The organism is Klebsiella sp. GL120222-02, assembly GCF_003097195.1.
In the GTDB taxonomy this organism is placed as follows: domain Bacteria; phylum Pseudomonadota; class Gammaproteobacteria; order Enterobacterales; family Enterobacteriaceae; genus Klebsiella; species Klebsiella variicola.
Map to the genome: position 1 here is coordinate 675317 of NZ_QEQO01000003.1, position 87013 is coordinate 762329.

Here is an 87013-nt window from a genome sequence, read left to right on the forward strand (position 1 = left end):
TGCTGAAGAAGTCAGATAACATGATTGCCGACACCGTCTTTCGTACCATCGGCCACGCCCGCTTCGGCGTACCAGGCACCTGGCGGGCAGGATCCGATGCCGTACGCCAGATCCTGCGTCAACAGGCTGGGGTCGATCTCGGCAACACGATCATCGCCGACGGCTCTGGCTTGTCGCGCCACAACCTGATCGCCCCGGCGACCATGATGCAGGTGCTGCAGTATATCGCCCAGCACGATACCGAGCTCAACTTCATCTCCATGCTGCCGCTGGCGGGCCACGACGGGTCGCTGCAATACCGCGCCGGTCTCCACCAGGCGGGCGTGGATGGCAAAGTCTCGGCGAAAACCGGGTCGCTCCAGGGGGTTTATAACCTCGCAGGCTTCATCACTACCGCCAGCGGACAAAAGGTGGCCTTCGTGCAATATCTCTCCGGCTACGCCGTGGAGCCAGCTGATCAGCGCAATCGCCGCATCCCACTGGTCCGCTTTGAAAGCCGCTTGTATAAAGATTTGTACCAGAATAACTAAAACAAAAGGGCCGCATCAGATGCGGCCCTTTTTGATCCAGCGAAGTCAGGATTAGCGTTTGTAGATGAATTCGACGCCTTCTTCGTCGTCTTCGTCCCAGTCGTCATCCCAGTCTTCGTCATCTTCCACTTCGACTTCGGCTTCTTCAAGCTGCTGACGGTGATAGTCGTCCCACATGAACTCGACTTTCTCCGGCTTCTGCTCTTCTTCCACATGCACGATCGGGTTTTCGATGATAAAGGTCATCACGTCCCAGCACAGCTCTTTCACGCCCTGCTGGCTGGCCGCTGAGATCAGGTAGAATTTATCTTCCCAACCCAGCGCTTCGGCAATCGCCTTCGCTTTGGCTTCGGCTTCCGCTTTGTCCATCAGGTCAATCTTGTTAAAGACTAACCAGCGTGGCTTGGAGGCCAGCTTCTCGCTGTATTTCTCCAGCTCGCCAATGATAATGCGGGCATTCTCAACCGGATCGGAACCATCGATAGGCTCGATGTCGATGAGATGCAGCAGCACACGGCAGCGCTCAAGGTGCTTGAGGAAGCGGATACCAAGGCCTGCACCTTCCGCTGCGCCTTCAATCAGCCCCGGGATATCGGCGACCACGAAGCTCTTCTCGTTGTCCATACGCACCACGCCCAGGCTCGGCACCAGGGTGGTAAACGGATAGTCAGCCACTTTCGGCTTGGCGGCGGAGACCGCGCGGATGAAGGTGGATTTGCCGGCGTTCGGCATCCCCAGCATCCCGACATCGGCCAGCAGCATCAGCTCCAGCTGCAGGTCGCGTTTATCACCCGGGGTACCCATGGTCTTCTGACGCGGGGTGCGGTTAACGGATGATTTGAAACGGGTGTTGCCCAGACCGTGCCAGCCACCTTTCGCCACCATCAGACGCTGACCGTGTTTGGTCATGTCGCCCATGGTCTCGCCGGTGCCCTGGTCGATAACCCGGGTCCCGACCGGCACTTTCACCGTCACGTCTTTACCGCGCTTACCGGTACAGTCGCGGCTCTGGCCATTCTGCCCGCGTTCGGCGCGGAACGATTTTTCAAAACGGTAGTCGATCAGGGTGTTCAGGTTCTCGTCCGCTTCCAGCCAGACATCGCCGCCGTCACCGCCATCGCCGCCGTCCGGACCGCCTTTCGGAATATACTTTTCGCGGCGGAAGCTTACGCAACCATTGCCGCCGTCACCTGCTACGACCAGGATCGTTGCTTCATCTACAAACTTCATTTTACTCTCCGTAAATCATTCGCCTGAGCGGGGCAGCGGTACTACCGCCTCTCGCTTACGCCAACGCCCCCAAAGACGATGGCCGATGGCGGAATACATCGCGCCCGCAACCACGACAAACGCACCGAGATAACCAATCAGGTTTAACATCGGTCTGGCGAAAACATCGGGCCAGGCCATTGATAATAAATCAGAAAACAGTAGCGTAAACAGTGGCGTCAAGGTGATTAACGCGCTGACCTGCGCCGCCTGCCAGCGCGCCATGGCTTCCGCCAGCGCCCCGTAGCCGACCAGGGTATTTAGCCCGCAAAAAATCAGGCATGCCAGTTGCCAGTCGCTTAGCTGGGATATCACCCCGGGCTTAGCGAGCGGCAGTAATGCAATCGTACATAAAGTGTACAGCAAAAATAGTATCTGCTGTGATGCCAGACGGCGCAATAACACCTTTTGCGCGACGCCATAGCTTACCCACACCGTTGCAGCAGCAACGCCGAAAATTACCCCCCATGTGTAATCCGTCAGGCGGGTAAAGATTTCAATCAGGCTGGTGTTGAAAAACATCACCAGCCCGCTGAGCAACATCAACGCGCCCACCACCTGGGTACCGCGCATGCGCTCTTTCAGAATCACGACGCTTGCCACCATCATGCCCACCGGCGATAGCTGGCCGATGACCTGAGAAGCAGTGGGGCTGAGATATTGCAGGGAAGAACTGAACAGAATGAAGTTACCGAACAGGCCACCGGTGGCAATGGCTAACAAAACCAGCCAGCGCGGCTTGCGAAAAATTCGCAGCGGCGGCAGTTTGCCTTTGATCGCGAGGATCGCGCCAAGCCCAATGCTGGCCATCAGGAAGCGATAAAACACCACCGTAGGCGGCTCCATCACCTCAAGAACCTGTTTCATCGCAATCGGCAACGCTCCCCAACACATCGCGGTGGTAAGCGCCAGAATAATGCCAATCCCAGCCTGCTGCTTCATGCCTGTTTCCCTGCAAAATTTTCCAGTAGACGAATGTAAAAAGCCCCGCAACGTGTTGCGGGGCTTTCATCCGTTACCGGGACGCGAAAAACTTATTCAGCAACGATGCTGATGAATTTACGGTTTTTCGGGCCTTTAACTTCGAACTTGACTTTACCGTCAGTCAAAGCGAACAGAGTGTGGTCACGGCCGCAACCAACGTTGGTGCCAGCGTGGAATTTGGTACCACGTTGACGAACGATGATGCTACCTGCCAGAACTGCTTCACCGCCGAAACGTTTTACGCCCAGACGTTTAGCTTCTGAATCGCGACCGTTACGAGTCGAGCCGCCAGCCTTTTTATGTGCCATTTAAATCTACTCCTCAGGTCTTAGGCGCTGATGCCAGTGATTTTCACATCAGTGAACCACTGACGATGGCCCTGCTGCTTACGATAGTGTTTACGACGACGAAACTTAACGATTTTAACTTTCTCGCCACGACCGTGAGCAACAACTTCAGCTTTGATTACGCCGCCCTCAACGAAAGGAACGCCGATCTTGATTTCTTCACCGTTTGCGATCATCAGCACTTCAGCGAATTCAACAGCTTCGCCAGTTGCGATGTCCAGCTTTTCCAGGCGAACGGTCTGACCTTCGCTTACTCGGTGTTGTTTACCACCACTTTGGAAAACCGCGTACATATAAAACTCCGCTTCCGCGCACCTCTTTATGTGATTCAGAGTGCGCTATAAATATTCACAATAGGGCGCGAATATTACGCAAAACGCGAGCCTTTGACAAGAGCGATTAGCGATCAATGCAGAAAAAAAACACAACTTTCACGACAACGTTTATCTACGGCAATTTTTCAGTACAATCATATCTTCTTTTAATTCTGTCTTAATCCTTCTGTGATCCCACCTGGATTCATGGTAACAGGACATTTGGCCCGGCTTTTGCGATGAATTTAGAAAAAATCAATGAGTTAACCGCGCAAGATATGGCGGGTGTCAATGCGACGATTCTTGAGCAACTCAACTCCGATGTTCAGCTTATCAATCAGTTAGGCTATTACATCGTCAGCGGCGGCGGCAAACGCATTCGCCCGATGATTGCTGTGCTTGCCGCGCGCGCGGTGGGCTATCAAGGGAGCGCGCATGTCACTATTGCTGCGCTGATTGAATTTATTCATACCGCCACGCTACTGCATGACGACGTCGTCGATGAGTCTGACATGCGTCGCGGCAAAGCCACGGCCAATGCGGCGTTCGGCAATGCCGCCAGCGTGCTGGTTGGCGATTTCATCTATACCCGCGCCTTTCAGATGATGACCCAGCTAGGCTCACTGAAGATCCTCGAGGTCATGTCGGAGGCGGTGAACGTCATTGCCGAAGGCGAAGTGCTGCAGTTGATGAACGTCAACGATCCGGATATCACGGAAGAGAACTATATGCGCGTCATCTACAGCAAGACGGCGCGCCTGTTTGAGGCGGCCTCGCAGTGTGCGGGAATGCTGGCCGACTGCTCCGCGGAAGAAGAGCGCGCGTTGCAGGATTATGGTCGCTATCTCGGCACCGCTTTCCAGCTGATCGACGATTTACTCGACTACAGCTCCGACGGAGAGCGACTCGGTAAAAACGTCGGTGATGACCTGAACGAAGGCAAACCGACGCTACCGCTGCTGCATGCTATGCATCATGGCACCCCCGATCAGGCGGCGATGATCCGCGGGGCGATCGAGCAGGGCAATGGTCGCCATCTGCTGGATGCTGTTCTGGAAACCATGGCCACCTGCGGTTCGCTGGAGTGGACGCAGAAGCGTGCTGAAGAAGAAGCCGATAAAGCGATTGCAGCCCTGCAGATCCTCCCGGACACACCGTGGCGCGAAGCTTTGATTGGACTGGCACATATTGCGGTCCAGCGCGATCATTAATCCCCCTCCTTTCCCGCGCGATGCGCGGGAAAGTTCCAGTAAAATACCACTTCTTTCCCTAAACTTCCGAATATCTTGATAGATTCTGAATATTCTGGCGCCTTAACAGAACTTGTTAGAACCCTACATAGTACGCGGGTATAGTGTCCCCATCGCCCATGTGGACGATCTGGACCTTTAACACCAGGAGAATTTATGGATAAGTTCATCGACTGGCATCCCGCCGATATTGTTGCTGGGTTACGTAAACGGGGAACATCGCTGGCGGCAGAGTCGCGACGGCACGGCCTGAGTTCTTCAACGCTGGCGAACGCCCTGACCCGCCCCTGGCCGAAAGGCGAGTTGATTATCGCCACGGCGCTGGAAACGCAGCCGTGGGTCATCTGGCCGTCACGCTACCACGACCCGGTGACTCATGAGTTTATCGACAGAACGCAGATGATGCGTCAAAAGAAGACAGACAGGTGATGTGATAATCGACAGGGTCCCGAACCAACGCCCCGGGGCCCTGTCAGGACACGGTTACTCGCCCTTCACGCGCTGAATATTGGCACCCAACGCCTGCAGTTTATCCTCGATACGCTCATAGCCACGATCGATGTGGTAGATGCGATCAACGATGGTGGTCCCTTCAGCGATGCAGCCTGCCAGCACGAGGCTCGCCGACGCACGCAAATCGGTCGCCATCACCTGCGCGCCCGAAAGCTGCTTCACGCCGTGACAGATAGCGGTATTGCTCTCGATCTCCGCGTGCGCGCCCATACGGATCAGTTCCGGAATGTGCATGAAGCGGTTTTCAAAGATCGTTTCGGTGATCACGCCGGTCCCTTCCGCCACCAGGTTAAGCAGCGTGAACTGGGCCTGCATATCGGTCGGGAAGCCCGGGTGCGGCGCGGTACGCACGTTGACCGCTTTCGGACGGTTGCCGTGCATATCGAGGCTAATCCAGTCTTCTCCCGTTTCGATGTCAGCCCCGGCGTCACGCAGTTTCGCCAGAACGGCATCCAGAGTATCCGGCTGCGCGTTACGGCAGAGGATCTTGCCGCCGGAAATCGCCGCGGCCACCAGGAAGGTGCCGGTTTCGATACGGTCCGGCAGTACACGGTATACGCCGCCACCCAGACGCTGCACGCCTTCGATGGTAATGCGATCGGTGCCCTGGCCTTTGATTTTCGCGCCCAGCGCGTTAAGGAAGTTGGCGGTATCGACAATTTCCGGCTCGCGCGCGGCGTTTTCGATAATCGTCGTCCCCTCCGCGAGGGTCGCTGCGCTCATGATAGTTACGGTAGCGCCGACGCTCACCTTATCCATCACGATATGCGCGCCTTTCAGGCGACCGTTGACCGAGGCTTTGACATAACCTTCTTCCAGTTTGATCTCGGCGCCCAGCTGTTCCAGACCGCTAATGTGCAGGTCGACCGGACGCGCGCCGATGGCGCAGCCGCCTGGCAGAGAAACTTGTCCCTGACCAAAACGCGCCACCAGCGGGCCCAGCGCCCAGATGGAGGCACGCATGGTTTTCACCAGGTCGTACGGAGCACAGAATACATCAACCGGGCCGGCGTCAATCCATACCGAACCATTGCGCTCAACCTTCGCGCCCAGCTGGCTCAGCAGCTTCATGGTGGTATCGATATCTTTCAGCTTAGGTACGTTCTGGATCTCTACCGGCTCTTCGGCAAGCAGCGCGGAAAAGAGGATTGGCAGGGCGGCGTTCTTTGCACCAGAAATGGTGACTTCGCCCTGAAGGCGAGTCGGCCCCTGAACACGGAATTTATCCATTGATTCTGTTCTCTATTAAAAATTCACATACGCTGCAGGGGACCCCCCACAGCTTAGAAGCCATTTAGTTTGCGGTCTCGCGCCCACTCCTGCGGAGTGAAGGCCTTGATCGACAGCGCATGGATACGGTTGTCAGCAATATATTCCATCAGCGGCGCGTAGACGCTCTGCTGCTTTTTAACCCGACTCATGCCATCGAACATCTCACCCACAGCAATAACCTGAAAGTGGCTGCCATCGCCAGAGACGTGGACTTCCTGGAGGGGGAGTGCGTTCATCAGCACGGTCTGAATTTCATGATTTTCCATGGGCTCAAATTTATCTGATAGTGAAAACAGCCCAACATCTTAGAGGAAAGTGGCGCGGTCTTAAACAAGCAAAAAGCCCCGACGAAAAGATTGCCGGGGCTTTCGGAATAGCTTCAACGCTAAGGCACTGAAAAGATTATGGGATCATATCGACAGGCAGGTTGTAAAGACCGATCAGCGTTTGCAGATTTTCGCTCTTCGCGATCAGCTGCGCTTCCCGCCCCTGACGGCGGATCAGTGCCACAAAATGCACTAACAGCGCCAGGCCCGCCGTGTCCACGCGCGTAGTCTGGCTGAGATCGATGATCGTCGCCCCCTCCGTCGCCCTGGCGCGTGCTTCCCAGAGCGGGACCAGCAGATCCTGGTCCAGCTCTCCGTGCAGCGCCAGCGTCTCGCCCTCGCGAGTCCAGCTCAGCTGCCCGGTCATTATTTTTTCTGTTCCAGCGTGATCGGCTGAGCGGAGATCGCTTTCAGCTGCGCGGTCAGGCCGTCAACGCCCTTGGTGCGCAGCAGATCGCTCCACTCATTCTGTTTGGTAGTGATCATACTGACGCCTTCGGCGATCATATCGTAGGCCTGCCAGTTACCGGTCTGGGTATTTTTACGCCACTGGAAGTCCAGACGCACCGGCGGACGACCGTTCGGGTCGATGATAGTGACGCGGATCGGAACGATGGTTGCGCTGCCCAGCGGCTGCTCCGGCGCAATCTGGTAAGTCTGCCCGTGGTACATCGCCAGCGCCTGGCCGTAGGCCTGCTTCAGATATTCACGGAAGGCGGCAAAGTAGGCCTCACGCTGCGCGGGGGTCGCTTCTTTGTAATAGCGGCCCAGCACCAGCGCGCCAGCATATTTCACCTGCACATACGGCAACAGCTCCTGGTCGACGATGTCGCGCAGATAGTTAGGGTTGGCTTTGATCTTCGGCTGTTCATTCTTCAGGCGATCGAAGGTTTTCTGCGCCGCTTCATTCATCAGCTTATACGGGTTGGACTGGTCTGCCGCCTGGACAGCGGTCAGCGGGGCAATCACCAGCATGGCGACCATGAGTAAGCGTTTAAACATATCGTGTTTCTCCTGAAATTAATGCGTCGTGCCGGCTGCCGGCGTCGCGTCAGTATGACCTTCTGCCTCGGCCTTATCATTGCCAGAATTCTGATTGTCGCCGCCCTTGCTGTTATAAAGGAACTGACCAATCAGATCTTCCAGCACCATGGCGGACTTGGTGTCCTGGATAGTACCGCCGTCTTTAAGGATAGTCGTCCCAAGGTCCGGGTCTTCAAAACCGACGTTCAGCGCCAGATACTGTTCGCCCAGCAGACCCGAGGTGCGGATCGCCAACGAACTGGTATCCGGGATATGGTTGTAGCGCTCATCGATATCGAGCTCCACGCGTGGCAGATAGGTTTTCGGGTCGAGAGTGATGTCCGCTACCCGTCCCACAACCACACCGCCGATGCGTACCGGCGAACGCGCCTTCAGGCCGCCGATGTTATCGAAGGTCGCGTAAAGGCGGTAAGTCGGCTCAGTACGTAGCGAGGTGACGTTCGCCGCCTTCAGGCAGACAAACAGCGCCGCCAGCAGCGCCACCAGTAAGAACACCCCTACCCAGATTTCATTTTTTTTCGTTTGCATGAACTCAATTCCCAAACATCAGCGCAGTCAGCACAAAATCCAGCCCCAGAACCGCCAGCGACGCATGCACCACGGTGCGTGTTGTCGCCCGGCTAATCCCGGCGGAAGTGGGGATAGCGTCATAACCGTTAAATAACGCAATCCAGGTTACCGTAATGGCGAATACCAGACTCTTAATCAGGCAGTTCACCAGGTCCATTCGCCAGTCGACGGCATTTTGCATCGCGGTCCAGAAAAAACCACCGTCAATGCCTTTCCAGCTTACGCCTACCAGCGCACCACCCCAGATCCCTACCGCGACAAAGATAATCGTCAACAGCGGCAGCGAAATGACGCCAGCCCAGAAGCGTGGAGAAATCACGCGACGCAGCGGATCCACCGCCATCATCTCCATACTCGAGAGCTGCTCCGTGGCCCGCATCAGGCCAATCTCGGCGGTCAGCGCCGATCCGGCGCGCCCGGCAAACAGCAGCGCAGCGACAACCGGCCCCAGCTCGCGCAGCAGCGACAGCGCCACCAGCATGCCAAGACTGGTCTCTGCGCTGTAGGTGGTTAAGACCAGATACCCCTGCAGCCCGAGCACCATACCGATAAACAAGCCCGATACAATGATAATCAGCATCGACAGAACGCCAACGTTATAGAGCTGACGAACCAGCAGCGGCGCGTGCTTGCGAAACTCTGGTTTGCCCACAACGGCGTTGAAAAGCATTAATCCGGCGCGTCCAAACGTCGCGGTGGTTTTAATCCCGCGATGTCCTAGCGCGGCCAGCGCATTAAACAGCATGAGTCGCTCAACTCCCTATGCCTAATAAATCATGGTGATAGTCGCCAGCCGGATAACGGAACGGCACCGGGCCGTCGGCAATACCATCAATAAACTGACGAACCCGAGGATCGGTATTCTCCCGCAGCGACTGGGCGCTACCGTGGGCGACAATCTTTTTATCCGCCACGATATACGCGTAGTCCGCAATGCTAAGCACCTCAGGCACATCGTGCGAAACCACGATGCAAGTGACACCCAGCGTGTTGTTGAGTTCAGAAATCAGCTTCACCAGCACGCCCATGGTGATGGGATCCTGCCCGACAAACGGTTCGTCGAACATAATCAGATCCGGCTCAAGGGCAATCGCTCTCGCCAGGGCGGCACGGCGCGCCATCCCGCCGGAAAGCTCGGAGGGCATTAACTTCGCCGCCCCACGCAACCCCACCGCTTCCAGCTTCATCATCACCGTCGTATGCAGCAGCGCAGGCGGCAGCTGCGTATGCTCGCGCAGCGGATAGGCAACGTTATCAAAGACATTGAGATCGGTGAACAGCGCGCCAGACTGGAACAGCATGCTCATCCGCTTACGCACCGTATAAAGACGCGATCGCGTCATCTGCGGCACGTTCTCGCCATCAAACAGGATCTCTCCCCTGTCCGGCGGGATCTGGCCGCCGATCAGGCGTAACAGGGTAGTCTTGCCGATCCCCGAAGGTCCCATGATCGCAGTAATTTTACCGCGCGGCACCGACAGCGAGATGTCGTCGAAGATCACACGATCGCCGCGTGAAAAGCGGATACCGCGCACTTCAACTAAATTCGCCTGAGTTTGGCTCATAAAATCATCCTTACTAAACACCTGACGGGCAAGCATGGCCCTTTCTTGCGCCACAATCACAACATTTTTACAGAATCTTACCTGCACAGGTTAGCGAAAGCTGGCATTTGTTTTACTTTTGGCACACATAAAGTCAAAATTAAGAATTCGTTACGCTGCGTAGGGATAACCCAGCGAGGCGACGATTATACCTGAAGAAAGGACTTTAGATGCTCTTAGCGACGGCTCTGTTAATTATTGGTTTACTGCTGGTTGTCTACAGCGCCGATCGTCTGGTCTATGCCGCTTCCATCCTGTGTCGTATGTTGGGGATCCCGCCGCTGATCATCGGTATGACGGTGGTGAGTATCGGCACCAGCCTGCCCGAGATCATGGTTTCCACCACGGCCTCGCTGCATGGGCAGATCGATCTGGCGGTCGGCACCGCGCTCGGCTCCAACATTACCAATATTCTTCTGATCCTCGGACTCGCCGCCTTACTCAGGCCATTTACCGTGCATTCTGATATTCTGCGCCGCGAATTACCGCTAATGTTGCTGGTCAGTGTGCTGGCCGGGCTGGTGCTCTACGATGGACAGCTGTCCCGTCTCGACGGGCTGTTTTTACTGGCGTTAGCGCTTCTGTGGCTGCTGTTTACCATCAAAATCGCCCGTCTGGCGGAGCGCCAGGGCAGCGATAGCCTGACTCGCGAACAGCTGGCGGAGCTGCCGCGTGAAGGATCGCTGCCGGTCGCTCTGCTCTGGTTAGGGGTCGCGATGATTGTCATGCCCATGGCTACCCGTATGGTGGTGGATAACACCACGGTATTGGCAAACTTTTTTGCCATTAGCGAGCTGACCGTCGGTTTGACGGTGGTGGCGATAGGTACCAGCCTGCCAGAGCTGGCCACCGCTATCGCCGGGGCGCGGAAAGGGGAAGATGACATTGCTATCGGCAATATCATCGGCGCCAATATCCTCAATATTGCGCTGGTGCTGGGTTTACCGGCGCTGATCGCGCCGGGGAGCTTTGCGAGCGAAGCCTTCACTCGCGATTATGGCGTGATGCTGCTGGTCAGCCTGATCTTCGCGGTGCTGTGCTGGCGCCGCCAGCAGCAGCCGGGACGGCTGGTTGGCGCACTGCTGGTCGGCGGCTTTGTGGTTTGGTTGGCGATGCTGTTCTGGACAGCGCCGCTCTTCGTTGAATGACTCGGGATAACATCATGTCGCAAATAGATTTGCCCACGGATTTTGACTTTCAACAGGCAGGCCGTCAGGTGCTGGAAATTGAACGTGAAGGTCTGGCCCAGCTCGATCAATATATAAATGAAGACTTTACCCATGCTTGCGAAACGATTTTCCGCTGCGGCGGCAAAGTCGTGGTGATGGGGATGGGCAAATCCGGCCACATCGGCCGCAAAATGGCGGCGACGTTCGCCAGTACCGGCACCTCGGCTTTTTTTGTCCACCCCGGCGAAGCGGCGCACGGCGATTTAGGAATGGTCACTCCACAGGATGTGGTGATTGCGCTGTCGAATTCCGGCGAATCGAATGAAATTCTGGCGCTGATCCCGGTCCTGAAGCGCCAGCAGGTGAAGCTTATCTGCATCACCAGCCGGCCTGAGAGCAGCATGGCGCGCGCAGCGGATATCCATCTGTGCGTGAAAGTGCCCAAAGAGGCCTGCCCGTTAGGGCTGGCGCCCACCTCCAGCACCACCGCGGCGCTGGTGATGGGTGATGCCCTCGCCGTCGCTCTGCTGGAAGCCCGTGGCTTTACCGCCGAAGATTTCGCCCTGTCTCATCCTGGCGGCGCACTCGGTCGTAAGCTGTTGCTGCGCGTCAATGATATTATGCATACCGGTGATGAAATCCCGCACGTCGGCCTGCAGGCCACCCTGCGCGATGCGCTGCTGGAAATCACGCGTAAAAATTTAGGCATGACCGCCGTCTGCGATGACGATATGAACATCATCGGGATCTTCACCGATGGTGACCTGCGCCGGGTCTTTGATACCGGCGTCGATATGCGTAATGCCAGCATTGCCGATGTCATGACCCGGGGAGGGATCCGCATCCGTCCCGGCACCCTGGCGGTAGATGCGCTAAACCTGATGCAATCCCGTCATATCACCTGCGTGCTGGTTGCCGATGGCGACCACCTGCTAGGTGTGGTACATATGCACGATCTCCTGCGCGCGGGCGTAGTGTAAGTAAGGAAAAAATAATGAATAATGCTGATGCTCAGTTAGCGACATGCTATGGGCCGGTAAGCCAGGCGTTTCTCGATCGCGCGGCTAAGATCCGTCTACTGATCCTCGATGTTGACGGTGTATTATCCGACGGACTTATCTATATGGGTAATCACGGCGAGGAGCTGAAAGCGTTCAACGTCCGCGATGGCTATGGTATCCGCTGCGCGCTGACCTCCGGCATCGAAGTGGCGATTATTACCGGGCGAAAAGCTAAACTGGTAGAAGACCGCTGCCAGACGCTGGGCATTACGCATCTCTATCAAGGTCAGTCGGATAAGCTGTTGGCGTTTCGCGAATTAGTCAGCAAACTGGCGGTTCGTCCGGATGAAGTGGCGTATATCGGCGACGATCTGATCGACTGGCCGGTGATGGCGGAAGTGGGTTTAAGCGTCGCCGTCGCCGATGCGCATCCGCTGCTGCTGCCGCGGGCGAATTATGTCACGCGCATTAACGGCGGACGCGGCGCGGTACGCGAAGTCTGCGATTTGTTACTATTGGCGCAGGGCAAGTTGGATGAGGCCAAAGGGCAATCAATATGAGTAAAACCAGACGTTGGGTTATCATTTTACTGTCGCTGCTCGCGCTGATCCTCATCGGCCTGAATCTGGCGAATACGGACGACACGGCCCAGCCGGAGGTCAATCCCAACGACCCGACGTATAAAAGCGAACATACCGACACCGTCGTGTACAGCCCGGAAGGCGCCCTGAGCTATCGGCTGATTGCCGAGCATGTGGAATACTTTTCCGATCAGGAGGTTTCCTGGTTTACCAAGCCGGTGATGACCACCTTTGATACCAATAAGGTGCCAACCTGGTCAATCAGGGCAGATAAAGCGAAGCTGACGAATGACCGAATGCTCTATCTTTACGGGCACGTTGAGGTGAATGCGCTCGCGCCTGACTCTCAACTGCGCAAAATTACGACGGATAACGCCCAGATAAATCTGGTCACACAGGACGTTACCTCCGATGACATGGTGACGTTATACGGCACCACATTTAATTCCAGCGGCCTGAAAATGCGTGGAAACCTTCGCAGCAAAAATGCCGAGCTGATTGAAAAGGTGAGAACCTCTTATGAAATTCAGAACAAACAAACTCAGCCTTAAGATTGCGCTCGCCGGCGCTTTACTGGCCGCCAGCCTGCCGGCCCTGGCCAAGACGGGAGATACCGATCAGCCGATCCATATCGAGTCCGATCAGCAGTCACTGGATATGCAGGGCAACGTCGTCACTTTCACCGGTAACGTGGTCGTCACCCAGGGGACGATCAAAATTAACGCTGATAAAGTGGTGGTCACCCGTCCGGGCAATGAGAAAGGTAAAGAGGTGATCGAAGGCTTCGGTAACCCGGCCACCTTCTACCAGATGCAGGATAACGGCAAGCCGGTAAAAGGCCGGGCGTCGAAAATGCGCTACGAGCTGCAGAATGATTACGTCGTGCTGACCGGCAACGCTTACCTTGAGCAGCTCGACAGCAATATCAAGGGCGATAAGATCACCTATCTGGTGAAAGAGCAAAAAATGCAGGCCTTCAGCGACAAAGGTCGACGCGTCACCACCGTTCTGGTGCCGTCTGAGCTGCAGGATAAAAGCGGCAATCAGCAAAAGAAGAGTAACTAATTCGTTATGGCAACCTTAACTGCGAAGAACCTCGCCAAAGCTTATAAAGGCCGCCGCGTGGTGGAAGATGTCAGTCTCACCGTTAACTCCGGAGAGATTGTCGGCTTGCTCGGCCCGAACGGCGCCGGTAAAACCACCACCTTCTACATGGTGGTCGGCATTGTGCCGCGCGACGCGGGCAATATTATTATCGATGACGAAGACATCAGTCTGCTACCGCTGCACGCGCGCGCGCGCCGGGGCATCGGCTATCTGCCGCAGGAAGCCTCTATTTTTCGTCGTCTGAGCGTCTATGACAACCTGATGGCGGTCCTGCAGATCCGTGACGATTTAACCAGCGAACAGCGGGAAGATCGCGCCAAAGAGCTGATGGAAGAGTTTCATATTGAGCACCTGCGCGACAGCCTCGGTCAGGCGCTCTCCGGTGGTGAACGCCGCCGTGTCGAAATCGCTCGCGCGCTGGCGGCGAACCCGAAATTTATCCTTCTGGATGAACCCTTTGCCGGTGTTGACCCCATCTCCGTTATCGATATCAAACGCATCATTGAACACCTGCGCGACAGCGGCCTCGGCGTACTGATCACCGACCATAACGTCAGAGAGACCCTCGCCGTCTGCGAACGGGCGTATATTGTCAGTCAGGGACACCTTATTGCTCATGGTACGCCGCAGCAGATCCTCGAAGATGAGCAGGTTAAGCGCGTGTATCTTGGGGAAGACTTCAGACTCTGATAGGGTAGAGGTTACAGACGTTTTAGCCGGAGATATTTACCCTGAACATGAAGCAAGGTTTGCAATTAAGGCTTAGCCAACAGCTTGCCATGACGCCGCAACTGCAGCAGGCTATTCGTTTGCTGCAGTTGTCCACGTTAGAACTCCAGCAAGAGCTCCAGCAAGCGCTGGAAAGTAACCCATTGCTTGAGCAAACCGATCTTCACGACGAGGTAGAGGCGAAAGAAGTGGAGGACCGCGAGTCCCTCGATACCGTCGATGCGCTTGAGCAAAAAGAGATGCCGGACGAGCTCCCTCTCGATGCCAGCTGGGATGAAATCTATACCGCCGGTACGCCGTCAGGCAACGGCGTGGATTATCAGGACGACGAGCTGCCCGTCTATCAAGGCGAAACCACTCAGACGCTGCAGGATTATCTGATGTGGCAGGTCGAGCTGACGCCCTTCACCGACACCGACCGCGCCATTGCCACCTCCATCGTCGACGCCGTCGACGATACGGGCTATCTCACCATTCAGATTGAAGACATCGTCGACAGCATTGGCGATGACGAAATCGGCCTGGAAGAGGTGGAGGCCGTTCTGAAGCGCATCCAGCGTTTTGATCCGGTTGGCGTCGCGGCGAAAGATCTGCGCGACTGCCTGCTGATCCAGCTGTCGCAATTCGCTAAAGAGACGCCGTGGCTGGAAGAGGCCCGGTTGATTATCAGCGACCATCTCGATCTGCTGGCTAACCATGATTTCCGCACCCTGATGCGAGTGACGCGCCTGAAAGAAGAGGTGCTGAAAGAGGCGGTGAATCTGATCCAGTCGCTGGATCCCCGCCCTGGCCAGTCCATTCATACCAGTGAACCGGAATATGTCATTCCCGACGTACTGGTCCGCAAGGTCAGTGGCCGCTGGACCGTGGAGCTCAACGCCGACAGCATTCCCCGGCTGAAGATTAATCAGCAATATGCGGCAATGGGCAACAGCGCCCGCAATGACGCCGACGGCCAGTTCATTCGCAGCAATCTGCAGGAAGCCCGCTGGCTAATCAAAAGTCTCGAAAGCCGCAACGATACGCTGCTGCGCGTCAGCCGCTGCATCGTTGAACAGCAGCAGGCTTTTTTCGAACAGGGTGAAGAGTATATGAAGCCGATGGTGCTGGCCGATATCGCCCAGGCTGTCGAGATGCATGAATCCACCATTTCCCGTGTCACCACGCAAAAATATCTGCACAGTCCGCGCGGTATTTTTGAACTGAAGTATTTCTTCTCCAGCCATGTGAATACCGAAGGCGGCGGCGAAGCCTCGTCGACGGCCATTCGCGCGTTGGTGAAGAAGTTAATCGCCGCGGAAAACCCCGCGAAGCCGTTGAGCGACAGTAAGCTCACCTCCATGCTGTCCGAGCAGGGTATCATGGTCGCGCGCCGCACTGTCGCGAAGTACAGAGAGTCTTTATCCATTCCGCCGTCAAACCAGCGTAAACAACTGGTCTGACACAACCGATAAGGAAGACACTATGCAGCTCAACATTACAGGACACAACGTCGAGATCACCCCCGCGATGCGCGACTTCGTCACGGCGAAGTTCAGCAAACTGGAGCAATTTTTCGACCGGATCAATCAGGTCTATATTGTGTTAAAAGTAGAGAAAGTGACGCAAATTGCGGACGCGAATCTGCATGTCAACGGTGGCGAAATCCATGCCAGTGCGGAAGGGCAGGATATGTATGCAGCTGTCGATGGTCTTATCGACAAGCTGGCAAGGCAGTTAACGAAGCACAAAGATAAACTAAAACAACACTAATTGTCCGGGCCCCCCTGCGTCCGTCGTGGTTTAACATCGGCGGCGGGCGCGGGGGCGCTCAGGTGAAATTATGATGAACAACGATTCGGCTCTACAACTGAGCAACGTCCTGAACCAGGAATGTACCCGTAGCCAGGTTCACTGCCAGAGCAAGAAGCGTGCTCTGGAAATCATTAGCGAACTGGCCGCCAAACAGTTAAGTTTGCCGCCGCAGGTGGTGTTCGAAGCGATCCTCACCCGCGAAAAAATGGGCAGTACCGGGATTGGCAATGGTATTGCCATTCCTCACGGTAAACTGGAAGAGGATACGCTGCGTGCTGTCGGCGTTTTTGTCCAGCTGGAAACCCCCATCGCCTTCGACGCGATCGACAATCAGCCTGTCGACCTGCTGTTCGCGCTGCTGGTGCCAGCCGACCAGACAAAGACTCACCTGCATACGCTCTCCCTGGTGGCCAAACGGCTGGCGGACAAAGCGATTTGCCGTCGCCTGCGCGCGGCGCAGAGCGATGAAGAGTTGTATGAGATCATCACCGAAGCAGGAAGCAGCGATGACGCATAACGGCAGTCGCACCTTATCCTTTATCGTACTGAGGAGAAACGGTACATGGTACTGATGATCGTCAGCGGCCGCTCGGGCTCGGGGAAATCCGTCGCTCTGCGAGCGCTGGAAGATATGGGCTTTTACTGCGTGGATAACCTGCCGGTCGTGCTGCTGCCCGATCTGGCGCGGTCGCTGGCTGACCGCAATATCTCCGCGGCCGTCAGCATCGACGTGCGTAACATGCCGGAATCACCGGAAATCTTTGAACAGGCGATGCAGAACCTGCCGGAATGCTTTTCTCCGCAATTGCTGTTCCTTGATGCCGATCGTAATACCCTGATCCGCCGTTACAGCGATACTCGTCGCTTACACCCGCTCTCCAGCAAGAACCTGTCGCTCGAAAGCGCCATCGACGAAGAGAGCGACTTGCTGGAGCCACTGCGCTCCCGTGCGGATCTGATCGTCGATACGTCCGAAATGTCGGTGCATGAGCTGGCGGAAATGCTGCGTACTCGCTTGTTAGGCAAACGCGAGCGCGAACTGACGATGGTCTTCGAATCCTTCGGCTTCAAGCACGGTATTCCGATCGATGCTGATTACGTCTTTGACGTGCGCTTTCTGCCAAACCCGCATTGGGATCCGAAACTGCGTCCAATGACCGGTCTGGATAAACCGGTGGCCGCCTTCCTTGACCGGCACACTGAAGTGCACAACTTTATTTACCAGACCCGGAGTTATCTTGAGCTATGGTTACCGATGCTGGAGACCAACAATCGCAGCTATCTGACGGTGGCCATTGGCTGCACCGGCGGTAAACATCGTTCGGTTTATATTGCTGAACAACTGGCTGACTACTTCCGCTCCCGCGGCAAGAACGTACAGTCTCGTCATCGGACGCTGGAAAAACGTAAATCATGACCGTAAAGCAGACCGTTGAAATCACCAATAAGCTGGGCATGCACGCCCGCCCGGCGATGAAACTGTTTGAGCTGATGCAGAATTTCGATGCCGAAGTACTGCTGCGCAACGATGAAGGCACGGAGGCGGAAGCAAACAGCGTGATTGCCCTGCTGATGCTGGACTCCGCGAAAGGGCGGCAGATAGAGGTGGAAGCCAGCGGTCCGCAGGAAGTTGAGGCGCTCGCCGCGGTGATTGCTCTTTTTAATGCCGGATTTGATGAAGACTAAGCGTCACGCTTCCCGGCGACGGCCGACTGGCGACAGTGCCAGCCCCGGCGCCGGATTCACGCGCTAATAGAGCTTATGCTCGCGCATAAACCCTTCCCCGCCCAGCTGTCGCATCTGGCGTAAGATCCAGGCCTGGCGGCTGCGCACATAGCCCGAAGGCGCGTCAGCGCGATAGCGGATCGGATTTGGCAGCACCGCGGCCAGCAGAGCCGCTTCCCCCGGCGTCAGCTGGCTGGCAGGCTTATGAAAATAGCGCTGCGCGGCCGCTTCCACACCAAATATCCCATCGCCAAACTCGGCAATATTCAGGTAGACGGTCAGGATCCGCTTTTTACTCCAGACGGTTTCTATACCGACCGTCAGCCCGGCTTCCAGCCCCTTACGCAACCAGCTGCGGCCATCCCATAAAAACAGGTTTTTCGCCGTCTGCTGCGACAGCGTTGACGCGCCGCGGATGCGGGTATCATGACGCTCATTGTGCGCCAGCGCTTTTTCTATCGCCGATACGTCGAACCCCCAATGTTCCGGGAACTTTTGATCTTCGGCGGCAATCACCGCCAGCCCCATCCATGGAGAGATCTCATCCATGCCGACCCAATCAGAGTGCGCCAGATAGTGGACATCTCCGGAGAGCCAGGCGCTCACCTGCCGCTCAAGCATCACCGCCGAAAACGGCACCGGCAGCACGCTAAACAGCGCGATCCCCCCGCCCCAGAAGACGGCGGCGATCAGCAGCAGACGCAGCGCCAGTCGTTTTAGCAGCGCAAAGGGCGCAACGCGGAGCCTCATGCGCTCAGCGCCAGCACGCGGGCGACCAGCTTTTCGATCCCGGTGGCGGCTTGAGCAATATTCTCTGCCAGCATATACGCCGGGGTGGTGACCACTTTGTTCTCTTCATCCACCACGATGTCGTCGACCGGACAAGGCACGTGCTCCGCCCCCATCTCTTCGACCACATCGGCAGTATCGAGATCGGTCCCGATGGTTATGCGCAGCGGAAACGCGAAAATCTTCGGCAGCAGCGCCGGGGCAATGCACATGAAACCCAGCGGTTTGCCGGCCTGATGCATCGCCAGTGCCAGAGCCTGCAGATCGCGGTCCACCTGACATTCGCTGCCCTCGGCGGCGAAGCTGCTTAAATTTTTCGCCGCGCCGAAGCCGCCGGGGACGATCAGCGCGTCCAGCGTCTCCGCACGCGCCTGCGTCAGCGGTAAGATGTCGCCGCGGGCAATTCGCGCCGCTTCCACCAGCACATTGCGTTGCTCCGTCAGCGGTTCCCCCGTCAGATGGTTGATGACGTCGCGCTGCGGTTTATCGGGTGCAAAGCACACCGCCTGCGCGCCGTTGCGCGCGATCGCCAGCAGGGTAATCACCGCTTCATGAATTTCACTGCCGTCGTACACGCCGCAGCCGCTCAGTACCACACCAATTTTTTTCATCGCTTTCGCTCCTCCATGCAACTCGCTGAAACCAGTCAAAAATGTCGATTTACTCGCTATGCTTCACATATTTTACTGATTCATGTAACAAATTAGTTAAGCTTTGCTATCTTAATGAGCGAGCAATCCACTTCTCAGGTTGCGCCACGTAACAACATCACTCAAATAACACTGGCTCAACCACCAGTTCCCTGGTGTTGGCGCAGTATTCGCGCACCCCGGTCTGTCCGGGGTCATTTTTTCCCGGCCTTCGCCACCCACGCCTTCAGTACCGCCACGTCGTTTTGCCACTCAGATTTCATCTCTTCAACCCATTCAGCGACATTATCAGACCAGGCTGGCAGATCCGGCGTCTGGATCTGCTGCCCCAGCTGCTGGATGTGGCGCAGACCAATAGAACCCGCCGCCCCTTTGATCTTATGCCCCTCTTCGACAATCCCTTTTTGATCGCGGGCGGTGAGATTGGACTCGAGGACAGACATATAGCCCGGCATCATCTTCTCAAACACCGCGAGGCCATCGTTGATAAGCTTCGGTCCCACCAGTTCGATATATTGCTCCAGCATATCGGTATCCAGCACCGCGTCGGCTTTATGCAGATCGGCCGCCGGCGCTTCCTGCGCTTCCTCTTCCGGCGCATCCCAGAATTTCTTGATCATGGCCGTGAGCGCTGGCACCGACAACGGCTTGCTCAGCACATCGTCCATCCCGGCGTCGAGATACTCTTTCTTATTCTTCAGTACGTTGGCGGTCAGGGCCACCAGCGGCGGCAGCTCATCCGCGGCAAAGTTCTGTTTTAGCTGGCGAGAGATATCCAGCCCCGTCATATCCGGCAATTGAATATCCAGCAACACCAGGTCGTACTCGCCTGGCTCAAACATCTCCAGCGCGGCTTTCCCGGTCATGGCGACATCCACGCTGTTGCCCAGCTTTTCCAGCACCGAACGGGCCACAATGACGTTGAGCTCGATGTCTTCCACCAGCAGCACGTTAAGCGCGGGTAATGGCATGTCGTCTTCCGCCAACGTATCTTCCACTTCTTCCGCAATGGCAGGCGCATGGACGGTGAGCGTAAAGGTCGCCCCTTTACCCGGCTGGCTGGTTACGCTGATATCGCCGCCCATATTGCGCGCCAGGCGACGCGAGACGGCGAGACCAATGCCGGTTCCGGTGGCTGGTTTGCCGCCGTGGCTGTCTTTGACCTGGTAATACATGGCGAAAATTTTGTCCTGTTCCGCTTCAGGAATACCGATACCGGAGTCTTCCACTTCGAAGTGCAGGATATCGCCTTCGTCATAGCGCACGCGGACATTCACCCCGCCGCCCTGGGGGGTAAACTTCACGGCGTTGCTGATAAGGTTCCACAGGATCTGGCGCAAACGCGTACCGTCGGTGATCACTTTATGCGGTAGCGGCAGGCTCGGCTCCAGCACAAAGCGCAGGCCCTTCTGCTGGGCCTGCAGACCGGAGAGGTTTTCAAGGTCGGCAAGGAAGCTGGTGAAGTCCACCGGCTGGTTATCGAGCTGTACCTTACGGCGCTCCATTTTATCCATGTCGATAATATCATTGAAGATATTCCCCAGCGTCACCGCCGAGACATGGATGGTTTTCAGGTATTTCTCCTGCTCGCTGGTCAGTTCGGTATCCAGCAAAATACGGCTCAGCCCGACGATCCCGTTTAGCGGGGTACGCAGCTCATGGCTGATGGTCGAGATAAAGGTAGTTTTATCCCGGCTGGCGCGCTCGAGGGCGTCCTGATAGCGTTTTCGTTCGGTGATATCGCGCCCGAAGCCCATCAGGCCGCGACGCTTACCGACGCGATCGTAGTACGGGACCTTGCGGATTTCGAAGCACGCTTTGCGACCATCGGGATAGTCCAGCCACTGCTCATAGGTCAGCGATACATTGTGGCGGAACACCTTCTCGTCGGTTTCCAGCACCTTTTCCGCGGCCTCTTCGCTATAGACGTCCTGCGGTTTGAGATGGATCAGCTGTTTCTCACTTTTGCCGGTCAACAGCTCCATCGCCCGGTTACAACCTGAAAACTCCTTATCTTCATTGCGATAGAAGACCAGGTCCGGGGAAGCATCAAGGAAAGAGCGCAGAAAGGAGGATTGCTGTTCGAGTTGGATCTGCGTCTCTTCACGCTCTTTCATCTCGATCTTCAACTGCTCGAGAGTGGTCTCGCGCTCGGCTTCTGCTTTTTCACGTTCGCCTATCTCCTGATTCAACTGCGCGATGTTATCTTTCAGCTGCACATTCAGCTTCAGATCGCGCTCGCGCATCTCCTCCAGCTTGTCCACCAGCCGCGAAAGACGCTGGCGGGACTCTTCGAGCTGCTCCACCACCACCGAGAGAAAGTAGACCGCCCAGGGGGTGATCAGCAGACCGAAGAAGATAGAGCGGATAACGTCGATACTTTCAACCTGGCCATGCAGCACCATAGTGACCGCCATCTGTACCACAATGGCCAGCACCACCAGCGCAAGAGCCAACAGCATCGAAAAGCGGACCAGACCCAGCTTCATCATCAGGTCGACATAATACTGCGCCAGCATACGAATTTGCTTCATAGGGGATTCCTTCACGACAACTCCGCACAATAATACTCAATTCTGAGCAATGCGCTGTAAGTTGTGCAAAAAATGCGGGAAGGAGCTGATATGACGGCTGGTCGCCAAGGCGAACCAGCCGCTAAAAAGAGGCAAGGTCAGGAGAACGATTAGCGCTTGCTTAACGCCTCCCAGAGCCCCTTCAGGTAGGTCACGCCGAGAGCGCGGTCGTACAAGCCATAGCCTGGCCGTCCGGTCTCTCCCCAGATAAAGCGGCCATGATCCGGGCGAATATAGCCGTCGAACCCGTTGTCATACAGCGCTTGCATCACCTTGTACATATCCAGGGAACCGTACTCTGACGGATGGGCGCACTCGTAAAAATCTTTATCCCGTATCAGCTTAATATTGCGGACGTGGGCAAAGTGGATCCGTTTGCGCCGGGTAAACTCTGCCAGGATGGCGTACACATCGTTATCCGGATCTTCGGCAATCGAGCCGGTGCAGAGCGTGATGCCGTTAGCGGGCGAATCGACGGCCCGGCAGATCCAGTCCAGATCGTCGCGGTTTTTGACCACCCGCGGCAGGCCAAAAATGGAGTACGGCGGATCGTCCGGATGGATCGCCATTTTCACCCCGACCTCTTCACAGACCGGGATCACCGCCCGCAGAAAATAGACCAGGTTCTCCCGCAGCTTGTGGTCATCCACCGCGCTATATTTGGCAAACAGGGTCTGCACCTCCGCCAGCCTTTCTGGCTCCCAGCCCGGCAAGGCGAAGCCGTTTGAGTTCTCCAGTACCTCTTTCACTACGTCTTCCAGCCGTTTATCGATATCTTTCTTCTCAAAAGCCATCGTCAACGAACCATCCGGCAGGACGTAGTTCATATCCGTCTTCATCCAGTCAAAAACCGGCATGAAGTTATAACAGATAACTTTGACGCCGAAGCGGGCAAGGTGGCGAATGGTCTGCTGATAGTTGGCAATATAGCGGTCACGGGAAGGAAGGCCGATTTTAATGTCATCATGAATGTTGACGCTCTCTATCACCTCCATTTTCAGGCCCGCGGCATGGGCCTGGCTGACCAGACGCTCAATTTTATCGACTGGCCATACCTCACCCACCGCGACGTCATAGAGCGCGCCGACGACCCCCTCCACGCCGGGCACCTGTCGTATATGCTCTAATGAAACCTTGTCTTCCTCTGGCCCAAACCAGCGCATTGTCATCTGCATCGTTATCACCTGCTTCATAATTTGTGCTTTTACCCTACTACCATACCAGCAATCATAATCGAATTGCCCTTTCCTGTCGTGATAACGATCACATTCCTGCACCGGGCAAGCCCATCCCGGCGCATTCATATTTTTTTTCAATTTATTTCAATAGATTAATAATAGTCTGGCTTTTTCTGACGACCTCTTCCAAATGTGATCCAGAGCTATTTATGATCAAATGCATACTTGTATGGTAATAAAAACAGGCGAAATTCGTTCGCGAAACAGACAATGGAAGGAACAGAAATGAGAAGCGTCATCGTCAAAGAGCCAGGCCAACTGAACATTGCATCACGTCCGGTTCCCGTTCCGGGCAGCCATGAAGTACGGGTGAAAATCGCCTTTGCCGGGATCTGCGGTTCCGATGTACACATCTATCAGGGCCACAACCCCTTCGCGAAATATCCCCGCGTTATTGGTCATGAATTCTTCGGCATTGTCGATGCCGTCGGCGAGCAGGTCTCTCCGGCGCGTATTGGCGAACGCGTCGCGGTCGATCCGGTGGTCAGCTGCGGCCATTGTTATCCCTGCTCGGTTGGTCGGCCGAATGTTTGCGCGCAGCTCCAGGTCATCGGGGTGCACCGCGATGGGGGATTCAGCGACTATGCCTGCGTGCCGGCCAAAAATGCCTGGCGCATTCCGGAGGCTATCAGCGATCGTCAGGCGACAATGGTTGAGCCTTTTACTATTGCGGCAAATATTACCGCCCAGCTGCAGCCCACGCCGCAGGATATCGCCCTGGTTTACGGCGCTGGCCCAATGGGCCTGACGGTGATCCAGGCGCTGAAGGGGGTGTATGGCGTTAAGCAGGTGATCGTCGTGGACCGCATTGCCGAACGTCTACAGATGGCACGGGACAACGGCGCCGATCTGACGCTCGATAACACCCATCAGCCGCTGGCGGATCAGCTGGCGCAGCGGCAGATAGCCCCCACGCTGGTCATTGATGCCGCCTGCCACCCAGCCATTCTGCAGGAGGCAATCCTCCTCGCCTCCCCTGCCGCCCGCATCGGCATACTCGGTTTCTCCGGCGAGGCGTCCACCCTGACCCAGCAAAGCATCACCAGTAAAGAGATCTCCATTTTCTCCTCCCGGCTGAACAGCGGGCGCTTTCCGCTGGTCATCGACTGGATGGAAAAAGGCCTTATCCATCCTGAGGCGTTAATCACCCACTGTATGCCGCTGGAGCAGGTGAAAGAAGCCATGGAGATTTTCGCCAACGATCGGAAGACCTGCTGCAAAGTGCTGCTGCAATTAGGCTAAGCCGACATCATTTTTAAATAACGGCCGACGGATATCTGTAGATCCGCCGCGCCTGATATAAATCATATAATGAGCATGGTGTTATCATGGGAAAAAATATTCGCTGGATTATCGTCCTGTTATTATTTTTAGTGTATATGATAAATTATCTGGACCGGGTGGCGTTATCCATTACGGTGCCGATGATTGAAAAGGACCTTGCACTTAACGCTGAACAATTTGGTATGATTTTCGGCAGCTTTTTCTTCGGCTACGCGGTCTTTAATTTTATTGGCGGCCTCGCCGTCGATAAATTTGGCGCCACATTGGTGATGGGCCTGGCGGTTGGGTTATGGTCGCTGTTTTGCGGCTTAACCGCGGTTGCCACCGGCTTTTATTCCATGCTGGTGCTCCGCGTGCTCTTCGGGATGGCAGAGGGCCCGATTTGCGCCTCAGCGAACAAGATGATTAACGGCTGGTTTCCTAAAAAGCAAGCAGCAACCGCAGTGGGGTTCCTCAGCGCCGGCTCTCCGCTGGGCGGCGCGGTCGCCGGACCTATCGTCGGTTATCTGGCCCTGGCTTTCGGCTGGCGTCCCGCGTTTATGATTATTTTCGCCATCGGTATTGTGTGGATGGTCGTGTGGTTTTTTATTGCCGCCAACTCGCCTGACAAACATAAGCATGTCAGTCAGGAAGAGCTCATGCTCATTAATAAAATGAAGCAAGAGGAGGACGCCCTGGAAACCGTAGAAAATCAAACGGCCCACTCACTGGGTTATTATCTCAAGCAGCCTATTATTCTGGTGACGGCATTTGCCTTCTTCTGCTACAACTATATTCTGTTTTTCTTTCTCAGCTGGTTTCCGTCCTATCTGGTCCAGCAGCACCATCTGGATATTAAACAGATGAGTCTCACCACCATGATCCCGTGGATCGTCGGTTTTGTCGGTCTGGCGCTGGGGGGTTATATATCCGATAAAATATTTAACCTTACCGGAAGGCTGCTGCTGTCGCGCAAAATCGTGCTGGTGGTATGCCTGCTAATGGCCGCGCTCTGCGTGGGGCTCGCCGGTACCGTTAGCAGCGTCGTTCCTGCCGTTCTGCTGATGTCGGTCTCCATCTTTTTCCTCTATGTGACCGGGGCGATCTACTGGGCGATTATTCAGGACGTGGTGCATAAATCCCGCGTCGGCGGCGCCAGCGGCTTTATCCATCTTATCGGCAGCGTCTCCGGCATCGTGGGGCCGATTGTCACGGGCTATATCGTGCAGTCCACCGGCAAATTCGACAGCGCCTTTATTCTCGCCGGCACTATCGCCGCGCTTGGCGCCGTGCTGGTGCTGCTGGTGATTAAAACCCCACGGATGACGATGAAAGCCAGTCAGGCATAAATGGCTGAAGAGCGATGTCCGGCCTTGGCCCGGACATCGTCTGCTTCTACTTCTCCGCCAGGGGCACAGCCCAGCTGCGGCCTAGCGCCGAGCCCTGAGCGCCCTGCTCATTCAGATAGCGATCCAGTTCAACCATTCCGGTCCAGCGATTTTCGCACCACAGCGGCGCCAATAGCGTGGGTCGACGGGCGCTGGCCGATATCCGGTGATAGATCACCTCCGGCGGCGTATGGCGAATCATCTCCCCGGCGGTCACGGTATACGCCTCCAGCTCAATGCCATTGAGACGCCCGGCCTGCCACGCTTTGGCCATAATACTGCCTTTGACAATGTGCAGCGGGTGCAGCTTGATGCCGTCCACGCCGGTCGCCACCACCCGCTCCAGCGTCTCCAGGCAATGACCCTGGGTCTCTCCGGGCAGGCCGACGATCAGATGTACGCAGACCTTCAGCCCTCGCGCTCGCGCCAGACGCGCAGTACGCTGGTAGCAAGCGAAATCATGCCCACGGTTAATCCGATGCAGGGTTTTATCGTGCGCGGTTTGCAGTCCCAGCTCCAGCCATACCTCATATCCTTGCTCATGATATTCACTCAGCAGATCGAGGACTGCCTCCGGCACGCAGTCCGGGCGGGTGCCGACGCAGAGGCCGACAATATTCGCCTGGCTGATGGCCTGACGATACATCGAGCGGAGCACCTGCACTTCAGCGAAGGTGCTGGTATAGGCCTGGAAATAGGCCAGATAGCGCTTTGCCCGGTTGACGAGCTGCGCCTGATGAGCGAGCTGTTCGGCGATGGAGCGATGCTGCTGCGCCTCATCGGCAAAGGAAGCCACATTACAGAAAGTGCAACCGCCGCGGCCCAGCGTGCCGTCGCGGTTCGGGCAGCTAAAACCGCCGTGCAGCGTCAGCTTATGGACCTTTTCGCCATAGCGGCGCATAAGATCCCCACCAAACATATTGACTAATTTCTGTAACTGCATAATCTGATAGACCGGCCTCAACAAAGGGGGCCAAGCCTGCCACTTTTTGTCACCGACGGCGATGACCTGGATCAATCGTCAGCGCGGCGGCCACCCTCATTGCATAAACAATCATGATTACTGCAATTTCATTCACCTCTGTGGTGATGAGTTTTCCTTATATTTCACCTGCGGATAGCCCTAATCTTCTTCACGGTAAAAAACAGTATTAATATCCATTGAGAAAATATATGGCAGTCAAATATGCTAATGATGACATGCATTTCAGCGCATAACGGTAATGCAAAGCCGCGTGCACAGTGAGACAGATCACACTAGCCTGACCTTCCTGAGGCGTATTCATAGCACGAAAAATGGCACTATTTATTTTTAAAACAACAAGTTAACACCTGTATAGCACATTTTTGTATTAATAAGATTGCCATTTGACGTAAGTGTGGATTCCCGATAAGTTGGGAATCCGCTGGAAGCTTTCTGGATGAGCACTCTGCTCATCATATTTATGCAGTAATTGAGATTCCCTCTTAACAGCAAGTCCTCAAACTTGTGTACCGATGCGAAAAGGATTTAAAGAGGGCGAATGCGAGGTGCAAACCCCGTCGCCATACTCTTTCTGTGCCTGTGCGCAATCGGTATCGGAGGGTGTCCGCAGAGCCTGGGGAGGTTCACTGATATGTTGTACGACAAATCCCTTGAGAGGGATAACTGTGGTTTCGGCCTGATCGCCCACATAGAAGGCGAACCTAGCCACAAGGTAGTGCGAACCGCGATACACGCACTGGCCCGCATGCAGCACCGTGGCGCAATCCTTGCCGATGGTAAAACCGGCGACGGTTGCGGTCTGCTGCTGCAAAAACCCGATCGTTTCTTCCGCATCGTTGCTGAAGAGCGCGGCTGGCGTTTAGCCAAAAACTACGCCGTTGGGATGCTGTTCCTGAATAAAGATCCTGAGCTGGCTAAAGCGGCGCGCCGCATCGTTGAAGAAGAACTTCAGCTTGAGACCCTGTCGATTGTCGGCTGGCGCGATGTGCCGACCAACGAAGGCGTCCTCGGTGAAATCGCCCTCTCCTCGCTGCCCCGTATTGAGCAAATCTTTGTGAACGCCCCGGCTGGCTGGCGCCCGCGCGATATGGAGCGCCGTCTGTTTATTGCGCGTCGTCGCATTGAAAAACGCCTGCAGGAAGACAAAGATTTCTACGTTTGTAGCCTGTCCAACCTGGTCAACATCTATAAAGGTCTGTGTATGCCGGCGGATTTGCCGCGCTTCTACCTGGACCTCGCGGACCTGCGCCTGGAGTCGGCTATCTGCCTGTTCCACCAGCGCTTCTCCACCAACACCGTGCCGCGCTGGCCGCTGGCGCAGCCGTTCCGTTACCTGGCGCACAACGGTGAAATCAACACCATCACCGGCAACCGCCAGTGGGCCCGCGCCCGTACCTATAAGTTCCAGACCCCGCTGATCCCGGATCTGCACGACGCCGCGCCGTTCGTTAACGAAACCGGCTCTGACTCCAGTTCAATGGACAACATGCTGGAGCTGCTGCTGGCCGGCGGGATGGATATCGTGCGCGCCATGCGCCTGCTGGTGCCGCCAGCCTGGCAGAACAACCCGGATATGGATCCGGAGCTGCGTTCGTTCTTCGACTTTAACTCTATGCACATGGAGCCGTGGGACGGCCCGGCGGGCATCGTCATGTCCGATGGCCGCTACGCTGCCTGTAACCTCGATCGTAATGGCCTGCGCCCGGCGCGCTACGTCATTACCAAAGATAAGCTCATCACCTGCGCCTCTGAAGTCGGTATCTGGGACTACCAGCCGGACGAAGTGGTCGAGAAAGGCCGCGTGGGCCCAGGCGAACTGATGGTTATCGATACCCGCGCCGGACGCATTCTGCACTCGGCGGAAACCGATGACGATCTGAAGAGCCGCCACCCGTACAAAGAGTGGATGGAGAAAAACGTTCGTCGCCTGGTGCCGTTCGAAGATCTGCCGGAAGAAGAAGTCGGCAGCCGCCAGCTGGATGACGACACGCTCGCCAGCTACCAGAAACAGTTTAACTACAGCGCGGAAGAGCTGGACTCCGTCCTGCGCGTGCTCGGCGAAAATGGCCAGGAAGCAGTCGGTTCGATGGGCGATGACACGCCTTTCGCCGTGCTCTCCAGCCAGCCGCGCATTATCTACGATTACTTCCGTCAGCAGTTCGCCCAGGTGACTAACCCGCCTATCGATCCGCTGCGTGAAGCGCACGTCATGTCGCTGGCCACCAGCATCGGTCGCGAAATGAACGTCTTCTGCGAAGCGGAAGGCCAGGCCCATCGCCTGAGCTTCAAATCGCCGATCCTGCTGTACTCCGATTTCAAACAGCTGACGACGATGGAAGAAGAGCACTATCGTGCCGACGTCCTCGACATCACGTTTAACCCGGCAGAGGCCTCGCTCAGCGAGACGGTGAAAGCCCTGTGTGACAAAGCAGAGCAAATGGTGCGCGAGGGTACCGTGCTGCTGGTGCTGTCCGACCGCAACATCGCCAAAGACCGTCTGCCGGTACCGGCGCCGATGGCCGTTGGCGCGATCCAGACCCGTCTGGTCGATAAAAGTCTGCGCTGCGATGCCAACATCATCGTTGAAACCGCGAGTGCCCGCGATCCGCATCACTTTGCGGTCCTGCTCGGCTTCGGCGCGACCGCTATCTATCCGTACCTCGCCTATGAAACGCTGGCGAAGCTGGTCGACAGCAAAGCTATCGATAAAGCCTACCGTGCGGTGATGCTGAACTATCGCAACGGTATCAACAAAGGTCTGTACAAGATCATGTCGAAGATGGGGATCTCCACCATCGCGTCCTACCGCTGCTCGAAGCTGTTCGAAGCGGTCGGTCTGCATCGCGAGGTTTCCGATCTCTGCTTCCAGGGCGTGGTCAGCCGCATCGGCGGCGCCGGCTTCGACGATTTCCAGCAGGATCTGCTGAATCTGTCGAAACGCGCTTGGCTGGCACGTAAGCCTCTGGCTCAGGGCGGCCTGCTGAAGTTCGTGCACGGCGGTGAATATCACGCCTACAACCCGGACGTGGTTCAGACCCTGCAGAAGGCCGTGCAGAGCGGCGAATACAGCGACTATCAACAATACGCGAAACTGGTTAACGAACGTCCGGCGGCCACGCTGCGCGATCTGCTGGCGCTCAATCCAGGCGAAGACGCTATCAGTATCGACGACGTAGAACCGGCGAAAGAGCTGTTTAAACGCTTCGATACCGCGGCGATGTCGATCGGCGCGCTGAGCCCGGAAGCACACGAATCGCTGGCGGAAGCGATGAACAGCATCGGCGGTTTCTCTAACTCCGGTGAAGGCGGTGAAGACCCGGCGCGCTACGGCACCAATAAAGTGTCGCGCATCAAGCAGGTCGCGTCCGGCCGCTTCGGCGTCACGCCAGCCTATCTGGTCAATGCCGACGTCATCCAGATCAAAGTCGCCCAGGGGGCGAAACCGGGTGAAGGCGGTCAGTTGCCGGGTGATAAAGTCACCCCGTATATCGCCAAACTGCGCTATTCCGTACCGGGCGTGACGCTGATTTCCCCGCCGCCGCACCACGATATCTACTCTATCGAGGATTTGGCGCAGCTGATTTTCGACCTCAAGCAGGTCAACCCGAAAGCGATGATTTCGGTCAAACTGGTTTCTGAACCGGGCGTTGGCACCATCGCCACCGGCGTGGCCAAAGCCTATGCCGATCTGATCACCATCGCCGGCTACGACGGCGGTACCGGGGCGAGCCCGCTCTCATCGGTGAAATATGCCGGCTGTCCGTGGGAGCTTGGCCTGGTGGAAACCCAGCAGGCGCTGGTCGCTAACGGTCTGCGTCATAAGATCCGTCTGCAGGTGGACGGCGGACTGAAAACCGGCCTCGATATCATCAAAGCGGCGATCCTCGGCGCAGAGAGCTTCGGTTTCGGTACCGGCCCGATGGTCGCGCTGGGCTGTAAATACCTGCGTATTTGCCACCTGAACAACTGCGCGACCGGCGTGGCGACTCAGGATGACAAACTGCGTAAGAACCACTATCACGGTCTGCCGTTCAAAGTGACCAACTACTTTGAATTTATCGCCCGTGAGACCCGCGAGCTGATGGCCCAGCTGGGCGTCAAGCGTCTGGTGGATCTGATTGGCCGCACCGATCTGCTCAAAGAGCTGGATGGGTTTACTGCCAAACAGCAGAAACTGGATCTGGGTAAACTGCTGGAGACCGCAGAGCCGCATCCGGGCAAAGCGCTGTACTGCACCGAGAACAACCCACCGTTCGATAACGGTGTACTCAACGCGCAGCTGCTGCAGCAGGCGAAACCGTACGTGGATGAAAAGCAGAGCAAAACGTTCTGGTTCGATATCCGCAATACCGACCGCTCCGTGGGGGCCTCGCTGTCCGGGTATATTGCCCAGACCCATGGTGACCAGGGACTGGCCGGGGATCCGATCGTCGCCCACTTTAGCGGCACCGCAGGCCAGAGCTTCGGCGTGTGGAACGCCGGTGGCGTAGAGCTGCATCTGACCGGCGATGCCAACGACTATGTCGGGAAAGGCATGGCGGGCGGTCTGCTGGCCATTCGTCCTCCGGTCGGCTCTGCGTTCCGCAGCCATGAAGCCAGCATTATCGGCAACACCTGCCTGTACGGCGCGACCGGTGGTCGTCTGTACGCCGCAGGCCGCGCAGGCGAGCGTTTCGCCGTGCGTAACTCCGGCGCCATTACCGTGGTGGAAGGCATCGGTGACAACGGCTGTGAATATATGACCGGCGGCATCGTCTGCGTGCTCGGTAAAACCGGCGTCAACTTTGGCGCAGGGATGACCGGCGGCTTTGCTTATGTCCTGGATGAAGATGGCGACTTCCGTAAACGCGTGAACCCGGAACTGGTGGAAGTGCTGGACGTTGATTCTCTGGCTATCCATGAAGAGCACCTGCGCGGTTTAATCACCGAACATGTGCAGCTTACCGGTTCGCAACGTGGCGAAGAGATCCTCGCCAACTGGCCGGCCTTCTCCGCGAAGTTTGCGCTGGTTAAACCGAAGTCCAGCGATGTTAAAGCACTGTTGGGTCACCGTAGTCGTTCCGCAGCTGAGCTGCGGGTGCAGGCGCAGTAAGGGGTTAAGATGAGTCAGAACGTTTATCAATTTATCGACCTGCAGCGCGTTGATCCGCCAAAGAAACCGCTGAAGATCCGTAAAATTGAGTTTGTGGAAATTTACGAGCCGTTTTCAGAAGGCCAGGCCAAGGCGCAGGCAGATCGCTGCCTCTCCTGCGGCAACCCGTACTGTGAATGGAAATGCCCGGTGCATAACTACATCCCGAACTGGCTGAAGCTGGCCAACGAGGGGCGTATTTTTGAGGCGGCTGAGCTGTCGCATCAGACCAACACCCTGCCAGAAGTCTGCGGGCGCGTTTGCCCGCAGGACCGCCTGTGTGAAGGCTCCTGTACGCTGAACGATGAGTTCGGCGCGGTGACCATCGGCAACATCGAACGCTATATCAATGACAAAGCGTTCGAAATGGGCTGGCGTCCGGATCTCTCCGGCGTGAAGCCGACCGGTAAAACCGTCGCTATTATCGGCGCTGGCCCGGCGGGCCTCGCTTGTGCCGACGTGCTGACCCGCAACGGCGTCAAGGCGGTGGTGTTTGACCGCCATCCGGAAATCGGCGGCCTGCTGACCTTCGGTATCCCGGCGTTCAAGCTGGAAAAAGAGGTGATGACCCGCCGCCGTGAAATCTTCACCGGCATGGGCATTGAGTTCAAACTCAATACCGAAGTGGGTCGCGACGTACAGCTCGACGACCTGCTAAAAGAGTACGATGCCGTGTTCCTCGGCGTCGGGACCTATCAGTCGATGCGCGGTGGACTGGACAACGAAGACGCCCCGGGCGTCTACGACGCGCTGCCGTTCCTGATCGCTAACACCAAGCAGATCATGGGCTTTGGCGAAACAGCTGATGAGCCCTACGTCAGCATGGAAGGCAAACGCGTGGTCGTGCTCGGCGGTGGCGACACCGCGATGGACTGCGTGCGAACCTCCATTCGTCAGAATGCGGCGCACGTGATCTGTGCCTATCGTCGTGACGAAGAGAACATGCCCGGTTCAAAACGCGAAGTGAAAAACGCGCGTGAAGAAGGCGTTGAGTTCCAGTTCAACGTCCAGCCGCTGGGCGTGGAAGTGAATGCCAATGGCAAAGTGTGCGGCGTGAAGATGGCGCGCACCGAGATGGGCCAGCCGGACGCGAAAGGCCGCCGTCGCGCGGAGATCGTCGCTGGTTCTGAACACGTGGTGCCGGCTGATGCGGTGGTAATGGCCTTTGGCTTCCGTCCGCACAGCATGGAGTGGCTGGCGAAGCACAGCGTCGAGCTGGACTCTCAGGGCCGCATCATCGCGCCGGAAGGCAGCGACAACGCGTTCCAGACCAGCAACCCGAAAATCTTCGCCGGTGGCGATATCGTTCGCGGTTCTGACCTGGTGGTCACCGCGATTGCCGAAGGCCGTAAAGCGGCGGACGGGATCCTCAACTACCTTGAAGTCTGATTAGACTCTGAGCCTCAGCGCATAAAAGCCCGATGGTTAACGCCATCGGGTTTTTTTATTGCTCATTCGCCGGGCAAACCGCCGCTTTCAGCGCCGTATTATACCAGCCGCAGATATGCTCTAAGCGGGTGATCGCCGAGCCGACGGTCACCGCCCACGCGCCGCAGCGCATCGCTTCAGCCGCCTGCGCAGGCGTATTGTAGCGCCCCTCTGCGACCACTCGGCAGCCCGCGGCGCTCAGGCTTTTCACCAGCGCCAGGTCCGGTTCGTCCGGTGTCTCCTCTGCGGTATAGCCGGAGAGAGTAGTGCCAACCATATCGAAGCCCAACTGCCAGCATTCCAGGGCATCGTCGAGAGAGGAACAATCTGCCATCGCGTTTTTCCCCTGGCGGTGAATTGCCGCCAACAACGATGCGACAGAGGCCGGACGCTGGCGCCGCGTGCCGTCAACCGCAATGATATCGGCCCCCGCCTGCGCCAGGGCATTCACATCCTCAAGCCACGGCGTAATACGCACCGGGCTATCATGCAGATCGCGCTTAATCAGCGCGATAACAGGCACCGTCACTAACGGACGAACGGCCTGCAGGTTGGCCAGACCTTCTATGCGCAGCGCCACCGCCCCCGCCTGTTCCGCCGCCAGCGCCATCGCCGCGACGATGGCGGGGTTATCCAGCGGGCTGCCCGGCACCGGCTGACAGGAGACAATTAACCCACCGTAATAGCGAATACGCCGATCCAGTTGTGCAAGTAAAGACATGACTGCTCCCTGAAAGATAAGTGTGGCAATAACAGTACCAGCCGCAGGGGCGCGTCGTGTGTGGCGGGGTTAACAAAGCAGGCAGGAAAAAAAACAGGCCCCGGAGGGCCTGTCAGGCGTTACTTCACAACGCGGAGCGCCGGGCGACCACCGCGCGGCGGCGGCGTGTCGTCAGGATCGTCGTCGTGATTATCCGGCTTATCGCCATCGATCACCGACATCACCGTTTCGCTTTCACTCTCAGGCGCGACGTCATCATCGTTGAGGCTGCTGACATCTTCGTCATAGGCCGCTTCCGGTTCAAACATCGTGCCGGCGCCGTTCTCACGGGCATAGATGGCGAGTACCGCAGCCAGCGGAACAGACACGTTACGCGGCACGCCGCCAAAGCGCGCGTTAAAACGCACCTCGTCATTCGCCAGCTCCAGATTGCCGACCGCACGCGGGGCAATATTGAGAACGATTTGTCCGTCGCGCGCGTACTCCATCGGTACGAGCACGCCCGGCAGAGTGACATCCACCACCAGGTGCGGCGTCAGCTGGTTATCCAGCAGCCACTCATAAAACGCCCGTAACAGATACGGGCGACGCGGCGTCAGCTGTGATACATCCATTATTTAGCCCCGACCGAGGCGCATTTCACGCTCGGCTTCAGTTAAAGAAGCGAGGAAGGAATCACGCTCAAATACGCGAGTCATGTAGCCTTTGAGCTCTTTCGCGCCTGCGCCAACCAGTTCCACACCGAGAACCGGCAAACGCCACAGCAGCGGCGCCAGGTAGCAATCCACCAGGCTGAACTCGTCGCTCAGGAAGTAAGGTTTCTGGGTGAAGACCGGCGCGATGGCCAGCAGTTCTTCACGCAGCTGCTTACGCGCAGCATCAGCTTGCGCTGCGGTACCGCTCTGGATGGTGTTCATCAGCGAATACCAGTCCTTCTCGATACGTTGCATATACAGGCGGCTTTCTCCACGCGCCACCGGATAAACCGGCATTAACGGCGGATGCGGGAAACGCTCATCCAGATACTCCATAATGATGCGAGATTCCCACAGAGTGAGCTCACGATCCACCAGCGTCGGTACGCTTTGATTCGGGTTGAGGTCAATCAGATCCTGAGGTGGGTTGTCCTTCTCCACGTGCTCTATCTCAAAACTGACACCCTTCTCAGCCAGCACAATGCGGACCTGATGGCTATAGATGTCAGTAGGACCAGAAAACAGCGTCATTACCGAACGTTTGTTGGCAGCGACAGCCATGAAAACCTCCAGGTATATTCAGAATTTTGTACTGCTGCCAGTCACTCATGACCGGCCAGATGTAAAAACCCCAGTAGCGCGATGTCACCTTCGTTCACGAATAAAACAAAAGATGAACAATCACCAGCATTTGGGCAGAAAATTGGATGATAGTTTACCAGATTTTGAAGACGTTGTGGTGAGGGGATTCTGGAAATGCTGAAAAAGTGGCGAAAACCGGCGGCATGATTGTGGATAACAGCCGTTTTATCCATAAAAAAACCCGCCGGAGCGGGTTTTTTCGCAAATTGTTCTGCGTGAGCAGAAGACAATTAACGTTTGGAGAACTGCGGACGACGACGTGCTTTACGCAGACCGACTTTCTTACGTTCAACCTGACGAGCGTCACGAGTAACGAAGCCTGCTTTACGCAGTTCGCCACGCAGGGACTCATCGTACTCCATCAGAGCGCGGGTGATACCGTGACGGATCGCACCAGCCTGACCAGAGATACCACCACCTTTAACAGTGATGTACAGATCCAGTTTCTCAACCATGTCGACCAGTTCCAGCGGCTGACGAACTACCATGCGGGCAGTTTCGCGACCGAAGTACTGTTCCAGAGAACGCTGGTTGATAACGATTTTACCGTTGCCCGGTTTGATGAATACGCGAGCTGCGGAACTTTTGCGGCGACCAGTGCCGTAGTATTGATTTTCAGCCATTGCCTATAATCCCGATTAGATGTCAAGAACTTGCGGTTGCTGTGCCGCGTGGTTGTGCTCGTTACCCGCGTAAACTTTCAGTTTACGGTACATAGCACGACCCAGCGGGCCTTTTGGCAGCATGCCTTTAACCGCGATTTCAATCACACGCTCAGGACGGCGGGCAATCATCTCTTCAAAGGTCGCTTCTTTGATACCACCGATGTGGCCGGTGTGGTGGTAGTACATTTTGTCTTCGCGCTTGTTGCCGGTTACAGCAACTTTTTCTGCGTTCAGAACGATGATGTAATCACCGGTATCAACGTGCGGAGTGTATTCCGCTTTATGCTTACCGCGCAGGCGACGAGCCAGTTCAGTAGCCAGACGGCCCAGAGTTTTACCGGTCGCGTCAACAACATACCAGTCGCGTTTTACGGTTTCTGGTTTAGCTGTAAAAGTTTTCATTAAAAGCTTACCCAAATAATAAGTTACACGTTGGTGAACACCCAAACGTTTAGTCAGTTGAGGTTCACACGACATTGTCCAGCAAACCTACCCCTTCGAATAGCCTATGCCGGCGCATAGAAAGTTTCGGGAAAAAAACCTTCTCGTAACGTGGGGTCGCAAGATTATAGAGAAGTCGGGGTCAAAGATCGACCCCTTTATGAGATTTTTCAGGCAGGTCCCGGGGCGGCCTTCCGGCTCTCGATCCGTCGGGAAAAAGCGCCCTGTCAGGGCATATGCGGACGCTTGAGATACTCTTCGCTCTGCATCTCCTGTAGACGCGACAGACAGCGCTGGAACTCAAACTTCAGCCGCTCTCCCTGATAAATGTCGTACAGCGGCACCGCCGCGCTGACCACCAGCTTCACGTGGCGCTCATAGAACTCATCCACGAGGGCAATAAAGCGCCGCGCTTCGCTTTCCAGCTGCGCGGTCATCACCGGCACATCGAACAGCATCACGGTGTGGAACAGACGGGAGAGGGCAATATAGTCATGCTGGCTACGGGCATCCACACACAGCGTGGCGAACGACGCCGCCAGCGTCTGGTTTTCCACGCCAAGCGTGGGCAGCTCGCGGTGATTGATCTCCAGCGTCGGGCCGACAGCCGCGCGCGGCGCCCCGGCCAGCGCCAGCCACAGTTTATCCATCTGTTCGCGGGTTTCGCTGTTCAGCGGCGACAGCCACAGGTGCGCCTGCGTCAGCGTACGCAGACGATAATCGATGCCGGCATCGACGTTCATAATATCGCAATGCTGCTTGATGGCGTCGATAGCAGGCAGAAAACGGGCCCGTTGCAGGCCATTGCGATAGAGCTCATCCGGCGGAATATTGGAGGTGGCGACCAGGGTGATGCCGCGGGCAAACAGGGCTTTCATCAACCCGCCTAACAGCATGGCATCGGTAATATCAGAGACGAAAAACTCGTCAAAACAGAGCACATCCGTTTCCGCCTTGAAACGGTCGGCGACAATCTCCAGCGGGTCGCCATGTCCCTGCAGGGTGGTCAGCTCTTCGTGCACGCGCAGCATAAAGCGATGGAAATGCAGGCGCTGCTTACGCTCGCCCGGCAGGCTCTGGTAAAACAGGTCCATCAGCCAGGTTTTTCCCCGCCCCACGCCGCCCCACATATACAGGCCGCGGACAGGTGCCGCCTCGGCAGCCGGTTCGCGCTTACCCAGCAGTTTGCCGAATTTCGCGCGCAAACCGCCGCCTGACGCGACGGGCGCGGGCTGAGTCTGCAGTTCCTGGTAAATGGTATCGAGGCGGCTCACCGCTTCTTGCTGGACGTCGTCGGGTTGATGGCTGCCCTCTTTCAGGGCTAAAAGGTAACGCGATGTTGGAGACAGGCTTTGCATGATCTAATTGTTATTCCTTGAAAACCGTAATGCCGAAGCTCACGATTGACGAAAAAAAGGCCGTTCTACACTACGCGATGATACGCCAGGATTCCACTTCTGTGGAATTAGCGGTTATAGTGGCACTATCGGGCGCAGGCGGAGAGCCTAAGAGCCACCCTACGGAACCACAAAACAACGGGAGATGTTCATGACCTGGGAATACGCGCTAATTGGGTTAGTCGTCGGTATCATTATTGGTGCCGTCGCCATGCGTTTCGGCAACCGCAAACTGCGCCAGCAGCAGGCGCTGCAGTTCGAACTGGAAAAGAATAAAGCCGAGCTTGAAGAATACCGTGAAGAGCTGGTCAGCCACTTCGCGCGCAGCGCCGAGTTGCTGGATAACATGGCGCATGACTATCGTCAGCTGTATCAGCATATGGCGAAAAGCTCTAACAACCTGCTGCCGGACTCTATGGCAGACGCCAACCCGTTCCGCAACCGTCTGGAAGAGTCTGAAGCCAGCAACGATCAGGCGCCGGTCCAGATGCCGCGCGACTACTCTGAAGGCGCATCCGGTTTACTGCGCGGTGGCGCAAAACGCGATTAACTGATCGCGTCTGATAAAATATCTCCGGGCGCGCCCACCGCGCCCGCTCCTTCCCCCACTTCCCGGCTACAATTTAAACCAGTACCCACATTGTTACCTGTGCAAAAATTCAATAACATCAGGTTATTCAGGACGTTTTTCCATACACCTCAGGTTACGAGAGCCAGCATCTAATGAAGAAACAGACTTTGCTGTTGAGTGCGTTAGCGTTAAGCATTGGGTTATCGTTGTCGGCCCTGCCTCCGGCAGCAGCATCCTTACCGACTCAGGTGCCCGGCCAGGGCGCGTTACCGAGCCTGGCGCCGATGCTGGAAAAGGTCCTGCCAGCGGTGGTCAGCGTGCAGGTGGAAGGCACCGCCTCGCCGACGCTCAATATGCCGGAAGAGCTGAAGAAATATTTTGGTGATAACGCCCCGCAGGAGCAGGCGCAGCCGTTTGAAGGGCTCGGCTCCGGCGTCATCATCGACGCAGCGAAAGGCTACGTGCTAACCAATAATCACGTCATCAATCAGGCGCAGAAGATCAGCGTCCAGCTGAACGATGGCCGTGAATTTGATGCCAAACTGGTCGGCAGCGATGAACAGAGCGATATCGCTCTGCTGCAGCTGATCAAGCCGGCGAACCTGACGCAAATCGCCATTGCTGACTCCGATAAACTCCGCGTCGGCGACTTCGCCGTCGCCGTCGGCAACCCGTTCGGCCTTGGCCAGACCGCCACCTCCGGCATTATCTCTGCCCTTGGCCGCAGCGGCCTGAACCTGGAAGGGCTGGAGAATTTCATCCAGACCGATGCCTCGATTAACCGCGGTAACTCCGGCGGCGCGCTGTTGAACCTCAACGGCGAGCTTATCGGGATCAACACCGCGATCCTGGCGCCGGGCGGCGGTAGCATCGGCATCGGCTTCGCCATTCCAAGCAACATGGCGAAAACCCTCGCCGACCAGCTCATTCAGTTTGGCGAAATCAAGCGCGGCCTGCTGGGCATTAAAGGCATGGAAATGAGCGCCGATATCGCTAAGGCGATGAATCTCGACGTTCAGCGCGGCGCCTTCGTCAGTGAAGTGTTACCAAACTCCGGTTCCGCCAAAGCAGGGATCAAATCCGGCGACGTCATTGTCAGTCTGAACGGCAAGCCGCTGAACAGTTTTGCCGAACTGCGCTCGCGCATCGCCACCACCGAACCGGGGACCAAGGTCAAACTGGGCCTGCTGCGCGACGGAAAACCGGTCGATGTCGAAGTGACGCTGGATAAGAGCACCTCCTCCACCGCCAGCGCCGAGCTGATTATCCCTGCCCTGCAGGGAGCCTCGTTCAGCGATGGTCAGATGAAGGACGGTACCAAAGGCGTGGTGATCGATAATGTCGATAAAGGCAGCGCCGCCGCCCAGGTCGGCCTGCATAAGGATGACATTATCATTGGCCTTAACCGGGAACGTATTCATTCGATTGCCGAACTGCGCAAAGTGCTTGAAGGCAAACCGCCGGTCATCGCCCTGAATGTGATCCGCGGCAACGAAAGCATCTATCTGCTGCTACGCTGATTGTCTTCCCGGACATCGCCGCCATGTGCGATGTCCGGACAACTCATGCTATGCTGCGTCTGACCATTCATTAACGATATTTGCATCATGCCTGGAAAGTTATTACGTTCGATACTCATCGGTTTGATTGTCGGGGGACTGCTGCTGGCCCTGATGCCATCGCTGCGCCAGTGGCAGCTGACGCCGACCACCCAAAACGATACGGCAGACGACTCCCCTGTGAGCTATAACGCCGCCGTACGCCGCGCGGCGCCCGCCGTGGTGAACGTCTATAACCGCGCCCTGAACAGCACCAGCCATAATCAGCTGACGCTTGGCTCCGGGGTGATCATGGATCAGCGCGGCTATATCCTGACCAACAAGCATGTTATCAACGATGCCGATCAGATCATTGTCGCACTGCAGGACGGCCGCGTCTTCGAAGCGCTGCTGGTCGGATCCGACACCCTGACTGACCTCGCCGTGCTGAAGATCAACGCCACCGGCGGGCTGCCGGTGATCCCGATCAACCCGAAACGCACGCCGCATATTGGCGATGTCGTCCTGGCGATTGGCAACCCCTATAACCTGGGGCAGACCATCACTCAGGGGATCATCAGCGCCACAGGGCGCATTGGCCTCAACCCGACCGGCCGCCAGAACTTCCTGCAGACTGACGCCTCGATTAACCACGGTAACTCGGGTGGGGCGCTGGTGAACTCCCTCGGCGAGCTGATGGGGATTAACACCCTCTCCTTTGACAAGAGCAATGACGGCGAAACGCCGGAAGGCATTGGCTTTGCGATCCCGTTCCAGTTAGCGACCAAAATTATGGATAAGTTGATCCGGGATGGCCGGGTGATCCGCGGCTATATCGGCATTAGCGGCCGGGAGATCGCCCCGCTGCACGCGCAGGGCGGCGGGATCGATCAGATCCAGGGGATCGTGGTTAACGATGTGGCGCCTGATGGCCCCGCAGCACAAGCCGGGATCCGCGCCAACGACGTGATCATCTCCGTGAATGACAAACCTGCGGTTTCTGCACTGGAGACGATGGATCAGGTGGCCGAGATCCGCCCGGGATCGGAAATTCCGGTAGTCATCATGCGTGATGATAAGAAAATTACGCTCCATATCGCCGTTCAGGAATACCCGGCCACCAACTAAACGGCTCCCCGTTTGGGGAGCCTCGTTAATCGCTAAATACCGGACCGGCCGGGAATCTGACCAGAAACCCGGTCACCGCCAGCAGCGATCTCAGCCCGGGCCAGACTATCTGTCGCTCGCGAAGCTCATCATCCAGCGTCAGTAGCGCAAATTCCCCCTTCTCACCCAGCACGCCACCCTGCCAGAGCAGGCGCTGCGCCTGCTGCCGCGCCCAGGGCGACTCACTCTTCCAGGCCAGCAAATGCAGCAGCGCCTGCTGCAGACAGACGCTGTGCGAATGGTTATCCCGCCGCAGCCGCCGGTAAACGGGCAGGGACACGCTGCGCACGGTATAAAATCCACTGCCCGCCTCTTCATCGCCTTCAGGAATAGCGCGGGCGAACTGCCCCGCCACGTCGCACAGCCGGTTGTGCGTCAGCGGAAGTTGCCGGGCGCTGAGCGCCCCGGCCGCCATGCACAGCAGACCGCTGCGCTGCAGCGAGGGCGTCGCAGAGCGCACGACCGCCGCCGGTAAGGCGATCACCGCCCGTGTCGCCTCGTCAGCGTTATGGTCAGCGCCGGCCTCATAACAGCTGGCCAGCAGCGCTTCACCAGGCGTGGCGTTCAGCGGGGGCGAAAGCAGGTTCAGCGCCGGCTGCAGTTGTGCAAGTTCATCGCCTGACGCCAGCATGGCGTCAACCACCGCCTCCCGTGTTGATGTCCGGTTTTCCGGACAGCATGCTATGGCTTCATTCATCACCGTCTCCTTATGAGAAATCTCCGCGGCCGGTATGCCAGCCGCGGGAACAGGCTGGCCTACATCGCCAGCACGTACTTGAGCATCACCCCGGCGGCGATCGCCGAGCCGATCACCCCGGCCACGTTCGGGCCCATGGCGTGCATCAGCAGGAAGTTCTGCCCGTCCGCTTCCAGACCCACTTTGTTCGACACCCTGGCTGCCATCGGCACCGCCGACACCCCCGCCGAGCCAATCAGCGGGTTGATTTTGTGCCGGCTGAACACGTTCATCAGCTTCGCCATCAGCACCCCGGCCGCGGTGCCCACGCAGAAGGCGATCACCCCCAGCACCAGGATCCCCAGCGTCTGCGGCTGCAGGAACTTGTCCGCCACCAGCTTGGCCCCCACCGACAGCCCGAGGAAGATGGTCACGATGTTGATCAGCGCGTTCTGCACCGTATCGCTCAGCCTCTCCACCACGCCGCTCTCGCGCATCAGGTTGCCGAAGCAGAACATCCCCAGCAGCGGCGCGGCGTCCGGCAGCAGGAGCGCCACCAGCAGTAACAGCACCGCCGGGAACAGGATCTTCTCCCGCTTACTCACCGTGCGCAGCTGCACCATGCGGATCTTCCGCTCCTTATCCGTGGTCAGCGCCTTCATGATCGGCGGCTGGATCAGCGGCACCAGCGCCATGTAGGAGTAGGCCGCCACCGCGATGGCCCCCAGCAGCTCCGGCGCCAGCTTGCCCGACAGGTAAATCGCCGTCGGGCCGTCGGCGCCGCCGATGATGCCGATGGCCGCCGCCTGCGGCAGGGTGAAGCTGATGATGCCGAAGTAGTTCAGCGTCAGCGCCCCGAGCACGGTGGCGAAGATGCCGAACTGCGCCGCCGCCCCCAGCAGCAGGGTGCGCGGGTTGGCCAGCAGCGGGCCGAAATCGGTCATCGCCCCGACGCCCATAAAGATGACCAGCGGCGCAATGCCTGAGCCAATCGCCACCTTATAGAAGATGGCCAGCACCCCGGCGGAGTAGCCCATGTCCACCGCGAGGCTCTCCATCTGCCCCTGCACCGACGGCAGGGCCAGCGCCAGCGCCTCCTTAATGGCGTGGACGTCCGGCGCGCAGTGGAGCTTCGCGGCAATCACCGCCAGCTGCGCCGGGTCGTGGTGGGCCAGCAGGCTCTCCAGGGCGGTGAGCGCCAGCCCGGCCTCCGGGATGTTCGACAGCAGGCCGCCGAAGCCAATCGGCAGCAGCAGTAACGGCTCGAACTTCTTCGCAATCGCCAGCCACAGCAGCAGCAGGCTGACCAGCAGCATCACCGCCTGGCCGGCCCCCAGGTGCATCAGCCCCATGCCCTGAATCAGGGCGTTCAGACTTTCCATTTCCGCTCCTCGTCCTTACGCCAGCTGCAGCAGAGTGTCGCCGACCGCCACCGCGTCGCCGGCTTTCACCGCGATACCGCGTACGGTCCCGGCCTGCGCGGCGCGGATTTCGGTTTCCATCTTCATGGCTTCCAGAATCAGCAGCACCTCGCCTTCGGCCACCGTCTGGCCTTCCGCGGCCAGCACCTTCCAGATAGTGCCCGCCAGCGGGGCGGTCACCGGGGTGCCGGCGCCGGCCGGAGCCGGGGCGGCAGCAGGCGCAGCGGCCACCGGCGCGGCGCTGAGCTGGCTGACGTCGCCGCCGTCGCTGACTTTGACCACAAAGGCTTTGCCTTCCACCTCCACGGTGTAGATACCGGAGGCGGCTGGTTTTTCTGCTTTTGCCAGCGGCTGCGCGGCTTCCGCCTGCGGTACCGGCTCAAAGGCTGCCGGGTTGTGGCGGTTTTCGAGGAACTTCAGGCCGGGCTGCGGGAACAGGGCCACGGTGAGCACGTCGTCGATGGCGTTTTCGGCAAGGGTGATGCCTTTCTCCTGCGCCTGGCGTCTGACGTCGGCTTCCAGCTGCGCCAGCTCCGGCTTCAGCAGGTCGGCCGGGCGGCAGGTGATGGCCTCTGCACCCTCGAGCACCCGCGCCTGCAGGGTGGCGTTCACCGGCGCCGGGGTGTGGCCGTACTCGCCCTTCAGGATACCGGCGGTCTCTTTCGCGATGGTTTTGTAGCGCTCGCCGGTCAGGACGTTGAGCACCGCCTGGGTGCCGACAATCTGCGAGGTCGGGGTCACCAGCGGGATGAAGCCGAGGTCCTCGCGCACGCGGGGGATTTCCGCCAGCACCTCATCCAGACGGTGGGCGGCGCTCTGCTGCTTCAGCTGGCTTTCGAGGTTGGTGAGCATCCCGCCCGGGACCTGGGCGACGAGGATACGGCTGTCGGTGCCCTTCAGCTGGCCTTCGAAGGCGTGGTACTTATTACGCACCTCGCGGAAGTACGCGGCGATGCTCTCCAGCTTGTGGATATCCAGCCCGGTGTCATATTGCGTGCCGGCGAGGGTGGCGACCAGCGCCTCGGTGGCCGGGTGGCCGTAGGTGGCGCTCATTGAGGAGATGGCGGTGTCGACGCCGTCGACCCCGGCTTCAATGGCCTTCAGCAGCGCCATCTCCGCCATCCCGGTGGTGGCATGACAGTGCAGGTGCAGGGTGACGTCGTAGCGCTTCTTGATTTCGCTGACCAGCTCAAAGGCGGCATGCGGCGTCAGAATGCCGGACATGTCCTTGATGGCGACGGAGTCAACGCCGGTCTCCAGCAGCTGTTCGGTGAGGTCGAGCCAGGTCTGCAGGGTGTGCGCCGGGCTGGTGGTGTACGAAAGCGTGCCCTGGGCGTGGGCGCCGTGGCGGCGGACCGCCTGCAGGGCGGCCTGCATGTTGCGCGGGTCGTTCATGGCGTCGAAGACGCGGAAGACGTCCATGCCGTTTTTGACGGCGCGCTCCACGAAGCGCTCCACCACGTCGTCGGCGTAGTGGCGGTAGCCGAGCAGGTTCTGGCCGCGGAGCAGCATCTGCAGCGGGGTCTTCGGCATCGCCTTTTTCAGCTCGCGCAGGCGGACCCACGGGTCCTCGCCGAGGAAGCGGATGCAGGCGTCAAAGGTGGCGCCGCCCCAGCACTCAAGGGAGCGGTAGCCGACGTCATCCAGCTGAGCGGCGACGGGGAGCATATCGTCGAGACGCAGACGGGTGGCGAACAGGGACTGGTGGGCGTCGCGCAGGACGACATCGGTAATGGCAACGGTCATAAATTCCTCCGTGAATTAAGGGTGAAGACGGCGATGGTGGTGAATGGCGGCGACAATCGCCGGCTTTAAGCGGGCGAAGTCGTCGGCGGGCGCGACGGCGGCCGGGGCCGGTTTGGGGGCGGCAGGCGGCTCGGGAAACAGGCGGTTGACGGCGAGGGACATTCCCCGGATGGCGAAAATGAGCAGCAGCAGGAACACCAGCACAAAGCCCATGCCGAGAAACATCAGGGTGAAGCCTTCGCCTAACAGGACGGCATTGTCAGTCATAAAATAGCCTTTGGGAGGGGCGCAATAATGGCTAACAGCAGACCGCGTTAGCCGAGTGGATTTCCCCGGACCGCCTGGTCAGAAGCCTCTGTTTAGCAGTCAGTTGCCGCTGTCATTACTGCGCTATATATTCAATCGGGGTTATTTAATGAAGCTCACATGTTTGCAGATTTCATCGGCGACAATGTCTTTGCGCTGATTAAAGATCACTTTATTCTGCTCAAACAGGTTATTGCCGTGGGTATCGATTGAGACAATTAACGGCCCGAACTCTTTCACCCGACATACCCATAAGGTTTCCGGCATCCCTAAATCACGCCACTGCGCATCTTCGATTTCTTCCACGCAGACCGCGGCGACGACCGCGCAGCCGGCCGGGAACACGCAGTGCAAGGCTTTATGCTCGGCGCAACCCTCTTCGGTTCCCTTCCCCATACCGCCTTTACCAACGATTAATTTCACGCCAGTCCTGGCAATAAACTCTTTTTCAAATTTCTCCATGCGCATACTGGTGGTCGGCCCAACGGAGACCATTTCAAATTTATCTTCCGAACCTTTAATCGGTCGCACAATCGGCCCGGCATGCAATATCGCGCCACCGGCAACATTGACCGGTAATTCACGCCCGCCCTCAATTAAGCGACGATGAGCCACATCGCGACAGGTCACAATATGGCCGTTGAGATAAATGATATCGCCCGCTTTAATATCAGCTAAATCTTCATCTTTAATGGGCGTAGTGAGTATTTTTTTAGCCATCAGAATGCCACTCCTGTGTGAGACGTAATGGTGTAGTTCAGGTCTTTATCGAAAACGATATGTCCTTTGCGGTGCGACCAGCAGCCGACGTTGACCGCCACGCCAATGGTGGAAGGATGGCGTGCGGTATTTTCGATATTGACGCCCATCACGGAGGTATTGCCGGACATCCCCTGCGGGCCCAGACCGATTTTGTTGATGCCGTCTTCGAGCATTTTTTCAAGCGATGCCGCCCGTTCGTTATCATTGTGCGAGCCAATCGGGCGCATCAGCGCTTTCTTCGACAGCAGCGCCGCGGTTTCCACCGACGTTGCCACCCCAACGCCAACCAGCAATGGCGGACAGGCGTTCAGGCCATAGCTGGTCATCACATCCAGCACAAAGCGGGTCACCCCTTCATAGCCAGCGCCAGGCATTAACACCATCGCTTTACCCGGCAGCGAGCAGCCGCCGCCAGCCATATAGGTGTAGATGCTGCACTGATCGGAATTGGGAACGATCTCCCAGAAGACCGTCGGCGTACCTTTACCGACGTTTTTGCCGGTGTTGTATTCATCAAAGGTCTCGACGCTGTTATGACGCAGCGGGGAGTCGACGGTGGCTTTGATCACCGATTCGCGCAGCAGCGCTTCCAGTTCGCCGATCAGCGGAAAGTTGGCGCCGCACTCCACCAGAAACTGGATCACGCCGGTATCCTGGCAGGAGGGACGATCCAGCTCTTTCGCCAGACGCTGGTTTTCAATCATGGTGGTAAAGATGACGTCCGCCAGCTGGCTGGTCTCTTTCTTATGCAACTCTTTTAGTTTTGCCGTGACGTCATCAGGCAATACTTTGCCGGTATATCCCACAAATCTGGCCATGATGTCGGTCATGCGGGATATCTGTTCGCTTTTGCTCATAAAGGCTCCTTAGTCAGAACAGCGTCCGTAAGTTACGGATGAAAAGGGAAAAGGATTGGCAGCAGGATCAGGCTGACAATGGTGGAAACGATAATCAGAGGGATGCCGGATTTGGCGTAATCGACGAACTTATAGCCCCCGGCCGACAGCACCATCATATTGGCGGGCATCCCGATCGGCGTCGCATAGGCGCAGGAGCTGCCAATCACCGTCGCCATCAGCACCGCACGCGGATCGGCGCCCATACCGGCGGCAATCGACAGGCTCACCGGCACTAGCAGCGCGACGGTGGCGGTATTGGACATAAAGTTGGTCATCACCACGGAGAGGGCAAAGACCACCACCAGCAGCATGAACGGCGAGGAGTTGTTGCCCAGTAGACCGATAACCTGGTCAGCCACCAGCTTGCCCGCCCCGGTCATTTCCAGCGCCTTTGCCAGCGCCAGGGTGCCGCCGAAGATAAAAATAGTCTGTGAATCAATGGCCTTGTAAGCTTGCTTTTCCGTCAGCACCCCGGTAACCACCAGCACCAGGGCACCGATACAGCCGGCCACCGCCAGGCTAATGCCGGTCTGTTTTTCGAAAATCATGCCGAGGATCGTGGCGATCAACACCACCAGGGACAGGATCTGCTTCCAGCGTGGAACGTGGCTGTAATCCCGCTGTTCGCCGACGCTGCCCACTTCCCCGCTGTTTGGATTATTGGGCAAAAACTTATAGCCGATGGTCAGGAAATAGAGGATGCCGCAGACCAGCATCGGTAGACCCACTTTCGCATACTCAAAGAAACCGAAGCCGCTGCCGATGTTCTGTAAGGCCGATTGCGCGATCAGGTTGCCCGGGGCGCCAATCAGCGACAGGTTGCCGCCCAATGCGGCAGCAAACACCAGCGGCATCAGCAGACGCGAGCGGGAAAACCCCGATTTGGCGGCCACGCCAATGACGACCGGGATCAGCACCGCCGCCGTACCGGTGTTGGAAAGAAAGCCCGACATCACGCCGACCACCACCATGATGGTGAAAATCAGCTGTTTTTCGGTTTTGGCGAAGTGAGTGATCACCCCGCCGACTTTATTGGCCATCCCGGTTTCAAATAACGCCCCGCCGACGATGAACATGGCGACAAAAAGAATGACATTGCTGTCGATAAAACCGGCAAAGGCCTGCTTCAGATCCAATACGCCAGTGACCACTAACGCCACACAAACCACCATGGAAGTCACTGCCAGCGGCACTTTCTCCCAGACGAACATGACGATAGCGAACACCAGCAAACATAGGGTGATGGTAATCGGTTCCATACTTATAATTCTTCCTATCAATGATATATGATATTGTATCCAATATTGACGAGGGAGAAATTATTCCCATGCAAAAAGTAAGTCAATGCGTTTTTGTGGAATGATCGCGCAATGAGATCTACATCAAGATCCTGCGCAGATCGTCACGTTGAGGAATTAATAACGTTGATAAATATAACAAACGCCAGCTATTCGCTGGCGATCGATCCGGTCAGGGAGCAGGATCGGGCAGGTAACGCGTGAGCATATTCTCCATCGAGCGGATGATATGCTCATGCATTCGCTGACGGGCCAGCGCTTCGTTATGCTGCTCAAGCGCTTGTAAGATCGCTTTATGTTCACGGAGGGAAATGACGGCGTACTCTTCTTCGGTCACCTTGTGCCCCATCGACAGTCCGTTCCACATGTTGCAGAGCAGCATCTTCATTTTTTCATTTCCCGCCGCGTTCCAGATCTCCATGTGGAAGGCCTGATTCAGGTCGGAATATTCAGCAGAATTATTGTCTGCCAGCGCCTTCTCTGCGGCATAGTGAACCTGAGCGATGCGTGAAATATCGGTCCCTGGACGAGAAGCTTTCGCCACCGCTTCACTTTCCAGTACAGCGCGAATTTCGTAATGCTCGCGGATAGTCTGCTCATTAATCCCCAGCACCACCGCACCTTTATTCGGCCGCACTTGAATCAGACCATCGGCGGCTAAAATCTGAAACGCTTCACGTACCGGCATGCTGGAAACGCCAACCATTTTGGCAATCCCTTCAAGGGTAATTTCCTGCCCTTCCACTAAATCCCGCGAAAGGATCGCTTTACGCAAAACCGCCGCCACCTGCTCCTTCGCGGAAAGAAGCTTAATTTTCCCTAATTTAGGCTTCTGCACTTTCCCAATCCTTCATATGTTGACGCATTATCTCCGCAAGCATAAGGAAATAACGCTGTGTTGCCTGAGCAATTTTTTCGCCTTCGCCATGGCCAATGGCGCTCGCCAGTTCGTTCAGGATCTGCGCCGACTCCTGGCCATCCTCTTTCAGGTACAGAATGACATAGGAAATATAACCGTCCAAAAATTGCTGATACGCCTTTGCCAGATAGCGGTTATCAAGATAGGAAATCAGCAACTGATGAAACGCCAGTTCACCGGCGTTATCGCCAGCACGCGCCAGCTCCTGCGCGCGCGCGCGAAGTAATTCCCCCTGATTTGCCGGCACGAGGGCAAACAGTTCCGCAGCCATCACCGCGATGACGCGAAAAATATGGCTCACATCCTCGACGGCCAGCGTGGAGACCTGCATATGTCGGTTAGGCAAGCGCACCAGAAATCCTTCCTGTTCAAGGGACTGTAGCGCTTCCCTAACCGGCATACGTGAAAGTCCCAATTGTTCCGCGATGTTCTCCTGAGTCAGTTCCTCCCCAGGTTTCATGGCGCCGGAGAGGATCTGATAACGAATCATCTGCGCGATTTGGTCCCGGGTCTGTTTTCTTTCGATCTTTTTCACGCTGTCCTCATGGCTGGTGGCTTAAAACGCGGGGGATTTTAGCAGATTTGCCCGACCGCTGGCGCATGGAGGCGAAAAGTGAGGCAATAAAAAGCCGGAACAACGGTTCCGGCTTTTTTGCACGTGCGAGGTTACTTGTTGACGAAGTCTTCGCCGAGCGCGATATCTTTCTTCAGGGTGTCCAGCATGCCTTCCAGCGCCTGCTGCTCAAAGGCGCTGAGTTTGCCGATAGACTGTCGCTCTTCCACGCCGTTTTTCCCCAGCAGCAGCGGCTGGGAGAAGAAACGCGCATAGTGGCCGTCGCCTTCCACGTAGGCGCACTCCACCACACCTTTCTCTCCCTGCATCGCGCGAACCAGAGAGAGACCAAAGCGCGCAGCCGCCTGACCCATCGACAACGTCGCCGACCCACCGCCCGCTTTCGCTTCCACGACTTCGGTACCGGCGTTTTGAATGCGTTTAGTCAGATCGGCCACTTCCTGATCGCTGAAGCTGACGCCCGGGATCTGCGACAATAATGGCAGAATGGTGACGCCGGAGTGACCACCAATGACCGGGACTTCCACCTCGGTTGCCGATTTACCTTTCAGCTCAGCGACAAAGGTATTGGAGCGGATAATGTCCAGCGTGGTGACGCCGAACAGCTTGTTTTTATCGTACACGCCGGCTTTTTTCAGCACTTCGGCGGCGATAGCCACGGTGGTATTCACCGGGTTGGTGATAACACCGATGCAGGCCTGTGGGCAGGTTTTGGCAATCTGCTGCACCAGGTTCTTAACGATGCCGGCATTCACATTAAACAGGTCGGAACGATCCATGCCGGGCTTACGCGCTACGCCCGCGGAGATCAGCACCACATCAGCGCCTTCCAGCGCCGGGGTAGCATCTTCACCGGAAAATCCTTTAATTTTTACATCTGTGGGGATATGACTTAGATCTACCGCCACGCCCGGCGTAACCGGAGCGATGTCGTACAACGAGAGCTCTGAACCTGAAGGCAGTTGGGTCTTAAGTAGTAGGGCAAGCGCCTGGCCGATACCACCGGCGGCGCCAAGGACTGCAACTTTCATCCTAAACTCCTTATTATGGTTAATTTAGTCTTTCGTTATTCCGTCGCCTGGACCTTAATTCACAAGATGAACAATTACAATGATTATGGCTGAAGAATGCATTATTGTGCGTAGCAATAGAACAGCGGCGCACTTTATGCTTCCTGACTGACCATCCAGCAAAGCGAAGTACCGGATCGACTGTTGGTTACAATACACCCAGCCAGTTGCGCAAAACAACACCAACTCAATAACATTTCATTTACTTTTACATGGCTTTAAGCGTTGTGATGTGAACATGTTCCTTATATGGTTTTTTTGCTAAAATATGCCCCCTTCATAACATTATTGACCTATCCCGTTGCGGATTATTTGCATAAAAATTCACGGTTATGCATAATGATGTTGTTTTTACCACCATAATCTGGGTGACTTATGCGAAGTTCGGCAAAACAAGAAGAACTGGTTAAAGCGTTTAAAGCGCTGCTTAAAGAAGAGAAATTCAGCTCGCAGGGTGAGATCGTCCAGGCGCTGCAGGAAGAAGGCTTCGAGAATATCAACCAATCGAAGGTCTCCCGCATGCTCACCAAATTTGGCGCGGTTCGTACCCGTAACGCCAAAATGGAAATGGTCTATTGCCTCCCTGCTGAGCTTGGCGTGCCGACCACCTCCAGCCCGCTGAAAAATCTGGTGCTGGATATCGACTATAACGATGCCGTCGTGGTGATTCACACCAGCCCCGGCGCGGCGCAGCTGATTGCCCGTCTTCTCGACTCGCTGGGCAAGGCGGAAGGTATTCTCGGCAGCATCGCCGGGGATGACACCATCTTCACCACCCCTGCGCGCGGCTTTACGGTGAAAGATCTGCACGACGCCATCCTGGTCCTGTTCGAACAGGAACTCTGAGTATTCCCCTCTGGCAATCGTCAGAGGGCGACTCCCCTTTCTTTCTCTCTCACGCCCCTCAATCCAACAATTATTTAACATTTTGTGTGATTTAACGCGTCTATACGTTCTTTTACTTAAGGGAAACGCCTAAAACGCACAAAAGATCAAATTCGCATACCTTTATGATTTTATTAGAAATAAATCTTATCACTGCGGATAAGTTGTCATTTTTAATTCTTATAGGTTATAAAAAGCGCAATTCATTGTAACTATTAACACGCAAAACAATTAGCATGGTATTAATATTTTTGGTGATTAGTGTATACTTGGTTTTGTGATGAGGGTCACGAAACAAAGACCCTCAACAAAAAGATTCGACGAGGTGAACATCATGAAAATCAAAACCACTGTAGCAGCACTCAGCATCCTGTCCGTCGTGTCGTTTGGCGCTTTTGCCGCTGACGTTATCAACAGCGAGCAAGCCCAGGGCCGCGAGGCCATCGGCACAGTTTCCGTCGGCGCGGTAGCCTCTTCCCCGATGGATATGCATGAAATGCTGAACAAGAAAGCGCAGGAAGAAGGGGCTTCTTCTTATCGCATTATCGAAGCCCGCACTGGCGACCACTGGCATGCCACCGCTGAGCTTTATAAATAAGTTGTAGTTCGTCAACGACTAACCCGACACAGATTCTCTACCGCGGCCTGGGCGCATACATCCCCCGCCGCGGCAAAACAAAGACTGGAGTAAAGATTATGAAACGCGCAATGATCATCGCATCCCTTGGCCTGGCTTCCGTTCTCTCTTTCGGCGCAAGCGCGGCCGTTCAGCAAGTTAACGCTGAACAAGCACAAAACCTGCAGTCCATGGGCACCATCTCCGTATCCCAGGTAGGTAGTGCGCCAATGGACATGCGTCAGGAGCTGGCCGCTAAAGCCGAGAAAGAAGGCGCCAGCAGCTACCGTATTATTGAAGCACGTACCGGCGATAGCTGGCACGCCACCGCTGAGCTGTACAAATAAACCCTCGTCGTCTTATTTCGACGACTTGCCCCCGCCTGCCGGGGGCTTTTTTTTGCTTCATCGCCAGACCCGTCCGAACAATGCGTTCCGCTTCCATAACGGAACAGCGATTTACAGATTGGCGTCCTTATCTTTCGTCCCGTTGGCAGTGTGAACCGGCGCGCCGAGCGTCGCTTTAAACCAGTTGACCACGCGATCGATAACCGGCTTCTGATACCAGCTATCGTCGCCATGTTCAGCGCCTTCGACCAGTACATAGTCTGCCTTATTACCTTCCGCTTTTAATGCCTTATATAACTGCGCGCTTTGGACAGGTGAAACCAGGGTGTCAGCGCTGCCATGCATAATCAACATTGGCGGTTCGTTACGAGAGATATGCCCCATCGGGCTGGCATTGAGCGCTTTTTGCCGGTCACTGCCGATAGCCGCGCCAGGCCAGTCGCGAAAAGCGCTGCCATGGACCAGGAGCGCCTCCGTCACGGCCGGCGAGGCGTGCACGTGCTGAACCTCTGGTGGGAAGCCTTCACCAATATTCAATAGATTAGAGATGCCATACAGCGTCGCTGCGGCCTGGACATCGGAAGACTGGTCAAGAAAATCGCCCTGCTCCCAGGCTTTCTCACCGTGCGTCAGCGCCATCATCTGCGCCATATAGCCGCCAGCAGAATCGCCCAACACGCCGATACGTTTAGGATCAATGCCATATTCCGCCGCGTGGGCGCGCAAGTAGCGGATAGCCGCTTTACCATCGACAACCGGCGCCGGAAACGTGTCTGGTACCGTGCGGTATTCCGCCGCTGCGACGACAAATCCGGCTTCCGCCAGCGCCATGCGCATTTCGATAAATTTATCCCATGCCGCGCTGGTAAAGCCGCCACCAGGGAAGTAGACAATGGCGGGCTTTAGATCGTGATTGCGCGGCACCAGCAAAGACATATGCATCTGACGCACAGAGACCGCGTTTTTAACCTGGCTATAAACCACGCCATTGAATGTGTCGATACGGCCACGAGTCTGGTCCACGTGAATAACCTGCGCACCATCAGCATAACCAGGGAGTTCCGCAGCGTAGGCTGTCGCCGACATGGTGCCCAGCATCAGGCCGCTGGTAAATAACAAAGGAAGGGTTTTCATGGTATTCAGTCCTGGAGAATACCTGCCAATAGCAGGTCAAATACAAAATGCGATCGCGTTTCAGGCAGTGTATCCCCGAAAAATCACCATGAATAATGCGCTTTTTGTATTAAATTCATCTACTTTTTTGATGAAACAGCCATTTATCGCTCAACTCTGACCACGAACGACTGCATAATGTTAGTTGTCTGCTCCTGTATCTGGCGGGATACCGATGACGTCATCCTGAACATCAAAGCCGGGTTTCCCGGTTTAAGAGATGAACGTTTAGCCATGCCGGGCGTTAAAGCGCAACTCTCCCTCCAGCTCCTCCTCTGCTTCATCAAATAATAAAATCAACGCGCCGAAGCGCCGACGCTGCTTGTCGTTTAAATGAATAAACTCAATATCCAGCGGCAATGGCAGCAGCCCACCAGTCACCGCGTCCCACAGTGAATCGAGGTTGTTGACCTTATCCTGAGCCAGCTCAAAGGTTCGGGAAAACTCCCGGTAGAAATCCTGTTGTTCGGCGATTTCGTCAAAATCAAACGTATAGGTGGTCATGGCAGCCCCTCCCGCTTCTCTTCCTGTCGCCGTTAAGTATAGCGATAAAAAAACCGACGCCTGGGCGTCGGTTTAGGGGTTAACTGCTGGTCAGCACATGCTGGTACTTGTGCAACATCTCAACCAGCCGCCGCACGGGCTCGGTCACCTGCGGCGAAGCCTCCCAGACCCGCAACTTCTCCTGATAGACATCAAGCTCAGCCAGCAGCTGGGTAAAGTAGCGCCGACGCTTATCATCACTCCCGGCGGAGATCACATGATCTGCGGTACGTCGCAGCTGTCGATGGAAGGCCGACAGATCGTCGTTCACCGGCACGGGCGCATCGCGCAGGCGCTGATGGGCAATAATCAACGTCAACGCCAGACGGAAGCGGGCGACATCGCCGGGGAACTTGTTGAGCAATAAAAACAACTGCTGATAGAGCGCGGGCAGATGATTCTCTTTGCGACGCGCCGAGTTCGTTGTCAGTGAGGAGACCGCCGCAGAGACAAACTGGTTCAACAGCACCCGACCGGTTCTGGCCCGTGAGTTATCTCTGACGAGCAGAATCACCATCAGGGCAAGGAAACAGCCGACGATCTGCCCCAGCGCACTGTCGAGGAACTGACTGAACTGAAACTGCATCGGGTTATCCAGCACCAGAATGTTGATGGTGCTCGCCAGCGCCCCCAGCGATCCGAGACGCCTTTTCTGCACTTCGATACCGATAAAGAACGCCATCGCCGCCAGGCTGATACAGAGCAGCAGCATACTCTGCTGCGTCGCCGGCATGATCACCAGGAAGTACAAGGTACCCAACGGTAACGCCGCCAGGGTGCCGTAGAGGAAGTCCATCGCCACCATTCGGGGGTTAGGCAGGCGCATCGCCAGCGCGGTAACGACGGCAATCATCACCATCGCGCCGCTGCCTGAGGTCCAGCCTGTCCACAACCAGAACAGCGTCCCGAGGATACAGGAGACGGAGGTACGCCAGAAGTTCACCATCGCATGGTGGCGCTCAGCAGATTCCACTTTGACCACCGCTTCGCCGCGCAGCACACTATCTTCAATGCGACTGATTTTGGTGTTACCCACCACGCCGCGCTTAAGCAATAAGTAGCGCGTAGCGGCACCCACCCAGCTGTAGATGGTCACGGGCGTATTATGCTCGCCTTTCCAGGTCAGAAAACGGCGCATACGCTTCAGCTGCTGGTGGACGTCCTGCACTGTCTCCACCGGCTCGGCGAACAGCTCACGGTAGTCATCCGTCACCATTTCCGGGCGCGAGTTCTGAATCAGGTAGGTCTCGCAAGCCTGGGTGATAAGCGTTAATGAAAGGGTATTGATCGCCTTCAGGCGCTGATTCGCCTTCGCCCAGCGAGAGGATTCCATGATCAGATTACTGCGCATACCTTCCAGCGCCGTGGTGCGACGCACCAGCGCGCCCCACGCCTGATCCACTTCCTCTTTTTCACCGTGGGCGACGCATAACTGCATCAGCTTATATTGCGCAATCAGCAGGTTATCCAGCTCAAGGTCGATCTCTTTTTTAATCGAACGTGGAGAGAACAGCAGGTCGGCGACGATAGCGCTGACAATACCGATGACAATTTCGCTACAGCGTTCGACAGCAAACTGCGGCGCCAGCATCGGATTGGTATGGATGGTGATAATGATAATCAGCGCAGTGTACCCGGCCAGTCCCCAGGCATAGGAGTTCTCGACCTTAACCAGCGACGAAATCCAGGTACAAAACCCGGCCCACAGGCAGCAAACCAGCATCATCAGCAGAGGCGCACGGATCATCAGGATGATGATAATCAGCGCCGCAATACAGCCAATAAAGGTCCCGGCAATTCGCAACATCCCACGATAGCGGATCGCGCCCGAGTAAGGTTCGCCGCCGGCAGCAAAGGCCGGCCCGGCGGCGACGATCGCTGCCGTCAGTACTGCCCAGCGCGGTGTTTCGAGCTGAAAATGGAAACCGACGAACAGCGCCAGCACCACCGCGCATGCAAGCTTAATGGCAAAGCGGAGATGCCGGGGAGCAATGGTATATGTCCCCATAGCGATTAACCGAATTCGCGCAGGCGCATAGCCAGTTTCTGGAAGAAGTTGGCCCGGCTGGTATCGCGGTCTTCTTTACCGGTGATCACCACCGTCGCCGTGGTGCCCGATGGCCACAGATTGCCCTGCTGCTGGTCGAGGCGAATACGCACCGGCACACGCTGCGCCAGACGCACCCACTCAAGGTTGGAGTCGACCGAGGCCATCCCTTTCGAGTCGCTGCTGCTGCTGGCGTTGGTCACCCCTGCAGCGATACTGTCCACTGTCCCTTTAATGGTTTTGCTGCTGCCAAGCGGGGTAATCTCCGCACGGTAGCCAGGGCGGACGCCTTCCAGCTTGGTCTCTTCCAGATAGGCCATGACGTAAAACGTATTCTCTTTCACCAGCGCCACCGCCGTGGAGCCACGGGTAATAAACTCCCCGGTATAGACGTTAAGGTTGGTCACCCAGCCATCCGCGGGGGCGCGAATTTCTGTGCGCTCGAGGTCCAGCCTGGCCAGATCGCGGCTGGCTACCGCTTTCGCCAACTGATGCTCAACGGTTTGCAACACGTTGTTCGCCTGGTCTATTTCTTCCCGCGACATCGCCTGTATGCCCAGCTTATTACGCCGACCCGCTTCAACGCGCTTCTCCTGCGCTAAGGTCTGGTAGTAAGCGACATCGGCTTCCGCCTCCGCCAGCGCTTTTTGGTAACGAGGTTGGTCAATAACGAACAATACCTGGTCTTTCTTAACCAGTTGGTTATCCTTGACGTTTACCTGGGAAATCAGCCCGGAGACGTCAGGGGCAATCGCCACAATGTCAGCGCTAAAGCGCGCATCCCGCGTCCACGGCGAAGCGGTGTAATAGACCCAGGCACGGAAAATCGCCACGAAAGCCAAAATGACCAGTATCACGGTAATAGCGGTACGGAGGATATTTCTTGTTAGTGTTTTCACATCAACCTCAAACGAACAAGCGCGATATCAAATAAAAAAGGCAGCAATATAGCGCCGTATTAAACAGTGCAGGGTGCCAGACAAAATCGTAAATGCCGGTCGGAACCAGCAGTCGATGCACCAGCCAAAAGATGGCCAGCGACAAAAGCAACTCGAAGAAGATCGGCGGAAACGATAAGCCGAAAATCACGATGACAGGAAACAGACTCATGATGACCTTGAATAAGAAGCGTACAGGTAGTGAGCAGATGCGTTTATTATGTAGCTAACAATATATTAACGTAACGATTGCCGCATTATCTACAATGTGTGATCTAAATCACTTTTAAGCCAGAGTGAATAATGGAACGATTAAAACGCATGTCCGTTTTCGCCAAAGTGGTCGAATTAGGTTCATTCACCGCGGCGGCCCGCCAGCTTCAGATGAGCGTTTCTTCGATCAGTCAGACCGTCGCCAAACTGGAAGATGAGCTGCAGGTAAAGCTGCTCAACCGCAGCACCCGCAGCCTTGGCTTAACTGAAGCAGGTAAAATCTATTACCAGGGCTGCCGTAGGATGCTGTTTGAAGCGCAGGATGTCCATGAGCAATTATACGCATTTAATAACACCCCCATCGGGACGCTGCGCATCGGTTGCTCTTCAACTATGGCACAAAATGTTCTGGCGCGCATAACGGCGGAAATGCTGAAAGAATACCCCGGGCTCTCCGTCAATCTGGTCACCGGCATACCAGCCCCTGACCTGATCGCCGACGGCCTTGACGTGGTGATCCGCGTGGGGGCCCTGCAGGATTCCAGCCTTTTTTCCCGCCGCCTGGGCTCAATGCCGATGGTATTATGCGCCGCCAAAAGCTATCTGGCGCAGGCAGGCAATCCGGAGAAACCGGCCGACCTCGCCAGCCATTCATGGCTCGAATATAGCGTACGTCCGGATAACGAATTTGAAATTATCGCCCCGGAAGGGATCTCAACCCGCCTGATCCCGCAGGGGCGCTTTGTGACCAACGATCCCATGACGCTGATACGCTGGCTGACGGCCGGGGTGGGTATCGCTTATGTACCATTGATGTGGGCGATCGAAGAGATCAACCGCGGCGAGCTTGAGATCCTGCTGCCCAGCTATCAGTCCGATCCACGGCCGGTCTACGCGCTGTATACGGAAAAGGATAAACTGCCGCTGAAAGTGCAGGTCTGTATCAACTATCTGACAGAGTATTTTGTCGACGTGGCGAAGATCTATCAAGGCATGCACGGGCGCGGGATCGCCCGGTGAAGCGGTTCCCGGCAGCGCCGGGAACCTGGTCAGGATCAGGCGGTACCGCCGACGGTAAGATTATCGACCTTCAGGGTCGGCTGGCCGACGCCCACCGGCACGCTCTGGCCCTCTTTGCCACAAACGCCAACGCCGTTATCCAGCCGCAGGTCATTCCCTACCATCGAAATCTGCTGCATGGTTTCAATCCCGGAGCCGATCAGCGTGGCCCCTTTCACCGCCTTCGTGACCTTCCCTTTTTCGATCAGATAGGCTTCGGAGGTAGAGAAGACAAACTTACCGGAGGTGATATCCACCTGCCCGCCGCCAAAGTTAGGCGCGAAGATACCGTAATCGACCGACTCGATAATCTCCTGCGGCGTCGACTGGCCCGCCAGCATATAGGTATTGGTCATACGCGGCATCGGCAGATGAGCATACGACTCGCGACGGCCGTTACCGGTCGGCGCGACGCCCATCAGACGGGCATTGAGCTTATCCTGCATATAGCCTTTCAGGATGCCGTTTTCGATCAGCACGTTGTATTGCCCCGGCGTGCCTTCGTCATCGATGGCGACCGACCCGCGACGATCGACGATGGTGCCGTCATCCACCACAGTACACAGCTCAGAGGCAACTAATTCCCCCATATGGCCGCTAAAGACCGAGGTGCCGCGACGGTTGAAATCACCTTCCAGCCCATGGCCGACCGCTTCGTGCAGCAGGACGCCAGGCCAGCCGGCGCCGAGCACCACCGGCAGCATCCCCGCCGGAGCGGCGACTGCCGAAAGGTTCACCAGCGCCATGCGCACGGCTTCTTTCGCCCAGGCATCAGCCCGCACGTCGCCCTCCTGGGAGGCGAGGAAATAGTCATAGCCAAAGCGTCCACCGCCGCCGCTGCTGCCGCGCTCACGCTTGCCATCCTCTTCCACCAGCACGCTGACCGAAAGGCGCACCAGCGGGCGAACGTCCGCGGCGAGGGTGCCGTCGGTGGCGGCCACCAGAATCAGCTCATAAACGCCGCTCAGGCTGGCCGAAACTTCCTGCACGCGCTTGTCCGCCGCCCGGGCGACTTTGTCCACCCGGCGCAGAATATCCAGCTTCTCTTCCCGACTCATGCTCTGCAGCGGGTCGATGCTGGTGTACAAAGGGCTGTACTCAACGGCTCCCAGGGTCTGCACTTTGCCATTACCGGTATCACGCACAATCGTCCGCGCCGCCTGGGCGCTCTGCTCCAGCGCCAGCTTGCTAATCTGGTCCGCATAGGCAAAGCCCGTTTTTTCGCCGCTGACGGCGCGCACGCCTACGCCCTGGTCAATGTTGTACGACCCATCTTTAATGATGCTGTCTTCCAGAACCCAGGATTCGTGATAGCTCGACTGAAAATAGAGATCGCCGTAATCGAGGCGGCGCTCGGTCAGTTGACCAAGAATGGCAAACAGATCCTGATGATTCAGGCCATTTGCCGACAGTAATTGTTCACTTACCAGGTTCAGACTCATCGTTATGCTACTCGTTTGTTGCCGCCTGACAGGCGGAAATACAGAAGGCGATCTATTGAGATTGCGGCAATTCCCGGCAATCGTCAAATCATTGCTTTTTGTTGCTACGCGCCTGGCGCAGCACCTCATTGATCTGCGGCTGGTCAATCGGACCAGTAATGCGATAGCGCAGAATCGAGACTTTGTTCCACAGCGGGCCCAGCACCTTGCTGGCGGCAAACACCGCCGCGCCGACGATAGGGTTGACGGCAAAAGCCGCCGCCACGCCGACGGTCGCAGAGATCTCCGGCGCCACCACCGCCTGCAGATCCAGCCGGCGGCGCACCAAATCGACCGAACCTTTCATGGCAATATCCGCTTCCAGGCCATCCACCAGCGTATCGTCGGTATGCAGCACGCCATCCTTGATCCATGCCGTACTGTTAATCGAGTCGAAGTAAAAGCCCTCGCTGAAGGTATCGCTAAAGTCGAAGCGCAGCTTACGCAGCAGGGCATCAACGCTCAGCAAACGCAGCAGCTGGCCAGCGTGTCCGGTACTCAGGTCGGTAAACTGTCCCTTGCCGAGGTGGCTTTTAATGATCCCATTGAGCGATGCGACATCGGGCGACCAGGGCGGCGCGCGCCAGTGCAGATCATAGTCGATGTCAAACGGCGAATCCTTCACCGGCGTGGAAACGCCGAAGAAACTGGCAAACTCATCCGTTTTATTGCCATGCAGTTTGCCTTTCAGCGACGTGCGTACACCGGTCGGCGCGCTGACCCAGACGCCATCGGTCGTCAGTCGGCCAAACCCGGTATCCACCAGACCATTGGAGAGCGTTAAGGTATCGCCCTTAATCGCCACATCGCCGTCAATACGGCCATATTTTTGCCCCCACAACCAGCATTCCGCACAGCGCAGCTGCAGATCGGGCCAGCCGTGGAAATCCAGCCGCGTCTCTGCCTGCGGGGCAGCGTTCTTCTCACCGGTCTGGCCATTGGCGCTGGTCGGGTTGAAATAGAGATAACGCACATTCGCCAGCCAGGGCGCATTGTCGCGCATCGTCAGGGTAGCGTTGATTTCACGCCCCTGCGCCTCGACCTGCGAGCCGCCGGCGACCGGCTGCGACATCAGACTGACGTTGTTCCACTGTTGACCGGCAAGCGCCAGCGACGGCGTACGCAGCACAATGCGCTGGGGAAAGAGTATGGTGCTGCTGACTTCATTCGCCGCCCCGTTTTGAAAGAGCGCCAGCCATTGAGCGCCATCCATCGGTGGCAAATTGAGTTCAACCCCAGGCTGGTCAGGCAGCGGAGAGAGACCCTTGCTGTCCGAAGTAAGGATTGCCCGATCCAACGTCAGCTTATGGTTCAGCAACCAGCGGCTGTTGATATGATTCTTCGCGCCGACGGAGCCGGTCAGGTCGAAGCTGCTCAAACCGCCGGCGACGTTAATTTTGATCGGCATCGGCTCTCCAGCGGGCTTATTGACCGGCGAAGGTAAGTGACTGCTCACATTCTTGAGGTCGCCGTTGATATCAACCTTATAGCTGGCGTTGCCATGGTACGGCAGTTCGATAGCGACCTTGCCCTCCCACGGCACGCTGCCGCTCAGCGCTTCGTTGACGGCTTTTGGCAGCAATCCGGTATGCGATGGCTGCCAGTTGGCGTTCATCCCGACGTCCACCAGAAACGCTTTTTCGCCCTCCCGGGTGGAAAAATTGAGATTCAGCGGCTGATGAAACCAGGTCGCGCTCAAGGTTTCGCTATTGAGATCGCCATTCACGAAGCTGAAATTCCCGCTCAGGTTTTGCAGAGTGGTGTCTAACGGCTTGATAAACAGACTGTTATTCTGCAGACGCACATCGCCTTTCGCGGTGGTCATTTCGCCATCTAAAGGGATGTTAAGATGTAAGCGAGCGCTCACATCCCCGTCCAGCTGCAGGGAATCCAGCGCCGCTCCCAGGGTCTCTTTCAGCGGCGTGGTGTTGAAATAAGGTCCCACCTCTTTGCCCGGGCCTTTGATATCGGCATCAATCAACAGCTTTTCAGCGGTATAGTCCGGGATCGCGGCATCGAGATTGCTGGCGGTGACATTGCCGAGCATCGCTTTATCCGCCCGCATCCACAACCCGTTATTGATGAAGTTGAGGTCGATGTTCAGCCCGGTCAGCGCCGGCCAGTCCGGCTGGAAGGCAAAAGTGGCGTTCTTCAGTGGGACATAAACCTGGAACTGCCCTTCATTATGCGGGTAAGGGAAAAGATGCGGATTGCCGCCATACACCAGCGTCGCATCGCGAGCCTGTCCGGCTTTAATCGCGCCGCTGAGATAGTCCACCAGCGCCTTGCCCATCAGGTTTTCCGGGAAGTAACGCCATGCCTGGCCACCATCATTGGTGCTGATGCCCGCCAGAATGCCCAGCCAGGGATCATCTCCCTGCGGTTGCAAATAGCGGAAGCCGCCGCGGGCGCGGACACCCGTCGCCTGCACGTCAATATCGCGGCCATCAAGCATAAACCCTTTGTCGTTTTTCACCCAGCTGAGGGTGGCTTCGCCAGCGGCGATCTCCAGCGGGGCGCGGAAAACACCGGTATAAGGCATCAGCGCCTGCGTCATGCGGGCGCGCAGTTCCCCGTGCTCAACGCTGCCATTCAGACTGCCGGAAAAGTGTTCCGCTCCCGGCAGGAGTTTCCACTGCTTCCATGCCAGATCGCTCCACTGCGCCTGAAAGCGCGTTTTCTCCGTCGCCTGAAGGGGAATATCGAGCGCCAGCAGGTTGATTTTCCCGCTGGGCTGCGTGGTGCGCCAGAGCTCGCCCAGGGAAGGCGCCAGCTTATCGGCGAAGGGCTGTAATCCGCTGAGGCCGCTGAGGGTTAAGTTGCTGGCACGAATGCGTAATTCATCGCTACGCTGATGGTCGTCGCCACCGACGTCCTGCGCCGGGATCCAGGCCATCGCCAGCGCGCCGCTTGGCCAGGGTTTATCGTCGATAGCGATCCGCGTATCGGGAATGTAGAAGCCCCAGCTCTGCTTGTCGTGGGAGAGATGCGCCGTCAGGTTATCCACTGACAGGTGATGAACTTCGTCATCCCCCTGCCAGCTGGCGCCCCCTTTTTTCAGCCATACGTCACCGCTGGCCACATCGCCTTTTTCAATGGTCATCCAACCTTCAAGGCTGAAGCGGGCGCTCTTCAGAGCGATATTGTCCTGCATCCAGCGGCCGAGCCACGGTTTGACGTCAATATCGTCAGCCTGTAGCCAGACTCGCCCTTTATTCAGCAGGCCATCCTCATCGCGGAGATCCATCCGCACCTGCATCACGCCATGCTGGCCGGTGAGACTGGAGAGACTAAGCTGCCCCTCGGCGCGGTGACGGTTCCTGCCGTTAAGCCAGGTCAGCTGCGGGACTGCCAGCTCCGCCCGCTGACCGGAAATGGTCAGGAAGCTCAGATGGCTGTCGCGCAGGGTAAAGTGGTCGAACTGACGTAAAAAGAGATCGCTGATGCGGTCGGTTTTCAGGCTTTCGCCGCCGTCATTGGTCTGAATAGGGGTGTTGGTATGAACCTGCAGCTGCCAGAAGGTAAGATCGCGGAACTGCCAGCGCATATGCAGCAAACTCTGCCAGACGTCCAGCGCCACGGTCACGCGCTTCACCGCCATTTTGCCGCCGTCTTTCAGCCCGACCTGAATATCACGAACATCTAACGTCGGACCAAAATTTTGCCAGCTGGCGGTGATCTGCGAGGCATCCACCGGCGTGCCGGTAAGCGTGGAGATCTTCTCCAGCAGCTGCGGACGCCAGGCGTCGAGCTGCGGCAACACGAGACGCAAGCCACTCACCAGCAGCGCGACGATAACAATCAATGTTGCCACGGTGAGCAATAAAATCCCGGGCAGTCGCCTCACGCCTCTCTCCTTGTCAGCCGCACAATGACGCGGTGTCTTACATCATAACCACATCGAACTGCTCTTGATTATAGAGCGGCTCAATTTGTACCTTGACCTGCTTACCGACAAAGATTTCCACTTCCGCCAGCGCGTGCGACTCTTCCCCTTTCAGGGTTTCCGCCACCGCAGGGGAAGCATAGACCAGGAAGCGATCGGAATCATAAGCATGATGCACGCGGACGATCTCACGCATAATCTCATAGCATACCGTTTCAACCGACTTTACCGTTCCGCGTCCATGGCAGGTCGGGCACTCGTTGCACAGCACATGCTCCACGCTTTCACGCGTGCGCTTGCGGGTCATCTCCACCAGTCCCAGCTGCGAGAAGCCATTGATGCTGGTTTTCACCCGATCTTTACTCAGCGCCTGCTCTAAGGAGTGCAGTACCCGTCGACGATGGTCTTCATTGTTCATGTCAATGAAATCAATGATGATAATGCCGCCGAGGTTACGCAAACGTAGCTGGCGGGCTATCGCCTGGGTGGCTTCGATATTGGTATTGAAGATAGTATCGTCAAGATTCCGGTGCCCGACAAACGCCCCGGTATTGATATCAATGGTAGTCATCGCCTCGGTCTGGTCGATGATCAGGTAGCCCCCGGACTTCAGCTCAACCTTACGCTCCAGCGCGCGCTGAATTTCGTTCTCCACATCAAAGAGATCGAAAATCGGCTGGCGGCCGCTGTAGTGTTCCAGCTTGCTGGTCATTTCCGGGATATATTCAGCAGTGAACTCAAGTAACGCCTCGTAGGTCAGGCGAGAGTCGACGCGAATACGGTCGAGATGCGCATCGGCAAAATCACGCAGCACGCGCTGAGCCAGGGCCAGCTCGCCGTACAGCTGATAACGGGTCTGATTGCGCTTTTTGCGCTCCATCACCTTGGTCCAGACGCGCTTCAGATAGGCGGCATCGGCGGCCATTTCCTGCTCGTGAACCCCTTCCGCAGCGGTGCGAATGATAAATCCGCCCTGCTCGTCGCAGTAATCTGCGACAACCTTCTTCAACCGCTCACGCTCGGCTTCGCTTTCAATGCGTTGGGATACTCCCACATGGGAGGCGCCTGGCATAAACACCAGATAACGGGAAGGCAGGGTGATATCCGTGGTCAGACGCGCGCCTTTGGTGCCCAGCGGATCTTTGACCACCTGGACCATCAGGTCCTGGCCCTGGCGCACCAGCTCCGAAATATCGCGTACGGTAAACTGCTTTTGCTCCTCACCAGCGACACATTCGGTATGCGGCATGATATCGGAGGCGTGGAGGAACGCCGCCTTATCGAGACCAATATCTACAAAAGCCGCCTGCATTCCCGGCAGCACTCGGCTAACACGACCTTTGTAGATATTGCCTACTATTCCGCGTCGCGCTTCACGCTCAATATGGATTTCCTGCAGAATACCGCCATCGATATACGCGACGCGCGTTTCGGATGGCGTTACGTTAACTAATAATTCAGCCGTCATCTTTATCCCTTTTCTTTACGCAGTGAGTTAAAGTTACTGAGCAACTCATACGTTTCCACCAGCGGTAAGCCGACTACGGCGTGATAGCTGCCATTAATCTTCCTGACGAAGCAACCACCCAACCCTTGAATACCGTATGCACCTGCTTTATCTAAAGGCTCGCCGCTGGCCACATATTCGGCGATATCCTGCTCGCTAAGCAGCCGGAAGGTCACGTCCGTGACCACCAGACAGTCCAGCGTCTGCTGCGTATCTGCCAGCGCCACCGCCGTCATGACCTGATGCGTTTGGCCGGAAAGCAGACGCAGCATTGCTGCAGCGTGTTCAGCGTCGCGCGGTTTCTCCAGCACTTCGCCGTTAAGAATGACAATCGTATCCGCCCCCAGCACCGGCAAATCGCGCGATGCCATCGCCACCCCGGCCTGCGCTTTTTCGCGCGCCAGGCGGACAACATAGTGCTCGGCGCTCTCCTGCGGCTGGCGCTGTTCCTCAATACCGGGAACCAGACGCTCGAAAGTGAGACCAAGCTGAGTCAGCAGTTCCTGCCGACGCGGGGAACCTGAAGCAAGATACAGAGTTGTCATATCAACCTTATTGCACTGCAAATTGCTGACGCACTTTGCGCATCAGCAGGAAGAGCCATGGCCAGAGGACACCGTTTACTACACTACTCCAGAATACTTCCGGACGGAAAGAGACGTTGATCACTAAAAACTCTGCCCAGAAAACAATGATATCCACGGCCAGGGATAACAGCATGACCACCAGCGCTTGTTGCCACAGCGCCAGGTTACGGAACAGCTGATATTTCAGCGCGACCAGATAGGCGATAATGCTTAAGGACAGGGCGCGAACGCCCAGCGTCGAGCCGCTAATGAGATCAAGAATAGCCCCCATCACGAAGCCCGTCCCCACGTTCACCCGATGCGGCAGGGCGAGGATCCAGTACAGCAGGATCAATAATACCCAGTTGGGCCGGAAAACACTGATGTCCGCCGGCCAGGGCATAATTTGCAGCAATAGCGCGATAAGAAACGAGAGCCAGATAACCCAGCGTCCCTGGCTACGATAACTTGCCACTATTGCCCCCCTGCAGGCAGAGACGGCTGCGATGGCGTCAGCCCGGTGGCTGGCGCCGGCATCTGCGGCCCCATGGCATCCGGCGCAGGCAGCACCTGCGGCATCATCTGCATCAGGCGCTCGTTAGCCACGCGATGGACCTCTTCCGGGGTCATCGGGTTGGCGCCATTGCGATCGGCGCCCCACAGCAGCAGCAGATAGCGCAAGCGCTGCAGCCCGGCCGTCGGACGCGCCTGAATCACGGTGTAGGCGCGCTGAGTGTCCAGCTTCACCGAGGAGACCACCCCGACCGGATACCCTTCCGGGAAGCGGCCACCGAGACCAGAGGTCACCAGCACATCGCCGACGCGAATATCGGTATTCGCCGGCAGATGCTCAAGCTGGAGATCGTCAGTACAGCCGTTACCGGCGGCAATCACGCGAATGTCGTTACGCAGGACCTGGATCGGCAGCGCATGGGTGGCATCGCAGATCAGCAGCACCCGGCTGGTCATTTTCGCCACGGCCACGACCTGCCCCACTACGCCTTTATCGCTGATAACCGGCTGGCCTTCGTAAACACCGTTCACGCTGCCCTTATCAATAACCACCTGATCGCTGTAGGGGTCGTTGACCGTTGAGATGACCTGCGTCACCATTTTTTGTTCGTCCTGGCGCAGCGGCGAGCCAAGCAGTTCACGCAGACGCGCGTTCTCTTGCTTGTACTGGCCCAGCATCAGCAGATCGCTGTTTTTCAGCAACAGTTCCTGACGCAGCGCGCGGTTTTCCAGTTCGAGCTGATCGCGGGTCGCCAGCGTTTGCGATACGCTGTCGAGGAGTTCCCGGGGACCATTAGAGACAAAGTAGAAAGGGCTGACGGCTGTATCCATGTACGTTCTGATTTGACTGAACGTACCCAGGCGGCTGTCGGCGATAATGACGCCAAGCGCCACCAGCACCGCCAGAATAAGGCGAATCTGTAGCGAGGGGCCACGGCTAAAAATTGGCTTCATAGGCTATGCGTATTCTCGTGTCAGTAAAGACCAGGGGCAGCCGCTAAGCCACCCCAGACCTTCAGGCTGACTACTCTTCGCTAAACAGGTCGCCGCCGTGCATGTCGATCATTTCCAGCGCCTTGCCGCCGCCACGCGCTACGCAGGTCAGCGGATCTTCAGCAACCACGACTGGAATACCGGTTTCTTCCATTAACAGACGGTCCAGGTTGCGCAGCAGCGCACCACCGCCGGTAAGAACCATCCCGCGCTCGGAGATATCAGAAGCCAGTTCCGGCGGGCACTGCTCCAGAGCAACCATGACCGCACTCACGATGCCGGTCAGCGGCTCCTGCAGCGCTTCAAGAATTTCGTTGGAATTCAGGGTAAAGCCGCGTGGTACGCCTTCCGCCAGGTTACGGCCGCGAACTTCGATTTCACGCACTTCATCGCCCGGGTAAGCCGAACCGATTTCGTGTTTGATACGCTCAGCGGTCGCTTCACCGATCAGGGAGCCGTAGTTACGACGCACGTAATTAATCACGGCTTCGTCGAAACGGTCGCCGCCGATACGCACGGAAGAAGAGTAGACCACGCCGTTCAGGGAAATAACCGCGACTTCGGTAGTACCGCCGCCGATATCGACAACCATAGAACCGGTCGCTTCAGAAACCGGTAAGCCTGCGCCAATCGCTGCCGCCATCGGCTCTTCGATCAGGAAGACTTCACGAGCGCCAGCGCCCTGCGCGGATTCACGGATCGCACGACGCTCAACCTGGGTGGCGCCAACCGGTACGCACACCAGCACGCGCGGGCTCGGGCGCATAAAGCTGTTGCTGTGCACTTGTTTGATAAAGTGCTGCAGCATCTTTTCCGTCACGAAGAAGTCAGCGATGACGCCGTCCTTCATCGGGCGAATCGCCGCGATATTACCCGGGGTACGGCCGAGCATCTGCTTCGCTTCATGACCTACGGCGGCGACGCTTTTCGGCGATCCGGCACGATCCTGACGAATGGCCACCACGGAAGGCTCATTCAATACGATGCCTTGTCCTTTTACGTAAATAAGGGTATTCGCGGTACCCAGGTCAATGGACAGGTCATTGGAAAACATGCCACGAAATTTTTTTAACATACTAAGGGATAATCCTGAAAGCTGGGGCGGAAAACAAAATCCGCTTACTTTACCAACCACACGCAGCAGCGACAAGGCGCAAAAATCACCTGCTGCGGTGAAAATTAGTGCAGTTCATTTCCTTTGTTACAAATTTTTCCGACTCCGTTCATTGCTGAAATCTTCAGCAGCGCTCCACGCCTGAATTTGTAACCTGTCAAAGGAGGGTCACTGGCATTTACATTGCGATGATCCGGCGAGTAGACAAGCACACCCCCTTCACGATGGCGCGCGTTATTCTACGTGAAATCACGCTAAACGGCAGATCAAACCGAGTATCTTTGCGAATATTTTTTCACATTTGTGTCAAGTGGCTGTGAGGCCGCAAAAAATTCCCCCTGACCGCCTGTGACACCGCATTGGGACAGCACTAACCACTCGCTGCGGCTGCGTACGCCCGTCGCAAAAACTTGCATAGGCATGCCTTTGCAGGCTTCCACCAGACTTTGCACCAGCAGCTGGTTCTCACTGCGCTTTTCAATGTTGCGCGCCAGCCCAGGATGCAGTTTGATCAACTCCGCATCCAGCTGCTTGATCCAGCTGGTTCCCACCAGGGTTAGTCCCGCCTGAACGACCGCCACCCGAACGCCCAGGGCGTTAACCAACCGCATAACCGGCTGCAGACGGCCGATATATTGACAAACATCTGCCTCCGCAAGTTCAAAAATAATCCGCTGACGCTGCGATTTTTCACACTGCATTAAGGCATCGCGCAGCCAGCGCTGAAAACGGGGACGGATCAGCGACTCCACCGACAGCTGTAACGCCAGGTTTTCTTCAGGCCAGAAGCCTAAAAATGGCAGCAGGCGCGTCACCTGCAGGCGGTCATACTCCTCCGCCAGACCAAACTGCAGCACCATCGGCATGTACTCGGCGGCGATCACCTCTTCTTTACCGTCGTACATCCGCGACATCAGTTCACGGTGATGCACCCGGCCATCGCGGGTAACGGCAGGTTTTTGGTACAACCGCGGTCCCCCGCGGCTCAGCATCTGTTCGATCAGCGTCCGCCAGCGAACGTTGCCGCGACCTTTCTCAGGAAGGGTGTCATCGTAAACCGACCAACTATTGCTACCCTGCAGCACCGCGTTGCGCGTTGCCGCTTCCGCGTGCTCCATCACCTGCGCTGTCGATTGCCCGCTGCGGAAAGCACAGATCCCGATATGCATCATATCGTCGCGATCGAGAATGCGCGTCGGCGGCAGTGCGTCCATGGCCTTCAGCAACAGCCCGGCGATACTATCCGCCTCTTTTAACGTGCGGTGCGGCAGCAGCACGGCGAAGTCGCTACGGTGATAGCGCGCCAGTAGCGCGCCGGGATAACGCATAATAAAGGTAGAGAGCAGGTTGATAAGCGTGAAGTAATGCTCTTCGGCGGCCGCCCGTCCCCAGTTGTCCCGTAGCAGATCGAACTCCGGCAGACGGATCATCATGACGATGCCGTAGGCGCCCACTTTCTCCTGGTCTTCCAGCAGCGTGGCCAGCTGATTATCAAAGAACAGGCGGTTATTCAGGCCCGTTTTAGAATCCTGTGCCGCATAGGAGCGAATCAGCGTATCCATACGGCTGCGCTGATCGCTGGCGAATTGCAGCTCCGACAGCAGCATATCCAGCGCGCTGCTGGTGCTGGCTGGCCATTCATAGACCGATCCGCGCACCTGCGGCCCGCGCTCGCCGCTCAGGATGCGCGTGGAACGCAGCTCAAGCAGCTCCTGACCAGCCAGCTGGCGGCGGATCCAGCGGACGGCGAAGAAAATAATCACCACCATAAAGCCGATGGAGATCGACAGCGGGGCCGTGATCGACAGCGAGCGGAAATAGTTCACCATTGGGTCAACGTAGACCAGATGCAGAGTGATACCGGGGTGTTTAAGCGACGGGACCGTGATCTCACGGAATTGCTCATGGCTGCCAAGCGGGCGGTAGCTGTCGGTTCGGGAGTGGCTGTAGAGTGGTTTGCCGTTAAGCATGAAATCGATATGCACGATCTCGATCGGCGTCATCAGCTCATCCAGCTGCGGCTCAAGCTGATCAAAAGAGGTGGTGATGAGCCGGTTATCCAGCATGGTCGCCACCGCCTGAACCCGGTTTTCGACCTTGTTCTCAATGCCGTTATAAAAACTCAGCGAAGCGCCAATCAGCGTGACAAAGATGGTCAGGCTAGTTAGCAGCGTGATAAAGGCTGAGAACTTCGTCGTTAATCGCATCCCTGTGTTAACTCCGCGAGTGAATGACTGCCCGATGAACCATCAGGCTCCCGTGCTGGCGCGCGCCTTGCCGCTAGCATTAACCTTTTAAAGCGCGACGCATACTATCAAAGATGGCGAGTCTGGCAATGGAATGCGTATTATCGGCGAAAGTATGCCGATAGCGAGTATAGTCGGCAGAAAAAATTTGCCAATCATTGCCCGCCTGCGGCCTGCGCCAGAAGCGCTTTAATTTTAGACGCAGGATGGCAAACCCGCGCCAGCGACGCAAATTATTACCAGTTTACCGTCTGGCCAGCTTACCGCCCTCTTTTCCCTGCTAAAGATGCCGGGTCATGCGCGGTAAAGGAAACGTCTTGCACCACTTTCCGATGATTCCTGGACGACCGCGCCTCTGCTTCGGCGGCGGCTCCTCATCCTAATCTGCAATTTTTCGTGACATATTCGCGATAAATCGCCGTCTCCGTCATGCTTAGGGAAACGCATGACGGAGGACACCATGAAAAGAAAAAAACTGACGGAAGCCGACGTCACGGCCGAATCCGTTTTTATGCTCAAGCGGCGCCAGGTGCTGAAAATGCTGGGTATCAGCGCGACGGCGCTTTCGCTTCCCGCCGCCGCGCAGGCCGATCTGCTGGACTGGTTTAAAGGAAATGACCGCCCGCCGGCCCCGGCGGGCAAGGCCCTGGACTTTGCTAAACCCGCCGAGTGGCAGGCTAATCTGACGCTCACCCCGGAAGATAAGGTCGCCGGTTACAATAACTTTTATGAATTCGGCCTCGATAAAGCCGACCCGGCGGCGAACGCAGGTAGCCTGCGCACCGATCCCTGGACACTGACCATCGGCGGTGAAGTGGCGAAGCCGCTGACCCTTGACCATGACGATCTGACCAAACGCTTTCCGCTGGAGGAGCGCATTTACCGTATGCGCTGCGTGGAGGCCTGGTCGATGGTCGTTCCCTGGGTCGGTTTCCCGCTGCATAAACTGTTGGCGCTGGTGGAACCCACCAGCAACGCACGCTATGTCGCCTTCAAAACCCTTTACGCCCCGGATCAAATGCCCGGGCAGAAAGATCGTTTTATCGGCGGGGGACTTGCTTATCCTTACGTGGAAGGGTTGCGACTTGACGAAGCCATGCACCCCTTGACGCTGCTTACCGTCGGCGTGTATGGCAAAGCGCTGCCGCCGCAGAACGGCGCGCCGATTCGCCTGACCGTGCCGTGGAAGTACGGTTTTAAAGGCATTAAATCCATCGTCAGCATTGAACTGACGCGCGAGCAGCCGCCGACCACCTGGAATCTGGCGGCGCCGGACGAATACGGCTTCTTTGCCAACGTTAATCCCCATGTCGATCATCCCCGCTGGTCGCAGGCCAGCGAGCGGTTCATCGGCTCAGGCGGTGTGCTCGATGTGAAACGTCAGCCGACGCTGCTGTTTAACGGCTATGCCGACGAGGTGGCCTCACTGTATCGCGGTATGAACTTGCGGGAGAACTTCTAGTGCGTTTCACCGTCAAACAGATCGCGTGGTTGAAAGTCTTCCTCCACCTGGCGGGGTTTTTACCGCTGGTCTGGTTGTTCTGGGCCGGGCATCAGGGCTACTTTAGCGCCGATCCGGCCAAGGATATCCAGCACTTTACCGGCAGGATGGCGCTTAAATTTCTGCTGGCGACTCTGCTGGTCACCCCGCTGGCGCGCTATGCAAAGCAGCCATTATTGATTCGCATTCGCCGCCTGTTAGGTTTATGGTGTTTTGCCTGGGCGACGCTGCACCTGACCAGCTACACCTTGCTGGAGCTGGGCATTAACAATCTGGCGCTGCTGGGCTCGGAGATTATCAATCGCCCCTATCTGACGTTAGGCATGATCTGCTGGGTGATCCTGCTGGCGCTGGCGGCGACTTCGACGCAGGCGATGCAGCGAAAACTGGGCCGTCGTTGGCAACTTTTGCACAATTTCGTCTATCTGGTGGCGATCCTCGCGCCGATTCACTACCTGTGGTCAGTGAAGATCGTCTCGCCGCAGCCCATCATTTATGCCCTGCTGGCGGTGGTGCTTTTGGCATGCCGTTATAAGAAGTTCCGCCAGTGGTGGCGCTGAATCCGGTAATGTGCAGTTTCCCGCAGATCTTTTATCAACCGCGACTCTTTTTACGATAGCGGTTGATAATCTTCCCTGATAAGACCAGTATTTAGCTGCCAATTGCTACGAAATCGTTATAATGTGCGACTTTGGTTTTCCTGACGGGGTTTTCTGACCCTGAAAAGGTGACAAGGGCGCATTGAAGGTATATGTTGTTTTTTACCCGAAGATGGCAGGAGATCGCCACACGATGGCTGACAAGTTTCACATTTTGCTTTTGAATGGTCCAAACATTAACATGCTCGGTACCCGAGAGCCTGATAAGTATGGCACCCTCTCGCTGGCTGAAATTGTTAACCGTTTGACATCTGAGGCGGCGGCGCTGAATGTGAGCCTGGATCACCTGCAGTCCAACGCGGAGTATGCGTTAATCGACCGAATTCATCAGGCTAAAGACAACGTGGACTATATCCTGATTAATCCGGCCGCGTTCGCGCATACCAGCGTAGCAATCCGTGACGCGTTGCTTGCCGTGAACATCCCGTTTATCGAGATTCACTTGAGCAACGTGCATGCACGCGAACCCTTCCGCCAGCACTCATACCTGTCAGATGTCGCCGCTGGCGTCATTTGCGGACTGGGGGCGGACGGCTATTCATACGCTTTACAGACGGCGGTAAAACGCCTGTCACAATCACACTAAACAAAGAGTACGGAACCCACTCATGGATATTCGTAAGATTAAAAAACTGATCGAGCTGGTTGAAGAATCAGGTATCTCCGAACTGGAAATTTCTGAAGGCGAAGAGTCTGTTCGCATCAGCCGCTCTGCACCGGTCGCAAGCTATCCGGTTATGCAGCAGGCTTATGCTGCACCGATGATGCAGCCTCAGGCGCCTGCCGCCGCGGCTGCCGCACCAGCTGCTGCAGCTGAAGCGCCGGCAAAAGCGGAAATCAGTGGTCACATCGTACGTTCCCCGATGGTTGGTACTTTCTATCGTACGCCAAGCCCGGACGCGAAAGCGTTTGTGGAAGTTGGCCAGAAAGTTAACGTGGGCGACACCCTGTGCATCGTCGAAGCGATGAAAATGATGAACCAGATCGAAGCCGACAAAGCCGGCGTGGTGAAAGCCATTCTGATCGAAAGCGGCCAACCGGTAGAATTCGACGAGCCGCTGGTAGTTATCGAGTAACGAGGCGAACATGCTGGATAAAATTGTCATCGCTAACCGTGGCGAGATCGCATTGCGCATCCTGCGTGCCTGTAAAGAACTGGGCATCAAGACCGTCGCTGTGCACTCCACCGCGGATCGCGATCTAAAACACGTATTGTTAGCGGATGAGACGGTCTGTATTGGCCCGGCTCCGTCCGTAAAAAGCTATCTCAACATCCCGGCTATCATCAGCGCGGCGGAAATCACCGGCGCGATAGCGATTCACCCGGGTTATGGTTTCCTCTCCGAGAACGCCAACTTTGCCGAGCAGGTTGAGCGCTCCGGCTTTATCTTCATCGGTCCGAAAGCCGACACTATCCGCCTGATGGGCGACAAAGTGTCCGCAATCACCGCGATGAAGAAAGCCGGCGTCCCGACCGTTCCGGGTTCTGACGGCCCGCTGACCGACGATATGGACGCTAACCGCGCCCATGCCAAACGCATTGGCTATCCGGTGATCATCAAGGCCTCCGGCGGCGGCGGCGGTCGCGGTATGCGCGTTGTGCGTAGCGACGCCGAACTGGCGCAGTCTATCTCCATGACCAAAGCGGAAGCGAAAGCGGCTTTCAATAACGACATGGTCTACATGGAGAAATACCTGGAAAATCCTCGCCACATCGAGATCCAGGTACTGGCGGACGGTCAGGGTAACGCTATCTATCTGGCAGAGCGTGACTGCTCCATGCAGCGTCGCCACCAGAAAGTGGTCGAGGAAGCGCCGGCGCCGGGCATCACCCCGGAACTGCGTCGCTACATCGGCGAACGTTGCGCGAAAGCCTGTGTGGATATCGGCTACCGCGGAGCGGGCACCTTCGAGTTCCTGTTCGAAAACGGCGAGTTCTACTTCATTGAAATGAACACCCGTATTCAGGTAGAACACCCGGTTACCGAAATGATCACCGGCGTTGACCTGATCAAAGAGCAGCTGCGTATTGCAGCTGGCCAGCCGCTGTCCATCAAGCAGGATGAAGTGGTCGTCAGAGGCCATGCGGTGGAATGCCGTATCAACGCCGAAGACCCGAACACCTTCCTGCCGAGCCCGGGTAAAATTACCCGCTTCCACGCGCCGGGCGGTTTTGGCGTGCGCTGGGAGTCTCATATCTACGCCGGTTACACCGTACCGCCGTACTATGACTCCATGATCGGTAAACTGATCTGCTACGGCGAAAGCCGTGACGTGGCGATTGCCCGCATGAAGAATGCGCTGCAGGAGCTGATCATCGATGGCATCAAAACCAACGTCGATCTGCAGATGCGCATTATGAGCGACGAGAACTTCCAGCATGGTGGCACTAACATCCACTATCTGGAGAAAAAGCTCGGACTGCAGGAAAAATAATCTTGTATTTGCTGCAAAAGGCCGGTTAATCCGGCCTTTTTTCTTTTTCTCTCCCCTCGACTTTTCCATGCGGTACAATCCCCGCTTTCTTCATCCTCAAGGGACAAAAAATGGACAAACGCTTTGTTCAGGCCCATAAAGAAGCGCGCTGGGCGCTGTGGCTGACCCTTCTCTATCTTGCCGCCTGGCTGGCGGCGGCCTATCTGCCGGGCGTCAGTATCGGTTTTACCGGCCTGCCGCACTGGTTTGAAATGGCCTGCCTGCTGGTGCCGCTGCTGTTTATACTGCTGTGCTGGGCGATGGTGCGCTTTATCTTCCGTGATATCTCTCTGGAGGATAACGATGCAGCTTGAGATTATCGTGGTGCTGATCGCTTATCTGTTTGTGGTCTTCGGACTGTCGATTTACGCGATGCGTAAACGCAGCACCGGGAACTTCCTTAGCGAGTATTTCCTCGGCAGTCGATCGATGGGGGGGTTTGTATTAGCCATGACCCTCACCGCCACCTATATTAGCGCCAGCTCGTTTATCGGCGGCCCCGGCGCCGCCTATAAATATGGGCTGGGTTGGGTACTGCTGGCGATGATCCAGGTACCGACGATCTGGCTCTCTCTCGGGATCCTCGGCAAGAAGTTCGCGATCCTGGCGCGACGCTACAATGCTATTACCCTTAACGATATGCTGCAGGCGCGCTACCAAAGCCGCGCGGTGGTATGGATTGCCAGCGTCAGCCTGCTGGTGGCCTTTGTCGGGGCCATCGCGGTGCAGTTTATTGGCGGCGCGCGCCTGCTGGAAACCGCTGCCGGGATCAAGTACGAAACCGGTCTGCTGATCTTTGGGATCACCATCGCGCTGTATACCGCTTTCGGCGGCTTCCGCGCCAGCGTACTCAACGATACGATGCAGGGAATGGTGATGTTGATCGGGACGATCGTCCTGCTGGTTGGTGTCGTCCATGCTGCCGGCGGCCTGCATCAGGCGGTGGACACACTGCAGCGGATCGACCCACAGCTGGTGTCGCCGCACGGTGCGGATGATATCCTGTCCCCCACCTTTATGACCTCGTTCTGGGTGCTGGTTTGCTTCGGCGTTATCGGCCTGCCGCATACCGCCGTACGCTGTATCTCCTATAAAGACAGCAAAGCCGTGCACCGTGGGATTGTCATTGGCACGATCGTCGTGGCGATTCTGATGTTTGGCATGCATCTCGCCGGCGCTCTTGGCCGCGCCGTCCTGCCGGGCCTCACCGTGCCCGATCTGGTGATCCCGACGTTGATGGTCCAGGTGCTGCCGCCGTGGGCTGCAGGACTGTTTTTAGCCGCGCCGATGGCCGCGATTATGTCGAACGTGAACGCCCATTTACTGCAGGCATCGGCTACGATCATTAAAGATCTGTGGCTCAGCGCGCAGCCAACAAAAAAACGCAATGAGCAGAAGCTCAAGCGGATCTCAACGATCGCCACCTTAGTGCTGGGTATATTAATGATGCTGGCCGCCTGGCGGCCACCGGAAATGATTATCTGGCTCAATCTGCTGGCCTTCGGCGGCCTTGAAGCGGTGTTTTTATGGCCGTTGGTGCTGGGCCTTTACTGGGAGCGGGCAAACGCTGCCGGGGCGCTCAGCGCGATGTTGGTGGGCGGCGTGCTGTATGCCGTGCTCGCGACGTTTCATATTCAGTTCCTGGGCTTCCATCCTATCGTGCCCTCGCTACTGCTAAGTTTGTTGGCTTTTGTCGTCGGGAACCGTTTCGGCCACCCCGTCCCGCCAGCCCCTGTGATGACTACTGATAAATAAAGAGTTTTGCTATGCCATGGATCCAACTGAAACTAAATACTACCGGCGCGAACGCAGAAGATCTTAGCGATGCGCTGATGGAGGCCGGATCGGTCTCCATCACCTTCCAGGATACGCACGATACGCCGGTATTTGAGCCGTTGCCCGGGGAAACCCGGCTGTGGGGCGATACCGACGTGATCGGCCTGTTCGATGCCGAAACCGATATGAAAGCGGTCGTTGCCCAACTGGAGCAGCATCCGCTGCTCGGCGCCGGCTTTGCGCATAAAATTGAACAGCTGGAAGATAAAGACTGGGAGCGCGAGTGGATGGATAACTTCCACCCGATGCGTTTCGGTGAGCGCCTGTGGATTTGTCCGAGCTGGCGCGATGTCCCCGATGAGAACGCGGTCAACGTGATGCTTGATCCGGGACTGGCTTTTGGTACCGGCACTCATCCCACTACCGCCATGTGTCTGCAGTGGCTCGACGGCCTCGACCTGCAGGGCAAAACCGTTATCGATTTTGGCTGCGGTTCCGGCATCCTGGCGATCGCCGCCCTGAAACTGGGTGCCGCTAAAGCTATCGGGATTGATATCGACCCACAGGCCATCCAGGCCAGCCGTGATAACGCCCAGCGTAACGGCGTCTCCGAGCGTCTTGAACTGTATCTGCCGCAGGATCAGCCAGAAGCCATGAAAGCCGATGTCGTGGTCGCAAACATCCTCGCGGGCCCGTTACGTGAGCTGGCCCCCTTAATCAGCGTCCTGCCGGTTACAGGCGGCCTGCTGGGCCTTTCCGGCATTCTGGCAAGCCAGGCGGAAAGCGTCTGCGAAGCCTACGCCCCGCTCTTCACCCTCGACCCGGTGGTGGAGAAAGAGGAGTGGTGCCGGATCACCGGCCGGAAAAACTAAGCGCAATGCGGCCTGCGGGCCGCATTTTTGTTTCCAGTAGCCACCAAATAATGCCTGGAAATGAGAGGCAGATCGCACTACAGAGTACTTTTTTGGCTACAAAAACAGCGTTTTATGCCGTCAGGCAGCGAGTTTATCTAAGAAAAATCGAGAAGTTTTACGATTTTATAAATGGACACAAATTACCCATCATCAATTAAAGTAATGATTAATATAAGTATTTATTCATCGCTTTTACGCTAGTCCCGGATTCATTGATCTGCAACAGAGGATTGCTCAAAGTTTGGCCTTTCATCTCGTGCAAAAAATGCGTAATATACGCCGCCTTGCAGTCACAGTATGGTCATTTCTTAACTCATGCGCATCGGACACCACCAGCTCAGAAATCGCCTGATCGCAGCGCCCATGGCTGGCATTACTGACAGACCATTCCGGACGCTGTGCTATGAGATGGGAGCGGGTTTAACCGTTTCCGAGATGATGTCCTCTAACCCACAGGTGTGGGAGAGCGACAAGTCCCGTTTACGGATGGTGCATATTGATGAGCCCGGTATTCGTACCGTGCAAATCGCCGGTAGCGTACCGGAAGAGATGGCTGCAGCCGCGCGGATTAACGTGGAAAGTGGCGCCCAGATTATAGATATCAATATGGGATGCCCGGCGAAAAAGGTGAATCGCAAGCTTGCAGGTTCAGCCCTCTTGCAGTACCCCGAGCAGGTGAAGTCAATCCTGACGGCGGTCGTCAACGCGGTGGACGTTCCTGTGACTCTCAAGATTCGCACCGGTTGGGAACCGGAACACCGTAACTGCGTAGAGATTGCCCAACTGGCCGAAGAGTGTGGCATTCAGGCTCTGACTATTCACGGACGCACCCGCGCCTGCTTGTTTAACGGAGACGCTGAGTACGACAGTATTCGGGCAGTTAAGCAGAAAGTTTCCATTCCGATTATCGCGAATGGTGACATTACTGACCCGCTTAAAGCCAGAGCTGTGCTCGACTATACAGGGGCTGATGCCCTGATGATAGGCCGTGCAGCTCAGGGAAGACCCTGGATCTTTCGGGAAATCCAGCATTATCTGGACACTGGAGAGCTGCTGCCCCCGCTGCCACTGGCAGAGGTTAAGCGCTTGCTTTGTGCGCACGTTCGGGAATTGCATGACTTTTACGGTCAGGCAAAAGGGTACCGAATCGCGCGTAAACACGTCTCCTGGTATCTTCAGGAACATGCTCCAGATGACCAGTTTCGGCGCACATTCAACGCCATTGAGGATGCCAGCGAACAGCTGGAGGCGTTGGAGGCATACTTCGAAAATTTTGCGTAATAGAAATAAAGAGCTGACAGAACTATGTTCGAACAACGCGTAAATTCTGACGTACTGACCGTTTCTACCGTTAACTCTCAGGATCAGGTAACTCAAAAACCCCTGCGTGACTCGGTTAAACAGGCACTGAAGAACTATTTTGCTCAACTGAACGGTCAGGATGTGAATGACCTGTATGAGCTGGTACTGGCTGAAGTTGAACAGCCCCTGTTGGACATGGTGATGCAATACACCCGTGGTAACCAGACCCGCGCAGCCCTGATGATGGGCATCAACCGCGGTACACTGCGTAAAAAACTGAAAAAATACGGCATGAACTGATACTAGTCAGTTGCTTGCTTGATATAAAAGGCGCTCTTCGGCATGGGGAAGCGCCTTTTTTATTATCTGCGCCGACAGAACACATTACTGATTCACTACCCGCAGTACAGGCTCCTGCGATAAACGAGCAGCACAGACCACCGCCATAATATTATCCACCAGCGCAGGTGCCTGCTGATACAGATCGAAGCGTTGCGGTTCAAGCAGCCAGTTTTTAATCAAGCCGGAAAAGGCGCTATGTAAAACAATTAATATCACGTCGATATTTGTTTCGGCTGGCAATATATTGTTACGCACACAGCGCTGCAGAATGCCGCCAATAACGGAATAGTTAAATCCAATGCGTTGGCGAATTTCGCTCTCCGATAACATATCGCTGGCAAACTCACAGCGTTGATAAAGGATTTGCATCAGGGCACGCTGGCGAGGATTCTCAGCAATATAGCGCAGGCCGGCAATAAATCGCTGGCGCAAATCTTTTAAGGGCTCCTGCTCATTCCTTGTCGCCAGGTTTTGCTGAATCAAATCCCTGAGCGGCGGCTGCTGCTGCCACATCTCATTAAACAACTCGGTCTTACTGGCAAAATGCCAGTATACGGCACCGCGAGTCACCCCCGCCGCATCAGCGATATCCGTCAGGGTCGTATTGGTCACCCCCCGCAGGGCGAACTGCTGGATCGCGGACTCAATCAGGAGCTGCCGCGTGCGCAGCGCCTCCTCTTTGGTTTTTCTCGCCATATAAGATCTCAGTTCCCGATTAACAGGCAATATAGATTTTTCTGAAGATCCCTTAATCTAACATTCGGTGCACAATATTATTTAGCAAAAATGCAGACAAGCTAATTCTGATGTAGAAAACCAACGAATCACCCTAATGAATATTAATAGTCAACTCATTCATTAAAACAATGTCTGTTTATTATGTTTTACAATTAAGATAAATAGTAAAAACAGATCGGCCATTTTTTTGTTTTTGCGTGCCTTGCTGATTGCTTAAAAATAAGTATCTCTTACATCCAATGGCGTTTATTTGTAGGATGGCAAACTGCTTTTTGATTCCCTCTTTCTTTCACAGATTCGCCGCCGAATTTGGCACGTAATCTATAAGGAACCGCAATGACAACTCACGCCAGAGTGACACTTTTATCCGGTTTAATTATCTCTGCCTTGTTGCTTACCGGCTGCGATAATTCGGGCAACCCGCAACCCCATGCACAGGCGCCGCAGGTGACGGTCCATGTCGTGAACAGTGCGCCGTTGTCGGTCACCACCGAACTGCCAGGCCGCACCTCTGCTTTTCGCGTGGCGGAAGTCCGCCCCCAGGTGAGCGGTATCATCCTGAAGCGTAACTTTGTTGAAGGAAGTGATGTCGAAGCAGGTCAGTCGCTTTATCAGATCGACCCGGCAACCTATCAGGCCGCCTGGAACAGCGCGAAAGGCGATGAGGCCAAGGCCGAAGCCGCAGCCGCCATCGCCCATTTGACGGTGAAACGTTACGTTCCACTGCTAGGTACCAAATATATCAGCCAGCAGGAATACGATCAGGCGGTGGCCACTGCACGCCAGGCCGACGCCGACGTCATCGCCACCAAAGCCGCCGTAGACACCGCCCGTATCAACCTGGCCTACACCAAAGTGACCTCCCCCATAAGCGGGCGCATCGGCAAATCGAGCGTCACCGAGGGCGCGCTGGTCACCAACGGTCAGTCGGATGCCCTGGCCACCGTCCAGCAGCTCGACCCCATCTATGTCGACGTGACGGAGTCCAGCAATGACTTTATGCGCCTTAAGCAGGAAAGCCTGCAGCGCGGCGGTGATACAAAAAGCGTTGAGCTGGTGATGGAGAACGGCCAGGCCTATCCGCTTAAAGGGTCGCTGCAGTTCTCTGACGTCACTGTCGATGAAAGCACGGGCTCTATCACGCTACGCGCTATCTTCCCTAACCCGCAGCATGCCCTGCTGCCGGGGATGTTCGTCCGCGCTCGCATAGACGAAGGTGTCGATCCGCAGGCCATCCTGGTGCCGCAGCAGGGAGTGACCCGCACGCCGCGGGGCGATGCCTCCGTGATGTTGGTGAATGACAAAAACCAGGTTGAAACCCGGGAAGTGGTCGCGACTCAGGCCGTTGGCGATAAATGGCTCATCACCAGCGGACTGAAGCCGGGCGATAAAGTGATTGTCAGCGGCTTACAGAAAGTCCGTCCAGGCGTCACCGTCAAAGCGGAAGCGGAGCGTGCGGCACCGGCCGCACAATAAGGATACTCAGCCATGTCTAAGTTTTTTATCCATCGACCGGTCTTCGCCTGGGTGCTGGCCATCATTATGATGATTGCCGGCGGCCTGGCCATCCTGCAGCTACCGATAGCGCAGTATCCGACGATTGCGCCCCCTGCGGTGGCGATCTCCGCCACCTACCCGGGTGCGGATGCCCAAACCGTGCAGGATACGGTCACTCAGGTTATCGAACAGAATATGAACGGTATCGACAACCTGATGTATATGTCGTCGACCAGCGACTCCGCTGGCTCGGTAACCATTACGCTCACCTTTAAGTCCGGCACCGATCCGGATATCGCCCAGGTGCAGGTGCAAAACAAACTGCAGTTGGCTACGCCGCTGCTGCCTCAGGAAGTACAACAGCAAGGGATTAGCGTCGAAAAATCCAGCAGCAGCTTCCTGCTGGTTGCTGGCTTTATCTCTGATAATCCGGCCACCACCCAGGACGATATCTCTGACTATGTCGCCTCCAACGTGAAAGACCCTATCAGCCGCCTCAACGGCGTGGGCGATGTGCAGCTGTTCGGCGCGCAATACGCCATGCGCGTCTGGCTGGACGGCAATCTGCTGAACAAATACAACCTGACGCCGGTCGACGTCATCAATGCGCTGCAGGTCCAGAACGATCAGATCGCCGCCGGCCAGCTCGGCGGTACGCCAGCGCTGAAAGGCCAGCAGCTGAACGCGTCGATCATCGCTCAGACCCGGCTTAAAGATCCGCAGGAGTTTGGCAAGGTTACACTCCGGGTCAATGCCGATGGTTCGGTCGTCCATCTGAAAGACGTCGCCCGCATTGAGCTGGGGGGAGAAAACTATAACGTCGTCGCGAGAATTAACGGTAAACCCGCCTCTGGTCTGGGTATTAAGCTTGCGACCGGCGCCAACGCGCTGGATACTGCCACCGCGATTAAAGCGAAGCTGGCCGAGCTACAGCCCTACTTCCCTCAGGGGATGAAGGTTGTCTATCCGTACGATACGACCCCTTTCGTCAAAATCTCCATCCACGAAGTGGTTAAAACGCTCTTTGAGGCAATTATCCTCGTCTTTCTTGTCATGTATCTGTTTCTGCAGAACATGCGCGCAACGCTCATTCCGACGATTGCCGTTCCTGTCGTGCTGTTGGGTACCTTTGCGGTACTGTCGATGTTTGGCTACTCCATCAACACCCTGACGATGTTTGGCATGGTGCTGGCGATAGGCCTGTTGGTCGATGACGCCATCGTGGTGGTGGAAAACGTCGAACGTGTAATGGTTGAGGAGAAGCTCTCGCCAAAAGAAGCGACGGAAAAGTCGATGTCGCAGATCCAGGGGGCGCTGGTGGGTATCGCCATGGTGCTCTCTGCGGTATTCGTCCCGATGGCCTTTTTCGGCGGCTCGACTGGCGCGATTTATCGTCAGTTTTCGATCACTATCGTCTCCGCCATGGCGCTCTCCGTGCTGGTTGCGCTGGTACTGACGCCGGCGCTCTGCGCCACGTTGTTGAAGCCAGCCTCAGCCGAACACCATGAGAAAAAAGGATTTTTCGGCTGGTTTAACGCCCGCTTTGACCAGAGCGTCAATCACTATACCAACAGCGTTAGCGGCATTCTGCGTGGAACAGGCCGTTATCTGGTGATCTACCTGGTGATAGTCGTGGGGATGGCCGTGTTGTTCATGCGTTTGCCCACGTCCTTTCTGCCCGACGAGGATCAAGGCGTCTTCCTGACCATGATCCAGCTGCCTTCCGGCGCGACCCAGGAGCGCACGCAGAAGGTGCTGGATACCGTAACCGACTACTATCTGCATAACGAGAAGGCCAATGTTGAAAGCGTCTTTACCGTTAACGGCTTCAGCTTCAGCGGCCAGGGGCAAAACTCCGGCATGGCGTTTGTCAGCCTGAAACCCTGGGAAGCGCGTAGCGGTGATGAAAACAACGTGGAGTCGATTATTAAACGGGCCACCGTGGCCTTCAGCCAGATAAAAGACGCCATGGTTTTCCCGTTCAACATGCCGGCAATTATTGAGCTGGGTACCGCCACCGGCTTCGACTTTGAGCTGATCGACCAGGGTGGGCTTGGCCATACCGCCCTGACCCAGGCGCGAAACCAACTGCTCGGCATGGTGAAACAGCATCCGGATCAGCTGGTCCGGGTACGGCCCAATGGGCTGGAAGATACGCCGCAGTTCAAACTGGATGTCGATCAGGAAAAAGCACAGGCGCTGGGCGTATCCCTCTCCGATATCAATGAAACGATATCCGCCGCGCTGGGCGGTTACTACGTCAATGATTTTATTGACCGCGGCCGCGTGAAGAAAGTGTACGTCCAGGCTGATGCCCACTTCCGTATGCTGCCGAGCGACATTAACAACATGTATGTTCGTAGCGCCAACGGCGAAATGGTTCCGTTCTCCGCCTTTGTCACTTCACGCTGGATATATGGCTCGCCACGCCTGGAGCGTTACAACGGTTTGCCATCCATGGAGATCCTCGGTGAAGCCTCGCCAGGCAAAAGTACCGGGGAAGCTATGGCGCTGATGGAACAACTGGCCAGTAAACTGCCGAGCGGCATCGGTTACGACTGGACCGGGATGTCTTACCAGGAACGGCTCTCCGGCAACCAGGCGCCTGCACTCTATGCCATCTCATTGATTGTCGTCTTCCTGTGCCTGGCGGCGCTCTATGAGAGCTGGTCGATTCCGTTCTCAGTGATGCTGGTTGTGCCATTAGGGGTTATCGGCGCATTATTAGCAGCTTCGCTTAGAGGGTTGAATAATGACGTTTATTTCCAGGTTGGCCTGTTAACGACTATTGGTTTATCTGCGAAGAACGCTATTCTTATTGTCGAGTTCGCTAAAGATCTTATGGATAAAGAAGGGAAAGGCATTATTGAGGCGACCCTGGAAGCATCTCGTATGCGTCTACGCCCTATATTAATGACTTCACTAGCCTTTATTCTAGGGGTCATGCCGCTGGTGATTAGCCATGGTGCCGGTAGCGGGGCTCAGAATGCAGTGGGCACCGGTGTGATGGGCGGGATGCTTACCGCGACACTGCTGGCGATCTTCTTTGTTCCGGTGTTCTTCGTGGTCGTTAGGCGACGCTTTACCCGGCACGCTGAATAATCGACTATAATTATCAAGGCGTCACGCGGCGCCTTTTTTTATATCTATCAGAACAACAAGTTAGTAGACATATTAATTTTTTATCCCCGACTAACGCATTGGAAAATCCCTTCCTGCATATTCTCTTCATTATTTCTCATTTCTCTTCACGATATTTACACTGCTCATAATTTGAGATTATTTCCCCTTCCAGGCCTGTGTCATTGCGGTGGTAAAATAAGCTATTCCGTTATGTGTCAACAACGTTGACAGCAAACGGTTATTTAGAGGTAATACCATGAATAAATTAATATTAGTGACATTGTTAGCAACGTTGCTTGCTGGCTGTGCCCATGATTCCCCGTGCGTGCCTGTCTATGACTCGCAGGGCCGACTGGTGCATACCAATACCTGTGTAAAAGGCACAACACAGGACAACTGGGAAACGGCTGGTGCGATCGCTGGTGGGGCCGCAGCGGTTGCCGGTCTCACGTTAGGTATCGTGGCGCTGACTCGTTAGCAACTCCGCTCCACAAATGCTCAGCCTGGAGGCGTTCCCTTCGGCTCAGTCGCCAGAAAGACAAAAGGCCCAGTCACACGACTGGGCCTTTCATTTACGTTGATATGACCGCTGCTTTCCCCAGAGGCGGTGCTGCGCACCTTTTCCGGGCTACAGGTCGTGCAGGGCGGGTGCGAATCCGTAGCCCCGGTAAGCGCAGCGCCACCGGGGGAGCTGGCGGCGCGTCTGGCCGCAAAAAACAAAAAAGCCCGGTCTTCCGCTGAGCCTTTCGTTTTATTTGATGCCTGGGAATGATGGCGGGCGTCCTGCCCGCTACCCTCCGGCCGTTGCTGCGCAACGTTCAAATCCGCTCCCGGCGGATTTGTCCTGCTCCGGAGAGCGCTCATCGGCAAACAACAGATATAACAAAAACAAAAGGCCCAGTCTTTCGACTGGGCCTTTTGTTTTATTTGATGCCTGGCGATTCCCTACTCTCACATGGGGAGACCCCACACTACCATCGGCGCTACGACGTTTCACTTCTGAGTTCGGCATGGGGTCAGGTGGGACCGCCGCGCTATTGTCGCCAGGCAAATTCTTTACAACGTGCCGAACTTTAACCTAAAAAGTGGTGCTGATACCCAGAGTCGAACTGGGGACCTCACCCTTACCAAGGGTGCGCTCTACCAACTGAGCCATATCAGCACGCTAAATTTGATGCCTGGCAGTTCCCTACTCTCACATGGGGAGACCCCACACTACCATCGGCGCTACGGCGTTTCACTTCTGAGTTCGGCATGGGGTCAGGTGGGACCACCGCGCTATCGCCGCCAGGCAAATTCTGTTTTATCAACACGTCCTGCGGACGCATCGATTAATCTGTATCACGCTGAAAATCTTCTCTCAAATCCGCCAAAACATCTTCGGCGTTGTAAGGTTAAGCCTCACGGTTCATTAGTACCGGTTAGCTCAACGCATCGCTGCGCTTACACACCCGGCCTATCAACGTCGTCGTCTTCA

Annotated in this window: 85 protein-coding genes, 1 tRNA gene, 3 rRNA genes and 1 pseudogene (1 of these 90 only partly in view); 38 read left to right on the forward strand and 52 right to left on the reverse strand. The window is 56.4% G+C overall.

Features of this window, described 5'->3' with window-relative positions; all coding sequences use genetic code 11:
- Positions 1-530, forward strand: the end of a protein-coding gene (gene dacB / locus N438_RS13350) for a serine-type D-Ala-D-Ala carboxypeptidase (RefSeq protein ID WP_116696333.1). 904 nt of this gene lie to the left of the window's left edge; only the last 530 of its 1434 coding nucleotides appear in the window; the start codon falls outside the window, past its left edge; it ends in the stop codon at positions 528-530.
- Positions 531-581: 51 nt separating this feature from the next.
- On the opposite strand, the gene cgtA is transcribed toward dacB, so the two are convergent.
- The 4 genes from cgtA to rplU all read right to left on the reverse strand — a co-directional run bounded on the left by cgtA (position 582) and on the right by rplU (position 3423).
- Positions 582-1760 (reverse strand): Obg family GTPase CgtA, encoded by a 1179-nt coding sequence (gene cgtA, locus N438_RS13355; protein WP_008806641.1) that lies wholly within the window; start codon positions 1758-1760, stop codon positions 582-584.
- 15 nt (positions 1761-1775) lie between these two features.
- Positions 1776-2741 (reverse strand): DMT family transporter, encoded by a 966-nt coding sequence (locus tag N438_RS13360; protein ID WP_008806642.1) that lies wholly within the window; start codon positions 2739-2741, stop codon positions 1776-1778.
- Between the two features lie 92 nt (positions 2742-2833).
- A complete protein-coding gene (gene rpmA / locus N438_RS13365) occupies positions 2834-3091 on the reverse strand; it encodes a 50S ribosomal protein L27 (protein ID WP_002434222.1) in 258 nt (85 codons plus the stop codon).
- Positions 3092-3111: 20 nt separating this feature from the next.
- Positions 3112-3423, reverse strand: a complete 312-nt coding sequence (rplU, locus tag N438_RS13370) for a 50S ribosomal protein L21 (protein WP_002918379.1) — start codon at positions 3421-3423, stop codon at positions 3112-3114.
- 260 nt (positions 3424-3683) lie between these two features.
- On the opposite strand from rplU, the gene ispB reads away from it, so the two are divergent.
- On the forward strand, positions 3684-4655 hold the full coding sequence (ispB, locus tag N438_RS13375; RefSeq protein ID WP_008806643.1) for an octaprenyl diphosphate synthase: 972 nt from the start codon (positions 3684-3686) through the stop codon (positions 4653-4655).
- A 195-nt stretch (positions 4656-4850) separates the two neighbouring features.
- A complete protein-coding gene (gene sfsB, locus N438_RS13380) occupies positions 4851-5123 on the forward strand; it encodes a DNA-binding transcriptional regulator SfsB (protein WP_008806644.1) in 273 nt (90 codons plus the stop codon).
- A 54-nt stretch (positions 5124-5177) separates the two neighbouring features.
- On the opposite strand, the gene murA is transcribed toward sfsB, so the two are convergent.
- The 7 genes from murA to mlaF form a co-directional block, all read right to left on the reverse strand.
- Entirely contained in the window at positions 5178-6437 is a 1260-nt protein-coding gene (gene murA / locus N438_RS13385) for a UDP-N-acetylglucosamine 1-carboxyvinyltransferase (protein ID WP_008806645.1), read from the reverse strand.
- 53 nt (positions 6438-6490) lie between these two features.
- Positions 6491-6745, reverse strand: a complete 255-nt coding sequence (gene ibaG, locus N438_RS13390; protein WP_004144910.1) for a BolA family iron metabolism protein IbaG — start codon at positions 6743-6745, stop codon at positions 6491-6493.
- Positions 6746-6881: 136 nt separating this feature from the next.
- Positions 6882-7172, reverse strand: coding sequence for a lipid asymmetry maintenance protein MlaB (gene mlaB / locus N438_RS13395; protein WP_008806646.1), 291 nt, complete (start codon positions 7170-7172; stop codon positions 6882-6884).
- Positions 7172-7807, reverse strand: a complete 636-nt coding sequence (mlaC, locus tag N438_RS13400) for a phospholipid-binding protein MlaC (protein ID WP_002918386.1) — start codon at positions 7805-7807, stop codon at positions 7172-7174. Before mlaC ends, mlaB begins: the two co-directional genes overlap by 1 nt.
- An 18-nt stretch (positions 7808-7825) precedes the next feature.
- Positions 7826-8377 (reverse strand): outer membrane lipid asymmetry maintenance protein MlaD, encoded by a 552-nt coding sequence (gene mlaD / locus N438_RS13405; protein ID WP_004206195.1) that lies wholly within the window; start codon positions 8375-8377, stop codon positions 7826-7828.
- 4 nt (positions 8378-8381) lie between these two features.
- A complete protein-coding gene (mlaE, locus tag N438_RS13410; protein WP_004150949.1) occupies positions 8382-9164 on the reverse strand; it encodes a lipid asymmetry maintenance ABC transporter permease subunit MlaE in 783 nt (260 codons plus the stop codon).
- Between the two features lie 7 nt (positions 9165-9171).
- A complete protein-coding gene (gene mlaF / locus N438_RS13415; protein ID WP_012540470.1) occupies positions 9172-9984 on the reverse strand; it encodes a phospholipid ABC transporter ATP-binding protein MlaF in 813 nt (270 codons plus the stop codon).
- A gap of 209 nt (positions 9985-10193) precedes the next feature.
- Between mlaF and N438_RS13425 the strand changes: the two genes are divergently transcribed.
- From N438_RS13425 to npr, 11 genes are all read left to right on the forward strand, one after another.
- Complete coding sequence (locus N438_RS13425) at positions 10194-11171, forward strand: calcium/sodium antiporter (RefSeq protein WP_008806648.1); 978 nt, start codon at positions 10194-10196, stop codon at positions 11169-11171.
- 14 nt (positions 11172-11185) lie between these two features.
- Positions 11186-12172, forward strand: a complete 987-nt coding sequence (kdsD, locus tag N438_RS13430) for an arabinose-5-phosphate isomerase KdsD (RefSeq protein ID WP_012540468.1) — start codon at positions 11186-11188, stop codon at positions 12170-12172.
- A 14-nt stretch (positions 12173-12186) separates the two neighbouring features.
- Positions 12187-12753, forward strand: coding sequence for a 3-deoxy-manno-octulosonate-8-phosphatase KdsC (gene kdsC, locus N438_RS13435; protein WP_008806650.1), 567 nt, complete (start codon positions 12187-12189; stop codon positions 12751-12753).
- Complete coding sequence (gene lptC / locus N438_RS13440; protein ID WP_008806651.1) at positions 12750-13325, forward strand: LPS export ABC transporter periplasmic protein LptC; 576 nt, start codon at positions 12750-12752, stop codon at positions 13323-13325. The genes kdsC and lptC overlap by 4 nt, the downstream gene beginning before the upstream one ends.
- Positions 13294-13839 carry a lipopolysaccharide ABC transporter substrate-binding protein LptA gene (gene lptA / locus N438_RS13445; protein WP_002918415.1) on the forward strand — a complete coding sequence of 182 codons (546 nt, stop codon included), beginning with the start codon at positions 13294-13296 and terminating at the stop codon, positions 13837-13839. Before lptC ends, lptA begins: the two co-directional genes overlap by 32 nt.
- 6 nt (positions 13840-13845) lie before the next feature.
- Positions 13846-14571, forward strand: a complete 726-nt coding sequence (lptB, locus tag N438_RS13450; protein WP_002918417.1) for an LPS export ABC transporter ATP-binding protein — start codon at positions 13846-13848, stop codon at positions 14569-14571.
- A gap of 47 nt (positions 14572-14618) precedes the next feature.
- Positions 14619-16052 (forward strand): RNA polymerase factor sigma-54, encoded by a 1434-nt coding sequence (rpoN, locus tag N438_RS13455; RefSeq protein ID WP_012540467.1) that lies wholly within the window; start codon positions 14619-14621, stop codon positions 16050-16052.
- Positions 16053-16074: 22 nt separating this feature from the next.
- The gene (gene hpf, locus N438_RS13460) at positions 16075-16362 is read left to right on the forward strand and encodes a ribosome hibernation promoting factor (protein ID WP_004206206.1); all 288 of its coding nucleotides are present in this window, start codon (positions 16075-16077) and stop codon (positions 16360-16362) included.
- A 70-nt stretch (positions 16363-16432) separates the two neighbouring features.
- Positions 16433-16921 carry a PTS IIA-like nitrogen regulatory protein PtsN gene (gene ptsN, locus N438_RS13465; RefSeq protein ID WP_004144926.1) on the forward strand — a complete coding sequence of 163 codons (489 nt, stop codon included), beginning with the start codon at positions 16433-16435 and terminating at the stop codon, positions 16919-16921.
- Between the two features lie 45 nt (positions 16922-16966).
- Positions 16967-17821 (forward strand): RNase adapter RapZ, encoded by an 855-nt coding sequence (rapZ, locus tag N438_RS13470; RefSeq protein ID WP_002918428.1) that lies wholly within the window; start codon positions 16967-16969, stop codon positions 17819-17821.
- Positions 17818-18090 (forward strand): PTS phosphocarrier protein NPr, encoded by a 273-nt coding sequence (npr, locus tag N438_RS13475; protein ID WP_002918431.1) that lies wholly within the window; start codon positions 17818-17820, stop codon positions 18088-18090. The genes rapZ and npr overlap by 4 nt, the downstream gene beginning before the upstream one ends.
- Positions 18091-18153: 63 nt before the next feature.
- On the opposite strand, the gene mtgA is transcribed toward npr, so the two are convergent.
- The 4 genes from mtgA to uxuA all read right to left on the reverse strand — a co-directional run bounded on the left by mtgA (position 18154) and on the right by uxuA (position 23316).
- On the reverse strand, positions 18154-18879 hold the full coding sequence (gene mtgA, locus N438_RS13480) for a monofunctional biosynthetic peptidoglycan transglycosylase (protein WP_008806653.1): 726 nt from the start codon (positions 18877-18879) through the stop codon (positions 18154-18156).
- Positions 18876-19529, reverse strand: coding sequence for an isoprenoid biosynthesis glyoxalase ElbB (elbB, locus tag N438_RS13485; RefSeq protein WP_008806654.1), 654 nt, complete (start codon positions 19527-19529; stop codon positions 18876-18878). The genes mtgA and elbB overlap by 4 nt, the downstream gene beginning before the upstream one ends.
- A 233-nt stretch (positions 19530-19762) precedes the next feature.
- Positions 19763-22102 carry an aerobic respiration two-component sensor histidine kinase ArcB gene (gene arcB, locus N438_RS13490; protein WP_012540466.1) on the reverse strand — a complete coding sequence of 780 codons (2340 nt, stop codon included), beginning with the start codon at positions 22100-22102 and terminating at the stop codon, positions 19763-19765.
- 149 nt (positions 22103-22251) lie between these two features.
- Entirely contained in the window at positions 22252-23316 is a 1065-nt protein-coding gene (gene uxuA / locus N438_RS13495) for a mannonate dehydratase (RefSeq protein ID WP_008806656.1), read from the reverse strand.
- Positions 23317-23604: 288 nt separating this feature from the next.
- On the opposite strand from uxuA, the gene N438_RS13500 reads away from it, so the two are divergent.
- Complete coding sequence (locus N438_RS13500; RefSeq protein ID WP_012967168.1) at positions 23605-24621, forward strand: Zn-dependent oxidoreductase; 1017 nt, start codon at positions 23605-23607, stop codon at positions 24619-24621.
- Positions 24622-24707: 86 nt separating this feature from the next.
- Entirely contained in the window at positions 24708-25991 is a 1284-nt protein-coding gene (locus tag N438_RS13505; protein ID WP_008806658.1) for an MFS transporter, read from the forward strand.
- A gap of 46 nt (positions 25992-26037) precedes the next feature.
- Here N438_RS13505 and N438_RS13510 read toward each other — a convergent pair whose 3' ends face one another.
- Positions 26038-26973, reverse strand: a complete 936-nt coding sequence (locus N438_RS13510; protein WP_032736465.1) for a TIGR01212 family radical SAM protein — start codon at positions 26971-26973, stop codon at positions 26038-26040.
- A 673-nt stretch (positions 26974-27646) separates the two neighbouring features.
- Between N438_RS13510 and gltB the strand changes: the two genes are divergently transcribed.
- Both gltB and gltD read left to right on the forward strand, forming a co-directional pair.
- Entirely contained in the window at positions 27647-32107 is a 4461-nt protein-coding gene (gltB, locus tag N438_RS13520) for a glutamate synthase large subunit (protein WP_008806660.1), read from the forward strand.
- A 9-nt stretch (positions 32108-32116) separates the two neighbouring features.
- Complete coding sequence (gene gltD, locus N438_RS13525) at positions 32117-33535, forward strand: glutamate synthase subunit GltD (protein ID WP_008806661.1); 1419 nt, start codon at positions 32117-32119, stop codon at positions 33533-33535.
- 55 nt (positions 33536-33590) lie between these two features.
- Here the strand turns inward: gltD and N438_RS13530 are convergent, their stop codons facing one another.
- The 7 genes from N438_RS13530 to zapE form a co-directional block, all read right to left on the reverse strand.
- Complete coding sequence (locus tag N438_RS13530) at positions 33591-34295, reverse strand: N-acetylmannosamine-6-phosphate 2-epimerase (RefSeq protein ID WP_032733862.1); 705 nt, start codon at positions 34293-34295, stop codon at positions 33591-33593.
- 119 nt (positions 34296-34414) lie between these two features.
- A complete protein-coding gene (gene sspB, locus N438_RS13535) occupies positions 34415-34909 on the reverse strand; it encodes a ClpXP protease specificity-enhancing factor (RefSeq protein ID WP_008806663.1) in 495 nt (164 codons plus the stop codon).
- Between the two features lie 3 nt (positions 34910-34912).
- Entirely contained in the window at positions 34913-35551 is a 639-nt protein-coding gene (sspA, locus tag N438_RS13540; RefSeq protein WP_002918467.1) for a stringent starvation protein SspA, read from the reverse strand.
- Positions 35552-35592: 41 nt separating this feature from the next.
- The gene (locus tag N438_RS28055; protein ID WP_137036830.1) at positions 35593-35805 is read right to left on the reverse strand and encodes a hypothetical protein; all 213 of its coding nucleotides are present in this window, start codon (positions 35803-35805) and stop codon (positions 35593-35595) included.
- A 57-nt stretch (positions 35806-35862) separates the two neighbouring features.
- On the reverse strand, positions 35863-36255 hold the full coding sequence (rpsI, locus tag N438_RS13550) for a 30S ribosomal protein S9 (RefSeq protein ID WP_000829815.1): 393 nt from the start codon (positions 36253-36255) through the stop codon (positions 35863-35865).
- 15 nt (positions 36256-36270) lie between these two features.
- Complete coding sequence (gene rplM / locus N438_RS13555; protein WP_002918559.1) at positions 36271-36699, reverse strand: 50S ribosomal protein L13; 429 nt, start codon at positions 36697-36699, stop codon at positions 36271-36273.
- A gap of 266 nt (positions 36700-36965) precedes the next feature.
- Positions 36966-38096 (reverse strand): cell division protein ZapE, encoded by a 1131-nt coding sequence (gene zapE, locus N438_RS13560; protein ID WP_049139204.1) that lies wholly within the window; start codon positions 38094-38096, stop codon positions 36966-36968.
- Positions 38097-38286: 190 nt separating this feature from the next.
- Between zapE and zapG the strand changes: the two genes are divergently transcribed.
- The 3 genes from zapG (at position 38287) to degS (ending at position 41372) form a co-directional block, all read left to right on the forward strand.
- A complete protein-coding gene (zapG, locus tag N438_RS13565) occupies positions 38287-38685 on the forward strand; it encodes a Z-ring associated protein ZapG (protein WP_012540461.1) in 399 nt (132 codons plus the stop codon).
- Positions 38686-38858: 173 nt separating this feature from the next.
- Positions 38859-40226, forward strand: coding sequence for a serine endoprotease DegQ (degQ, locus tag N438_RS13570; protein ID WP_008806666.1), 1368 nt, complete (start codon positions 38859-38861; stop codon positions 40224-40226).
- Positions 40227-40313: 87 nt separating this feature from the next.
- Positions 40314-41372 (forward strand): outer membrane-stress sensor serine endopeptidase DegS, encoded by a 1059-nt coding sequence (gene degS, locus N438_RS13575; RefSeq protein WP_008806667.1) that lies wholly within the window; start codon positions 40314-40316, stop codon positions 41370-41372.
- 25 nt (positions 41373-41397) lie between these two features.
- Here the strand turns inward: degS and N438_RS13580 are convergent, their stop codons facing one another.
- The 10 genes from N438_RS13580 to mdh all read right to left on the reverse strand — a co-directional run bounded on the left by N438_RS13580 (position 41398) and on the right by mdh (position 51043).
- Positions 41398-42108 (reverse strand): hypothetical protein, encoded by a 711-nt coding sequence (locus tag N438_RS13580; protein ID WP_008806668.1) that lies wholly within the window; start codon positions 42106-42108, stop codon positions 41398-41400.
- A 59-nt stretch (positions 42109-42167) separates the two neighbouring features.
- Positions 42168-43469: an oxalacetate decarboxylase subunit beta gene (locus N438_RS13585; protein ID WP_004147009.1), complete on the reverse strand. Its 1302-nt coding sequence runs from the start codon at positions 43467-43469 to the stop codon at positions 42168-42170.
- A 15-nt stretch (positions 43470-43484) separates the two neighbouring features.
- Entirely contained in the window at positions 43485-45254 is a 1770-nt protein-coding gene (gene oadA, locus N438_RS13590) for a sodium-extruding oxaloacetate decarboxylase subunit alpha (RefSeq protein WP_046881355.1), read from the reverse strand.
- 15 nt (positions 45255-45269) lie between these two features.
- Positions 45270-45521: an oxaloacetate decarboxylase subunit gamma gene (locus N438_RS13595; protein ID WP_012540458.1), complete on the reverse strand. Its 252-nt coding sequence runs from the start codon at positions 45519-45521 to the stop codon at positions 45270-45272.
- Between the two features lie 141 nt (positions 45522-45662).
- On the reverse strand, positions 45663-46280 hold the full coding sequence (gene ttdB, locus N438_RS13600; protein ID WP_008806673.1) for a L(+)-tartrate dehydratase subunit beta: 618 nt from the start codon (positions 46278-46280) through the stop codon (positions 45663-45665).
- Entirely contained in the window at positions 46280-47179 is a 900-nt protein-coding gene (gene ttdA / locus N438_RS13605; RefSeq protein WP_008806674.1) for a L(+)-tartrate dehydratase subunit alpha, read from the reverse strand. The genes ttdB and ttdA overlap by 1 nt, the downstream gene beginning before the upstream one ends.
- Positions 47180-47211: 32 nt before the next feature.
- On the reverse strand, positions 47212-48480 hold the full coding sequence (locus N438_RS13610; RefSeq protein ID WP_012967161.1) for an SLC13 family permease: 1269 nt from the start codon (positions 48478-48480) through the stop codon (positions 47212-47214).
- A gap of 211 nt (positions 48481-48691) precedes the next feature.
- Positions 48692-49357, reverse strand: a complete 666-nt coding sequence (locus N438_RS13615) for a GntR family transcriptional regulator (RefSeq protein WP_008806676.1) — start codon at positions 49355-49357, stop codon at positions 48692-48694.
- On the reverse strand, positions 49344-49973 hold the full coding sequence (locus N438_RS13620; protein WP_008806677.1) for a GntR family transcriptional regulator: 630 nt from the start codon (positions 49971-49973) through the stop codon (positions 49344-49346). Before N438_RS13620 ends, N438_RS13615 begins: the two co-directional genes overlap by 14 nt.
- Positions 49974-50104: 131 nt before the next feature.
- On the reverse strand, positions 50105-51043 hold the full coding sequence (gene mdh, locus N438_RS13625) for a malate dehydrogenase (protein ID WP_008806678.1): 939 nt from the start codon (positions 51041-51043) through the stop codon (positions 50105-50107).
- Positions 51044-51457: 414 nt separating this feature from the next.
- Here mdh and argR point away from each other — a divergent pair, with 414 nt between their 5' ends.
- From argR to yhcN-B, 3 genes are all read left to right on the forward strand, one after another.
- Complete coding sequence (gene argR, locus N438_RS13630) at positions 51458-51928, forward strand: transcriptional regulator ArgR (protein ID WP_002918625.1); 471 nt, start codon at positions 51458-51460, stop codon at positions 51926-51928.
- A 373-nt stretch (positions 51929-52301) separates the two neighbouring features.
- Positions 52302-52565 carry a peroxide/acid stress response protein YhcN gene (gene yhcN, locus N438_RS13635; protein ID WP_008806679.1) on the forward strand — a complete coding sequence of 88 codons (264 nt, stop codon included), beginning with the start codon at positions 52302-52304 and terminating at the stop codon, positions 52563-52565.
- 98 nt (positions 52566-52663) lie between these two features.
- Positions 52664-52930, forward strand: a complete 267-nt coding sequence (gene yhcN-B, locus N438_RS13640; protein WP_008806680.1) for a DUF1471 family stress response protein YhcN-B — start codon at positions 52664-52666, stop codon at positions 52928-52930.
- Positions 52931-53041: 111 nt separating this feature from the next.
- Here yhcN-B and N438_RS13645 read toward each other — a convergent pair whose 3' ends face one another.
- From N438_RS13645 to aaeX, 5 genes are all read right to left on the reverse strand, one after another.
- Positions 53042-54064 (reverse strand): alpha/beta hydrolase, encoded by a 1023-nt coding sequence (locus tag N438_RS13645; RefSeq protein WP_060619391.1) that lies wholly within the window; start codon positions 54062-54064, stop codon positions 53042-53044.
- 267 nt (positions 54065-54331) lie between these two features.
- On the reverse strand, positions 54332-54607 hold the full coding sequence (locus N438_RS13650) for a barstar family protein (RefSeq protein WP_008806681.1): 276 nt from the start codon (positions 54605-54607) through the stop codon (positions 54332-54334).
- Between the two features lie 79 nt (positions 54608-54686).
- Complete coding sequence (aaeB, locus tag N438_RS13655) at positions 54687-56654, reverse strand: p-hydroxybenzoic acid efflux pump subunit AaeB (RefSeq protein WP_012540451.1); 1968 nt, start codon at positions 56652-56654, stop codon at positions 54687-54689.
- Positions 56655-56659: 5 nt separating this feature from the next.
- Complete coding sequence (gene aaeA, locus N438_RS13660) at positions 56660-57592, reverse strand: p-hydroxybenzoic acid efflux pump subunit AaeA (RefSeq protein ID WP_008806683.1); 933 nt, start codon at positions 57590-57592, stop codon at positions 56660-56662.
- A 7-nt stretch (positions 57593-57599) separates the two neighbouring features.
- Entirely contained in the window at positions 57600-57803 is a 204-nt protein-coding gene (gene aaeX, locus N438_RS13665) for a p-hydroxybenzoic acid efflux pump operon protein AaeX (protein ID WP_002918640.1), read from the reverse strand.
- Between the two features lie 131 nt (positions 57804-57934).
- Here aaeX and aaeR point away from each other — a divergent pair, with 131 nt between their 5' ends.
- Positions 57935-58864, forward strand: a complete 930-nt coding sequence (gene aaeR / locus N438_RS13670) for an HTH-type transcriptional activator AaeR (RefSeq protein ID WP_008806684.1) — start codon at positions 57935-57937, stop codon at positions 58862-58864.
- 35 nt (positions 58865-58899) lie between these two features.
- On the opposite strand, the gene tldD is transcribed toward aaeR, so the two are convergent.
- From tldD to N438_RS13720, 9 genes are all read right to left on the reverse strand, one after another.
- The gene (tldD, locus tag N438_RS13675; protein WP_008806685.1) at positions 58900-60345 is read right to left on the reverse strand and encodes a metalloprotease TldD; all 1446 of its coding nucleotides are present in this window, start codon (positions 60343-60345) and stop codon (positions 58900-58902) included.
- 88 nt (positions 60346-60433) lie between these two features.
- Entirely contained in the window at positions 60434-64231 is a 3798-nt protein-coding gene (yhdP, locus tag N438_RS13680; protein WP_116696334.1) for an AsmA2 domain-containing protein YhdP, read from the reverse strand.
- Between the two features lie 37 nt (positions 64232-64268).
- Entirely contained in the window at positions 64269-65738 is a 1470-nt protein-coding gene (rng, locus tag N438_RS13685) for a ribonuclease G (RefSeq protein ID WP_008806687.1), read from the reverse strand.
- Positions 65739-65740: 2 nt separating this feature from the next.
- Positions 65741-66322: a nucleoside triphosphate pyrophosphatase gene (locus N438_RS13690; protein WP_008806688.1), complete on the reverse strand. Its 582-nt coding sequence runs from the start codon at positions 66320-66322 to the stop codon at positions 65741-65743.
- A gap of 7 nt (positions 66323-66329) precedes the next feature.
- Positions 66330-66818: a rod shape-determining protein MreD gene (mreD, locus tag N438_RS13695; protein ID WP_008806689.1), complete on the reverse strand. Its 489-nt coding sequence runs from the start codon at positions 66816-66818 to the stop codon at positions 66330-66332.
- A complete protein-coding gene (gene mreC, locus N438_RS13700) occupies positions 66818-67810 on the reverse strand; it encodes a rod shape-determining protein MreC (protein ID WP_008806690.1) in 993 nt (330 codons plus the stop codon). Before mreC ends, mreD begins: the two co-directional genes overlap by 1 nt.
- Before the next feature lie 70 nt (positions 67811-67880).
- The gene (gene mreB / locus N438_RS13705; RefSeq protein WP_002918653.1) at positions 67881-68924 is read right to left on the reverse strand and encodes a rod shape-determining protein MreB; all 1044 of its coding nucleotides are present in this window, start codon (positions 68922-68924) and stop codon (positions 67881-67883) included.
- A 305-nt stretch (positions 68925-69229) separates the two neighbouring features.
- Positions 69230-71170, reverse strand: coding sequence for an RNase E specificity factor CsrD (gene csrD, locus N438_RS13715; protein ID WP_008806692.1), 1941 nt, complete (start codon positions 71168-71170; stop codon positions 69230-69232).
- A 79-nt stretch (positions 71171-71249) separates the two neighbouring features.
- The gene (locus N438_RS13720) at positions 71250-71441 is read right to left on the reverse strand and encodes a hypothetical protein (RefSeq protein ID WP_032691257.1); all 192 of its coding nucleotides are present in this window, start codon (positions 71439-71441) and stop codon (positions 71250-71252) included.
- Between the two features lie 228 nt (positions 71442-71669).
- On the opposite strand from N438_RS13720, the gene msrP reads away from it, so the two are divergent.
- The 10 genes and pseudogenes from msrP to fis all read left to right on the forward strand — a co-directional run bounded on the left by msrP (position 71670) and on the right by fis (position 80136).
- The gene (gene msrP, locus N438_RS13725; RefSeq protein WP_012540448.1) at positions 71670-72671 is read left to right on the forward strand and encodes a protein-methionine-sulfoxide reductase catalytic subunit MsrP; all 1002 of its coding nucleotides are present in this window, start codon (positions 71670-71672) and stop codon (positions 72669-72671) included.
- Positions 72671-73270, forward strand: coding sequence for a protein-methionine-sulfoxide reductase heme-binding subunit MsrQ (msrQ, locus tag N438_RS13730; protein WP_060619393.1), 600 nt, complete (start codon positions 72671-72673; stop codon positions 73268-73270). The genes msrP and msrQ overlap by 1 nt, the downstream gene beginning before the upstream one ends.
- A 232-nt stretch (positions 73271-73502) precedes the next feature.
- Positions 73503-73955, forward strand: a complete 453-nt coding sequence (gene aroQ / locus N438_RS13735) for a type II 3-dehydroquinate dehydratase (RefSeq protein WP_012540446.1) — start codon at positions 73503-73505, stop codon at positions 73953-73955.
- Positions 73956-73977: 22 nt separating this feature from the next.
- Entirely contained in the window at positions 73978-74445 is a 468-nt protein-coding gene (gene accB, locus N438_RS13745) for an acetyl-CoA carboxylase biotin carboxyl carrier protein (RefSeq protein WP_008806696.1), read from the forward strand.
- Positions 74446-74455: 10 nt separating this feature from the next.
- Positions 74456-75805 carry an acetyl-CoA carboxylase biotin carboxylase subunit gene (accC, locus tag N438_RS13750; protein WP_008806697.1) on the forward strand — a complete coding sequence of 450 codons (1350 nt, stop codon included), beginning with the start codon at positions 74456-74458 and terminating at the stop codon, positions 75803-75805.
- Between the two features lie 110 nt (positions 75806-75915).
- Positions 75916-76158, forward strand: coding sequence for a YhdT family protein (locus N438_RS13755; RefSeq protein WP_012540445.1), 243 nt, complete (start codon positions 75916-75918; stop codon positions 76156-76158).
- Complete coding sequence (gene panF, locus N438_RS13760; protein ID WP_008806698.1) at positions 76148-77599, forward strand: sodium/pantothenate symporter; 1452 nt, start codon at positions 76148-76150, stop codon at positions 77597-77599. The genes N438_RS13755 and panF overlap by 11 nt, the downstream gene beginning before the upstream one ends.
- An 11-nt stretch (positions 77600-77610) precedes the next feature.
- Positions 77611-78492 (forward strand): 50S ribosomal protein L11 methyltransferase, encoded by an 882-nt coding sequence (gene prmA, locus N438_RS13765; RefSeq protein ID WP_008806699.1) that lies wholly within the window; start codon positions 77611-77613, stop codon positions 78490-78492.
- A 357-nt stretch (positions 78493-78849) separates the two neighbouring features.
- Positions 78850-79858, forward strand: a pseudogene (gene dusB, locus N438_RS13775) (tRNA dihydrouridine synthase DusB).
- Positions 79840-80136: a DNA-binding transcriptional regulator Fis gene (fis, locus tag N438_RS13780; RefSeq protein ID WP_000462905.1), complete on the forward strand. Its 297-nt coding sequence runs from the start codon at positions 79840-79842 to the stop codon at positions 80134-80136. Before dusB ends, fis begins: the two are co-directional and overlap by 19 nt.
- Before the next feature lie 84 nt (positions 80137-80220).
- Here the strand turns inward: fis and envR are convergent, their stop codons facing one another.
- Entirely contained in the window at positions 80221-80874 is a 654-nt protein-coding gene (envR, locus tag N438_RS13785) for an acrEF/envCD operon transcriptional regulator (RefSeq protein WP_008806701.1), read from the reverse strand.
- Positions 80875-81252: 378 nt separating this feature from the next.
- Here envR and N438_RS13790 point away from each other — a divergent pair, with 378 nt between their 5' ends.
- From N438_RS13790 to N438_RS13800, 3 genes are all read left to right on the forward strand, one after another.
- Positions 81253-82392, forward strand: coding sequence for an efflux RND transporter periplasmic adaptor subunit (locus N438_RS13790; RefSeq protein ID WP_008806702.1), 1140 nt, complete (start codon positions 81253-81255; stop codon positions 82390-82392).
- 12 nt (positions 82393-82404) lie between these two features.
- Positions 82405-85515, forward strand: coding sequence for an efflux RND transporter permease subunit (locus tag N438_RS13795; RefSeq protein ID WP_060619395.1), 3111 nt, complete (start codon positions 82405-82407; stop codon positions 85513-85515).
- A gap of 277 nt (positions 85516-85792) precedes the next feature.
- The gene (locus N438_RS13800) at positions 85793-86014 is read left to right on the forward strand and encodes a hypothetical protein (RefSeq protein ID WP_023298285.1); all 222 of its coding nucleotides are present in this window, start codon (positions 85793-85795) and stop codon (positions 86012-86014) included.
- A gap of 454 nt (positions 86015-86468) precedes the next feature.
- Here N438_RS13800 and rrf (N438_RS13810) read toward each other — a convergent pair.
- The 4 genes from rrf (N438_RS13810) to N438_RS13825 form a co-directional block, all read right to left on the reverse strand.
- Positions 86469-86584, reverse strand: a 5S ribosomal RNA gene (gene rrf, locus N438_RS13810).
- 38 nt (positions 86585-86622) lie between these two features.
- Positions 86623-86698: transfer RNA gene (locus N438_RS13815), tRNA-Thr, on the reverse strand.
- A gap of 14 nt (positions 86699-86712) precedes the next feature.
- Positions 86713-86828: ribosomal RNA gene (gene rrf, locus N438_RS13820) — 5S ribosomal RNA — on the reverse strand.
- A 98-nt stretch (positions 86829-86926) separates the two neighbouring features.
- A 23S ribosomal RNA gene (locus tag N438_RS13825) occupies positions 86927-87013 on the reverse strand; the annotation flags it as partial.

What these genes read in the sequence shown, in the direction of transcription:
- mlaC (WP_002918386.1), bottom strand. Translation starts at nt 7,807, where the DNA reads ATGTTTAAACGCTTACTCATGGTCGCCATGCTGGTGATTGCCCCGCTG.
- mreB (WP_002918653.1), bottom strand. Translation starts at nt 68,924, where the DNA reads ATGTTAAAAAAATTTCGTGGCATGTTTTCCAATGACCTGTCCATTGAC.
- N438_RS13755 (WP_012540445.1), top strand. Translation starts at nt 75,916, where the DNA reads ATGGACAAACGCTTTGTTCAGGCCCATAAAGAAGCGCGCTGGGCGCTG.
- ttdA (WP_008806674.1), bottom strand. Translation starts at nt 47,179, where the DNA reads ATGAGCAAAAGCGAACAGATATCCCGCATGACCGACATCATGGCCAGA.
- N438_RS13690 (WP_008806688.1), bottom strand. Translation starts at nt 66,322, where the DNA reads ATGACAACTCTGTATCTTGCTTCAGGTTCCCCGCGTCGGCAGGAACTG.
- kdsD (WP_012540468.1), top strand. Translation starts at nt 11,186, where the DNA reads ATGTCGCAAATAGATTTGCCCACGGATTTTGACTTTCAACAGGCAGGC.
- sfsB (WP_008806644.1), top strand. Translation starts at nt 4,851, where the DNA reads ATGGATAAGTTCATCGACTGGCATCCCGCCGATATTGTTGCTGGGTTA.
- mlaB (WP_008806646.1), bottom strand. Translation starts at nt 7,172, where the DNA reads ATGACCGGGCAGCTGAGCTGGACTCGCGAGGGCGAGACGCTGGCGCTG.
- sspB (WP_008806663.1), bottom strand. Translation starts at nt 34,909, where the DNA reads ATGGATGTATCACAGCTGACGCCGCGTCGCCCGTATCTGTTACGGGCG.
- gltD (WP_008806661.1), top strand. Translation starts at nt 32,117, where the DNA reads ATGAGTCAGAACGTTTATCAATTTATCGACCTGCAGCGCGTTGATCCG.
- N438_RS13650 (WP_008806681.1), bottom strand. Translation starts at nt 54,607, where the DNA reads ATGACCACCTATACGTTTGATTTTGACGAAATCGCCGAACAACAGGAT.
- murA (WP_008806645.1), bottom strand. Translation starts at nt 6,437, where the DNA reads ATGGATAAATTCCGTGTTCAGGGGCCGACTCGCCTTCAGGGCGAAGTC.
- N438_RS13500 (WP_012967168.1), top strand. Translation starts at nt 23,605, where the DNA reads ATGAGAAGCGTCATCGTCAAAGAGCCAGGCCAACTGAACATTGCATCA.
- N438_RS13580 (WP_008806668.1), bottom strand. Translation starts at nt 42,108, where the DNA reads ATGAATGAAGCCATAGCATGCTGTCCGGAAAACCGGACATCAACACGG.
- prmA (WP_008806699.1), top strand. Translation starts at nt 77,611, where the DNA reads ATGCCATGGATCCAACTGAAACTAAATACTACCGGCGCGAACGCAGAA.
- mlaF (WP_012540470.1), bottom strand. Translation starts at nt 9,984, where the DNA reads ATGAGCCAAACTCAGGCGAATTTAGTTGAAGTGCGCGGTATCCGCTTT.
- accB (WP_008806696.1), top strand. Translation starts at nt 73,978, where the DNA reads ATGGATATTCGTAAGATTAAAAAACTGATCGAGCTGGTTGAAGAATCA.
- rpmA (WP_002434222.1), bottom strand. Translation starts at nt 3,091, where the DNA reads ATGGCACATAAAAAGGCTGGCGGCTCGACTCGTAACGGTCGCGATTCA.
- rpsI (WP_000829815.1), bottom strand. Translation starts at nt 36,255, where the DNA reads ATGGCTGAAAATCAATACTACGGCACTGGTCGCCGCAAAAGTTCCGCA.
- kdsC (WP_008806650.1), top strand. Translation starts at nt 12,187, where the DNA reads ATGAATAATGCTGATGCTCAGTTAGCGACATGCTATGGGCCGGTAAGC.
- msrP (WP_012540448.1), top strand. Translation starts at nt 71,670, where the DNA reads ATGAAAAGAAAAAAACTGACGGAAGCCGACGTCACGGCCGAATCCGTT.
- rng (WP_008806687.1), bottom strand. Translation starts at nt 65,738, where the DNA reads ATGACGGCTGAATTATTAGTTAACGTAACGCCATCCGAAACGCGCGTC.
- panF (WP_008806698.1), top strand. Translation starts at nt 76,148, where the DNA reads ATGCAGCTTGAGATTATCGTGGTGCTGATCGCTTATCTGTTTGTGGTC.
- N438_RS13585 (WP_004147009.1), bottom strand. Translation starts at nt 43,469, where the DNA reads ATGGAAAGTCTGAACGCCCTGATTCAGGGCATGGGGCTGATGCACCTG.
- ibaG (WP_004144910.1), bottom strand. Translation starts at nt 6,745, where the DNA reads ATGGAAAATCATGAAATTCAGACCGTGCTGATGAACGCACTCCCCCTC.
- N438_RS13800 (WP_023298285.1), top strand. Translation starts at nt 85,793, where the DNA reads ATGAATAAATTAATATTAGTGACATTGTTAGCAACGTTGCTTGCTGGC.
- N438_RS13795 (WP_060619395.1), top strand. Translation starts at nt 82,405, where the DNA reads ATGTCTAAGTTTTTTATCCATCGACCGGTCTTCGCCTGGGTGCTGGCC.
- N438_RS28055 (WP_137036830.1), bottom strand. Translation starts at nt 35,805, where the DNA reads ATGGATAAAACGGCTGTTATCCACAATCATGCCGCCGGTTTTCGCCAC.
- N438_RS13360 (WP_008806642.1), bottom strand. Translation starts at nt 2,741, where the DNA reads ATGAAGCAGCAGGCTGGGATTGGCATTATTCTGGCGCTTACCACCGCG.
- N438_RS13645 (WP_060619391.1), bottom strand. Translation starts at nt 54,064, where the DNA reads ATGAAAACCCTTCCTTTGTTATTTACCAGCGGCCTGATGCTGGGCACC.
- aaeB (WP_012540451.1), bottom strand. Translation starts at nt 56,654, where the DNA reads ATGGGGACATATACCATTGCTCCCCGGCATCTCCGCTTTGCCATTAAG.
- fis (WP_000462905.1), top strand. Translation starts at nt 79,840, where the DNA reads ATGTTCGAACAACGCGTAAATTCTGACGTACTGACCGTTTCTACCGTT.
- N438_RS13610 (WP_012967161.1), bottom strand. Translation starts at nt 48,480, where the DNA reads ATGGAACCGATTACCATCACCCTATGTTTGCTGGTGTTCGCTATCGTC.
- N438_RS13510 (WP_032736465.1), bottom strand. Translation starts at nt 26,973, where the DNA reads ATGCAGTTACAGAAATTAGTCAATATGTTTGGTGGGGATCTTATGCGC.
- mreC (WP_008806690.1), bottom strand. Translation starts at nt 67,810, where the DNA reads ATGAAGCCAATTTTTAGCCGTGGCCCCTCGCTACAGATTCGCCTTATT.
- mlaE (WP_004150949.1), bottom strand. Translation starts at nt 9,164, where the DNA reads ATGCTGTTTAATGCGCTGGCCGCGCTAGGACATCGCGGGATTAAAACC.
- envR (WP_008806701.1), bottom strand. Translation starts at nt 80,874, where the DNA reads ATGGCGAGAAAAACCAAAGAGGAGGCGCTGCGCACGCGGCAGCTCCTG.
- arcB (WP_012540466.1), bottom strand. Translation starts at nt 22,102, where the DNA reads ATGAAGCAAATTCGTATGCTGGCGCAGTATTATGTCGACCTGATGATG.
- N438_RS13505 (WP_008806658.1), top strand. Translation starts at nt 24,708, where the DNA reads ATGGGAAAAAATATTCGCTGGATTATCGTCCTGTTATTATTTTTAGTG.
- tldD (WP_008806685.1), bottom strand. Translation starts at nt 60,345, where the DNA reads ATGAGTCTGAACCTGGTAAGTGAACAATTACTGTCGGCAAATGGCCTG.
- lptC (WP_008806651.1), top strand. Translation starts at nt 12,750, where the DNA reads ATGAGTAAAACCAGACGTTGGGTTATCATTTTACTGTCGCTGCTCGCG.
- aaeR (WP_008806684.1), top strand. Translation starts at nt 57,935, where the DNA reads ATGGAACGATTAAAACGCATGTCCGTTTTCGCCAAAGTGGTCGAATTA.
- yhcN-B (WP_008806680.1), top strand. Translation starts at nt 52,664, where the DNA reads ATGAAACGCGCAATGATCATCGCATCCCTTGGCCTGGCTTCCGTTCTC.
- npr (WP_002918431.1), top strand. Translation starts at nt 17,818, where the DNA reads ATGACCGTAAAGCAGACCGTTGAAATCACCAATAAGCTGGGCATGCAC.
- N438_RS13530 (WP_032733862.1), bottom strand. Translation starts at nt 34,295, where the DNA reads ATGTCTTTACTTGCACAACTGGATCGGCGTATTCGCTATTACGGTGGG.
- oadA (WP_046881355.1), bottom strand. Translation starts at nt 45,254, where the DNA reads ATGACCGTTGCCATTACCGATGTCGTCCTGCGCGACGCCCACCAGTCC.
- degQ (WP_008806666.1), top strand. Translation starts at nt 38,859, where the DNA reads ATGAAGAAACAGACTTTGCTGTTGAGTGCGTTAGCGTTAAGCATTGGG.
- aaeX (WP_002918640.1), bottom strand. Translation starts at nt 57,803, where the DNA reads ATGAGTCTGTTTCCTGTCATCGTGATTTTCGGCTTATCGTTTCCGCCG.
- mdh (WP_008806678.1), bottom strand. Translation starts at nt 51,043, where the DNA reads ATGAAAGTTGCAGTCCTTGGCGCCGCCGGTGGTATCGGCCAGGCGCTT.
- zapE (WP_049139204.1), bottom strand. Translation starts at nt 38,096, where the DNA reads ATGCAAAGCCTGTCTCCAACATCGCGTTACCTTTTAGCCCTGAAAGAG.
- mlaD (WP_004206195.1), bottom strand. Translation starts at nt 8,377, where the DNA reads ATGCAAACGAAAAAAAATGAAATCTGGGTAGGGGTGTTCTTACTGGTG.
- lptA (WP_002918415.1), top strand. Translation starts at nt 13,294, where the DNA reads ATGAAATTCAGAACAAACAAACTCAGCCTTAAGATTGCGCTCGCCGGC.
- lptB (WP_002918417.1), top strand. Translation starts at nt 13,846, where the DNA reads ATGGCAACCTTAACTGCGAAGAACCTCGCCAAAGCTTATAAAGGCCGC.
- N438_RS13790 (WP_008806702.1), top strand. Translation starts at nt 81,253, where the DNA reads ATGACAACTCACGCCAGAGTGACACTTTTATCCGGTTTAATTATCTCT.
- hpf (WP_004206206.1), top strand. Translation starts at nt 16,075, where the DNA reads ATGCAGCTCAACATTACAGGACACAACGTCGAGATCACCCCCGCGATG.
- N438_RS13425 (WP_008806648.1), top strand. Translation starts at nt 10,194, where the DNA reads ATGCTCTTAGCGACGGCTCTGTTAATTATTGGTTTACTGCTGGTTGTC.
- rpoN (WP_012540467.1), top strand. Translation starts at nt 14,619, where the DNA reads ATGAAGCAAGGTTTGCAATTAAGGCTTAGCCAACAGCTTGCCATGACG.
- elbB (WP_008806654.1), bottom strand. Translation starts at nt 19,529, where the DNA reads ATGAAAAAAATTGGTGTGGTACTGAGCGGCTGCGGCGTGTACGACGGC.
- argR (WP_002918625.1), top strand. Translation starts at nt 51,458, where the DNA reads ATGCGAAGTTCGGCAAAACAAGAAGAACTGGTTAAAGCGTTTAAAGCG.
- rplU (WP_002918379.1), bottom strand. Translation starts at nt 3,423, where the DNA reads ATGTACGCGGTTTTCCAAAGTGGTGGTAAACAACACCGAGTAAGCGAA.
- degS (WP_008806667.1), top strand. Translation starts at nt 40,314, where the DNA reads ATGCCTGGAAAGTTATTACGTTCGATACTCATCGGTTTGATTGTCGGG.
- gltB (WP_008806660.1), top strand. Translation starts at nt 27,647, where the DNA reads ATGTTGTACGACAAATCCCTTGAGAGGGATAACTGTGGTTTCGGCCTG.
- rapZ (WP_002918428.1), top strand. Translation starts at nt 16,967, where the DNA reads ATGGTACTGATGATCGTCAGCGGCCGCTCGGGCTCGGGGAAATCCGTC.
- uxuA (WP_008806656.1), bottom strand. Translation starts at nt 23,316, where the DNA reads ATGCAGATGACAATGCGCTGGTTTGGGCCAGAGGAAGACAAGGTTTCA.
- accC (WP_008806697.1), top strand. Translation starts at nt 74,456, where the DNA reads ATGCTGGATAAAATTGTCATCGCTAACCGTGGCGAGATCGCATTGCGC.
- ttdB (WP_008806673.1), bottom strand. Translation starts at nt 46,280, where the DNA reads ATGGCTAAAAAAATACTCACTACGCCCATTAAAGATGAAGATTTAGCT.
- yhcN (WP_008806679.1), top strand. Translation starts at nt 52,302, where the DNA reads ATGAAAATCAAAACCACTGTAGCAGCACTCAGCATCCTGTCCGTCGTG.
- ptsN (WP_004144926.1), top strand. Translation starts at nt 16,433, where the DNA reads ATGATGAACAACGATTCGGCTCTACAACTGAGCAACGTCCTGAACCAG.
- ispB (WP_008806643.1), top strand. Translation starts at nt 3,684, where the DNA reads ATGAATTTAGAAAAAATCAATGAGTTAACCGCGCAAGATATGGCGGGT.
- rplM (WP_002918559.1), bottom strand. Translation starts at nt 36,699, where the DNA reads ATGAAAACTTTTACAGCTAAACCAGAAACCGTAAAACGCGACTGGTAT.
- cgtA (WP_008806641.1), bottom strand. Translation starts at nt 1,760, where the DNA reads ATGAAGTTTGTAGATGAAGCAACGATCCTGGTCGTAGCAGGTGACGGC.
- sspA (WP_002918467.1), bottom strand. Translation starts at nt 35,551, where the DNA reads ATGGCTGTCGCTGCCAACAAACGTTCGGTAATGACGCTGTTTTCTGGT.
- mtgA (WP_008806653.1), bottom strand. Translation starts at nt 18,879, where the DNA reads ATGAGGCTCCGCGTTGCGCCCTTTGCGCTGCTAAAACGACTGGCGCTG.
- csrD (WP_008806692.1), bottom strand. Translation starts at nt 71,170, where the DNA reads ATGCGATTAACGACGAAGTTCTCAGCCTTTATCACGCTGCTAACTAGC.
- aroQ (WP_012540446.1), top strand. Translation starts at nt 73,503, where the DNA reads ATGGCTGACAAGTTTCACATTTTGCTTTTGAATGGTCCAAACATTAAC.
- N438_RS13595 (WP_012540458.1), bottom strand. Translation starts at nt 45,521, where the DNA reads ATGACTGACAATGCCGTCCTGTTAGGCGAAGGCTTCACCCTGATGTTT.
- zapG (WP_012540461.1), top strand. Translation starts at nt 38,287, where the DNA reads ATGACCTGGGAATACGCGCTAATTGGGTTAGTCGTCGGTATCATTATT.